This window comes from Cyanobium sp. NIES-981, from assembly GCF_900088535.1.
Taxonomy (GTDB): Bacteria; Cyanobacteriota; Cyanobacteriia; order PCC-6307; family Cyanobiaceae; genus NIES-981.
The window spans coordinates 1,643,043-1,751,047 of record NZ_LT578417.1 but is presented as its reverse complement, the minus strand read 5'-3'; the positions used below and the strand labels follow the sequence as shown (position 1 = coordinate 1,751,047).

Genomic DNA, 108,005 nt, shown 5'->3' with positions numbered 1-108,005 from the left:
GGTCAGGGCGAGCGCCGTCTGCGGTTGCTCATGCCCCAGACCTACATGAACGACAGCGGCCGCTCGATTCGCGCCGCCCTGGACTGGTTCTCCCTCCATCCGGCTGAGCTGCTCGTGGTGGTGGACGACATGGATCTGCCACTGGGCAAGCTGCGCCTGCGGGCCAGCGGCAGCGCGGGCGGACACAACGGGCTGCGCAGCACCATCAGCCACCTGGGCACCCAGGACTTTCCGCGCCTGCGGATCGGCATCGGTGCGCCGGCCCAGAACCCGGCGGAGCGGCGGGCCCGTACCGTGGGGCATGTGCTGGGGCGTTTCAGTCCGGCGGAACAGCCCTGCCTGGAGGCGGTGCTCCACGAGGTGGAGTCCGGCATCGGTCTGATTCAGCGCCTCGGCGTGGAGCGTGCCGGTAATCGTTTGAACAGTTTTCAGCCCGAGACACCGTCAGCCTGACCCCATGGCCCCTCTGCCAGCCACCACAGCCCAGCTGCGCGTGCTGCACCAGAGCTTCAGCCACCGCCGGCTGGAGGGGGAGGTGAGCGCCGGTGGGTTCCACTGGACCTTCAGCTGGGCCTTCGACCGGGGTGAACTCTGCGTGGAGCCCTCCCTGGGCCGGGCCCTGATCCAGGACGCGCTGCTGCGCTTTCTGCTCAAGGCGGACTACCAGCTCGAACCGGGCGGGGACTATGCCTTCACGGTGCGAGCCCGCTTCTAGGTGTCCGCCTCAGGCCTCCGGCGGGACGGGCCAGGTCCGCAGCACCCCATCGGCGGACCTGCGGAAGCGGCGGCCGAGCCAGCGCTCCACCAGCAGCTGGGCCACCACATCGTCGATGTCGCGTGGAGGGAGGCGCAGCCCGCGGGGCAGCAGCTGGCGCCAGCTGGGCCTGCGGCGCAGCTCCCAGTAGCGGGTGCGCGCCGCCAGGGTAGTGCCGCGCTCCTCCACGCTCAGGGGCTCCAGGGTCAGCCGGCGCAGCCACTGCGGCCAGGGCCGGCTGCCGGTGCCGTCACCCAGCACCACCTGGCGCAACCCCCGCTGCTCGTGCCACGCGGCCAGCAGGGCCAGCGCCTGGGGGGGAGGCAGGATCGCGGCCTGCAGCACCTGGCCAGCCTCGCGGTCAACCAGCACCAGGCCGCACTTGCTGCGGCCTGGATCCAGGCCCGCCAACAGCGGCGGCTGCTCTGGGTCCCCCGCCGGACTGCCGCGATGGCCGGTCATGGTCGTGGCGGCCGCGCGGGAGGGTTCTGCCAACCGCCAAGGATCCGCAGCTCCACGGTGATCGGGTCCGGGGTGTCGGCATCGCGCAGGGCCACCGCCTCGAGCTGCACCACCGTGGCGGCGGGCCGTTCCGCCAGGGTCCGGGCCAGCTGGTTGAAACTCGCGGCATCGAATTGCAGGCCATCCACGAGGGTGCCCTGCCGCTGGGCCTGGGCGTAGGCCGCCGCCAGCAGCAGGTTGAGCCGCCGCACCAGCTGCTCCGGGCTGCGCAGGTCGGCCTCGATCGTGGTGCGGGCCATCACCTCGCCCTTCTCCACAACCTGGCGGTTGGGGCGGAGGTCCGGGAAGGCCAGCACCTGCCGCTCACCGCGCAGCACGTTGGCCGCCGAGAGGATGCTCACCACCCAGCTGCCCGGGCGGGCCAGCAGGCTTTCCAGCCGGGCGATGTCGTTGCTGGGCACCAGCAGGATCTGACGATCCACCGGCTGGCCGGGCAGCACCCGCCTGAATGCATTGATGTTGGCCTGCTGGAGCAGCGTGGTGATCACCTCCTTCGCCTGGTCGGGACGCTCCAGCTTCACCTTGGCGCTGGCCAGGGGCTGCCCGGTGGAGATCACCACATCGCCGCGGCGCAGGGCGATCAGGTTGGTCTCGAGTTCCTCCAGTTCCTTCGCTCCGGCGGCGATCTTCTCGCGCACGCTCTTCAGCTCGGCTTCGGTGCGCTTGATCTCGGCGTCACGGCCGCTCACCACCCGGGCCAGCCGGTCGCGTTCCTGCTCGAGCCGGGCGCGCTGGGCCTGGAGGGGAGCCAGTTCGCGGCGCAGGGCGGTGGCCTGGCGCTCGGCCTGGGCGAGCTCCTTCTGCACCCGGCGCTGGCCCTGCTGCGCACGGGCCACCTCCGCCTGGCTGGAGGTGAGTCTCTGGCGGCTCGCCTCCAGCTGCGTCCTGGTGGTGCTCAAGCGCTCCTCGAGCCGCTCGAGTTCGAACAGGCCGGTGCGCAGCCGCTCACTCACCAGCAGCATCAGCCCGAGCGACACCGCACTGATCAGGCTGCCGGTGAGCACGGTGATCAGCACCGCTGTGCGCCGCGGCCGCAGGTTGAACAGGCTCAGGCGCGCCTTGCCGACACGGCTGCCCAGGCGATCCCCCAGGGTGGCGAGAACGCCACCCAGCACCAGCAGCGCCAGGATCAGCAGCCAGCCCGACACAGGCTCTCCCCAACGGGGTCAGTATCCCGCCTTGGCGGCGATGGCCGGCCCGGCCCGGTCACTGGCTCAGCTGAACCGCTTGGCCAGGGCGATCGGGTCGAACACCGTGATCTTCTTGCGATCGATCTGCACAAGCCCCTCGTTGCGCAGGTCCCCCAGCAGCCGGGTGATCGTCACCCGGGTCGAGCCGATCGCCTCGGCGATGGCCTGGTGGGAGAGCCGCAGATCGATGGTGATGCCTTCGGTGCCGGGAACCCCGAAGTCACGGCAGAGCACCAGCAGAAAGCTCACCAGCCGGGAACTCATGTCCCGGTGGGTGAGGGTTTCGATCATGGTCTCGGTCTGCAGGATCCTGGAGGAGAGGCCCTGGAGCAACAGCAGTCCCACGCTGGCGTCCTGCTCGATCGCCTTGCGCACCGAGCTCGCCGGCGCGCTGAGGAGCTCCACCCGGGTAAAGGCGATGGCGTGGTAGAAGCGATCCGAGCGCTGGCCGGTGAGCAGGGAGAGCACACCGAAGAGGCTGTTCTCCCGCAGCAGGGCCACCGTGATCTCCTCCCCCGACTCGTACACGCGGGAGAGCCTCACGGCGCCGCGACGCAGCAGGTAGACCCGCTCGGCGGGATCGCCCGGAAAAAAGATGGTCTTGCTGCGCTCGATCGTCTCGATGCTGCTGCCGGCCAGGCTTCGGATCACCTCCAGCAGCGTCTGGGTGTTCTGGCCCGCCGATCCGATGCCGCTCACCACCCCGGGGGCCCCACTGCTGGGGGTGTTGGCGGTCCTGCTGAAGCCGCGCGAGGCGCCAACCATGGGGTGGGGAAGGCAGATGGCCGGACCCTAAAGATCAGGCCGGGGCCTTCGTGTAGCAATCGTCACGCTTTGTTGGTCGGCGGACCTGGCGGCACCGCCGCTGTTGTCGTGGCCAACCGCGACCGGGCAGCGGCCTGTGCCGGTGATACACCTGTTCCCACCAGGGGTGGTGTCTGTGCGCTGCGCTACGGCGGGATGCCGCTACATTCAGTCCTGCGTCGCTGCAGGGCCATGGCCGCCAGTCTCACGACCAGCCCGGGCTCCGGCAGCGCCGAACCGGCCGGGCCTGCCAGGGTGGCGGCCCTCCCCTCCCGCCGTTCCCCGCGGCTCGAGGTGCTCGCTTCCGCCGCCACCGACACCACGCCCCTGCCCTCCCACCGGCCCCTGCCGCCCGCCGCCCTGCCCGTGCGTCTGGCCGCGCAGCCCGAAGGCATGCTCCAGGTGCACACCGCCCCCTTCCGGGGCAGCGCCAATTCCGTGCTCAGCCAGGCCCTGCGCAGCGCGGGGCTGGGCAGCCGCGTGCTGGTGAGCCAGCTGCTCAAGGGCGGCGTGGATCAGGGCCTGGCCGCCAGCCCCTGGCTGTGCGGCCGGCTCCAGTGGCTCCGCCCCGCCGTGGTCGCCTGCCTGGCCGAGCCGGCCCGGGATCATGATCCCTCCGTGCTGGAGGCTGTGCAGGCGGTGTGGGCCTACAGCCGTCAGCAGCTGCTCCAGGGTGCCGTGGATCTGATGGTGCTCGATGAGCTCGGCCTGGCCGTGGAGCTCGGCTATGTGCCCATGGAGGAGGTGCTCACCACCCTCGAGCAGCGCCCCCCGCACCTGGATGTCATCCTGACCGGGCCTTGCATGGGTCCTGAGCTGATGGCGCTGGCCGATCAGGTGACCCAGCTCCGCCGCGGCTTCTAGCTCCACTCCCCATGCTCAAGAACGACCGTTGGATCAAGCAGCAGGCGGCCAGCGGAATGCTGGAGCCGTTTCAGGCCAGCCTGGTGCGCCATCTGGAGCCTGAGCAGGCGGCCCGCCCTGTGCTCAGCTACGGCTGTTCCTCCTATGGCTACGACCTGCGTCTCTCGCCCCAGGAGTTTCTGATCTTCCGGCACGTGCCCGGCACGGTGATGAACCCCAAGCGGTTCAATCCGGCCAACCTGGAGCCCGCTCCCCTGCATGACGACGAGGACGGCTCCTATTTCATCCTCCCGGCCCATTCCTACGGCCTCGGAGTGGCGCTGGAGCGCATGCGCGTGCCCGCCAACATCACGGTGATCTGCCTGGGCAAGAGCACCTACGCGCGCCTCGGCATCATCGTGAACACCACCCCGGCCGAGGCCAGCTGGGAGGGGCATCTCACCCTGGAGTTCAGCAATTCCTCCGGGGCCGACTGCAGGATCTACGCCAACGAGGGCATCTGTCAGTTGCTCTTCTTCGAGGGCGATCCCTGTGACACCACTTACCACGATCGTGCGGGCAAATACCAGCATCAGCCGGAGCGCGTGACCCTGGCGCGGGTGTAGCCCAGACACGCTTCCCCCGGCGCGATCAGGGGGCCAGACGGGCCCGGTGCAGCCGGCTCTTCTCGTACCAGGCGGCGATCTCCGGCGTCCAGCTCTGCAGGTGGGGCCAGATCAGATCGCAGAGCTCCCGGATCTCCTGCTGGGCGTCGAGCTTGGCCCGCAGGTCCAGGAAATGCAGCAGGGCCCGCAGGGTGAAACTCACCACGAAGTGCTGGCGGTAGTCGAACGGCAGCAGGCCGCGGGCGTGCTCCTCGGCGAAACCGGCGGCCAGCAGGTCGCGATAGCGCTCGGCGGCCCGGCGGCAGAGGTCGAGGTCAAGCGAGCGCTGCTCTTCCGCGTAGACGTACTTCTTGCCCTGGCGGTCGGCATAGCTGCCGACCGGCCGCAGATAGAACACCTCCTCCAGGTCCAGCTCGCCGTTGGCGGCCCGGCAGATGCGCTCGCCTGTGTAGCGCATCGACTGCACATCGAAACTCACACCCACCCGGTGGGTGCGTGCCTGCTGCATCACCGAGTGGGGAAACCAGCCCACGTTGAGCACGATCTGGGCGTGCTCGAGCGGGCCGTAATGGCCCCGTTCCCCGGCCAGCAGCCGTTTGACGCAGATCTCACCGGCCTGGCGCTCGTCGGGCCAACCGGCCCGGTCCAATGCCACGAAGTCTTCGCTGTAGTCCTGGTGCATCCCGGCGTAGACGCACTGCTGGGGGTTGGGCGTGGCGGCGATCAGCGCCACGCGGAAGCGGGAATCCATGGCGAGGGGTGGTGAGGATCTCAGCCGTGGCTGCGTGGTCCTGCCATGGTGCCAGCCGCCTCGACCCCGGACTCGATTCCGGCCAGGGGACTCACCGCACCCACCCCGGGCAGTGGCGGCAGGGGCTGATCGCTCACCAGGGCCTCCGCCAGGGCGAGCAGCTCGGGCTGGCTGCGGGCGCCGATCGAGCGGCCGACGGAGTCACCGCGGCGGTCGAACAGCTCGAGCTGGGGGATGCCGTTCACCGCGAACCGCTCCAGCTCGGGCTGCCAGCGCGGGTTGTCCACGTTGAGCAGCACCACATCCAGGCGGCCGCGGTAGCCGGATTCCACGTTCTCCATCGCCGGCGCCATGGTGCGGCAGGCCTCGCACCAGTCGGCGTAGAACTCCACCAGGGTGGGGCGCCCGTCGGCCAGGGCGACCGGGAGCTCGGGGGAGCGCCGGGCCAGGGCCTCCAAGGGCGCCTGGGGCTGGAGTCCACCCCGCAGCCAGAGCACCACCGCGGCCAGCAGGGCGGCGATCACCACCAGGGCCAGACGCTCACGCCGGCCGGGACGTGGGGCATCAGGGGAGTTGCTCATCGTGGATAGCTTTGGAGAGGACTGCTGCGCTTGCGCTGCACTCTGCCAGCCCTGTCAGGCCCGTTGACCCGTGAAGCGGCGACTCACTCTCCATTTCCCCCGCGAGGCGGTGCATCAGCCGATCACCTACCGCCTGGCGGTGGACTTCGACATCGCCGCCAAGATCCTGCGGGCCCAGATCGCCCCGAACCAGAGCGGCACCATGGTGGTGGAGCTCTCCGGCGATATCGACGAACTGGAGGCCGCCGAGGTCTGGCTGGAAAGCCAGGGACTGGGCCTGAACCGGGCCCCGGGGCAGATCGCCGTGGACCGCCAGCGCTGTGTCGACTGCGGCATCTGCTCGAGCGTCTGCCCGAGTGGCGCCTTGCGCTTCGCCGCCCCGGACTGGCAGCTGCAGTTCGACGCCCAGCGCTGTCTGGTCTGTGAGCAGTGCATCCCCAGCTGCCCGCTGGAGGCCATCGCCCTGGTGCTGGACCCGTCGTGATCAGCGCGCTGACCGAAGCCGTGATGTCGGCGCTGCTGTCGTTGCTGCGGATTCTGGTTCTCCCCTTCCGCGCTCCGATGCTGCTTCTGCTGGCCGTGATCGCGGTCTACGAGGGACTGCACTGGGGGCTTTCCGGCTCCGCCTTCGCCATCGGGGGCGGGCAGGCCGCGTCTTCCGGTGCGGGAGCGATGGATGCTGAGATCCTCTACCACGTGTTCTGGTCGATCGACTGTCTGCACGCCCTGATGGTGGTGGTGGTGTGCACCATGCCCGAACTGATGATGCGCAGGCTGTCGGAGCTGATGGCCGCCAGCCGGGTGGTGACGCTGGTGCTCACCCTGCTGCTGGTGACCGTGGGCGGGCTCTATCTGCTGCACCTCAAGGTGCTGGGCAACATGCTGATCCTGGCTTCGGCTGTGCTGCTGGCCCGGCTGGATCTGGCCCGCCTGCGCATCGTGCCGCCGGCCCAGAACCTGGCCCTGGCCTTCGCCACCGTGGTGCTGCTGGGGGCGGCGGTGGGGCGCTGGCTGGCTGGGGCGGTCTAGGCGGACAGGGGGACCAGCGCCGGGCAGGGGCTCAGCTGCAGAGGGGCAGATCGGTGTTCTGGTAGGTCCAGAGGTTGCCCAGCACCTTCTTCACGTACAGGCGTGTCTCGGGGTAGGGGATGGCTTCCACCCACCACTCCGGCAGCGTCTTCAGCCGGGGGTTGCTCCAGCCGGCCGCCGCTTGGGGCCCTGCGTTGTAGCTGGCGGCCACCAGGAAGGGGTTGCCCTGCCAGCGGTCCATCAGCTGCCGCAGGTAGCGGCCCCCCAGGGTGGCGTTCAGCTCCGGGTTCTCCAGGCTGTCGGGCGTGGTCGGGCCGCCGGCCAGCTCGGCGGCGGTCTCCGGCATCAGCTGCAGCAGGCCCACCGCGCCCACGGGGGAACGGACGGCTGGGCTGAAGCGTGACTCCTGCTTGGCCACCGCCGCCAGCAGCGCGGCCGGCACCCGCTCCTGCTGCCCGGCCTGGTTCAGCACATCCACGAAGGCGGGCTCGGCCTGGCTGAGGGCCAGCTCCATCTGCAGCGCACAGTCGCTGCTCGGTGCCCTCAGGCTGGCCTGCTCCAGCTGGCCCAGACCGGTCCACTGGTCGCCCACGCCGCGCCGCAGCCGGCCTTCCAGCACCAGGTGCTGCGGGCTGGTGATGGCGTCCTCTCCCCGCAGGTGCCGCCACTGTTCCCAGGCCTCCAGGTTCTGGCCGAGCCGCCAGAGACCGTCCAGGTCGTCGAGCCCGCTCATCAGCGGCCGCCAGGTCCCGTCCCTCAGCGGCGGTGCCGTGGCCGGGTCGAGCACGAGGTCGCCCCGGCCGAGGCGCTGCGCTGCCCTCCAGCCGTAGTAGCCCCCGGGATAGCGGGCCAGCAGATCGGCCCAGCCCGCCTTCGCCTGTGGGCGTTCGCCCAGTTCCCACTGACTGAGCGCCAGCCAGAAGCGGCGGCGGGCATCCAGCGGGGCCGCCATGGCATCGGGGTCGAGGGCGCTGGTGCCCAGCAGCACGGCAGCACCGCGCCAGTCCTCCCGGAGCAGGCGTTCGCGGGCCTGCTGCCATTGCAGATCCCAGCTGGCGGGGTCCTTGGGCCAGCGTTGCAGAACGGCCAGGGTGGAGGAGGTCTGCCCCAGCACCAGGGCGCGACGGGCCTGCACCGGCGCGGTCTCCTGCAGGGCCGGCGGCAGCGAGCTCAGCCGCTCCAGGCTGGAGGGGGACGTACCGTCGGCCAGCAGCCTCACCGCTTCGAGAGCCTCAGGGCTGTCTGGTTGCCTGCGGGCCAGCTCCAGCAGCTGGGCCTCCGCCTGCTCGCGGCTGTCGCTCTGCCGGATCAGGGTGCGGGCCAGTTCGAGCTGGGTGGCGGGGCTGCCGGCGGTGTCCCCCAGGCAGGTGCGGGCCCCGGCCGGATCCCCCAGCCGTGCCAGGGCCTGGGCCAGCTCATCGCGCCGGACCGGGTCGGATGGGGGCGCCCCGCAGGCCTTGGTGATCACCTCCCTGGCGCCGGGCCAGCGGGCCCCCCAGCGGGCCAGGTGGCCGGCGCCCGCGGGGCCGGCTTCCACCGCCGCCGCCAGGGCCGCCGGGTGCGCGGGGAACTGCGTCAGCAGGCGCTGCCGCAGGCCGGGTTGCTTGCGCCCGAGTGCATAGAGGGCATCGGCAGTGGCCGGGCTCTTCGGGAAACGGCGCAGCAACTGGCTCCAGAGCCGCTCGCTGCCCACCCCATCCCCCTGCCGCGAAGCCGCCTGGGCGGAGCGCTTCAGCACCACGGCGGCAAGGGGATCCTGTCCCCAGGCCTGGTTGCGCAGCAGCCGGCTGATCCAGGCCTGATCGGGGCTCCGCTGCCGGGCCGCGTCTTCGTTCGCCACCAGCAACAGGGCGGCGTCCCGGCGGCGCACCGGATCAGGCGAGAAGCGCCGTTCCCGCTCCAGGGCGGCGACTGGGGTGGCGGGGGTCAGCCCGGGCCGCTGCAGCAGCAGGTGCCGCCCGAGCAGCAGCACACCACCGCTGCCCAGGCAGGTGAGAGCGAGCAGCGGGCCAAGGGAACGCAAGAGCGGGGCGGCGGATGCACCGGCATTCTGGTGAGGTTCGCTCGCGGCGGTCTGGTGCGGTTGCCTCCCCTGCCACCCTGGCTCTCCAGCCTGCCGGGTGCGGGCCAGCGGTTGCGGACCCTGCGGCTCTGGGCGTTGGCGGGGGCGGTGCTGCTGCTGCGCCCCTTCTGGCCCCTGAGCCTGCTCCCCGGCTGGGTGGTGGGGGCCCTGCTGATCTGGGCCGTGCTGGAGCTCCTGGCCTGGATCTGGTGGCCGCGCCGCTGGCGCTGAGGCGGGTCCGCGTAGCCTGCGCCGATCAGCTGCGCTGCGATGGCCCCGACCCTGTCCCATCCGTTGGGTCATCCCCTCGGGGAAGGCGAGGCCGAGTTCGGCACCGATGGGATCCGCGGCCATGTCGGCACCCAGGTGACGCCGGCCCTGGCCCTGCAGCTGGGCTACTGGGCCGGTGAGGTGCTGCCGGCGGAGGGGCCGGTGGTGATCGGGATGGACAGCCGGCTGAGCGGCCCGATGCTCGCCGCCGCCCTCACCGCCGGGCTCACGGCGGCGGGCCGCGATGTCTGGCAGCTCGGGCTCTGTCCGACCCCCGCCGTTCCCGGGGTGATCCGCCGGGCCTCAGCCGCGGGCGGCCTGATGGTGTCGGCCAGCCATAACCCGCCGCACGACAACGGCATCAAGCTCTTCGGCCCATCCGGCGCGAAGCTCAGCCCGGCGCAGCAGCGGGCGATCGAGGCCGGTCTCGCCGGCCATGCGGGCGCCTGCCCCTTCAGCGGCACCGGCACCGCCCGCGACCGCGGCGACCTGATGGGCGACTACCGCCAGAGCCTGGTGGCGAGCGTGGAAGGGCGCCGGCTCGACGGCTGCCGGATCGTGCTCGACCTCTGCCACGGCTCCGCCACCGCCTGTGGCGAGGCCGTGTTCCGGGCGTTGGGCGCCGAGGTGATCGTGCTCCACGGCCAGCCCGATGGAGCCAGGATCAACGTGGGCTGCGGCAGCACCCACCTGGAGCCCCTGCGCCGGGCCGTGCTCGCCCACGGGGCGGCGATGGGGTTCGCCTTCGACGGCGACGCCGACCGCATGCTCGCGGTGGACGGACTGGGCCGGATGGTGGACGGTGATCAGATCCTCTACCTCTGGGGCTCAGCCCTGCTGGGCCGTGACCTGCTGCCCGATCAGCGCATCGTGGCCACCGTGATGTCCAACCTCGGCTTCGAGCGGGCCTGGCAGGCCAAGGGGGGCGTGCTGGAGCGAACACCCGTCGGCGACCAGCACGTGCATCGCGCCATGGAGGAGCTGGGAGCCGGTCTCGGGGGGGAACAGTCCGGCCACATCCTCTCGGCCCGGCACGGCATGAGCGGCGATGGTCTGCTCACGGCCCTGCAGGTGGCCACGCTGCTGCATGGGCAGGGCCTGAGCCTGGCGGACTGGCTCGAGGCGAGCTTCCGCCCCTATCCCCAGGTGCTGGTGAACGTCACCGTGCCGGATCGCCTGCGCCGGCAGCAGTGGCAGCGCTGCGAACCCTTGCGCCAGGCCGTTGAGCAGGCCGAGGGAGCCATGGCCGGGGAGGGGAGGGTGCTGGTGCGTGCCAGCGGCACCGAACCCCTGCTGCGGGTGATGGTGGAAGCGGCCGAGCAGGCCGCCGTGGACCACTGGGCGGGCCATCTGGCCTACCTCGCCAACCAGCACCTCAACGCCGCGTGAGCAACAGCGGCCCTAGGAACCCTGCCGGCGTGCCGGGGCGGCGGCGCCAACGCTTGTGGAGCTCATCGGCCAGCAGCGGAGCCGGGGCGCAGGCCAGCAGCCACCCCCACCAGGCTAGCGGCAACGGTGCCAGACCGAAGACGGCCGCCAGGGCAGGGGAGCCCTGCAGGGCCGCGAAGGCGGCCAGCTCCACCGCGATCCCCAGCCAGAGCAGCAGGTTGTTCCAGAGCGGCAGCTGCCGCAGCGATCGCCACTCCGAGCGGCAGGCCAGCACGGTGCCCACCTGGCCGAACACGATCGATCCAAGGGCCACGCTGGAGGCCTGCCGCTGCAGGACGATCACCTCCGGCGGAGCGGTGTGGTGCAGCAGATCCGTGGCCAGGGTCTGCAGCAGAGTCAGCCCCACCCCGTGGCTGCTCCAGAACAGCCCATAGCCCAGCATCGCCAGCACGGCTTCCGTCATCCCCAGCACCAGGTAGGCCCGCTGCAGCACGCTCCGGTCCAGCAGGGGCTGGTGCCGGCGCCGTGGCGGCTCTCCCAGAACCTCGGGCTGCGGGGGCTCGGCCCCCAGCCCCAGGGCGGGCAGCAGGTCGGTGCCCAGATCCACCGCCAGGATCTGGAGCACGGTGAGCGCCGCCGGGATGCGCAGCACCAGCATCGCCAGGAACGGGGCCACCTCCGCCACGTTCGAGGCCAGCACGTAGGTGATGAAGTGGCGGATGTTCTGGAACACGGCACGGCCCTGCCGCACCGCCAACACGATGCTGGCGAAGTTGTCGTCGACCAGAACGATGTCGGCGGCCTCCCTGGCCACATCGGTGCCCTTGCGACCCATGGCGATGCCCACATCGGCGGCCCGCAGGGCGGGCGCGTCGTTGACGCCGTCCCCTGTCACGGCGACCACTTCGCCCAGGGCCCGGTAGGCCTGTACCAGGCGCAGTTTCTGGTCGGGCGCCATGCGGGCGAACACCAGGCGGGAGCGGAACTTGATCACCTGGCGCAGCTGCACGTCGCTGAGACGGCTGAGGTCGGCGCCGCTGATCACCCGCACCGGATCGGGCCCCGGATGCACCGGCGCATCCAGCAGCCCGATCTGGCGGGCGATGGCCTCGGCGGTGAGGCCGTAGTCGCCGGTCACCATCGTGACCTTGATGCCGGCGCGATGGCAGGCGGTGATCGCCTCGCCCACGCCGGCCCGGGGGGGGTCGTAGAGCCCCACCAGCCCCAGCAGCACCAGGTGGCTCTCCTCCAGCACGGCCGTGGCGGCCGGCCGGGCGGCCACAGCCAGCACCCGGAAGCCCTGGCGGGCCATCCGGTCGTTGGCCTCCCGCACCTGCTGAAGGCCAGCCTCCCGAAGCGGCTGGGGGACGCCCCCCTGAAGCCAGTGGCTGCAGCAGCCCAGTAACTCCAGCGGTGCCCCCTTGCTGCACACCATCCACTCGGCCGGCTCCGGCCAGCGGGAATCGTTTCGCCAGTGCAGCAGCACGCTCATCCGGCGCCGCAGCGAATCGAACGGGAGCTCCTGCAGCCGGGGCAGCCGCTTCTGCTCCTGCTCCAGCGCCAGCCCGGCCTGCAGCGCCGCCTGCAGCAGGGCGGTTTCGGTTGGATCCCCAACGGTGTCGGTCCCGGCGCCGTCCTCCCCGGGCTTGGGGAGCGGGGCGTTGCAGCAGAGCGCCGCCGCCAGCAGAAACAGGGGCTGATCGGGGCTCCAGGTCTCCTGCACGGCCATGGCGTTGGCCGTGAGGGTCCCCGTCTTGTCGGTGCAGATCACGCTCACGCTGCCCAGGGTCTCCACGGCCGAGAGGCGCCTGACCAGCACCTTGTCGCCCGCCATGCGGCGCACCGCCAGGGCCAGGGCCAGGGTCACCGTGGGCAGCAGTCCCTCCGGCACGTTGGCCACGATGATGCCGATGGCGAACACCAGGCTTTCGAGCGGCCCCATGCCCACGAAGGCCAGGCTGGCCAGGAACGCCAGCCCGCCCATCGCCAGGGCGATGGCCGTGACTGTGCGGACGATGCGGCCCACCTGCACCTCCAGCGTGCTGACCGAGCGCTCGGTGCCGGCGGTGAGGTGCACCACCTGGCCGAACTCGGTCTCCGAGCCGGTGGCGTACACCAGCGCCCGGGCCCGACCGGCGGCCACGGTGGTGCCGGCCGGCAGCAGATTGGGGGTCTCCGAGGTGTGCAGCCTCTGGTCCTGGGCCTCCTCCGAACGGGCCACCGGCAGGGATTCCCCCGTGAGCACGGCCACATTGAGATACAGCGCCGCCGCCGTCAGCACCCGGCAGTCCGCCGGCACCTGATCCCCCTCTTCCAGGTCCACCAGATCGCCGGGCACCAGCTCCTCCACCGGGAGCGACTGCACCGTGCCGTCCCGGCAGACCCGCACCTGGCGCGGCAGTACCTCGGTGAGCGCCGCCAGGGTGCGCTCGGCCTGGAACTCCTGCCAGAAGCTGAAGAGTGCATTGATGAGCACCACGCTCCAAATGGCCCAGCCCAGCTCCGGCGTGCGGGCCAGGAAGGCCATGCCCCCGGCGGCCCACAGCAGCAGGGCCATGAAGTGCCGCAGCTGATCGGTGAAGCGCAGGATCAGGGGGCGCCGGCGCTGGGGAGGCAGCCGGTTGGCCCCGAACTGCTCCAGCCGGCGCCTGGCTTCGGTGGCCGCGAGTCCCTCCGGCCGGCTCTGCAGTGCCGCCAGCGCCTCCTCGGGGCTGAGGCTGGCGATCGGGCGGGACGCGGAGAGCAGCATGGAGGGATCTCCCTGGCCTGAAGGCTAGGAAGGGCCCTCAGATCAGGCGCGATCCGCTCGCCCGGCGGCGCTGCTCCGGATCGAACACGGCGGCCACCGTGCGGATCAGCCAGCGCCCCTGCCGGGTCACCTGCACCACGCCGCGGTCCCCCCGGCTCTGCAGCTGCACCAGGCCATCGGCGGCCAGCTCCTGCAGCCTCCCCCACTCCGGAGCGAACCGCCCCAGGTCCAGCTCCACGGCGAAGCTGCACATCACCTGGCGGATCAGCTCCCGCCGCTCCAGCACCGCCGGATCGCGCACCACCAGGCCCCGTTCCACCGGCAGGCGGCCCTGCGCCAGCTCCGCCGCCCAGGCCTTGAGGTCGCGCTGGTTCTGGCAGAACAGGTGGGGAAACTGGCTGATCGCCGTGGGCCCCACCCCCAGCAGCTCCAGCTCGCCGCCCGTGGTGTAGCCCTGGAAGTTGCGGTGCAGCCTGTCCTCCCGGGTCGCGGCAGCCAGGCTGTCGCCGGCCAGGGCGTAGTGGTCCATGCCGATGGCCTCATAGCCCCTGCTGCAGAGCAGGGCCTGGGCGGTTTCGAGCATGGTGATCCGCGCATGCTGGCTGGGCAGATCGCTGGCGGCGATCCGGCGCTGCAGCGGCAGCTGCTGCGGCAGGTAGGCGAAGGAGAACAGCGACACCCGATCCGGACGCAGCTCCTCCACCAGCTCCAGGGTGCGGCGGAAACGCTCCGGGGTCTGCAGGGGCAGCCCGCAGATCAGGTCCACATTCACGCTGGCGAAGTCGGCCTCCCGCAGCCAGCCCATCACCCGCCGCAGCTGCTCCACCGGCACCACCCGGTTCACCGCCTTCTGCACCACCGGATCCGCGTCCTGGATGCCGAAGCTGAGGCGGTTGAAGCCCAGCTGCCGCAGCTGCAGCACCCCATCGCGGCTGAGGAATTCGGGGTTCACCTCGATCGAGGCCTCCAGGTCGGCGGCGAGGTCGAAGTGGCGGGCGATCAGCTCCCAGAGCCGGTTGGTTTCCTCGGCGTTGAGGTAGTTGGGGGTGCCGCCGCCCCAGTGCAGCTGGGCCAGACGCCGCCGTTGCGGCATTGCCGCGGCGATCAGCTCCAGCTCCCGCTCCAGCGAGGCCAGGTAGGGCTCCACCACCTTCGAGCCCAGCTGGGTGGTGATCTTGTTGCAGCCGCAGTACCAGCAGGCATGGCGGCAGAACGGCACGTGCACATAGAGCGAGAGCGGGGCCGTGGTGGGCGCGGCCAGCTGCTCCCCGAGCTCCCTGGCGCCCACGTCCGCGCTGAAGGCCGCCGCCGTGGGGTAGCTCGTGTAGCGCGGCACGGGCTGGTCGTACTTGAGCAGCAGGTCGAGGGGGCTGAGGGGAGAGGCAACAGGGGCCATGGAGCCGGTGGCGTGGAAGGACGGGGGGGGATGGGGGACAGGCCCTGGTGAGAGGGGGGATGGGCAGCCGTCAGGCCGGTGGCGGCTCCGGCAGGAGGTCGGCCAGTTCCGCCAGCAACCGCTGGGTGGTGACGAAGGCCTGTTCGGCCTCGTCCAGCAACTCCTCCTCCTGCGGCTCCGTCAGCACCAGCTGCTCGATGCCGTCATGCAGCGCCTGCTTCAGGGCCGGGATCCCACGGGCGAAGGCCCAGAACGTGGGGGTGCTCAGCTGGTGGCGCGCCAGGATGGCCGCGGCCTGCTGGGCCAGCTGCTGACCGCCGGAGAGGTCGCCGCCGTAGCGCACGTAGACGTGGGCCATCAGCCGGTGCGGGGCCTGGCGGGCCAGCCCCCGCAGCTGCTCGAGCCAGATGGCCGCCGCCGCCGAGGGCGGGGTGGCCGGCAGCACCGCCAGCTGGGCGAGGTCGTGGCGCAGGGCCGGGGTGCGGGCCAGATCCGCCCAGGGCAGGGCCGTGGCGCCGAGCGAGGCCGCCAGGGGCGGGGCCTCCTGCTCCAGCAGGGCGTAGGCCGGTGCCAGGGCGCGCAGCAGAGCGGCCAGTTGCCGGGGGTCGGCCTGGCCCGCCAGCAGGGCCCTCGAGAAGCGCATGCCCTCGGCGTGGTGGTGGGCCCTGCCGATGCGGGCGTGCAGTCTGCGCAGCCGGGGCCCCAGCGTTCGTGCCCCCCGATCCCCGCCGGGAATGGCGTGGTTGGAGATGGGGCGCTCGGGGATGCCGGGCTCGGGGATGCCGGGGTCGGCCATGGCGCTGGGATCGGCGGCGGGACGGGTGAGGGGCATGGCGGCGATGGGCGACGGGGTGGAGGGGATGGCCGGGGGACTGCTCAGGCGGCAGCCGGAGTGGAGGGCACCATCGGTTGCAGGAACTGGCGCAGCAGCAGCAGGGCGAAACGCCCCTGCAGCCCCAGCCGGCGCAGGGGCTGTCCCCGGCTGGCGCGGAGCTGCCGGAACGTGGCCACCAGCTGATCGCGCAGGGCCAGATAGGCGCTGCCCTCCAGCTGGAACACCACGGGGAAGGCGCGGCGGGCCGTGCGGTTGGTCTGCCGCATCACCTCGGCATCGAAGTGATCGGGATCCATGCCCAGCAGCCGGTAGAAGTCACCCCGCTCGCAGACGGTGAGGCTGTGGGTGAGAAAGACGCTCCAGAGAAAGAATCGGCTCAGCAGGCGTCCCCGCACACCGCCGCGCAGCTCCGGCCAGCAGCGGATCAGCAGGTTGAAGATGTCGCCGTGGCGGTTCTCGTCCTGGCACCAGGGCTCGAAGAAATCAAACAGCGGCGCGAAGGCATGGTCTGGATGGGCCTTCAGGTGCCGGTCAATCAGGATGTAGCGCCAGTAGCCGATCTTCTCGGAGAGATATACCGAGTAGAGCACCCAGTTGAGCGGGAACCACGTGATCGGGCGCCTGCCGCTGAGGGCGGGCAGATCGATGTCGATGCCCTCGGCCACCAGGGCCCGGTTCAGAAAGCCGGCATGGCGGGCTTCGTCGCGGGCCATCAGGTTGAACAGACGGCCCAGCTCCGGCCGGTGGGCCCTCTGCAGCTGGCGGGAGAGCTCCTTGAACAGCAGGAAACCGGAAAATTCCGACACGCAGGAGCGCACCAGGTAGCTCTCGTAGGCCTCCTTCTCCTCGGCGCTGAGGGCGGACAGCCGCGCGAGCGGGGCCTTGCGATCGAAGTGATCGCGGTTGTAGTCGGCCTCCATCTCGGTGAGCATCGCCTCGAAGGCGGCCCTCTGGGCGTCGAGATCGGTGCGGGCGGCTCTGGCGATGTCTGTGGTGTAAAAGCGCGGCGTCAGCAGGTTTTCCTGCAGATGGGGAGCCGGGCCTGCTGCAGTGGTGCTGGCGACGGTCATGGCCGTGGTGGAAGCGGGCGGCGAGGCCAGGGCCGGGCGGGAGGAGCGGGCCCTCGGCCTTGCCATGGCGACGTCACTGTATAACGACAGCGTGATGACGCGATGCCATGAACATGTGAAGTTGTCGTACATTGAGCCAGCGCGTCGCTCGGGCCGGGGAGGGCCAGGCCGTGGACCATCTGGCCGACTACTTCAAGGTGTTCTCCGAGCCCAACCGCCTGGCGGTGCTGGAGGCCCTGCGGCCCGGCCCCCTCAACGTGACGGCCGTGGTCGAGAAGACCGGGCTCAGCCAGGCGCTGGTCTCGAAGCATCTCAAGCTCCTCACCATCGCGGGCGTGGTGCAGCGCCGTCCGGAAGGAGCCCTCGTGTTCTATGCAGTGATTGATCCGGCCGTGTTCGCGTTGATCGCCCAGGCCCAGAAGCTCCTGCTGGCGGCGCGCCGCCAGCAGCTCGATGCCCTCGCGGCCATCCTCTGAGATGGCAGAGGAGATGGCGGAGCACCCGCGGGCCGGAGGGCCGCCGGCCACCCTGGCCCAGCTGCGGGCCGCCCTGGCGGCCGGGGAGCGCCAGTTCCGGGGTCTGCGTCTGGGGGAACTCGACGCCCAGGACCTCGACCTCTCCCACTGCAACCTGGGGGGCAGCTGCTTCAAGGAGGCCCGCTTCGGCCGTGCCCGGCTCCGGGGGGCCCAGGTGGAAGGCTGCTGCTTCCAGCGGGCCCTGCTCTGGGGAGCCGACCTGTCCGCCCTGCAGGCGGCCCACTCCTTCTGGCAGGACGCGGACCTCTCCGGCGCCCGCCTGCAGGGAGCCTGCCTCAGCGGGGCCTTCCTGCACCGCTGCTGCCTGCGGGGGGTGGTGGCGGCCGGCAGCGACTGGCGCCAGGCCCGCCTGGTGGAAGCGGATTTCCGCTCCGGTCTCGACCAGCTCACCGACCTGGGCGCCGCCGATTTCCGGGGGGCTGATCTCACCTTTGCCCTGCTCCGGGGCGCCAATCTGCATGGCGCCAACCTGCAGGGTTGCTGCCTCTACGGTGCCGATCTCACCGGCGCCGATCTGCGCCAGGCGGATCTGCAGGGCTGTGATCTGCGCGATACCCAGTTGCAGGACGCCCCACTGGAGGGGGCTCTGCTGGGCGGGGCTCTGCTGCCGAAGACCTGAGCGTGGTGTCGTGCGGGACGCTTCAGGGGAGGCGCTCGGCGGCGAGGGCCAGAGCCCCGGCGCAGGCATCCCCTGCCGCTGCCCGCAGGGCCGCCGTGGGCAGGGTGGCGCGCAGAGCCAGCGCCAGGTGCTGCCGCACCACGGCCAGGTGCTCCAGCACGCCGCCCATCGGCCAGATGGTCGCCGGCTCCAGCTGCAGCTCCCGGGCGATGGTGGCGGCCATCGCCGCCAGGGCTCCCGCCTGGCGCTGCACGATGGCCAGCGCGGCGGCGTCACCGGCCGCCGCCGCCGCCGCCACGACCGGGGCCAGCGCCGCAAAGCCGGCGGGGCCGAAGTCCGGTTGCACCACCAGGGCCTTGATGGCCTGCGGGCTCCCGGCCGCCGCCGGGTCGAGGCCCAGGGCGCTCCAGAGCTGATGCCGCAGGGCGGTCTCCGGCTCCCGGCCGTCTGCCATGGCCAGGGAAGCGGTGAGCCCATCGCGGCCGATGTCCATCGCCGAGCCCGCGCCATCCAGCAGCCATCCCCAGCCAGCGCAGCGATGCTCCCGCCCGTGGCGGTTGCGCCCCACGGCGATGGTGCCGGTGCCGCTGATCAGCACCAGCCCCTCGGCGGCCTCCCCCATCGCCCCGCGCAGGGCGGTGCGCTCGTCCCCGGTCACCTCCACCCGTTCCAGCGGCAGAGCGAGGATCTCGGCGGCCAGCCGGCGGCCCTGCTCCTGCACGGCACTGCCCACTTCGATGCCGCTGGCGCCGATGGCGGCCGCGCTGAGTCCCGTCGCCGCCACGGCAGCGGGGCAGGCCGCGAGCGCCACGGCCAGGCTGGCGCTCAGGGCCTCGTGAAACGCTGCCGGCCCGCCTGGGGCCTGCAGATGGCGGACACCGGGACCTTCCCCTTCCGCCAGCTGGATGCAGCCGCCGCCGGGCGGGCAGAGGGCCAGCCGGCAGGTGGTGTGGGTCTGGCCGGCGTCGAAGCCCGCGATCACCGGGATGGGCGCGGCCATCGGTTCAGGGCTGTGGCGGCATCGTCTGGTCTGCGGAGCTCTGGCGCCCGGCGGCAGCGAGGCTGGCCAGGCTGAACCAGGCACTCAGCTGCACTTCCGGCCGGAAGAAGATGGTGTCGGTGAGGCCCTGCACCCCCAGGCCCGCGATCACGGCCAGGGCGGCCAGGGCCGGCAGGGCCCAGGAGCCGCCTTCCCACCACGCGCTGAGCGCCTGGCGGATGGCGGCGATCACCAGACCCACCCCCACCAGCAGACCGGGGATGCCGGCCTCCACCGCCAGCTCCAGGGGGATCGAGTAGGCGCTGAGGGCATTGAACTTGGGCTGCTGGAACAGGGGATAGATGCGGTTGAAGGCATCGTTCCCAGGCCCGATCCCCAGCCAGGGCCGGCTCTGGATCATGTCCAGCGCCGCCAGCCACACGTTGATCCGGAAGTTGTTGGAGCTGTCCTGACGGCCGGCCACCAGGCTCATCACCCGCACCCGCAGCGGTTCCACCTGGGTCACCAGCACCGCCAGCAGGGCGCTGGCCAGGAGCAGCAGCAGCAGGGGCACCAGCCGCCGCCACAACCGTGGCCAGGAGCGGGTGAGGCGCATCGCCAGCAGCAGCAGCACCACCGCCACCTGGGCCACCAGGCCCATCCAGGCGCCGCGGCTGTAGGTGAGCACCAGGGCCGCTGTGCCGAGGATGAGAGCACTGAGGGCGTACAGCCGTGGCGGCCAGCCCGGCCAGCGCAGCAGGGCCACCAGGGCCAGCGGCAGGATCGGCAACAGGTAGCCCCCCAGCAGGTTGGGATTGCCCAGCGTGCCGTAGATCCGCACCGTGCCGTCACTCACGGAGTTGGGGTCGGCCCAGCGGGCCAGTTCGCCGGTGTCGCCGTAGAGCTGCCGGATCCCGATCACGCTGGTGAGCAGCTGGCCGCCCAGCAGGGCCGCCACGATCCGATCCCACCAGAGCGGAGCCTGATGGAGCAGCTCCTGCATCAGGGCGTAGACCCCCAGGTAGCTCACCAGTTTGAGCAGGCCCTTGGCGGCGGCCACCGGCACCGGAGAGAAGCCTGTGGCGAGCAGCGACACCGCCAGGATGGCCAGGATCCAGGCGTGGATGGGGCCGACTCCGGCGGCGGGGCGCCGCAGCACCAGCAGCAGCCACAGCATTCCGCTGGCCAGGATCAGCAGGGAGAGGCCAGTGCGGCTCAGCACCGGCAGACCCGCCATCAGGACGCAGAGGGTGAGTCCTGCGATGGGCAGCAAGCGCTCCGCCAGCGGCCCTCCCCCCTCGGCCAGCCACCCCTGCCATCGCAGCAGCAGGGGGGCGGGCACTGGGCTGGAGGATTCACCCACGGTGGCGATGGCTCGGCTCTGGCGGGATTATGGGCGCCTCCCCGGCAGGGACGCCCGCGCCGGCCTCCAGCACCTGCTCCAGCTCCAGCAGCGGCGGCATCTCCTGCGCGTTGCGGAGATAGAGCACGCGATAGACCGGCAGTCCCTGGGCCTGCACATGCCGTTCCCGCTCCGTCGGCACCGGCAGAGGATTGCTTCGGCGCCAGGGCCGGCTGTCCTCCGGCGGCCTTGTGAAGCAGCCGCTGGCCTCGATCAGCTCCACCATCGGCGTGATCACCGCCAGCACATCGCTCTGGATGAACAGCTGGCGTCCGGGGGCGAGCCCGCCGGCGATCCCCCGCAGCAGGGCGGGCTGCAGCACCCGTCGCTTGTGGTGGCGGCTCTTGAACCAGGGGTCGGGGAACTGGATGCTCACGCGCTCCAGCAGACCCGGCGGCAAGCCCTCCAGCCACGGCTCGAGGCTCACGTTGGCATTGCAGAACAGGAAGTGGAGATGGTCGAGTCCCAGCGCCCGGCGCTCCGCCTCCGCGGCCTCCACCAGGGGCCTGCGGATCTCCAGCCCCAGGTAGTTGCGCTGGGGTTCCAAGGGCGCGAGGGCCAGCAGGAAACGGCCCCGGGCGCAGCCGATGTCCAGGTGGATCGGCAACTCCGGCCGGGGGAACAGATCAGCCGGAGGCGGCAGCGGCCGGGGCTGCTGGTAGAAGCGGCTGAGGGGATTGACGTGCTGCCGCACCATCAGGCGCTGGTCGCTCCCTGTCGGGGCACCACGAACCCCCAGCTGGCGGTGTAGCCGTGCAGCTGGGTGCTGCCGGCGATCGGCCCGATCTCGCCGTTGCAGAAGGCTCCACCCACCGGCAGGTCGCCGAAACACTCCCGGCAGAGGCTCACGTCGCCGTCAGGCTCCCCGTACAGCCCCTGGCCGCGCCCGAGACAGGCGAACAGCAGTGCCGCCAGCGGTTCGGGTTCCCGGCTGTGCTGGCGCCGCAGCAGCTGGCGCAGTTCCTGGCGGGAGGCGGTGGCATCGCGCAGCTGGAACTGCACCTGCTGGCCGATCCGCATCCGTTCGGCCACCGCAACCGCGCCGTTGCGGGGATCGACGCCGATCAGGTTGCGCACCAGGAATGCCGGAGGCTCCCCGCTGTTGCGCCCCTCCAGGCTGAAGCTGTTGCGCCCCACGCCGAGAAACAGGGAATGCTTCACCAGGTCGCGCTCCTCGGCGCTGAGGCCGGTGAGGATCTCCTGCAGCGCCGCCACCGGGCTGTTGCGCCGGTTGTTCTGGCTCACCTCCAGCACCACGTTGCGCTGGGCCTGCTCCACCTCGAACACCGGCCCGATCGGCCTGCAACCCTGGGCCACCACCGGATCCAGCCCCCAGGCGCCGCCGATCAGGCAGCCCACGGCGCCGCTGCACACGCGGTCGTCGAAGAGCAGGGATCCGTGGCGGGCGCTGTGCTGCCCCGCGATTCCCCCCACCTTCACGGCGGTGGGGCAGGCGTAGTCCAGGCCGCTGATCAGGTCGTTGATGGCCGGGAAGCCGGGATCGATCAGCAGCAGCATCGAGGCGTCGGTGGCCGGATCCGGCTCGCCCAGCAGTGACAACCAGGGTTCGGCAGGGCCATCGAGGTCCGGCAGGGGCCCGTTCTCGATCGCGAACGGCGTGAGGATGGCCCCGGGCAGGTGGAGCAGGGTGAGGCTCACCCCGGGCTCCTGTTCCAGCTCGCGGCTCTCCCGGCCTGCTGGCGTGCCCACCACGCCGCCACCCAGGCAGCCGATCCAGTGGCGGGCCCGGAAGCGTTCGCGCAGCAGCGGCAGCAGCCGGGGCAGGTCGCTGGCGTAGGTGGCCGACACGAACACCAGGGCCAGATCAGCCGTGCCGACGCCCCGCAACTGGCGGCTCAGCGCCTGCAACGATCCTTCCAGGGAGGGCTCGGTGGCCAGCGCCGTGCGGCACCAGGCCGGATCCGATGGCCCCCCCAGACGTTGGGCCAACCAGCGGGGCAGGGGAAAGGCAGCCATAGGGGAGGACCCTATCGCCGCCAGGGGGTGCGGATAATGGCGCCTTACCGAACCATGCCTGTGCCGGATTCGCTGTACCGCTCCCTGGTGTGGCTTGATCACCGCCTGGCCGTGCTGTTCAGCGTCGGTCTGCCGCTGGTGCTGCTCCTCTGGGCCGCGCTGCGGCGGGAGCGGGCCCTGGTGCGGTTGCTGGGGATCTACTGGAAGGTGGCCAGCCTGTTGCTGATCACCGTGCTGCTGCTCACCGACCGCCGGCCGGCCGGGCTGGTGGTGGCGGTGATCGCCCAGTTGCTGCTGGTGGTGAGTCTGTGGTTCTGGGTGGATCTCAACGAGGAGCTGGCCGATCTGCCGCCGTGGCGCCCCCTGCCCCTCACGGTGCGCATCTGGCGCTGGGCCATCACCTTCTGGGCTCCGCTCGGCGCGCTCTTCAGCGCCACGGCGCTGGGCTGCATGGATGCGGCCCGGCTGGCCTCGCCCCGCTGCGCGGTCTGGATCCAGGCGCCGGCGGAGCTGCACCGCCATGTCGCCGCCGTCTTCGGCTTCGTGTTCGGCGGCCAGTGGACCCCCGCCGTGGCCGCCTTCGTGGGCTACCTGGCCCTGGTGGCCTACGCCGTGGGTCTGCTGCAGTGGCTGCTGGTGCGCCTGCCGCGGCAGGGGAGGGTGGCCGGTGAGTTCTGAGCCGCCCTCGAATTTTCTGAGCCAGCTGGAGGAGCTGAGCCGCCAGCGCCCCGATCGGGTGCTCCGCCTGCGGGGACGGATCGACGGCGAGCCGCTGGAGCTGCTGATCTTCCGCGGCTTCTCCTGCAGCACGACCCATCCCACCGCGTTCGATCCGGACCAGTCCGTCCTGCCGCCGGGGGCCGGGCTCGAGGCAGCCGAGCTGCTGGCGGGCCCCCTGGATCCGGCGGCGGAAACCCTGCTGGCCGGTCCCCAGCCCCCGGAGACCTTCCTGGAGCCCCAGACCTGGCTGTAGCGGCCGCAGGCCTGCCTAGCGTGGTCGCCAAAAGCCGCGATGCAGCTTCGCCACGTCATCAACCTCCACAAGGGCTCCACCCCGCTCATGGTGGCCGGTCTGATGGTGGCCTACGGCAATGCCACGCTGGGCCCGTGGGTGTACCTGGCCCTGCACGGCACCTACGGCCTGATCTGGCTTCTCAAGGACGCCATCTTCCCTGACCGCCAGTGGCAGCAACCGATCGCCTGGCCGATGGCGGTGGTGGGCTTCCTGACGCTGGGGCTGTACTGGCTGGCGCCGTTCCTGCTGATCCGCAGCGGGATGGTGCCTCCCCTGCCCCTGGTGGCCGCGGCGATCGCCTGCAACATCCTCGGGGTGTTTCTGCACTTCGGCAGTGATGCCCAGAAGCACTTCACGCTGCAGGTCCGGCAGGGCCTGATCACCGAGGGTTTCTTCGCCCGCAGCCGCAACACCAACTACCTGGGCGAGCTGCTGATCTATCTCTCCTTCGCCCTGCTGGCGATGCACTGGCTCCCCTACCTCGTGCTGGCCGGCTTTGGTCTGGGGGTCTTCCTGCCCAACATGCTCAGGAAGGATGCCTCCCTGTCCAGGTATCCGGAGTTCGAGGCCTACCGGGCGCGTTCGGGCCTGCTGCTGCCGCGCCTCCGGGCCAGTGGAGACGCCTGAGCTGAATCCGGTTCAGCCGAGGACCGTCGCGCAACGTCCGCAGAGGCTGGGGTGGATGCTGGAGGTTCCGATGTCGCTGGTGTAGTGCCAGCAGCGCTCGCACTTGGTGCCCGCAGCCCTGGCGACCCGCACCGTGATGCCGTTCTGCTCGGTTTCGGCCAGCACCCCATCGGGCGGTTGCCCCCCGACCCTGAGCTCGGAGACCAGCAGCCAGTCGGCGAGGTCATCGACGCCCGGCCGGCCAGCGGCGGCCAACCAGTCCAGGGCTTCGCGCAGGGGGGCCGTTCGGGCGTCCCCGGCGATCTCCAGCTGCACCTGGGCTTCCAGGGAGGCGCCGATGGCCTCCCCGCCGCCGCCCCGGTCGGCCCCCTTGCCGGCCTGCTTCCGGCAGGCCTCCAGCTGGCGGTTCACCAGAGTCCGGAGCTCCAGGATCTGGGCCATCGGGCCCTCCACCGCCGGCTGGTGCCAGCTGGGCGGTGCCGTGGGCCAGCCGCGCTGGAACACCGACACCTCAGCCACCGGATAGGGCAGGTTCTGCCAGATGTCCTCGGCCATGTGGCACAGCACCGGTGCGATCAGGCCGGCCAGCCGTTCCACCACCAGGGCCAGCACCGTCTGGCAGCTGCGGCGGCGAAAGTCGCCGGCCCCGCTCACGTAGAGCCGGTCCTTGGCGATGTCGAGGTACACGTTCGAGAGGTCCACCACGCAGAAGTTCTGCAGAGCCTGGAAGAAGCGGTAGAACTCGTAGCGCTCGAAGTCGCCCGTCACGGCGTCGATCAGCGCGGCGGTGCGCTGCAGCATCCACCGATCCAGCAACGGCAGCGCGTCCACGGGGATGGCGTGGCCCCCTTCCTCGACAGGCCGCGGGTCGAAATCGTGCAGGTTGCCGAGCAGGTAGCGCGCCGTGTTGCGCACCTTGCGGTACACATCCGCCAGCTGCTTCACGATGCCCGGACCCAGGGGCACATCGGCGGAATAATCCACCGAGCTCACCCACAGCCGCAGCACATCGGCGCCGTAGGCCGGCTCCTGCTTCTCGTTGCGGCCCCCCTCCACCAGCACCGCCGGATCCACCACGTTGCCGAGGGATTTGCTCATCTTGCGGCCCTTCTCATCGAGGGTGAAGCCGTGGGTGAGCACCCGCCGGTAGGGCGCGGTGCCATTCACCGCCACCGAGGTGAGCAGGCTGCTCTGGAACCAGCCGCGGTGCTGGTCGCTCCCCTCCAGGTAGAGGTCGGCGGGATAGTCAAGGCCCCGCTCCTGCAGCACGCCGGCCCAGGAGGAGCCCGAGTCGAACCACACGTCCATCGTGTCGGTGCCCTTGCGCCACTGGTCGGCCTGGTGGGCCAGCTCGGGCGGCAGCAGGCCGGCCTCCTCCCGCTCCCACCACACGTCGGCGCCGTGCTCGGCGATCAGGGCCTGGATGTGGCCCAGGGTGGCCTGATTGAGCAGCACCTCACCGGTGTCGCGGTGGTAGAACACGGGGATCGGCACGCCCCAGGTGCGCTGGCGGCTGATGCACCAGTCGCCCCGCTCGCTCACCATCGCCTCGATGCGGTTGCGGCCGCTGGCCGGCAGCCACTCCACCCGGGCGATGGCGTCGAGGGCGGCCTGGCGGAACCCCTCCACCGAGGCGAACCACTGCTCGGTGGCGCGGAAGATCGTGGGCTTCTTGGTGCGCCAGTCGTAGGGGTAACGGTGTTCGTAGTGCTGCTCGCTCAGCAGCACACCGGCCTCCCGCAGGGCCGCCACGATCGCCGGGTTGGCGTCCTTGAGCACGTTCGTGCCGGCGAAGGGGCCGGCCTCCTCGGTGAGGGTGCCGGCCTCATCCACCGGGCAGAGCACCGGCAGGTTGTACTTCCGGCCGGTGTTGAAGTCGTCCACGCCGTGGCCGGGAGCGGTGTGCACCAGCCCCGTGCCGGCTTCGGTGGTGATGTAGTCACCGCCGATCACCACCTGGCCGCGGCGCTCCAGCAGGGGGTGGCGGTACACGATTCCCTCCAGCTGCTCTCCCTTCAGGGTGAGCAGGGGCCTGAGGGTCAGCCCCAGGGTTGTCTCCAGGCCCGCCACCAGCTCGGTGGCCACCACGAGGTGATTGGAGAGGCTGTCGCCGCGGTCCACCTCACAGATGCTGTAGTCGAGCCGGCCGTTCACCGCGATGGCCAGGTTGGCGGGGAGGGTCCAGGGGGTGGTGGTCCAGATGGCCACGGAGAGCGTGATCGGCCGGCCCTGGGCCCCCATCGCGCCGGAGTCCTCCACCTCGATGCCCTCGGCCCGCAGGCGGCCGGCCAGGGCCGTGGGCACGGCCTCCACCGGGAAGGCCACGTAGACGCTGGGGGAGGTGTGGCCGTCGGGGTACTCGAGCTCGGCTTCCGCCAGGGCGGTGCGGGAGCTGGGGCTCCAGTGCACGGGCTTGAGGCCCCGGTAGATGTGGCCCGCCAGCACCATGGCGCCGAACACGCCGATCTGGGCCGCCTCGTAGCTCTTCTGAAGCGTGAGGTAAGGGGAATCCCAGTCGGCCCAGATGCCCCAGCGCCGGAAGCCGGCTTTCTGCCCTTCCACCTGCTCCAGGGCGTAGGCGTGGGCCTTCCGGCGCAGGCTCAGCGGCGTGAGCCCGGCGCGCTCGCTGCTCTTGAGCCCCTGCAGCACCTTCAGCTCGATCGGCAGGCCGTGGCAGTCCCAGCCGGGCACGAAGCGTGCCCGGCGGCCCTGCAGCAGCGCCGTCTTGTTGATGATGTCCTTGAGGATCTTGTTGAGGGCGTGGCCCACATGCAGGGCCCCGTTGGCGTAGGGAGGGCCGTCATGCAGGGTGAACACCGGGCCGCTGTTCTCCCGGCTGAGCCGTTCGTAGATCCGCTGCTCCGCCCAGAAGGCCTGGATCTCCGGCTCCCGCACCTTGGCATTGGCCCGCATCGAAAACGGGGTCTGCAGCAGGTTGAGGGTGTCCTTGTAGGAGGCAGGCGCAGAGCTGGCGGTCACGGCGCCTCGGGCAGGAAAGGGGGATTATCCCGTTTCGCCGCCGTCATCCGCCGTGGATGACGGCGCCTCGCAGCTGCTGGCGCCGCTCTCCGGCGTCTGGGCGGTCTCGAGCAGAACCTCGACGTCATCCAGCGACGCCACCACCACCGGCGGGGCGGGAGCCTCTGCCCCATCCCCGGTCGCAGGCTCCTGACGCACCCAGCGCTTGGTGGTGGGGCGGGGTTGGCGCCGCTGCCGCAGCCAGCCCAGCACCCCTGCCACCGACCCTGCGGCCAGCTCCAGCAGCCGGCCCAGGCTGGCCCCCAGCTCGCCCAGGCTGGCCTGCCAGCGTTCCCGGGACCACAGCCGCTGCTGCTCCTCCGGGGTGAGGGCCCGCCAGCGGCTCTGGCCCACCTCGAGACCCAGCCGGCCGATCAGCAGGCCTCCGCACAGCACCCCGAGCATCGGCGCGCCGGTGAGGCGCTCGGAACTGGTGACGAGCACCAGGCCCAGCAACAGCACAACGGCGCCCCAGGCCGAGTCGCGCGGCCGGCTCAGCTCCGCGGCCACGACGGGAAGCAGCAGCACGGCAAGCCCCACCACCAGGGCCAGGTCTCCCCCCAGGGTCGCGAGCATGGGTGCAGAGCAGCGGACTCCATTCTGGGTCCAGCCCGGGGACTGGCCTCCGCAGCGGGTTTGCCTAGAGTCCGGCCCTGCCCACCTGGCGGAATTGGTAGACGCGCTGGGTTTAGGTTCCAGTGGCTGCGGTCGTGGGGGTTCAAGTCCCCCGGTGGGCATCGACCTTTTCTTAAGTTGCAGGCAACTTGTCGCTCAACAGCGCGTCGTCGTCCATGACCCAGGCCCCGGCTGTTGAGCGCCCCCTGGCCGTTCCCGCCCCGCGCCACTCGCCGTCGAGCGCGGTGCCCAGGCACTTTCTGGATGCTCCCTCCGCCTGGAACCCCACCGTGGGCCTGTTCCTGGGCGGCTTCGCCCTGGCCGGTCTCACCATCTGGGGCTGGTTCGTGGGGGGCTGGCCGCTGCCGGTGCTGCTGATCACGGGCTTTCTGGCCCTGCATCTGGAGGGCACGGTGATCCATGACGCCTGCCACAACGCCGCCCACCCGAACCGCTTCTGGAATGCGGTGATGGGTCACGGGGCGGCGCTGCTGCTCGGCTTCAGCTTCCCGGTGTTCACCCGGGTGCATCTTCAGCACCACGCCCATGTGAACGATCCGAAGCACGACCCCGACCACATCGTGAGCACGTTCGGGCCGCTGTGGTTGATCGCTCCGCGGTTTTTCTACCACGAAGTCTTCTTCTTCCGCCGCCGTCTCTGGCGGCGCTACGAGCTGCTGGAGTGGGGCCTGGCGCGCGGCATCTTCGTGGCCATTGTGGTGGCTGCGGCCAAATACGGATTTCTCCCCTTCATCTTCAATTGCTGGTTCGCCCCGGCCCTGATGGTGGGCGTCACCCTGGGTCTCTTCTTCGACTATCTGCCCCACCGGCCGTTTCAGTCACGCAACCGCTGGCACAACGCCCGGGTCTACCCCAGCAGGCTGATGAACTGGCTGATCATGGGTCAGAACTATCACCTGATCCACCATCTCTGGCCGTCGATCCCGTGGTTCGAGTACCGCCCCGCCTATCACGCCACCAAGCACATTCTGGACAGCAAGGGTTCCCCCCAGCGCCTGGGCCTGTTCGAAAGCCGCGCCGATGGGCTCAACTTCCTCTACGACATCCTGCTCGGTGTGCGCAGCCACAGCAAGCGGCGCAGCAAGCTCCGCCCCCTGGCAGCGCTGATGCCCACCCGCCATGCCCGCCGTCGGGTGCTCGAGGTGCTGCACCGCACGGCGGTCTCGCCCGTGCGCTGAGCTCAGCGCTCGGCCTCGATGCGCTTCGGTCTCAGCCCGCCAGGATCTGCGGCACCCGGAAGAAATCCCCCTCGCGCTGAGGGGCCAGATCCAGCAGTTCCTCCCGCACCCCGGTGGTCACCACCTCATCCTCCCGGGTCACGTTCGTCACCTCGACGGCGCGGGTCGTCGGAGGCACCCCCTCGGTGTCCACGGCCTCGAGATGGGCCACATACTCGAGGATGCGCTCCAGCTGGCCGGTATAGGTGGCGATCTTCTCCTCAGGCAGCGCCAGCCTGGCCAGATGGGCCACCTTGCGCACGTCCTCGGCCGAGATCTTGCTCATGGGGCACGGTTGGGCTCTGGGCCATGAAGCTAGCTCTCGGCGTTGAGGAAGCGCTCCAGATCGGTGCACAGCGCCGAGGCGGCGAGGTCGAGGAAGGTGGCGCCGTGCTCGGCCCGGGCCAGGAAGGGGTCCGAGCCCATGCGGCCGTCGGGGTGGCGGCGGCGGAAGTCGGCCGGGCCGTGGATCGGGCCAGCCGGCGCCGGCTCCGGCAGGGGCCTCTGCTTGCCGGCCAGGCTGGGTTCCAGATGCAGGGTGAGGGCGATCTCGCTGGGGGTGGCATGGTGCCCTTCCCGGTTGCCGTAGAGCTCGCGCGCCTTCTGCAGCACCGCTGGCGCCATGAACCAGTTGGCGAGGCGGCAGCGCAGCTCGGCGGCCCGGGGCAGGCCGCGGCTGGCCGCCGTGGCGTAGGCCTGGGCAAAGGCGGCCTTGCTGGTGGCGATGTTGCCGCCGTGGCCATTGATCACGAAGATGCGCTCGAAGCCATGGCCGGCCAGGGAGAGCACCACGTCGTGCAGCACCGCCATCAGGGTGCTGGGCTGCAGGCTCACCGTGCCGGCGAAGCCCAGATGGTGTTCCGCCATGCCGAAGGCCTGCGCCGGTGTCACCAGCACCCCGCTGCGGCGCCCCACCTCCAGGGCCACGGCTTCGGCGGTGAGCGCATCGGTGCCGATGGCGCCGGTGGGGCCGTGCTGCTCCGTGGAGCCCAGGGGCACGATCACGCCCCGACAGCGCTCCAGGTAGGCCTCCACCTCAGGCCAGCTGCGCAGCTGCAGGCGGATGTCCTCCGTGCGGCGTTCCGCGCTGGAGGGGGCGGTCGCCGATGGTGACGGGGTCTGGCTGGTCACAGGGGATGGGGGCGGGTTGGGTCGTGGTGAACAGCGGCAAGTCCGCCAGGTCTGCCTAGGATCAGGCCGCGCGCTGCGCCGTTGGGCCCATGCTGCACCGCAAGCTCTATCAGTTCTGTGCCGAGAAGCGGCCCGTGTGGGTGTTTCTGCGGGATCAGCAGCGCTGGATCGAAGAGGCGCTGATCACGGAAATCGAGGGCGACCTCGTGACGCTCCACTACGACGCCGAAGAGGACGACGAAACCCACAGCTGGGAGGAGAGTGTGCGGCTCGATTCGATCGGTGCCGTGAGCACCCGGCTTGCCTATGTGAACCGCAGCGACATGGCCGAGCTGCCCACGGCGGAGGACTGCCCCGAGGCTGAACGGCTCAGCAGCTGAACTTCGCGGCTGAATCCCTCGAGGCCTTTCTCCCAGGGCAAGGCATCAGCCTGCACTGCATCAGTCTCCACTGCATCAGTGGGCTGTGCCGTTGCCGTCGTAGGCCTCCGTGTCGTAGTACCCGCCCTTGGTGCCGAAGAACAGCGTGGCCAGGCAGAACAGGCCGCTGCCGGCCAGCAGCACGCTGGCGAGGGTGAAACCGGAGGATTCCATGCTGGGGAGAGGGATGGGGGATCAGTGGGCTGCGGGCCTTCAACCCCACGATGGTGGCGCGCCCGTGCCCAGTCTGCCGGCTGCGGCGTTCTTTGCACGGCCCGCGGAACAGGTGGCCCCCGATCTGCTGGGCTGCTGGCTGATCCGCCGCTGGGACGATGGCCGCCAGCTGGAGGGGATGATCGTGGAAACCGAGGCCTACTCCCAGGACGAGCCCGCCTGCCACGGCCATCGCCGCCGTTCCCCCAGCAACGCCACCCTGTTCGGGGAGCCGGGGCACTTCTATGTGTACCTCACCTATGGCATCCACCATTGCGTGAACGTGGTGACGGGGCGCTGCGACTGGGCCAACGGGGTGCTGCTCAGGGCCCTGCAGCTCCCCGCTGAGCCGGCGCGCACGGCGGCGGGCCCGGCCCTGCTGGCCCGGCGCTTCGGCCTGGACCGGCGTCATGACGGTCTGCCGGTCGCCCCCGCTTCCGGGCTGTGGATCGCCCCGCGCCGCTGGCCGCCGGGGGAGGATCCCCCCCATACCCAGACCACCCGGATCGGCATCAGCCAGGGCCAGGATCTCCCCTGGCGCTGGTACCTCCGGCAAAGCCCCAGCGTGAGCCGTCGGGCGCGGGGGGACCGGCGGCCGCGCCTGTCGCCTGCGGCGGGGCATGCCGGGCCCGGCCTCTAGGTTGAGGAGGATTGCGCTTCCCGGGTCTTGAGCAGCTGGGGTCATCGCCATGTGATCGATCTGGCGACGTTCTCGTGCGACGACCTCGCCAAGGTGCTGGAGCTGGCCCAGCGCTTCCGGGCCATGCCCTTCAGCGGGGTCCGCAAGCTGCCCGCCCTGCAGGGCAGGTTTATGACCAGCCTGTTCTTCGAGCCGAGCACCCGCACCCGCAGCAGCTTCGAGCTGGCGGCCCGTCGCCTCTCCGCCGACGTGCAGAGTTTTTCACCCTCATCCAGTTCCCTCAGCAAGGGCGAGAGCCTGCTGGATACGGCGCGCACCTATGTGGCCATGGGGGCGGATGTGCTGGTGGTGCGGCACCGCTGTGCCGGTGTTCCCCAGCTGCTGGCGGAGGAGCTGGATCGCAGTGGCGAACGGGTCGCGGTGCTCAACGCCGGCGATGGCCTGCACAGCCATCCCAGCCAGGGCCTGCTCGATCTGTTCACCCTGGCCCGCCATTTCTCGGCCGAGGCGCCGACCCCCGAGGTGCTGCGGGGCAGGCGCATCGTGATCGTGGGGGATGTGCTCCATTCCCGGGTCGCCCGCTCCAACCTGTGGGCGCTCACCGCCTGCGGCGCCGAGGTGGTGCTGTGCGGTCCGCCCACGCTGCTGCCGGAGGCCTTCGCCTCCTTCGTGGAGGCCCCACCCCCTGGCCAGGCCGGCGATCCGGTGCCGCAGCGCGGCAGGGTCACCCTGGAGAGGGATCTGGACACGGCGCTGGAGGGGGCCGATGCGGTGATGACCCTGCGACTCCAGAAGGAACGGATGCGTGAGCACCTGCTCACCAGTCTCGAGGCCTACCACCGGGCCTATGGCCTCAGCCACCAGCGTCTGAAGCGTTGCGGCAAGCCTGTGCCCGTGCTCCATCCCGGGCCCGTGAACCGGGGCGTGGAAATGGCTTCCGCCCTGCTCGACGACCCTTCCGTCTGCCTTGTCGAGGAGCAGGTGCGCAACGGCATTCCGGTGCGGATGGCCTTGCTCTACCTGCTGGCCGCCGAGGCGGCGGCGGCTCCCGGGCTCACAGCAGCTTGAAGCCGTCCAGCAGCAGGCCGTAGAGCAGGCCGATCCTGGCCATGTCCAGCAGGTTCAGGCCGAGGGTGTGGCTGGTGCTCCGCAGCAGGGGCCCGCGGGCGCGGATGGCCAGCTCGATCACCAGCACGCACACCAGCGCACCCACGGGATCGATCTGGGAGAGCTGGCCTGCGATGGAGGCCACCACCCCGCCGATCGAGAAGCTCAGCAGCAGCACGATCAACTGCAGCGACAGACGCCGCCAGGGGTTCCTGGCCCAGCGCTGCAGGCGCAGGGGGGCCTGGGCCACGCTCTGCTGAAAGCGTGTCTGCTGGAGTGACCGCGGTTGCGGGTTGGTCACCGGGAGGCGCCGTTAGAGGGCTGCTGGACCATGGCCTGGGCTTCGCGGTGCCAGCTTCCCGAACCACCGAAGCCGGCTGCCGGGCTCGACCGACGCGGGACACTGACAGGAAGGAAGAAGTGGCAGGACCTCGGAACTGGCGATCCCCATCACCCGGCCCAGTCCTGCCAGCCATGGTCTACACCATCTCTGGAGCCTTGACATCCCTTCGGCGCTACTGATAGGGGATTCCAATGAAAAAGCCCGGGGCCTGGGGCCCGGGCCGGGTGATGGGGACGCTGTTAAGAAAGCGACGGATTGCCGGGTCATCAAGGGGTGTGGGTCGTTTGCCAGAGCGTCCATCCCACCCCTTGACCCCCCGGGGCAGCGGTTCAAGGCTGGACTCAGCTGTCGCTGTCCTTCTTGCGGGATGACTTGCCCTCCAGCAGTTCGAGCAGCGCCTCCATCTGGGCCATCACGCCGCGCACCTCTCCGGCTTCCGGCAGCAGGCCGTCCTCCATGACGCCCTGATGCATCTCACGGAGTTCCTGACGGATGTAGCGGAGGTGACTCACCACCTGTTCGCGCTTCGACTGCGACATGGATGGGGGACGGATGTGCCGTACCTTTTACTGCATCGCCGGTTCCCGGGCGCTCATTTCTGGCCGAACCGCTCACGGGCCATGGCGTAGAAGGCCTCGTCGATCGGCTGCACGCCAGCCTCGGCGGCCATCGCTTCGATACGGCGCCGCACGGCCGGCCGCACGAAGAATGGCACTTCCTTGAGCCGGTTCTCGGCCTCGCTGGTCCACTCCATCAGGTCGACTCCATCAGGTCCACTCCATCAGGATCAGGCGCACTCCGTCACGTCTGGGTCATCAGCGGGGGCATCAGGTCCGGAGCATCAGATCCGGAGCATCGGGTCAGGGCGGCAGGGTGGGCCGCCGGTGCGGGAAGTGGAGAATAGGGGACTCGAACCCCTGACCTCTGCGGTGCGATCGCAGCGCTCTACCAGCTGAGCTAATTCCCCTACAGCGGGCCATTATCGCCATGGAGCCTGCGCCTGTCAGCCCGCTGTCAGCACGGCCCTGATCCCGACCCCCTGCGTTCCCCTGCCGCCATGGCCTCACCGTCAGAGTCCATCACCCCGGAACGGCTCGCGGCCTTCGACGAGGCCATGGCCGCCTCCCTGGCCCAGCGGCTGGAAGAGGATGACTACCCCACGCCCTTCGACGGCCTGAGTGACTGGCATCTGATGCGGGCCCTGGCCATCCACCGGCCCGAGCTGGCTCGGCCGTACGTGCACCTGGTGGATCAGGAGCCCTTCGATGAGGACTGATGGCGTTCCGGGCTGATGGGGCGGCGGCGGCGCCGGCTGCGCCGCTCGCAGGCCGCCGCATCCTGGTGGGCATCAGCGGCAGCATCGCCGCGGTGAAACTGCCGCTGCTGGTGAGTGCCCTGGTGCAACAGGGCGCGGAGGTGCGCTGTGTGCTCACCCCAAGTGCCGCGCGGCTGGTCAGCCCTGAGGCCCTGGCCTGCCTGAGCCGCAACCCCTGCCATCTGGACGCCGACCAGTGGAGCCATCGGGAACCCCGCCCCCTGCACATCGCCCTGGCCGAGTGGGCCGAGCTGGTGCTGCTGGCTCCCCTCACGGCCACCACCCTGGCGCGCTGGGTGCATGGCCTCGGCGACACGCTGCTCGCCAGCACATTGCTGGCCTGTGAGGCGCCCGTGCTGGCGGCGGCCGCCATGAACACCAGCATGTGGGACTCACTCCCGGTGCAGCGCAACTGGAAGGTGTTCAGCCGCCTGCCCTCCGTGCTCGCCCTGGCGCCGACGGCTGGCCTGCTGGCCTGCGATCGCCAGGGGGCGGGGCGGATGGCCGACCCCGACCTGGTGCTGCTGGCGTTGGAGTCGCTCGCGCTGGTGGGAAACCAGCGCGACTGGCAGGGGCTGCGGCTGCTGGTGAGTGCCGGCCCCACCCGTGAGCCCCTCGATCCGGCCCGCTGCCTCACCAACCCCAGCACAGGTCGGATGGGCGTGCTGCTGGCCCAGGCCGCCCGGTTGCGGGGTGCCCGGGTGGATCTGGTCCACGGTCCGCTCAGCGTGCCGCCGGGATGGCTCGAGGGGCTCGCCTGCAGCCCCGTGCAGACCGCCGCGGAGATGCAGGCGGCGCTGCTGGAGCGTCAGCCGCGGGCAGATGCGGTGGCCATGGCGGCCGCCGTGGCCGATCACCGCAGGGCCCGGCCAACGGCCACCAAGTTGCAGAAGCTTGACCTCGAAAGGGCGCTTTCCCAGGGCTGGGAGGCGGTTCCCGATCTGCTCGCCCAGCTGGTGGAACGGCGCCCTGCCGGCCAGCGCATCCTCGGCTTCGCCGCCCAGTCCGGTGATGTGCTGCCCCTGGCCCGGGCAAAGCTGGCCCGCAAGGGCTGCGACCTGCTGTTCGCCAACCCGATCGACCGTCCGGGCTGCGGCTTCGGCGGCCTCTCGAATGGGGGCTGGCTGCTCGGACCCGGCGATCAGGTGAGCGCGCTGGCCCAGGCCCACAAGCTGGCGATCGCCCACCAGCTGCTCACGGCCCTGCACCCCACCAGGGGCGGGCCGGGGCGGAGCCCCGGCGATCCGGCTCAGGCTGCCAGCGGCTGATCCGGGCCGTCGTCGGCATGGTCGGGCTCCTGGCACGGCACAGCCGGCTCGCAGCCCGTGTCCCGCTGCAGCAGGTCCATGAAGGTGCGCAGCTGCAGCCGGGGGATGTAAGGCCAGCCTCCGCTCTGCTCCATCCGCCTCAGCAGGCTGAACAGGTGGTTGCGGTCGGCGGGGAGACTGCTGCGGAAAGGGCCGTCCTGGATGGTGCGGTGCAGCTGCTCCACCTGGCGCAGCAGGTCGAGCAGCTGTTCGGGCTGGCCGCTGAGTTCGCCGGCCAGGTCGGCGGCCTGGTTCAGCACGGCGTCGAGCCGCTGTTGCTGGTCGTCGGAGAGGGGCATATCCAGGTCGTGATTGCAGCGCCCCCTGCAGGGCGATCGCTCTCGCATACAGGTTGTTGAGAGCCGCGACATCGTACGGGGAATCCAGGAATGCCACCGGTAGGATCCGCCCCAGCCCAGTACTAGCCCCCTCCCTGCGGCGTTCTCCCCATGCGTTTTCGTCCTCTGCTGGCCCTTGCGCTGGCGCTGTGTCTGACCCTGGTGACCGCCTGCAGCGGTGGGGCCAAGGCCGTGGATCGCGCCAACCTCACCTACGAAGACATCCACAACACGGGTCTGGCCAACGACTGCCCCACCCTGCCGGATTCCGCCCGCGGCTCGATCGCCCTCGAGGGCTCCGGCGCATACAGCCTTCGCGAGATCTGCATGCATCCCAGCGAGGTGTTCGTGAAGGGTGAGCCCGCCAACAAGCGCCAGGAGGCCCAGTTCGTGGCCGGCAAGATTCTCACCCGCTTCACCACCAGCCTGGATCAGGTCTACGGCGATCTGCGCGTGGAAGGCGATGACCTCAGCTTCAAGGAGCAGGGCGGGCTCGATTTCCAGCTGATCACCGTGCTGCTGCCGGGAGGCGAGGAAGTGCCGTTCGTCTTCTCCAGCAAGGAGCTCGAAGCGAAGGCGGACGGTGCCGCCATCAGCACCAGCACCGATTTCAAGGGCACCTACCGGGTGCCCAGCTACCGCACCTCCAACTTCCTCGATCCCAAGGCCCGGGGCCTCACCACCGGCTACAGCTCGGCCGTTGGGCTGGTGCCCGCCGGTGACGACTTCGCCGGCGAAACCGTGAAGCGCTACGTGGACGGCAAGGGCGCCATGGAGCTCTCCATCACCAAGGTGGATGCCAGCACCGGTGAATTCGCCGGGGTGTTCACGGCCGTTCAGCCCTCCGATACCGACATGGGCACCAAGCAGGCCCTCGACGTCAAGATCACGGGCCAGCTCTACGGACGGCTGGAGAAAGCCTGAGCCTCAGCGGCGCTCCCTGCCCCGTGTTCTCCCCGAGGGGGCCGTGCCCGGCCCCCTCTTTTTCATGGCTTCGCTCGCTGTGTGGTGCGATCTGGGAGAATCCCAGCCTGATCAACGCAGGGAGTTTCCATGTCCACCACCACCATGGCCGGTCTGATCGCCCCCCACGGCGGCACGCTGGTGGATCTGATGGTGGCGGATTCAGAGCGCGAGGCCGTGCGTGCCACTGCCGGCCGTGCCGTGGAGTGCAGCGATCGCAACGCCTGTGACGTGGAGCTCCTGGTGGTGGGCGGCTTCTCCCCTCTGCGTGGCTTCATGCATCAGGAGGACTACGACGCCGTGGTGGCCGGGCACCGCACCACCAGCGGCCTCCTGTTCGGCCTGCCGATCGTCTTCGACACCGAGGACGACACCATTGCCATCGGCGATCGTCTGCTGCTCACCTACAGGGGGCAGGATCTGGCCGTGCTCACGGTGGAGAGCAGGTGGGAGCCCGACAAGGCCCGCGAGGCCCAGGGCTGTTACGGCACCACTTCGATCGAGCATCCCGCCGTGCGCATGATCTGCGGCGAGCGAGGACGCATCTACCTCGGCGGCCAGGTGCAGGGCCTGTCCCTGCCCCAGCGGGTGTTCCCCTGCAAGACCCCCGCAGAGGTGCGCGCCACCCTGCCGGAGGGGCAGAGCGTGGTGGCGTTCCAGTGCCGCAACCCCATCCACCGGGCCCACTACGAGCTCTTCACCCGGGCTCTTGAGGCGTCCAACGTGAGCGAGGGGGCCGTGGTGCTGGTCCACCCCACCTGCGGTCCCACCCAGGACGATGACATCGCCGGCGCCGTGCGCTTCCAGACCTACGAGCGGCTGGCGGCCGAGGTGAACAACCCCCGCATCCGCTGGGCCTACCTGCCCTATTCGATGCACATGGCCGGCCCGAGGGAGGCCCTGCAGCACATGATCATCCGCAAGAACTACGGCTGCACCCACTTCATCATCGGCCGCGACATGGCCGGCTGCAAGTCGAGCCTCACCGGCAGCGACTTCTACGGCCCCTACCAGGCCCAGGACTTTGCCCGGGACAACGCCGCCGAGCTGGGCATGGAGACGGTGCCCTCCCTCAACCTCGTCTACACCGAGGAGGAGGGCTACGTCACGGCCGAGCATGCCGAGGCCCGCGGTCTGCACGTGAGGAAGCTGAGCGGCACCCAGTTCCGCCAGATGCTGCGGGGCGGCGAGGAGATCCCCGAGTGGTTCGCTTTCCGTAGTGTGGTGGAGGTGCTGCGGGCCGCGGCCTGAAGCACCCGGCGCTCCCCTGGGGGACCGCGCCGGTTAACATTCCGTTACTTCTTTCTCAGCTGAGGCGAGGCCGTGAAAAAACGCTGGCGCAACGCGGGGCTGTATGTGCTCCTGGTGGTTGTGGTGATCGCCGTGGGCACGGCCTTCCTCGACCGCCCCAATCCGGCCAACGCCCCCCGCACCCTGCGCTACAGCGACTTCGTCGAAGCCGTGCAGGACAACGAGGTGTCGCGGGTGCTGATCTCCCCGGACCGCGGCACGGCCCAGGTGGTGGAGAGCGACGGGCGCCGCGCCATGGTGAACCTGGCTCCCGACAAGGACCTGCTCAAGCTGCTCACCGACCACGACGTGGACATCGCCGTGCAGCCGAGCCGTGAACCGGCGGCCTGGCAGCAGGCGGCCGGCAGCCTGATCTTCCCCCTGCTCCTGCTGGGCGGCCTGTTCTTCCTGCTGCGCCGCGCCCAGGGGGGCGGCGGCAACCCGGCCATGAGCTTCGGCAAGAGCAAGGCCCGCGTTCAGATGGAGCCCCAGACCCAGGTCACCTTCGGGGATGTGGCGGGCATCGAGGGCGCCAAGCTGGAGCTCACCGAGGTGGTGGATTTCCTCAAGAACCCCGACCGCTTCACGGCGGTGGGCGCCAAGATCCCCAAGGGTGTGCTCCTGGTGGGCCCTCCCGGTACCGGCAAGACCCTGCTCGCCAAGGCCGTGGCCGGGGAAGCCGGTGTGCCCTTCTTCTCGATCTCCGGATCGGAGTTCGTCGAGATGTTCGTCGGTGTCGGCGCCAGCCGGGTGCGCGACCTGTTCGAGCAGGCCAAGAAGAACGCTCCCTGCATCGTGTTCATCGATGAGATCGATGCGGTGGGCCGCCAGCGTGGTGCCGGCCTGGGCGGCGGCAATGACGAGCGGGAGCAGACCCTGAACCAGCTGCTCACCGAAATGGACGGCTTCGAGGGCAACACGGGCATCATCATCGTGGCGGCCACCAACCGGCCGGATGTGCTGGATGCCGCGCTGATGCGTCCGGGCCGCTTCGACCGCCAGGTGGTGGTGGACCGGCCCGACTACAGCGGCCGGCTGCAGATCCTCGAGGTGCACGCCCGCGGCAAGACCCTGGCCAAGGACGTCGACCTCGACAAGGTGGCCCGCCGGACGCCGGGCTTCACCGGTGCCGATCTGGCCAACCTGCTCAACGAGGCGGCCATTCTGGCGGCACGGCGCCAGCTCACCGAGGTGTCGATGGATGAGGTGAACGACGCCATCGAGCGGGTGATGGCGGGTCCGGAGAAGAAGGACCGGGTGATGAGTGAGCGTCGCAAGCGCCTGGTGGCTTACCACGAGGCGGGCCATGCCCTGGTGGGCGCCCTGATGCCCGACTACGACCCGGTGCAGAAGATCTCGATCATTCCACGCGGCCAGGCCGGCGGCCTCACCTTCTTCACTCCCAGTGAGGAGCGGATGGAGTCGGGCCTCTATTCCCGCGCCTATCTGCAGAACCAGATGGCCGTGGCCCTCGGGGGCCGGGTGGCTGAGGAAATCGTCTACGGCGATGACGAGGTCACCACCGGTGCCTCCAACGACCTTCAGCAGGTGGCCCGGGTGGCCCGTCAGATGGTGACCCGCTTCGGCATGAGTGAAAAGCTCGGGCCCGTGGCCCTGGGCCGCAGCCAGGGCGGCATGTTCCTCGGCCGCGACATCGCCGCCGAGCGCGATTTCTCCGAAGACACCGCAGCCACCATCGACGAGGAGGTGAGTCAGCTGGTGGAGGAGGCCTACCGCCGGGCCACCGAGGTGCTCACCAACAACCGGTCCGTGCTCGATCAGCTCGCCGATCTCCTGGTGGAGAAGGAGACCGTGGATGCCGAAGAGCTTCAGGAGCTGCTGATCGGCAGCGATGTGCGGGTGGCCGAGTACGTCTGAGCGACAGCGGCCTGAGCGACCCCTTCCCACCTCTGATCCAGGCCCTGCACCACCAGCCCCTGCTGGTGGTGCTGCGCGCTGAGCAGCCTCTGGAGCTGGTGCCTCGCCTCACAGCCCTGGCGGCGCTGGGTCTCAGGCACGTGGAGATCGCCTGGCAGAACCATCCCCGCTGGGTTGCCCAGTGCCTGGAGCTGCGGCACGTTTTCCCACAACTCCGCTTGGGGGCTGCCTCGGTCTGCAGCCTCCCTGCCCTGCAGATGGTGCAGGAGGCGGGTCTCAGCTTTGCCATGTCGCCCGTGCTCAGCCCAGAGCTCTGGTGTGAGGCCCGCCGCTCCGGTCTGGCCCTGGTTCCCGGGGTCTACACCCCTTCCGAGGTGCAGCAGGCCAGGGCCCTGGGATGTCCAGCCGTGAAGCTGTTTCCGGCGTCCGCGCTCGGACCGCACTACTGGCGCCAGCTGCGTGCCCCCCTGGGCGACCTTCCCTTCTGCATCGCCGCCGGCGGCCTGCGACCGGCGGACGTGCTCCCCTGGCTGGACGCCGGCGTGGAAGCGGTGGCGCTCGGTGGCGGTCTCGACGGTCCGGGTGGGGTGGAGTGCCTCCGCTCGCTCCTCGGCCGGCTGCCTCCCTCCCCGCCGGCGTCAGCGCCGCCGGGCTCTCCTCTTCACCAGAGGCTGCACTGACCCTGCTGGCGCAGCAGGTGATCGGCCAGCACCAGCGCCACCATGGCCTCCACCATCGGCACCGCCCGCGGCAGCACGCAGGGATCGTGGCGGCCCTTGGCCGCCAGGGTGGTGGCGGCACCGCTGGCGTCGATGGTCTGCTGCTCCTTGCGGATGGTGGCCGTGGGTTTGAACGCCACCCGGATCACGATCGCCTCTCCATTGCTGATGCCCCCCTGGATGCCGCCGGAGTTGTTGGTGGCGGTGCGCAGCCGGCCTTCGCGGCTGGGCAGGAAGGCGTCATTGTGCTCGCTCCCCTTCAGCAGGGTGCCGCCGAAGCCGGAGCCGATCTCGAATCCTTTCGTGGCCGGCAGTGACATCACCGCCTTGGCCAGATCGGCCTCCAGCTTGTCGAACACGGGCATGCCCAGCCCCACGGGCGGGTTGCGCACCACGCATTCGATCACGCCGCCGCAGGAATCCCCTTCCCGGCCGATGGCCTCGATGCGGCTGATCATGGCTTCGGCCGCCGCCGGATCCGGACAACGCACGATGGTGCCCTCCACATCCTCCAGGCTCACGCCCGCCGGATCGATGTCCGCTTCGATCGTGTGGATGCGCTTCACCCAGGCCAGAACCTCCGTGCCGTTCGCTCTGGCCAGCAGTTGCTTGGCGATGGCACCGGCCGCCACGCGCCCGATCGTCTCGCGGGCCGAGGCCCGTCCGCCGCCGCTGCGGGCCTGGATGCCGTACTTGGCCTGGTAGGTGGCATCGGCATGGGAGGGGCGGAATGCCACGGCCATCTCCCTGTAGTCGCCGGGCCGCTGGTCCTTGTTGCGCACCAGCATCGCGATCGGCGTACCCAGGGTCTGGCCATCCAGCAGGCCGCTGAGGATCTCGACGCGGTCCTCCTCCTGGCGTGGTGTGGTGATCCGGCTCTGGCCGGGTCTGCGCCGGTCCAGATCCCGCTGGATCAGCTCCGGATCCACCGCCAGGCGCGGGGGGCAGCCGTCCACGATCACCCCTACCCCGCCGCCATGGGATTCCCCGAAGGTGCTGATGCGAAAGAGCTGGCCGAAGCTGCTGCCCATGGCTGTTCCACGTTGCAGCGAGCGTAGGGGTTGGGCTCTGCCGCCGAGGCGCCCAGAGGTGCTGGCTGCGCTCAGGCGGTCAGGGTGTCGCCCCCCGTCTTCAGCACCTCCAGCCGGTTGAGGGACTGCAGGAAGGGGATCGAGAGCAGCACGGTCACCAGCACGTAGGTGAGCACGGCCACCGACACGCCGGGCAGATCCCGGGCGTAGGTGGTGGCGAACATCAGAGCCATGCCGGGATTGCGCATGGAGGTCACCAGGGCCACGGTGATGCGCTCGAGCCGGTTGGGCCCGGCGAGGGCGTAACCAAGGCCAAGGCAGAGCCCCACCATCAGCACCATCAGCACCAGGCCCATGGCATTGGCGGCCATGAACGGCAGCAGCTTCGGTCCCGCCTTGAACAGCACAGCGGCGATCAGCAGCAGGAGCAGGCCGTTGGCCACCCGGTTGAGGGGAGATTCGATCCGATCGGCCAGCCCGGGCTTCCAGCCCTGAATGCCCATCCCCAGCACGAGCGGCAACACCTGGGTGCGTCCCACCTGCAGCGCCACCTCCACAGGTCCGATGTCCCAGGAGGTGGTGCTGTAGGCGGCACGGTACACATCCGCCATCAGCGGCACGGACACGATGGCGGAGATCGCCGCGCCCACCTGGAGCACCGCCGCCAGTTCCCGGTCGCCGCCCTTCTTGCCGGCCTTGCGCAGGGTAAGGGGGGCGCTGGGACACACCGCCATCAGGGCCAGGCCGATCCGGGCCGAGGGTGCCAGCCCCTGGCCCACAGGCAGATGCAGCACTGCCAGAGCCAGGAGGGGCACCAGGAGGCAGGAGGCGGGCAGCACCCTCAGGAACAGGCCAGGGCGCTGGCGGATCCGGCCAAGGGCCTCCAGTTTCAGGCCCATCCCCAGAGCCAGCATGATCGTGAACAGGGTGATCGAGGCGAACATGCGGCCTTGGGCGCAGAGCAGTGCTGGTTCCCGGAACCCTAGGGAGGAAGGCTGTCCCTGTCCGGGATCCCCACCTGACTGTGTGACCGGGCCGCCCATGGACGCCATCCGCCGGGCCATGACCGGGCCATGACATGAAAAAGCCCCCCTCGAGGAGGGGGGCCGGCGGGATTCCGTTGGGGTGATCGCCTCCAGCAGAGGCGATCGCTTCAGCCTCAGCCGATCGCCGGAGCGGTCAGCGCCACAGGGGTGGCTTCGGCAGCCGCCAGGTCGAGCGGGAAGTTGTGAGCGTTGCGCTCGTGCATCACTTCCATACCCAGGTTGGCGCGGTTCAGCACATCGGCCCAGGTGTTCACCACACGGCCCTGGCCGTCGAGGATCGACTGGTTGAAGTTGAAACCGTTCAGGTTGAAGGCCATCGTGCTCACGCCCAGGGCGGTGAACCAGATGCCGACCACAGGCCAGGCAGCCAGGAAGAAGTGCAGGCTGCGGCTGTTGTTGAAGCTGGCGTACTGGAAGATCAGGCGACCGAAGTAACCGTGGGCAGCCACGATGTTGTAGGTCTCTTCCTCTTGGCCGAACTTGTAGCCGTAGTTCTGGCTCTCGCTCTCGGTGGTCTCACGCACCAGGGAGGAGGTCACCAGCGAACCGTGCATGGCGGAGAAAAGGGAGCCACCGAACACACCGGCCACACCCAGCATGTGGAAGGGGTGCATCAGGATGTTGTGCTCAGCCTGGAACACCAGCATGAAGTTGAAGGTGCCGCTGATGCCGAGGGGCATGCCGTCGGAGAAGGAGCCCTGACCGAAGGGGTACACCAGGAACACGGCGCTGGCAGCAGCCACGGGGGCGCTGTAGGCGACGCAGATCCAGGGGCGCATGCCCAGGCGGTAGGAGAGTTCCCACTCACGACCCATGTAGCAGAAGATGCCGATGAGGAAGTGGAACACCACCAGCTGGTAAGGACCGCCGTTGTACAGCCACTCGTCGAGGCTGGCGGCTTCCCAGATGGGGTAGAAGTGCAGGCCGATGGCGTTGCTGGAGGGCACAACAGCACCGGAGATGATGTTGTTGCCGTAGATCAGCGAACCGGCCACGGGCTCACGGATGCCGTCGATGTCGACGGGGGGCGCAGCGATGAACGCCACGATGTAGCAGATGGTGGCAGCCAGCAGGGTGGGGATCATCAGCACACCGAACCAGCCCACGTAGAGGCGGTTGTTGGTGGAGGTGACCCACTCGCAGAACTGCTGCCAGCTGTTGGCGCCGGAGCGCTGCTGGAGAGTGGTGGTCATGAGAACAGGAGAATGGTGCTCCGAAGAGCGGGTAAGTAGGGCGGCACTGCCGGTGAAGCACAGATCCCGCGAGGGCTCTGGGGCTAGGTCGGCGGCCGCGGACGGAATCCCGTCACCAATGAATGTAACACAACATTGCGGGGTTTGTGAAGAGGGGTTGCAGGTGGTGAAGGGTTTCCGGGGGAAGGCCCTGGCCCGGCGGGCGGCCTGGCCTGCAGAGCGGCGATGCCCATGAAGTCCCGAGGCCGTGTCATCACCTGGAGTCCGAGCGTCACGCTGGTGCCCACCCGCGCCTGCTTCAACCGCTGCGCCTATTGCAGCTTCCGGGAACCCTTGCCCGTTGCCACCGGCCCCACTCCCAGCCCGATGCCCCTGCTCGACGATGCCGCGGCATCCGAGCAGCTGGCCCGCCGGCCGCAGGCGGCGGAGGTGCTGCTCCTCAGCGGTGAGGTGGCCCCGCATTCCCCACAGCGCCCGTCGTGGTTCGCCGGCCTGATGCGCCTCAGCCGTCTGGCCCTGCGGGGCGGGCGGCTGCCGCACACGAATGCCGGCCCCCTGGGCCTCCGGGAGATGGCGCAGCTGGGCCGGCTGAATCCCTCCATGGGTCTCATGCTGGAGGGGCTGGGGCCGGCCTATGCGGCCCTGCACCGCCAGGCCCCCAGCAAGGTGTTGGAGGTGCGCCTGCAGCAGCTGGAGCAGGCCGGCCGGCTGGGGATCCCCTTCACCACCGGGCTGCTGCTGGGGGTGGGGGAAACCCGCGCCGACCGGCACGAAGCCCTCGAGCTGCTGGCGCTGTTGCACGCCACCTGGGGCCATCTCCAGGAGGTGATCCTGCAGCCGTTCCGTCCGGATGGTGAGGCAGCGGCGCCCCTGGGGGCTGCTGAAGCCGCCCCCCTGCTCGAACTGATCGCCGAAGCCAGGCAGATCCTCCCGGCCGAGGTGCACCTGCAGCTGCCGCCGAACCTCTGGCCCCGGGACCTGCTGCTCGACGCCATCGCCGCAGGAATCGACGATCTCGGCGGTCTGGACACGGAGGACGTGATCAATCCCGCCTACCCCCAGCCCGGCCCCGCCGCCCTGGCGGAGTTGCTGGGTTCCGCCGGCTGGGAGCTGCGCCCGCGGCTCTGCGTGCATCCGCGCTGGATCCCCTGGCTGCCGGCGACCCTGCGGACCGCGGTGGAGGCCGCAGCCCAGCGGCTCCCGCTGGATGGTTAGGGTCCCGTCACAGGCATCACGAACCACACGGCCGTGGCATCCCCCACCGACCCCAGGGTGCTGCTCGTCCGGCTTCCCTGCAATCCCATCTTTCCCATCGGCCCCATCTACCTGGCCGATCACCTGCACAAGCAGTTCCCCGGGATGCCCCAGCGCATCCTCGATCTGGCGGCTGTGCCCCTTCTCGATGTGGAGCTCTGCCTGGCCCGGGAGGTGGAGGCGTTCCAGCCCACCCTGCTGGTGTTCTCCTGGCGCGACATCCAGATCTATGCCCCGGTGGACGGGCGCAGCGGCAACCCCCTGCAGCATTCCTTCGAGGTGTTCTATGCCCGCAATCCGCTCAAGCGGCTGAGGGGAGCCCTGGGAGGCCTGGGCCTGATGCGCTCCTTCTACGGGGAGCTCTGGCGCAATCTGCGGCTGGTGCGCCAGGGGGTGCGCCGGGCCCGGCGCCACCATCCCGAGGCCCGGGCCGTGATCGGTGGCGGCGCCGTGAGCGTGTTCTACGAGCAGCTCGGCCGCAGGCTGCCCCGCGGCACGGTGGTGTCGGTGGGGGAGGGCGAACCGCTGCTCGAGAAGCTGATCCGCGGCGAATCGATCGCGGCCGAACGCTGTTTCCTGGCCGGTGAGGCGCCCCGCCCGGGGCTGATCCACGAACAGCCCGGCGGCATGGAGAAAACCGCCTGCAACTACGACTACATCGCCTCGATCTGGCCCCAGCTCGCCTGGTACCTCGACGGCGGCGATTTCTACGTGGGCGTGCAGACCAAACGCGGCTGCCCCCACAACTGCTGCTACTGCGTCTACACCGTGGTGGAGGGCAAGGCCGTGCGGGTGAATCCCGTGGAGGAGGTGATCGCCGAGATGCGGCAGCTCTACGCCCGGGGCGTGCGGGGCTTCTGGTTCACCGATGCCCAGTTCATCCCGGCCCGCCGCTACATCGAGGATGCCAAGGCGCTGCTGCGGGCGATCCAGGCCGAGGGCTGGACCGACATCCGCTGGGCGGCCTACATCCGGGCCGACAACCTCGACGCCGAGCTGGCGGAACTGATGGTGGCCACCGGCATGAGCTACTTCGAGATCGGCATCACCTCCGGCAGCCAGGAGCTCGTGCGCAAGATGCGCATGGGGTACAACCTGCGCACGGTGCTGGAGAACTGCCGCCTGCTGGCCCGGGCCGGCTTCCAGGACCAGGTGTCGGTGAACTACTCCTTCAACGTGATCGACGAGCGGCCCGAAACCATCCGCCAGACCGTGGCCTACCACCGCGCTCTCGAGGCGATCTTCGGTGCCGACAAGGTGGAACCGGCCATCTTCTTCATCGGCCTGCAACCCCACACCCATCTGGAGCAGTACGGCTTCGAGCAGGGCATGATCAAGCCGGGCTACAACCCGATGAGCATGATGCCCTGGGCGGCGCGCAAGACGCTCTGGAACCCCGAGCCGATGGGAAGCACCTTCGGCAGGATCTGCCTGGAGGCCTTTGACCGCAATCCCGCTGACTTCGGCCGCACGGTGATGGATCTGCTGGAACGCGACTACGGTCTGGCCCCCCTGGAGGAGGCGCTGCGGGCGCCGGTGGAGGGCCGCCGCGCCCTGGCCACGGCCAGGTCCTGAGGCCAGGACCCGAGGCTCCCGCTTCGCTCAGCCGCCATCAGATCGGCTGGGTGAACCGATGGGGCACCCCAGGCGCCTGCAGGCGACGCGCAGACGCCCGGGAGAGCACCTGAGCGTGCTGTTCTGGGCTTTTCCTCTTCAGGCTGAGAATCCAAGCTCTCAACCCAAGCTGAGAATCTGAGCGGAGCAATGCAACCCAGTCTGTGGGCCCTGGGTGCGCGCCGCGAGGGGCTTGATTCCGAGAGCGAACGCGCTCCACCCACCCAGGCTTCGCTGAGCTCAGCCATCGCGAGGTGGTAGCGCAGCCAGAGGGTCAGGAGCGCTCATGGGTCTTTGCGCCGGCGGCTCATCAACAGGATGGCCAGACCGATCCAGCCGAGCAGTCCTCCCAGCGGATTGATCGCCGCTCCGCCCGGGCCCGCCCACCAGCCCGCCGCGCTGGGCGACACCTCCAGCAGGCCGCTCTGCAGCAGAAACCAGCCCCCCACCAGGCCCCCGTGCAGCCCGGCGCATCCCCACAGGGAGCCGCCTCCCTCCCCCCTTTCCCGGGCCAGGCCGATCCCCAGCAGCATGAGGCCGCCCAGGAGGCTGAGGGCCAGCAGTCCCGGCTCCCGTGACCAGGGGTGCACCAGGGCGAACACACCGGCCTGCCCGATCAGGGCCCGCCGCCGGCTGACCAGCAGCTCCAGCTCCCCCCACAGCCAGCCGCGGAACAGGATCTCCTCGGCCAGGCCCACCCCGCCGCCGAGCAGCAGGGCGTTGGCCCAGCGTCCGGGGTCCGGCAGCTGGCCGGGCCAGTGGGCCTGCCGGCTGAGCAGCAGCCCGGCGCTCACGAACGCCAGCAGGCCGAAGGCACGCACCAGACCCACCAGAGCGGTGCGGACGGCGCGGGCCGGCGGCACCGCCAGGCCCAGACGCCGCCAGGGACGGTCCACCCCCCACACCCTGCGCAGGCGGACCGGCAGGGTGGCCAGGAGAAGGGCGAAGGCGATCACCGCCCCCGCCAGGTCCACCTGGTCAGGCCGCCATGCCGGCATCAGCCATCCCAGCGGGCGGGAGAGCAGAACCCCCGCCAGGTAGAGGAGAGGGACATACAGGAGCGTGCTCCACCAGCGCGGTGTGCCGGCGCTGTCTGCCGGCGCGAGCTGCCCCATCAGGTCTCGGGTTCGAGGCTGCTGGTGAGGCCCTTGGCCTTGAGGGTTTCGCAGTAGAACTCCGCCGGCTCCAGATCGCACACGATCACCAGGCCCACGCCGGTGTTGTGGGCTTCCAGCATCACCGCGATCGCATCCTGTTCACTCAGGGACGGCACCACCTGGCGCAGGGTGGTGACCACGTACTCCATCGAGTTCACGGGGTCGTTGTGGAGCAGCACCTTGTAGCGGGGCGAGGGTTTGCGCACCCGTTCGGGTGCCTTCTCCATCACCGCCGCACCGCTCTCACGGCTGGGGGTCTGGGTGGCCTGGGGCACTGTGGTCATGGCGGCAGCTGTCATGACGACTTCCTTATTTAAGGCGTGATTCAAGAAGCGTGCGATGGGTGGGGGACGGGTGGGCGCGGCTGCGCTGGAGCGGAGGGAGCGGGGCCCCTCAGAGCGCCCGGATGCGCCGCATCGCCTCCTCGACGTTCCCGCGGCTGTTGAAGGCCGAAAGGCGGAAGTAGCCCTCCCCGGCGGCGCCGAAGCCGCTGCCGGGGGTGCCCACCACATGGGCCTGGCCCAGCAGCAGATCGAAGAACCCCCAGGAATCCACCCCCTCGGGGGTCTTCACCCACACGTAGGGGGCCTGCTCGCCGCCGTACACCTGGAGACCGGCGGCGCCCAGCTCGCGGCGGATGATCGCGGCATTCTCCATGTAGAAGCGGATCAGCCCCTGCACCTGGGCCTGGCCTTCCGGGGAATACACCGCTTCGGCGCCCCGCTGCACGATGTAGCTCACGCCGTTGAACTTGGTGCTCTGCCGGCGGTTCCACAGGGTCCACAACTCCACCTGCTGGCCGTCCGCCGCCGTGCCCATCAGGCCGCGGGGCACCACGGTGAGGGCGCAGCGGGTGCCGGTGAAACCGGCGTTCTTGGAGAAGGAGCGGAACTCGATCGCGCACTCCCGGGCCCCCTCGATCTCGTAGATCGAGTGGGGCAGGCTCGGATCCTGGATGAAGGCCTCGTAGGCGGCATCGAACAGGATCAGGGCATCGTTGGCGCGGGCGTAGTCCACCCAGGCCTGCAGCTGCTCCCTGGTGGCCACCGCGCCGGTGGGGTTGTTGGGGAAGCAGAGATAGATCAGATCCACCTTGTTGGTGGGGATCTGGGCGGTGAAGCCGTTCCCGGCCGTGATCGGCAGGTAGGTGAGGCCGCCGTAGCGGCCGGCCCCATCGGCGTCGCCGGTGCGGCCCGCCATCACGTTGCTGTCCACATACACCGGGTACACCGGATCGGTCACGGCGATGCGGTTGCCCTCCCCCAGGATGTCGAGGATGTTGGCGCTGTCGCACTTCGATCCATCCGACACGAAGATCTCCTCGGCGGTGATCTGGCAGCCGCGGGCCTGGAAGTCGTGCTTCGCGATCGCCTCGCGCAGCCACAGATAGCCCTGCTCGGGGCCATAGCCGTGGAAGCCCTCGCGGGTGCCCATCGCATCGATGGCCGCCTTCATGGCGGTGCGGCACGCCTCCGGCAGGGGCTCGGTCACATCGCCGATGCCCAGCCGGATGATCTGGGCTTCGGGGTTGGCCTCGCTGAAGGCCTTCACCCGCCGGGCGATCTCGGGGAACAGATAGCCCGCCTTGAGCTTGAGGTAGTTGCCGTTGACCTGCACCACAGGGTTGCTGATCGAATCTCTGGCGGCATCCTGCTACGGCAGGGGCTGCATACCATCAACGCAGGCCTGCCGCCCCGCCGTGACCCTCGCTGCTTCCCCCGCGGTCAGCGCCGCTGCCCCCACCCCCGCTGCCCCCATCGACTTCGGGGCCCTGATCGACCTCACGATCAGCAAGCCCGCCCGCTACCTCGGCAATGAGCTGGGCGTGGAGCCGCGCGACTGGCAGGCCGCCGCCGTGCGCTGGGCCCTCACCTACCCCGAGGTCTACGAGGTGGGGGCCAGCAATCTCGGCCACGTCCTCCTCTATTCGATCCTCAACGCCCTGCCCGGCCAGCTCTGCGACCGCGCCTACCTGCCGGCCCCCGATCTGGCCGCCCGGCTGCGGGAGCGCGCGCTGCCTCTGTTCGCCGTGGAGAGCCGGCGTCCGCTGGCGGCCTTCGACATCCTCGGCTTCAGCCTCAGCTACGAGCTCGGCGGCACCAACATCCTGGAGATGCTGGATCTGGCCCGGTTGTCCCTGCGGGCCGACCGGCGCGGTGATCTGCCGCTGGCCCACCCCGAGGCGCCGCCGCTGATCTTCGCCGGCGGCCCCACCGCCACCAGCAACCCCGAGCCCTTCGCGGCCTTCTTCGACTTCATCGCCCTGGGCGATGGCGAGGAGCTGCTGCCCGAAATCGGCCTGGTGGTGGCCGAGGCCAAGGCCGCCGGCCTCAGCCGCCGCGACACCCTGCGGGATCTGGCCCAGGTGCCGGGGGTCTACGTGCCCGCCCTCTATGGCCCGGGTGCCGATGGGGTCACGATCGAGCCGCTGGAGCCAGGCCTGCCGCGCCGCATCCAGCGCCGCACCGCCACGCCCATGCCCCACTACGCCATGGGGCTGGTGCCCCATATCGAGACGGTGCACGACCGGCTCACGGTGGAGATCCGGCGGGGCTGCACCCGCGGCTGCCGCTTCTGCCAGCCCGGCATGCTCACCCGTCCGGCCCGGGACGTGGAGCCGGAGGCGGTGATCGAGGCGGTGGAGGAGGGGATGCGCCGCACCGGCTATGCCGATTTCTCCCTCCTCTCCCTGAGCTGCTCCGACTACCTGGCCCTGCCGGCGGTGGGCGTGGAGCTGCGCAACCGCCTCGCCGACCGGAACGTGAGCCTCACCCTGCCGAGCCAGCGGGTGGACCGCTTCGATGCGGACATCGCCCACATCCTCGGCGGCACCCGCAGGGCCGGGCTCACCTTCGCGCCGGAGGCCGGCACCCAGCGGCTGCGCGACATCGTGAACAAGGGCCTCACCGATGCCGACCTGCTGCGCGGCATCCGCACGGCGATGGAGAGCGGCTACCGCAAGGTGAAGCTCTACTTCATGGTGGGCCTGCCCGGAGAAACCGATGCCGATGTGCTGGGCATCGCCGACACCTGCCGCCGGCTGCAGGAGCAGTGCCGCGATCTGGGGCGGCTGGAGCTGAATCTCACCATCAGCAACTTCACCCCCAAGCCCCACACGCCGTTCCAGTGGCACAGCGTGTCCACCGAGGAGTTGCGACGGCGCCAGGGGCTGCTGCGGCAGGCCCTGCGCCAGCTGCGCGGCATCAAGACGAACTTCACCGACGTGCGCCTCTCCGCCGTGGAGGACTTCGTGGGCCGGGGCGACCGCCGCCTGGCGCCGGTGATCGAGGCCGCCTGGCGCGCCGGTGCGGGCCTCGATGCCTGGTTCGAGTCGGCCGACCGCACCTACACCGCCTGGACCGGGGCGATCGAGGCGGCCGGGCTGGGGGGCCGGTACCGGGCCCTGGAGATGGGCGCCTGGAGTGCGGCTGAAGCCCTCAGCGCCGACGATCTCGCCGGTTTCTGCCGCCAGAGCCTGCCCTGGGATCACGTTGATTCCGGGGTCGACAAGCTCTGGCTGGCCGAGGATCTGCAGCGGGCCCTGGTGGCGACGGTGGTGCCCGACTGCTCCTTCGACGGATGCAGCAGCTGTGGCGTCTGCGGCCCCGAGCTGGGCCACAACGTGGTGATCCCCGCCCCTGTGGTGCCGGCCCAGCTGCCCCAGAGGCCCCCCGGCAGTGAGCGGGTGCAGCGGCTGCGCCTCGGCTTCGCCAAAACCGGCTCCCTGGCCTTGATCAGCCACTTGGACACCCTGCGCCTGCTGGAGCGGGCGCTGCGCCGCTCGGGGCTGCCGGTGAGCTTCACCGGCGGTTTCCACCCCCTGCCACGGCTGCAGCTGGCGCTGCCCCTGCCCCTGGGGGTGGAGGGTCTCGGGGAATGGATGGATCTGGAGTTCACCGAGGTGCTGGATCCCGCCGAGGCTCGGCACCGGCTGCAGGAGCAGGTGCCGGCTGAATTTCAGCTGCTTTCGGTGGCGGCCGTTCCCAGCTTCGGCCCCAGCCTCTCCCAGGAACTGGAGGCGGCCCACTGGCGCCTGGAGCTGCGCCCGGCGCCGGGAGCACTCGTGCCCTGCGTCGAGAGCTGGCCCCAGGCGATCGCCTCGCTGCTGGCGGCCGACTCCCTCCCCTGGCATGACCGCGACAAGAAGGGCCGTCCCCGCAGCCGCGAGTGCCGCCCGGCCCTTCGCCGCCTGCGTCAGCGGCCGGCGTGCCCTGGCGACCGTCCGCAGGACGGCCCGGTGGAGCTGGAGCTGGAGGCGGCCATCGATGCGAGCGGCCGCAGCATCAGGCCCGAGCAGCTGGCCCACTGGCTGGGCGAGGTGCTGGACGTTCCCCTCGTGTGCGGCGCGAGGCAGCGGCTGGCCCTCACCCTGCGCGAGCCTGACCGGGGCACGGACGACGCATGCTAATTTTCAGCCAAGGCGATCAGGCCGTTTGCCTGCAAGCTTCCGCGGCGTTTTCGCAGCGCACAGAGCTTTTCCAGCGCAGACCGCAGCCGGCAGCCACCTCCGTTGGCCCCTCTGCTCCAGAGTTCCCCGCTCTGGAAATCGCCCACAGCGCTTTCCAGTTCCCTGCGTCCTGAAAGCACTCCGCGGCTCGATGCGCGGTCAGATTCCAGCAGCATTGCGAGCAGCACTCCCGGAAACGGCCTGGCCTGTTCCGATCACGACATTCTTTCCATCGCCTTCCGGCAGGCCAGCTTTCGGCCTCCCGGTCTGCTTCATCCTCTGGCAGGGTCCCACGCGGGGCCACCTCTTACCCCATGCCCCAGCAGATCGTCATAGCCGAGCAACTGCGGATCGCTGCAGTGCTCAACGACGAACGTGTTGATGAGTTGATCGTGGCCCAGGGCCGCTACCAGATCGGTGATGTCTACCTCGGCACCGTCGAGAACGTGCTGCCGGGCATCGATGCGGCCTTCGTCAATATCGGCGAGAGCGAGAAGAACGGGTTCATCCACATCACAGATCTCGGCCCCTTAAGGCTGCGCAAGGGAGCAGCCGGCATCACCGAACTGCTCGAACCGAGGCAGAAGGTGCTGGTGCAGGTGATGAAGGAGCCCACCGGCACCAAGGGTCCGCGTCTCACCGGCAACCTGGCCCTGCCGGGGCGGTATCTGGTGCTGCAGCCCCATGGCCAGGGTGTCACGATCTCCCGCCGGGTGAATGGCGACAATGAGCGCAACCGCCTGCGGGCCCTGGGTGTGCTGATCAAGCCTCCCGGGGCGGGGCTGCTGGTGCGCACCGAGGCCGAGGGGGTGGGTGAGGACCTGCTGATCGAGGATCTCGAGTCGCTGCTGCGCCAATGGGAGGCCATCCAGGCCGCGGCCGAGACGGCTTCCCCGCCGGTGCTGCTCAACCGGGACGAGGACTTCATCCACCGCATCCTCCGCGATCTCTACAGCCAGGATCTGGTGCGGGTCGTGGTCGACAGTCCGGAAGGGGTGTCGCGGGCGAAGGCCTTCCTCGGCGCCGACCACGGCAACGTGCTGGTGGAGGCCCATGACGCCCCCACCGACATCCTCGAGGCCTACAAGGTCAGCGCCGCGATTCACGATGCCCTCAAGCCCCGGGTGGATCTGCCCTCGGGCGGCTACGTGATCATCGAGCCCACGGAGGCGCTCACCGTGATCGACGTCAACTCGGGGTCGTTCACCCGCTCGGCGAACGCCCGCGAGACGGTGCTGTGGACCAACTGCGAGGCCGCCGTCGAGATCGCCCGCCAACTCAAGCTCCGCAACATCGGCGGTGTGGTGGTGATCGATTTCATCGACATGGAATCGCGCCGGGATCAGCTCCAGGTGCTGGAGCATTTCACCCAGGCCGTGCGCGACGACGCGGCCCGTCCCCAGATCGCCCAGCTCACGGAACTGGGCCTGGTGGAGCTGACCCGCAAGCGGCAGGGGCAGAACATCTACGAACTCTTCGGCCGCGCCTGTCCCAGTTGCGGGGGGCTTGGCCACGTGGCGGTGCTCCCCGGGCGGGACAGCCTTCAGCCCCTGGCCAGTGCGGGTGGCCTGGTGCGTTCAGCGGCCGCGGCCCGTGCCGAGGTCGCCGCACCCTCCGCCGCGGCCGAGTCCGGCGGCTCCAGGCGCCGGCGCGGGGGACGGGGCGGCAGATCCTCGGTGGAATCCGGGGACTCCGCCGTGTTCGTTCCCGTGGCGCCGCTGCTGGACCAGGATCAGGAGGACGGGGCCCGGCCCAGCCAGGACGCTCCCCGCCGCCCTGAGCCTGAGGTGCTCACGGTGCCGATGGATGCGGACCAGGAAGCGGTCTATGGCTGGCTGGGTCTGAGTCCGGTCCTCCTGCTGGAGGCTCCTCCTGCCTCCGACACCGCCGTGGTGCGGGTCGTGCGGCCCGGGGTGGACCCCGAGGCTGTGCGCGAGGAAGCACGGCAGGAGCTGGCCAGCAGCGGCTCGCGCCGGCGCCGGGGCCGAGGTGGTCGCGGCGGCAGTCAAGGGCAGGCGGTGGCCGAAGGCAGCGGCGAGGCGCCCCAGGCCGCGGCGGAATCCCCGCTCACCGCGGCCGCGAGCCTGGCGAATGGTGTCAGCCGCGGCGAGGCTGCCGGCACCCCGACGCGCACGGCACGCCGGGGCAGATCAGCCTCCCCTGCCCCCGCGCCGGTGGACATCACCCCGCTGCCGGCTCAGCTCAGCACCGAGACGGTGGTCACGGTCTCGGTGCCGACCCGGCGGGATGAGCCCGTGGCAGCACCGGTTCCCGCGGCGAGCGCCGCCACTGCCGTCAGCAGCCAAGCCCTGCCGGAGGACGGGGAACCCCGCCGCCGTCGGCGCCGTTCGTCTGCGGCCGTCTGAACTCCTTGGCCGATGACCCCTGGCTGGGCCGGGATCCGGCCTCCTGTGCCGGCGTGGACGAGGTCGGCCGGGGCTGCCTGTTCGGCCCGGTGTTCGCGGCAGCCGTGGTGCTCGGGGCAGATGCGGCCGCCGCGCTGTCCGCCCAGGGGTTGACCGACAGCAAGAAGCTCAGCCCCAGCCGCCGGGCGGCCCTCGTGCCGCGGATCCACCAGGCCGCTCAGGCCTGGGCTCTGGGCCAGGCCTCCGCTGCCGAGATCGACCGCCTCGGCATACGCCTGGCCACCGAGCGGGCCATGCTCCGGGCCCTGGCCAAGCTGCCCCGGCCCCCTGCCCTGCTCCTGGTTGACGGTGTGCTGCCCCTGCGGGGTTGGCCGGGTGACCAGGCCACGCTGGTGCGGGGTGACAGCCGCAACGCCGCCATCGCAGCCGCCAGCGTGTTGGCCAAGCAGGCCCGGGACCAGCTGATCCAGGCCCTGGCCGCCCGTTTCCCGGGCTATGGCCTCGAGCGTCATGCCGGCTACGGCACCGCCCAGCACCGCGCCGCCCTGCATGCGCTTGGCCCGACGGCGCTGCACCGCCGCAGCTTCCTCCGCAGGCTGCTCAGTGCTCCTGGCACCAGCACTCGAAGTCGGCCACCAGCTGCTGGCCCACCCGCCCCTTGATGCTCCGCAGGATCCCCGCCAGCACCGAGCGTCCGGTGGCCTCGAGCACCCGGGGGGGGATCAGGCGCAGCAGGGGTGGCTGGCTCACGCTCACGGCGAGGTTCGCCTCCCCTTCCAGCCCCTCATCGCCGGCCACCAGCCAGGAGCCCAGCTGCAGCTGAAAATCGTCCACCAGGCCTAGCCCTTCCAGCTGGCAATCACTGGCCTCGAGCTCCAGCCTGCCCGGCTCGAGGCGGGTGTGCAGCTCGACCACCGGCTGGATCTTCAGCTGAAACACCTCAAGATGGCTCACGGCGTAGCGGTAGCGGCCCGGCGCCAGCCGCTCGAGCTGGGAGGGATCCAGCAGGGCCTTGACCACGCGCTCCTCTTCGGCCAGATACCTGACCAACCTGTCCTTCTGGTGGCAAACGCCAAGTTGCAGTTGCTGACTGGCACGGAAGGCCAGGGGCATCGCCTGAGGGCCGGCGCGGCATGATCCTATCGGTCGCCCCTGGGGCTCCAGTTCTGTAGAAGGTTCTGATGCGCGTTGCCTTTCTCGGTCCGGCCGGTACCTACGGGGAGCAGGCTGCCCAGCAGCTGATCGCGCTGGAGGGCCTGGCCGATGCGGAGCTGGTGCCGCAGCTGGGGATCCGTGCCGTGGTGCAGGCCCTGGCCCAGGGGGATTGCGATGCGGCCGTGGTGCCGGTGGAAAACTCCGTGGAGGGGGGCGTCACCACCTGCCTCGATGCCCTCTGGGAGCACCCCGACCTCGCGGTGGCCCGGGCCCTGGTGCTGCCGGTGCGCCATGCGTTGGTGGGATCCGGCCCGATCGCGGGCATCAGCGAGGTGCTGTCCCATCCCCAGGCTCTCGCCCAGTGCAGCCAGTGGCTGGCCGACAACCTGCCGAAGGCCCTGCAGCTGCCCACCAGCTCCACGGCGGATGCGGCCCGCATGGTGGCGGGCAGCCGTTTCCGTGCCGCCATCGCCTCACGCCAGGCCGCCGAGGAGCATGGCCTCACGGTGCTGGCCTATCCGGTGAACGATGTAGCGGGCAACTGCACCCGCTTTCTGCTGCTGCGCCGCGGCATTCGCGCCCACACCGGCACCCTGGCCAGCCTGGCCTTCTCGCTGCATTCGAACCAGCCGGGCGCCCTGCTTGAGGCGCTGGGCTGCTTCGCCCGGCGTGGTCTGAACATGAGCCGGATCGAATCGCGCCCATCCAAGCGGGAAATGGGCGAGTACATCTTCTTCGTGGATCTGGAGCTTCCGGATGCGCCCGAGGTGCTGGAGGGAGCCCTGGGGGATCTGGCTCCCCTGTGCGAACACCTCGCCCTGTTCGGGGCCTACCCGATCAGCCACCAGGGCGCCGGCTGATCCCTCTCCGGCTCTGTGGAGTCAGGCCGGCTTGCGGCCCCGGAACACTCCGAACTGCATCAGGCCGGTGGCGAAGGCCCAGTGCATCAGCAGGATGGTGGGGGTCTCCCTCAGCCCCTGCAGCACGGCCGCGGGGCCAAGGCCGAGGATCGCTCCGGGCCTGCGCACCCCTTCCAGGATCGAATCCAGCCAGGAGGGCAGGGTGGCCCGCGTCCAGTCCGCCGTCTCCACGGCCAGGCCGCCGGCCCAGCGACTGTCGTTGAAGTTGGCCTCCAGCGAGCGGATGCTGGCGAACTCGGGGTGGGCCCACTGCTCCAGGAGCTGGCGCATCACCCAGCGCTCCCTGGCGGACATGGCGCCGTCCCGTGGATCGCGCCGGTTCCAGTCGGCCACGGCCAGCAGCCCGCCCGGCCGCAGGCATCGCAACAGTTCATCGGCATACCCCTGCTTGTCGGGCATGTGGGGACAGGCCTCCACGCTCCAGACGGCATCGAAACTGCCGTCCCCCACCTCCAGGGCCATGGCGTCCATGACGGCGAAGCGGCAGTGGCTGGCCAGATCGGCTGGTGTGAGTTCCCGGGCCCGGGCGATCTGGACGGGGCTGATGCTGATGCCGAGCACATCGAAGCCGTAGTCACGCGCCAGAATCCGTGCACTGCCGCCGATGCCGCAGCCCACATCGAGCACCTTGCTGCCGCGTGGCAGCCGCTCGAGCCCGCTCCAGCGCACGAGCTCGTGCACAAAGTCCTCCTTGGCCCGGCGGAAGTCGCGGCGGCCTGCCCTGGCGGGTGGATCGCCATAGTGGCCGAGGTGGATGTGCTCACCCCAGAGCCTCTCCAACAGGGCATCCTGGGTCCAGCGGTCGTAGGCGGCGGCCACGCTGGCCGAGTCCCGGTAGCGGCGATTGCGTCGCAACCACAGGGCTGCCGCTGATCCGCCGGCTACAGCCAGGGCTGCAGCCAGAGGCCAGCTGAATGGGGGCATGGGCGTGTCTGGACGGGAGGAGGCGTTACTGGGGTTGGAAGGTGTCCTTCAGGACGGTGCGGGCGGCCAGCTGACGTCGGGTCTGGTCGAGCAGGTCGAATTCCTGTTGCAGCCGAGCGGCGGTGTCGGTGAGTTCCAGCAGAGCCTGCTGGTGATCGGCGACGGGTCCACCCAGGTGGGAGGCGATCCAGAAGGAGAGCTCCCGCGGCAGGTCGGGCAGGTCGTTCGGCAGGGTGGCGGGCTTGCCGACCAGCTTGGCGGTCAGCTCCACAACATCGTGGAGGGCCTGGTTCACCGAGACGGCCAGGGTTTCCAGGTCCTCGGGGGACTCGGGCACGGCGTCCTCGATCCAGCTCACCAGGCCCACCCGGTAAGGGGCCTCCCGCACGATGTCGAGCACCCGGAAACGCTGCTGCCCCATCGTGACGATGTTGCTGCGATCGTCGTCCTGGGTCTGGCAGTGGATGATCTCCGCACAGCAGCCGATGCTGGCCATGGTCTGGGCCTTGGGATCCCAGCGCACCACGCCGAAGCGCCGGTCCTCGGCCATCACCGTCTGCAGCAGCATCCGGTAGCGGGGCTCGAAGATGTGCAGCGGCAGCACTTCCTGGGGGAAGAGCACCACATCAGGCAGAGGGAAGAGAGGCAGCTCCCTGACGGCCAGTTCACCCATGGCTTGCTGAGGAGTTGCTCGACCATCCTAGGAACTGGGCCAGCAGGCCGCGCCCACGGGCACCCCGATGGATCAGAACGATCAGCGCCCGGGGGGGGTCAGAGCTTGACTTCGATGTCGACGCCGCTGGGCAGGTCCAGCTTCATCAGGGCATCGATCGTCTTGCCGGAAGGGCTGTAGATGTCGATGATGCGGCGATGGGTGCGGGTTTCGAAGTGCTCCCGCGAGTCCTTGTCCACGTGAGGCGAGCGCAGCACGCAGTAGATCTTGCGCTTGGTGGGCAGCGGAATCGGTCCGATGGCCGTGGCGGCGGTGTGGTCGGCGGTCTCGATGATTTTTTCGCAGGAGAGATCCAGCATGCGGCGATCGAACGCCTTCAGGCGGATGCGGATCTTCTGCTGGGCGATGGCAGTGGACATGGGGAGGGCGTGGACGCCGGCTTGGCGTGGAAACGACGAGTGGGGGGCCTGTGCAGCTCCCAAGAGCGGCAACCCGGGTTGTCTAGGTTCTGGAACCATCGGGTGGGCAGCCCCGCCACCCGATCCAGGTGGCAGGGCTGCCCAAGGAGGGGGTGGAGGAAGACCTCCCGCACCCGACCTTAGGAGACGATCAGGCGATGATCTTAGAGACCACGCCGGCGCCGATGGTGCGGCCGCCCTCGCGGATGGCGAAGCGCATGCCCTGCTCGATGGCCACCGGGCAGATCAGCTCGCCGGTCATCTTGATGCGGTCGCCGGGCATCACCATCTCCACGTTGGAGCCGTCGTCGGCGGTGAAGGCGGTGATCTGGCCAGTCACGTCCGTGGTGCGGATGTAGAACTGGGGCCGGTAGCCGGCGAAGAAGGGGGTGTGGCGGCCGCCCTCTTCCTTCTTCAGCACGTACACCTCGCCTTCGAACTTGGTGTGCGGGGTGATGGAGCCGGGCTTCACCAGCACCATGCCGCGCTCGATGTCCTCCTTCTGGATGCCACGCAGGAGCAGACCCACGTTGTCGCCGGCCATGCCCTCGTCCAGCAGCTTGCGGAACATCTCCACACCGGTGACGGTGCTCTTGCGGGTGTCCTTGATGCCGACGATCTCGATCTCCTCGCCCACCTTCACCTTGCCGCGCTCGATACGGCCGGTGGCCACGGTGCCGCGGCCCGTGATCGAGAACACGTCTTCGACGGCCATCAGGAAGGGCTTATCCACTTCCCGCTCGGGCTCGGGGATGGAGGCGTCCACGGCATCCATCAGCTCACCGATCTTGGCTTCCCACTCGGCGTCACCCTCGAGGGCCTTGAGGCCGGACACCTTCACCACGGGGATGTCGTCGCCGGGGAAGTCGTAGCTGCTGAGCAGCTCACGCACTTCGAGTTCCACCAGCTCGAGGATTTCCTCGTCATCCACCATGTCGCACTTGTTGAGGGCGACCACCAGCGCGGGCACACCCACCTGCTTGGCCAGCAGGATGTGCTCCTTGGTCTGGGCCATCGGGCCGTCGGTGGCGGCCACCACGAGGATGGCGCCGTCCATCTGGGCGGCACCGGTGATCATGTTCTTCACGTAGTCCGCGTGGCCGGGGCAGTCCACGTGGGCGTAGTGGCGGTTGTCGGTCTCGTACTCGACGTGGGCCGTGTTGATGGTGATGCCGCGCTCACGCTCCTCAGGAGCACCGTCGATCTGGTCGTAGGCCTGGGCCTTGGCGAAACCCTTCTTGGCCAGCACGTTGGTGATGGCGGCGGTGAGGGTGGTCTTGCCGTGGTCAACGTGGCCGATCGTGCCGATGTTGACGTGGGGCTTGTTCCTTTGGAACTTCTCGCGAGCCATGGGAGGAAAGAATCGGGGGGATTAGGTGGGTATGGTTGAGGATCAGGACTTGCCCTGATTCTTGGAGATGATGGCCTCGGCCACGTTGCGAGGTACTTCCTCGTAGTGGCTGAATTCCATCGAGAAGATACCCCGACCCTGGGTCATGGATCGGAGCTGGGTGGCATAGCCGAACATCTCGGCCAGGGGCACCTTGGCCTGGACCTTGGACTGCCCATCATCGATGGATTGTCCTTCGACCTGGCCGCGGCGGGACGAGAGGTCGCCGATCACCGAACCGAGGAAATCCTCGGGGATCTCGACCTCCACCTTCATCATCGGTTCAAGGAGCACAGGATTGCACTTCTTGACCCCGTCCTTGAAGGCCATGGAGCCGGCGATCTTGAACGCCATCTCCGAGGAGTCGACGTCGTGGTACGAGCCGTCGACCATGGTGACACGGACATCGATCATGGGATAACCCGCGATCACGCCCGATTCGCAGGTTTCCTTCATGCCGGCTTCTGCCGGACCGATGTATTCCTTGGGCACGACACCGCCAACAATCTTGTTGACGAATTCGAACCCTGAACCCGGTTCGCCGGGTTCCATTTCGATCACCACATGGCCGTACTGGCCCTTACCGCCGGTCTGGCGGGCAAATTTACCTTCGCCCTTCGCGCTGGCGCGGATGGTTTCGCGGTAGGACACCTGGGGAGCACCGATGTTGGCCTCCACCTTGAATTCGCGCAGCATGCGGTCCACCAGGATCTCGAGGTGGAGCTCGCCCATGCCGGCGATCACCGTCTGGTTGGTTTCCGGATCGGTGGAGACGCGGAAGGTGGGATCTTCCTCGGACAGGGACTGCAGGGCTTTGGAGAGTTTGTCCATGTCGCCCTTGGTCTTGGGCTCCACAGCCACCGAGATCACTGGCTCAGGGATGTACAGCGACTCCAGGATGATCGGGTCACTCTCCACGCAGAGGGTGTCACCGGTGGTGGTGTCCTTCAGGCCCAGGACAGCGCCAAGGTCGCCAGCGCGCAGTTCGTCGACCTCTTCCCGGTCGTCGGCCTTGAGCACGATCAGCCGCGAGATGCGCTCCTTCTTGTCCTTGGTGGAGTTGAGCACGTAGCTGCCCTTCTGCAGCACACCGGAGTAGATCCGCACGAAGGTGAGCTTGCCGAACGGATCGGCCATCACCTTGAAGGCCAGGGCGCTGAAGGGGGCACTGTCGTCCGCCGGGCGCAGGGCTTCGCTGCCGTCGGACAGGAGACCCTGGATCGGGGGCACGTCCACCGGGGCGGGCAGATAGTCCACCACGGCGTCGAGGAGCAGCTGCACCCCTTTGTTCTTGAAGGCCGAGCCGCACAGCATGGGCACCAGGCCATGCTTGAGCACCCCTTCGCGAATGCCGTTGCGCAGCTGCTCTTCGCTGAGTTCGCCGGTTTCGAGGAACACTTCCACAAGATCCTCGTCGGTTTCAGCCACCGACTCCATCAGCTTGTTGCGCCATTCGGCCACCTCATCGGCCATCGAAGCCGGAACATCGGTTTCCTCGATGTCCTTGCCGAGTTCATCCTTGTAGATGAAGGCCCGGTTCTTCACCAGATCGATGATGCCGCTCAGCTCGCCCTCGGCGCCGATCGGCAGCTGAATCGGTGCGGCGTTGGCCTTGAGACGGTCCTTGATCTGCCCGTAGACCTTGAGGAAGTCGGCCCCGGTACGGTCCATCTTGTTGACGAACACCATCCGCGGCACCTTGTACCGGTCAGCCTGCCGCCAGACCGTCTCCGACTGGGGCTGGACACCGCCCACAGCGCAGAAGACGGCGATCACGCCATCGAGCACCCGCATGGAGCGCTCCACTTCGATGGTGAAGTCGACGTGTCCAGGGGTATCAATGATGTTGATGCGGTGATCCTTCCAGCTCGTGGAGATGGCCGCCGCCGTGATCGTGATACCCCGCTCGCGTTCCTGGGCCATCCAGTCGGTCACGGCAGCACCGTCGTGCACCTCGCCGATCTTGTGCACCACCCCGGAATAGAAGAGGATCCGCTCGGTGGTGGTGGTTTTGCCAGCGTCGATGTGGGCTGCGATGCCGATATTTCTGACGCGTTCCAGTGGAAAGGCGCGAGCCACGGGGGATGTCTCCGAAAGGTCTACAAAAAACAGTCGATACTGTACTGATCAGCGATGGGCTGATCGCGCCACGGGGGCGCGCCAGGGATCAGTAGCGGTAGTGCGCGAAGGCCTTGTTCGCCTCCGCCATCTTGTGGGTCTCTTCCCGCTTGCGCACGGCACTGCCGGCTTCGTTGGCGGCATCCATCAGCTCACCCGCCAGTTTCTGGGCCATGCTCCGGCCGTTGCGGGCCCTGGAGAAGTTCACCAGCCAGCGGAGGGCCATGGCGGTACCGCGTTCCTGGCGCACTTCCATCGGCACCTGATAGGTGGCGCCGCCCACACGCCGTGCCCGCACCTCCACCAGGGGGGTGGCGTTGCGCACGGCCGTCTCGAACAGCTCCAGGGGATCTGAGCCGGTGCGCTCATTGATCAGGCTGAAGGCGTCCGACAGGATCCGCTGGGCGGTGGACTTCTTGCCGTGCTTCATAAGCCTGGCCACGATCATCGAGGCCAGACGGCTGTTGAACTGGGGATCGGGAAGGATCGGGCGCTTTTCGGCAGCGTTGCGGCGGGACATCGGAGTTGCGAGGTGCTTGGGGAGACGGAGTCATCCAGGGAGCGGAATCGGCCCGGGGCCGGATTCAGGCGTCTGCCCTGGAGGTCAGATCAGGATTTCGGGGTCTTGGCGCCGTACTTGGAGCGGGCCTGGCGGCGGTCCTTGACGCCAGCGGTGTCCAGCGTGCCGCGGATGATGTGGTAGCGCACACCCGGCAGGTCCTTGACCCGACCACCCCTGATCAGAACAACCGAGTGCTCCTGGAGGTTGTGCCCGATGCCGGGGATATAGGCGGTCACCTCAAAGCCCGAGGTGAGGCGCACGCGCGCCACCTTGCGCAGGGCTGAGTTCGGCTTCTTGGGAGTGGAGGTGTACACACGGGTGCACACCCCGCGGCGCTCGGGGCAGGAACGCAGGGCCGGCGATTTCGTCTTTCGTGTCAGACGTTGCCGTTCTGTGCGGATCAGTTGCTGGATAGTGGGCATCGAGGGCCGGAGAACACAGGTCGGACGTCCGACCGATTTCGACAATCCGTCACCTTACTGGGTCGCCTGCCGCCCCACCCGGGGCCGCTACTCGCCGCGACGGCTGAAGGCCGAGCCGCAGGCGCAGCTCACGACCCCCTCGCTTGGGAGCACCAGAAAGCCACCTCCGCTGAGATCGCCCCGGTACTCCAGGGTCAGGCCGGTGAGCAGCTCCAGCTGTTCGGCCGGCGCGTAGAGCGTCACGCCATCGGCGCGGGCGACCGGCACTCCCGCCAGATGGCCCGGCCGCACCCGGATGGTCCAGCGCTCGCACCCCCCGTCCACCAGATCGAGGTGGACCAGTCCGGGAGTTCCCGCCACGGCGGCCTGGCGGCCCAGCTCTGCCGCCGCACTGGCGGAGAGGCGCAGACTGTGGCCCTTCGGCATGGGGCTGGGGGAGGGGGATGGGAGCTTCGCGTCCCACTTTCGCACCGCAGAACGGCCTGGTGGCACCGCGCCACGGCCGGCCCAGGGCACAAGGCCGGCTCAGGACACACGTCCGGCTCAGGGCACAAGGCCGACGCCGTTGTGCACGGATCCCGCCACCCCACGTCCCTTGACCTGATGGCTCCCCCCCAGGACCAGGCCGGTGGAGCTGCCGCCGTCGAGGTTGAGGGCATCACGCATGCCCAGTCCCAGCAGCAGCTGGGCGGTCTGGGCCAGGGTGGGCCCGCTGCCGCTGCCGCCCTCGAGGGTGATCAGCCACACCTCACGGCCATCGCTGCCCAGCACCGTGCGCGGCGCCCCCTGCCGCAGGAAGCTGGCGCTGAAATTCTCGGCAGCTCCATTGAGGGCGAACCGCCCACCCTGCAGCAGCAGGGGGCCACCGCCGATCACCTGGCTCTTGCCCCCCAGAGCCTCGCTGGGCCGGCTGCTGAGCTGCAGTCGGTGGCCAGGGGCCCAGGGCAGTCCGACGCCGCCGCGGCCCACCAGCAGGGTCTCGCCCGGGCGCAGCGGCACACCCTGGGCGAGCTCAGGGCTGTCGAGGCTGCGGCTCACCACGCCGTCGGCGCCGAGCAGAAGCCCGGTCTCCGAGCCACTCAGGGCCTGGTAGTACGGCCCCCAGTCCGCGGTGTAGCGGCTCACGCCCCGCTGCACATAACCGCTGTTCACCACCACGATCGGCAGGCGCGCCCGGTCGGGTCCCACCACCCACTCCTCCAGCCGCAGCCGCCCGAAGCTCGGCAGCTCCCTGCCGTTCCATGCCGCCACCCCCCGGTTGAGGATCGGGCCTGACATCCAGCGGCCATCGAGTTTGAGGGCGCCAAGGGGCAGGCGCCGCACCCGGTTGAAATAGCCGCCGTTGATCGCCACCACGGCCCGGGTCTGGCCCGCGAGCTGCACCAGGGAGGTGAGCCCCTCCATCGCGCCGGGCCGCACCAGCGGCCGCAGCTGCAGGGGGGCGGTGCGGGGATCGATCCGCACGGCATTGATTCGCACCCCGTCGCGGACCAGCCGGTCCCAGCGCAGCGTGCGGCCGATCATGGCCTGCACCTCCGGACTGATCGGCGCCGGCGCGACCGGCCCGGTGTCACCCTCGGCGGGGACGTCGATCACCAGGCGGTTGGGCTCCCCGAGGGTGAACACCTTGCTCACCGCTCCACGGCGGGGCCGCACCGCCAGCCCCCGCCCGGCGCTCTGCACCACCAGTCCCAGGGTCTGGAGTTCCTGCACCTGTGCCGGGCTCGCCTGCACATCCAGCTGCAGCAGGCCAGCGGCGCTGCGCACCAGAGCGGGGCGGCCCAGGTCGAGCACGAGCCGCCGCGCCCCGGGCTGGGTGCCGCTGCGCACCTGGAGCACCGGCGCGGTGGCCAGGCTGAGCGAGAGCTGGGCGCCACGGGCCAGCACCTGCACGCCCACGGCGGAGAGCAGGGGCATGGCGTCCACCGCCACCTCGTCCTCGAGGCTGCGCTGCAGGGCCGGGGGCACCAGCAGGGGCTGCCCGAACCATTCCAGATCCAGGCTGCCGTCAGGGCGGCTGCGGCTGCTGATCCCCAGCTGGTTCTCCAGCACCTCCAGAGGGAGCCAGAGCTGCCTGGGCGGCCCTTCCGCCGGTCCGAGCCAAAGCCAGGAGGCCTGCTGCTGCTGGCCGTTGATGCTGATGCTGGTGCCCCGGCGCTCAGTGCCCGCCTGCGGCCCGGCCATGGCACCGCCGTCCTTCGCCGGCGGCGGCGGCGGCAGCGGCAGTCTGGGAGCGGCCGCGCTGGCGGCAGGCAGGAGCACACCGGCCAGCAGGCCCCCGGCCAGCAGGCGGGGCACAAGCCATCCGTCGGCGGTGCGGCCCACGCGGCCGGAGCGCACGACCGCCGCGGCGGGGTGGGGAGGGATGGAAAAGCTCGCTCCGACGGATCCCATTCCAGCGGTGCAATCCTGCTGACGCTAGCCCTGCTACGGGGATGCCCATCCCTAGGATCGGCTTCAGCGCTTCTGAAGGCTCAACGGCTGCATCCCCCTGCCGGGACCCTGCAGCCTTGGGGGGCCCGCCGACACCAACTCCAGAATCCCGGGCTATGCCTCGACCGACCCGCACCGTTTGGCCCCACTGCGACAGCCCCGCTCCTGAGGCCGTGGCGGGTGAACGGGACGCCTGTGGGGTGGGATTCCTCGCCTCCCTGAAGGGCGAGACCAGCCATTGGGTGCTGCAGCAGGCCCTCCGCGGCCTCGACTGCATGGAACACCGCGGCGGCTGTGGAGGAGACGCCGACTCCGGTGACGGCGCCGGAGTGCTCTGCGGCATCCCCTGGAGCTATCTCGAGGCGGTGTGGCCAGCCGCCGCGGACTCCGTGTCGCAGCATCGCGGTCTGGGCATGGTGTTCCTTCCCGCCGATGCCGAACGCCGGGAGCAGGCCCGCCGTTTCTGCGACGTCGAGGCGGCCCAGCTGGGTCTGCGCTCCCTCGGCTGGCGCCCCGTGCCGGTGGATCCCAGCGTGCTCGGGCCCATGGCGCGCTCCACGGCCCCCGCGATCGAGCAGTGGCTGCTGGCGGCCGAGGTGGATGGCGATGCCCTCGAAAGCCTGCTGTTCCGCCTGCGCCGCCGCTGCGGCGACCGTGCCCGCGAGGCCTGGGGGCCGGGCGTCGGCGACCTCTACTTCGCCTCGCTCAGCCACCGCACCGTGGTCTACAAGGGCATGGTGCGCTCGGCGGTGCTGGCGGCGTTCTATGCCGATCTGCGCGACACGCGCTTCGCGGTGAGTTTCGCGGTGTACCACCGCCGCTTCAGCACCAACACCCTGCCCCGCTGGCCCCTCGCCCAGCCGATGCGCCTGCTCGGCCACAACGGCGAGATCAACACCCTGCTGGGCAACATCAACTGGGCCAGGGCCTCGGAAGTGAATCTCGAGGCGGTGTGGGGCGACGCTGCCGCTGACCTTCGCCCGGTGGTGAACCCCGCCTTCAGCGATTCCGCCAACCTCGATGCCACCCTCGAGCTGATGGTGCGCAGCGGCCGCCCCATCACCGAGAGCCTGCTCACCCTGGTGCCCGAGGCCTTCCGGGATCAGCCGGAACTGGCCGACAGGCCCGAGATCCAGGCCTTCTACGAGTACTCCGCCTGCACCCAAGAGCCCTGGGACGGCCCGGCCCTGCTGGTGTTCGCCGACGGCCGCAGCGTGGGGGCCACCCTCGACCGCAACGGCCTCAGGCCGGCGCGCTACTGCATCACCAGCGACGGCTTCGTGGTGATGGGCTCGGAAACCGGGGTGGTGGACCTGGTGGAGAGCAGCATCATCGAGAAGGGCCGGCTCGGCCCCGGGCAGATGCTCGCCGTGGACCTCGAGCACTGCCGCCTGCTGCACAACTGGGACGTGAAGCAGGAGGTGGCGAGCCGCCACCCCTATGGAGCCTGGCTGGCCGAACACCGCCGCACCCTGGCGGCCCAGCCCTGGCAGAGCCAGCGCCTGCTCGACGACCTGGAGCTCCTGAAGCAGCAGACGGCCTTCGGCTTCACTGCCGAAGACCTGGATCTGGTGATCGAGGACATGGCCGGCGCCGCCAAGGAGCCCACCTACTGCATGGGCGATGACATTCCCCTGGCGGTGCTCTCCAGCAAACCCCATCTTCTGTACGACTACTTCAAGCAGCGGTTCGCCCAGGTCACCAACCCGCCGATCGATCCCCTGCGCGAGAAGCTGGTGATGAGCCTGGAGATGCATCTGGGCCGGCGGGGATCACCCCTGCGCCCGGAGCCGGCCTCGGCGGCCGTGCTGCATCTGTCCAGCCCCGTGCTCAATGAGGCCGAGCTGGAGGCGGTGGGGCAGCAAGGGCTCCCCAGCACCACCCTCAGCACCCTGCTGTCGATCGAGGCTGGTCCGGCGGCTCTGGAGGGGGCGATCAACCGGCTCCGCAGCGAGGCGGAGGCGGCCGTGCGCGGCGGCAGCCAGATCCTGGTGCTCTCCGACCGCGGCATCAATCCCACCACCACCTACATTCCGCCCCTGCTGGCGGTGGGTGCGGTGCATCACCACCTGCTGGCCCTGGGCCTGCGCCTGCAGACCTCCCTGGTGGTGGACACCGCCCAGTGCTGGAGCACCCACCACCTGGCCTGCCTGATCGGTTTCGGTGCCAGTGCCGTGTGCCCCTGGCTCACCTGGGAAACCACCCGCCACTGGCTGGCCCATCCCAAGACCCAGAAGCTGATCGAGCGGGGCAAGCTGCCCGAGCTCACCCCAGCCCGGGTGCAGGCCAACGTGCGCAAGGCCCTGGAGGACGGCCTCCGCAAGATCCTCTCCAAGATCGGGATTTCCCTGCTGGCCAGCTACCACGGGGCCCAGATCTTCGAGGCCATCGGCATCGGCGCCGACCTGATCGATCTGGCCTTCCGCGGCACCACCAGCCGGGTGGCGGGGCTGAGCCTGCGGGATCTGGCCAGCGAGACGCTCAGCTTCCATGCCAAGGCCTTCCCGGAACTCAACCGCACCAAGCTCGAGTTCATGGGCTTCGTGCAATACCGCACCGGTGGCGAATTCCACCTGAACAGCCCCGAGATGGCCAAGGCCCTCCATGCCGCCGTCGCGGCGGGGCCGGGGTACGACCACTTCGCCACCTACAAGACCCTGCTGGAGAACAGGCCGGTGACGGCCCTGCGCGATCTCCTGGAGCTGAGGCCCGCGGCCAACCCGCTGCCCCTGGATCAGGTGGAGAGCGTGGAGAGCATCTGCAGCCGCTTCTGCACCGGTGGCATGAGTCTGGGGGCGCTTTCGCGCGAGGCCCATGAGGTGCTGGCGGTGGCGATGAACCGCATCGGTGGCAAGAGCAACAGCGGCGAGGGAGGCGAGGATCCCGCCCGCTTCCACGTGCTGGACGACGTGGACGCCGAGGGCCGCTCCGCCACCCTGCCCACGATCCGCGGCCTGCGCAACGGCGACAGCGCCTGCTCCGCGATCAAGCAGATCGCCTCCGGCCGCTTCGGGGTGACGCCCGAATACCTGCGCAGCGGCCGGCAGCTGGAGATCAAGGTGGCCCAGGGCGCCAAGCCCGGTGAGGGCGGCCAGCTGCCCGGCCCCAAGGTGGATCCCTACATCGCCTGGCTGCGCAACAGCAAGGCCGGGGTGGCCCTGATCTCCCCTCCTCCCCACCACGACATCTATTCGATCGAAGACCTGGCCCAGCTGATCCACGATCTGCACCAGGTGCACCCCGCGGCCAAGGTGAGCGTGAAGCTGGTGGCGGAGATCGGCATCGGCACGATTGCGGCGGGCGTGGCCAAGGCCAATGCCGATGTGATTCAGATCTCCGGCCATGACGGCGGCACCGGTGCCTCGCCGCTCAGCTCGATCAAGCACGCCGGCACCCCCTGGGAGCTGGGGCTCACCGAAGTGCACCGTTCCCTGCTGACCAATGGCCTGCGGGATCGGGTGCTGCTCCGCGCCGATGGTGGCCTCAAGACCGGCTGGGATGTGATCATCGCGGCCCTGCTCGGTGCCGAGGAGTTCGGTTTCGGCTCGGTGGCGATGATCGCGGAGGGCTGCATCATGGCCCGCGTCTGCCACACCAACAACTGCCCGGTGGGGGTCGCCAGCCAGAAGGAGGCCCTGCGCCAGCGTTTCACCGGGCTGCCCGAACATGTGGTGAACTTCTTCCTCTTCGTGGCGGAGGAGGTGCGTCAGCTGTTGAGTGTGCTGGGCGTCGCGCGCCTGGAGGACCTGATCGGTCGCACCGAACTGCTGCAGCCGCGGGATGTGCCCCTCACCAAGACCCGCAGCCTGGATCTCTCCTGCCTGATCGATCCTGTGGCGGATCCCGCCGACCGCTCCTGGCTGCGCCATGACAGCAGGGCCCATGGCAACGGTCCCATTCTGGAAGACACCCTGCTCGCCGATGCCGCTGTGATGGCTGCCATCCACGGTCACGGTGCCGTGGAGCGCCACCTTGCCATCGTGAACACCGATCGCAGTGTGGGAGCCCGCCTGGCCGGCGAGATTGCAGCCCGCCATGGCAACCGGGGCTTTCAGGGCCAGCTCGATCTCACTTTCACGGGTGCGGCGGGTCAGAGCTTCGGGGCCTTCCTGCTGCAGGGCATGAACGTGCGCCTGATCGGCGATGCCAACGACTATGTGGGCAAGGGCATCAACGGTGGACGTCTCACCGTTGTGCCACCCCCCGGCAGCAGGGATCCTGGCAGCCAGGTGATCCTCGGCAACACCTGTCTCTACGGGGCCACGGGTGGTGAGCTGTACGCTCTGGGTCGAGCCGGCGAGCGCTTCGCCGTGCGCAACAGCGGCGCCCGTGCCGTGGTGGAGGGCGCCGGTGACCACTGCTGTGAATACATGACCGGTGGCGTGGTGGTCGTGCTGGGCACTACCGGCCGCAATGTAGCTGCCGGCATGACCGGTGGCGTGGCCTTCCTGCTCGATGAAGCCGGTGGCCTGGCCGATCGCCTCAACCCGGAAACCGTGGCGCTCTGCGACCTCAGCACGCCGGAGCAGGAAGACCTGCTCCGTCCTCTGCTGGAAGCCCATCTGCAGGCCACGGGCAGCGCCAGGGCCGCCGCCATCCTGGCCGACTGGCCGAGCTGGAAGGCCCGCTTCAAGGTGCTGGTGCCGCCGAGCGAGAAGGAGACCGTGGGACTGTTGGACCGGGAAGCGGTGGTGGCCTGAGGGTGACCCCCGGAGGCTGCCGTGGACGGCGGCCTCTCCTCCCGGATCAGCGCTTCCGGATCAACGCTCCTGATCAGCGTGCCGGATCAGCGCGGATGCTGCTGCATCAGCCTCCGCACCTCCCCGGCGTGGTAACTGCTGCGAGTCAGGGGGCTGCTGACAACCTGAAGAAAGCCCAGGTGTCTCTCGCCGTAGTCCTTGTAGGCGTCGAACTGTGCCGGGGTGACAAAGCGATCCACGGGAAGATGCCTGGGGCCCGGTGAGAGATATTGGCCGATGGTCATGATGTCCACATGCTGACGTCGCAGGTCGTCCATCACGGCCTGAACTTCGTGATCCTCTTCCCCAAGTCCCACCATGATCCCGGATTTGGTGTAAGCACGGGGCCATGCTTCGTGAACGCGCATCAGCAGCTCGAGGGACCGCGCGTAGATCCCCTGAGGCCTGGCTTTTCGGTACAGCCGGGGTACGGTTTCGATGTTGTGATTGAGCACATCCGGTGCCGCCTCCATCACGGTGGCCAGGGCGTCCCAGTTGCCGCAGAAATCAGGAATCAGCAGTTCGATCGTGGTGCCCGGGGCGCGCTGCCGCACCGCTTCCATGCAGGCGACGAACTGTCCAGCGCCGCCATCGGGGAGATCGTCTCGGTTGACTGATGTGATCACTACGTGCAGGAGCCCCAGCCTGGCCACGGCCTCTCCCAGCCGATCGGGCTCCGTGGGGTCGAGAGCCCGCACGCTCCTGTCGAAATCGATGTCGCAGTAGGGGCAGGCACGGGTGCAGCCCGGCCCCATGATCAGGAATGTCGCCGTACCCCCTGCGAAACATTCGCCGATGTTGGGGCAGCTCGCCTCCTGGCAGACGGTGTTGAGCCTCAGATCCACCAGCAGGTCGGCGACTGCGCCGATCCTTTCCCGCTGGGGAGCTTTGACACGCAGCCAGTCGGGCTTCAGCACTGGATCGAGGGGGCCTGGCGGCCCGGTCATCATGGCCCGATACCCTACAAAGGGGCCCCTGGGGCGAGGCTGGCTCAGGTTGGGGACCCCCCGGGCTGAGGCCCCCCATCCCGTAAAGTGCCCCCATCGGGATGTAGCGCAGCTTGGTAGCGCACTTCGTTCGGGACGAAGGGGCCGCAGGTTCGAATCCTGTCATCCCGATTCAGCATCAGCTCAGGTCCGCGCCGGGGTATCCCCTCGGTGTGACCATCTTTCCGTCTTTGCAATAGCTGCTGCTGTTGCCGATCAGCACCAGGGTGAGCATGTCCACCTGCTCCACCGGCAGATCCGCCAGCGTGGACAGCTGGACTGTTTCCTCAGCCCGCCCCAGTTGGCGGGCCAGCACCACCGGGGTGGAGCCCGGGCGGCTTCCCAGCAGAATCTCCCGGGCCCGGGCCAGCTGCCAGTCCCGGCCGCGGGAGCGTGGGTTGTACAGGGCCACCACGAAGTCTCCCGTTCCGGCCCCGTGCAGACGCCGTTCGATCACCGGCCATGGGGTGAGCCGATCGCTGAGGCTGATGGTGCAGAAGTCGTGCATCAGGGGAGCTCCGGCGCGGGCTGCCGCCAGTTGCAGCGCAGAGATGCCCGGATGCACCGCAAAGCGGGGCCGGGCATCGGAGGGTTGCTCAAGCCACAGCTCGAGGGCCAGGCCCGCCATGGCGTAGATGCCACTGTCGCCCGATGACACCAAAGCGACGCTCAATCCCTGGTTCGCCAGGTCCAGGGCAAGGCGGCAGCGCTCCCGTTCCTGGGTCAGCTGCCCGTCCCACCGCCACTGATCGGGTCGGCGCAGCGGCTCCAGCAGATCGAGATACAGGCCGTATCCCACCCACACCGTGCTCTCCGCCAGGGCCCGGCGGGCATCGGCAGTGAGGAGATCGAGCTGTCCCGGTCCACTGCCCACCAGATGCAGGCATCCCTGCTGGGGCGCCCACTGCCCAGCGGCGGAGGCGATGGCCAGGGTGGCGGCACCCGATTCCTTCGGGCCGGACAGGCCGGAGCGTTCGATGGTCTTCGGCAGCAGCAGCCTGGCGCCCGGGCCTGCGGCTGCCAGAGCGGCGGCCTCGGCCACGCTGGCTGTTCCCATCTCTGCCTGCACCACCCGGGAGGGGTTGGGCACGGCGATGCCGTCCAGCACCGAGGCTGGCAGCCAGCGCACGAACCATCCCCGCTGGCTCGCCAGGGCGAGCAGGGCCGGCTCATCGGCCTTGCGGTCGATGCTGGCCAGGCCCGCAATGGCTTCGGGTGCCAGGTTCAGGCGCTCCAGTTGCCGGTCCACCAGCCGTTCCAGCAGCGACAGGCTGGTGTGGCGCTCGCAGCCGATGCCCAGCCACAGGCAGGGAGGATGCCAGCGACATCCAGGGCCGCGCTCGGCCGTGATCACCAGATCGGACGGGCTGCCGGGTGGGTCGGCCGCGCCGCCCTCCAGCGCCGGCAGTCCCTGGCTGGCGTCGAGGCGCAGCCAGGTGCGGCAACCGGCGTTCTGCCGCAGCTTCAGTGCGGCGGGCGCCCTGGCGGCTCGCTGCATCAGCCCTGTCCAGTCCCCGGAGCTGCTGCGCCGCCAGCTCCAGCGCTCCCCGAACTGATCGAGGCTGAGCCGGCCCTCGCCGCTGCTGCTGCCGGTGCTCACCACCTCTCCCCCGAGGATGGCGGCAACGCTCTGGGCCAGGGCTTCGCCGCCGGCGGCGTGGGCGCCCAGCAGCGGGATGGCGAAGCGGCCGCGGGGATCGATCACCACCACGGCGGGGTCCTCCCGCTTCCCCCGCAGCAGGGGAGCGATCAGCCGGCTCACCAGCCCGCAGGCGCCCACCACCAGAAAGGCCCGGGCCTCATCCCAGTGCTGCTCGAGGGCGGTGCGGGCATCGGGCCGGGCGGTGCTGCTGACGCAGCAGCTGGCCACGCCCGCCGCATGCAAGCGCAGCAGCAGTGCGTCACCGGCCGCACTGAAGCTCAGCCCCCAGATCCCGCTCCGGCGCCGTTGCGGCTGGGAGGATGGTGCTGGCCGATCTGCTGCCCTCATGGTGAGGTCGGGGCCGAATGGTCCAGCCCGCCCAGGGAGGGGGTGTCGGCCGGGGGTGCCGCTTCCCCCCCCTCTGCCTCGACGAGTTCCTCGCTGACCTCCTCGACGGCCTCTTCTACGACCGGATCTGGCGGAGGGTTCTCCTGGGCGACCCCGGTTGGATCCAGGGGCGGCCGGGCGGGGCCATCCACGGGTCCCTGCTCCGGGCCTTCCACCGCTTCCACCGCGTCGGGCGCAGGCTCAGGCATGGGCGAGCGCGAAGCAGCAGACGACGGAGACGACTCCCTGTCCCCTCCCCCCCGGCTCTCTGGCGTCGCAGCCGGTTGATCGCTCTGGGCGGCCGGCTGCTCCCACGCCGTGCCTGCGCCCCCGCCACCAGGAGGGGCCGCAGCTTCGACGGGCGGCGGCGGCTGCCTGCCCAGCAGCTGGGCGGCCTGATCGGGGGCCAGGGCTGCGGCTTCCCAGGCGGGGCCAGGTTCGAGGGGATCGATCCAGACCTCGCGCACCAGGCTGTTGAAGGGGGGATTGAGGGGGGCCCCCAGCCCATCCACCAGTTCCAGCAGCACGGTGTTGGATCCCCTGCGCCAGCCCTCCAGCCAGAGCGGGGTGTTCTCGTCCACCAGGAAACTGTCGCCGTTCACGGTGATGCGCAGGCGCCAGCCGGCGTCGCCCTGGCGCAGGCCCTGCAGGGGAGCATCCCGCAGCAGCCAGTCGATCAGCACCGGCTGGTGGGGGCTGGGAAACGCAGGACTCACCGGGATCAGCTGGGGTGTGCCGGCCGCCGGCTGGCTCAGCGGGTTGGGAGCCACCCGTGCCAGGCGAATCTGATCGGAGGCCGCGGCGGCCTTCACCGCCTCACCCCAGGGGCGGGCGGCGTAGGCCGTCACGCGGTGACTGCCCGGTTCCAGGGGGGGCAGCTCGATGGACAGCGAGCTGCTTCCCCCGCCAGCGGTGGGGTTTCCAGCAGGGCCGGCCTGGCTGAGGCGCAGGGGGGGCTGCTCGTCGATCTGCACCACCACATGGGGGCCCATACCCAGGCTGCCTGCATCGGCCAGGGGCCAGTCCTGAACGGCCAGTTCCAAGGTCCATGGGACGGCGGGCAGCACGCTGCCGTCCGCAGGGGAGTCGATCCGCACATGGGGGTGATGGGCGGCCAGATCCCCCTGCAGCTGGCGCACTCCCCCGGGTGGAGGCACTTCCTGCAGCGATCCGCCCGGGGCGGTCGAGGCCAGCGGCCCGGCAGCGTCGTGCCCGGGCTGCCCCAGACGCTGACATCCGGCCGTGAGCAGGGCGAGCAGGAGGGCCAGCCCAAGGGCCACGAGCCCTTGCCAGCCCGGGCTCCCAAGCCCTTGGCGTGCCCTGAATCCCGGTCCCCCGGGGATGGTGGCCCTCACCCGTTCCGGCTCCGCTCACAGATGGGGGCATTCTGCTGGCTGGCGTGAAGCCAGCTGGAATGCCGGTGTCACCCGCAAGTGTCTTTCTGCGGGAATGATGTAACAAAGTGCCTTGAAATTGCCGCAATCCCTTGTCGCTTACTCCTTGTCAGACCCCAGTGCTGGCCTGGGAAGCCGACGGATTGAACCTTTGTAACTGGCCGCCCAGAGCGGATCAATTTGGCCCTTATAGTGCCGCCAGCGGTCCCCTATCTGGGGCCCAAAGCCCCAGCCACAGCAGTCGGTTTCGCGGATTCCGCGACATCCGTCTCAGGCTGGAGCCCATGACCCTGCCGGCTTCGGGCGGCCTGTGTCATGGGGCCCACTGACAGCGGGTTCCCGTCTCGACGGCTCCCGTTGTCTCCAGGGGTGGACCACCACCTCGACCCCGTCCCTCGAGGAACGTCTCGATGACCATCAGCCCACCAGAGCGTGGGGAAAAGGCCAAGGCCATGGTCGACCGGAACCCTGTTCCGGCCACGTTCGAGCTTTTCGAAAAGCCCGGACATTTCGATCGCAGCCTGGCCAAGGGTCCCAAAACCACAACCTGGGTTTGGAACCTCCACGCCAACGCTCACGACTTCGACAGCCACACGAGCGACCTCGAAGAGGTTTCTCGCAAGATCTTTTCGGCTCACTTCGGCCATCTGGCCGTCATCTTCATCTGGTTGAGCGGTGCCTTCTTCCATGGCGCCCGCTTCTCCAACTACACCGGCTGGCTGGCCGACCCTCTGCACGTCAAGCCTTCAGCCCAGGTGGTCTGGCCGATCTTCGGCCAGGAAATCCTCAATGGTGATGTGGGTGCCGGGTTCCACGGCATTCAGATCACCTCCGGTCTCTTCCATGTCTGGAGAGCCTGGGGTTTCACCAGCGAGTTCCAGCTCCTCTGCACCGCCATCGGTGCCCTGGTGATGGCTGGTCTGATGCTGAATGCCGGCGTCTTCCACTATCACAAGGCCGCGCCGAAGCTGGAGTGGTTCCAGAACGTTGAGTCCATGCTCAACCACCACCTGGCTGGCCTGCTGGGCCTGGGCTCCCTGTCCTGGACCGGGCACCTCCTGCACGTGTCCCTGCCCACCACGGCCCTGATGGATGCCATTGATGCCGGCCAGCCCCTGGCCCTCAACGGCAAGACCATCGCCTCCTACGCCGACATCCCACTGCCCCACGAATTCCTGAATCAGGACGTTCTGGCGCAGCTGTTCCCTGGGTTCGGCGCGGGCATCTCCGCTTTCTTCACCGGCAACTGGGCGGCCTACAGCGATTTCCTCACCTTCAAGGGTGGCCTGAATCCTGTCACCGGCAGCCTGTGGATGACCGACATCGCGCATCACCACCTGGCGATCGCGGTGCTGTTCATTGTGGCCGGTCACATGTACCGCACCAACTGGGGCATCGGCCACAGCCTCAAGGAGATCCTGGAAGGTCAGAAGGGTGATCCCCTGCTCTTCCCCGCTCCCAACGGCCACGATGGCCTGTTCGAGTTCATGACCACCAGCTGGCACGCCCAGCTCGGCGTGAACCTGGCCCTGCTTGGCTCGCTGACCATCATCGTGGCGCATCACATGTATGCGATGCCGCCCTATCCCTACATCGGGATTGATTACCCCACCCAGTTGTCACTCTTCACCCACCACATGTGGATCGGTGGCTTCCTGATCGTGGGTGCCGGTGCCCACGCCGCCATCGCGATGGTGCGTGACTATGACCCGGCCAAGCACATCGACAACGTGCTCGATCGGGTGCTCAAGGCCCGCGATGCGCTGATCAGCCACCTGAACTGGGTGTGCATCTGGCTGGGCTTCCACAGCTTCGGCCTTTACATCCACAACGACACCATGCGTGCCCTGGGGCGTCCCCAGGACATGTTCAGTGATTCGGCGATCGCGCTGAAGCCGGTGTTCGCCCAGTGGGTGCAGGGTCTCCACGCCGCAGCCGCCGGCAGCACCGCTCCCAACGCCCTCGCTGGCGTCAGTGAAGTGTTCAACGGCGCCGTGGTGGCTGTGGGTGGCAAGGTTGCTGCCGCTCCGATTCCCCTCGGTACGGCGGACTTCATGGTCCACCACATCCATGCCTTCACGATCCACGTCACCGTGCTGATCCTGCTGAAGGGTGTGCTTTACAGCCGCAGTTCCCGTCTCGTCCCCGACAAGGCGAACCTCGGTTTCCGCTTCCCCTGCGACGGCCCCGGTCGTGGCGGCACCTGCCAGGTGTCGGCCTGGGACCATGTGTTCCTGGGTCTGTTCTGGATGTACAACTCCCTGTCCATCGTGATCTTCCACTTCTCCTGGAAGATGCAGAGCGATGTGTGGGGAACCGTCAATGCCGACGGCAGCGTTCAGCACATCACCAACGGCAACTTTGCCCAGAGCGCCATCACCATCAATGGTTGGCTGCGTGATTTCCTGTGGGCCCAGGCCGCACAGGTGATCAACAGCTATGGCTCGAGCTCCAGTGCCTATGGCCTGATGTTCCTGGGTGCCCACTTCATCTGGGCCTTCAGCCTGATGTTCCTCTTCAGTGGCCGTGGCTACTGGCAGGAGCTGATTGAGTCCATCGTCTGGGCTCACAACAAGCTGAAGGTGGCGCCGGCCATCCAGCCCCGTGCGCTTTCCATTACCCAAGGCCGTGCCGTGGGTGTCGCCCATTACCTGCTGGGCGGTATCGCGACCACCTGGTCTTTCTTCCTGGCCCGCATCATTGCGGTCGGCTGACCTTTCCTGACCTTTCCCAATGGCAACGAAATTTCCTTCGTTCAGCCAGGGTCTGGCACAGGACCCGACAACCCGCCGTATCTGGTACGGCATTGCCACGGCTCACGACTTCGAGAGCCACGACGGCATGACCGAGGAGCGGCTTTATCAGAAGCTGTTCTCCACCCACTTCGGTCACCTGGCCATCATCGGCCTCTGGGTTTCGGGCAACCTGTTCCATATCGCCTGGCAGGGCAACTTTGAGCAGTGGGTCACCGATCCTCTGCATGTCCGTCCCATCGCTCACGCGATCTGGGATCCCCACTTCGGCCAAGGAGCCATCACCGCCTTCACCCAGGCCGGTGCGTCCTCCCCGGTGAACATCGCGTATTCCGGCCTGTACCACTGGTGGTACACGATCGGCATGCGCACCAACGCCGAGCTCTATCAAGGGGCCATCTTCATGATGATCCTCTCGGCCTGGGCTCTGTTCGCCGGTTGGCTTCACCTTCAGCCCAAGTTCCGGCCTTCCCTGGCCTGGTTCAAGAATGCTGAGTCCCGCCTGAACCACCACCTCGCGGTTCTCTTCGGCTTCAGCTCCATCGCCTGGACCGGCCACCTGGTCCACGTGGCCATTCCTGAATCCCGTGGTCAGCACGTGGGTTGGGACAACTTCCTCTCGGTGCTGCCGCACCCCGCAGGATTGGCTCCCTTCTTCACCGGCAACTGGGGCGTCTACGCCCAGAATCCCGACACCACTTACCAGGTGTTCGGCACCGCCGAAGGTTCAGGCACCGCGATCCTCACCTTCCTGGGTGGCTTCCACCCCCAGAGTGAGGCCCTCTGGCTCACCGACATCGCCCATCACCACCTGGCGATCGGCTGTCTGTTCGTGATCGCGGGTCACATGTACCGCACCAACTTCGGTATCGGTCACTCGATCCGCGAGATCCTGGACGCCCACAACCCTCCTGCCGGTACTCCCGGTGATCTGGGCGCGGGCCACAAGGGTCTGTACGACACCATCAACAACTCCCTCCACTTCCAACTGGGTCTGGCCCTGGCCAGCCTCGGTGTGGTGACGAGCCTGGTGGCGCAGCACATGTATTCGATGCCGTCCTACGCGTTCATCGCCAAGGACTACACGACGCAGGCTGCTCTCTATACCCACCACCAGTACATCGCCATCTTCCTGATGTGCGGTGCCTTCGCCCACGGTGCGATCTTCTTCATCCGTGACTACGACCCCGAGGCCAACAAGAACAACGTTCTGGCCCGGATGCTCGAGCACAAGGAAGCGGTGATCAGCCACCTCAGCTGGGTGTCCCTGTTCCTCGGTTTCCATACCCTGGGCCTCTACGTCCACAACGACGTGGTGGTGGCCTTCGGGACTCCCGAGAAGCAGATCCTGGTGGAGCCGGTGTTCGCCCAGTTCGTCCAGGCAGCTTCCGGTAAGGCCATCTACGGCATGAACGTGCTGCTGGCCAATCCCGACAGCCTGGTGAGCAATGCCCCTGGCCCCGGCGCCGTCTGGCTGCCCGGTTGGCTGGATGGCATCAACGCCGGTGACAACTCCCTGTTCCTGCAGATCGGACCTGGCGACTTCCTGGTGCACCACGCCATCGCCCTCGGTCTGCACACCACCACCCTGATCCTGGTGAAGGGTGCCCTTGATGCCCGGGGTTCCAAGCTGATGCCCGACAAAAAGGACTTCGGCTATTCCTTCCCCTGCGATGGCCCCGGCCGTGGCGGCACCTGTGACATCAGCGCCTGGGACGCCTTCTATCTGGCGGTCTTCTGGGCCCTGAACACGGTGGGTTGGCTCACCTTCTACTGGCACTGGAAGCACCTCGCCATCTGGCAAGGCAATGTGGCCCAGTTCAACGAATCCAGCACCTATCTGATGGGTTGGTTCCGCGACTATCTCTGGCTCAACAGCTCCCAGCTGATCAACGGTTACAACCCCGCTGGTTCCAACAATCTGGCGGTCTGGGCCTGGATGTTCCTGTTCGGCCACCTTGTGTGGGCGACCGGCTTCATGTTCCTGATCTCCTGGCGTGGTTACTGGCAGGAACTGATCGAGACCATCGTGTGGGCTCACCAGCGCACCCCGCTCGCCAACCTGGTGGGCTGGCGTGACAAGCCCGTGGCCCTCTCGATCGTTCAGGCCCGTGTGGTTGGTCTGGCTCACTTCACTGTGGGTTACTTCCTCACCTATGCGGCCTTCCTGATCGCCTCCACCTCCGGCAAGTTCGGCTGAGCCGACTTTCCCGATCCAGCCTCACTCGAGGGACCTGACACACCCCGGCTCTGCCGGGGTGTTTTTTTCTTATCTGGGCTAGAACAGCTCCGTTTGACCGGGGCAGTCCCCACGCCGCCATGCCCACCATCGTGCCCGTTGCCACCTCCAGCCTGTTGGTGGCTCTTGGAGTTCTCCCAGGGGCCTGGCTGCGCTTTCGTGTGGTGAACCATCTGGAACCCATGCTTCCCCGCAAGCACTGGGGCACCTTCGGGGTGAACATGGCTGCGTGCTTTGCCCTTGGTCTCCTGGTGGCCATGCAGCAGAGCTGCGCTGGTGCCGGCCAGCGCACCATGCTGCTGATGGGAACGGGCTTTCTGGGCGGTTTCAGCACCTTCTCCTCCTTTGTGGCGGAGCTCTATGTGGTGGTGCGCCAGTTCCACTGGGCCGAAGCAGTGCTGCTGGCCTCGGGCTCAGTGCTGGGAGGACTTGTGGCCATGCAGCTGGGCCTGCTGATCGGGGGACTGCCGTGAGCCCCCCCCTGCGCCGGGAACTGGCCGACCTGGCCCTGCTGGCCGCCGGTGCCATCCCGGGAGCGCTGCTGCGCTGGCGACTGGATCTGCTGGCTGCAGCCAACAGCGGCCCCTTTGCGGGGCTCCTGCAGGCGTCGTTGCTCGCCAATCTGGCTGGCTGTCTGCTGATCGGTCTGCTGATCGTGCAGCCACCCGGTCGCTCCCGGCTCTACCTGCTTGCGGGGATCGGCTTCTGTGGCAGCCTCACCACGTTTTCCACCTGGATGCTGGTCCTCGCCCGCCGCCTGTCGGCGGGAGAGCTGTTTTCCGCCGCCGCCGTGCTGCTGGTGAGCTTGTGCGGAGGTCTGGCCCTGGTGGCGCTGGGGGCCTGGCTGGGCAGGCTGCTGCTGAGGGAAACGTCCCCTTGAGCGTCTTCCAGGCAGGGGTGCTTCACCTGCGCTGCAGGTAGTTCTGGCGCACGTACGACCAGTCTTCGCAGCGCAACGCGTTGCCGTCGGTCTGGGCCCGTTCCCCATGCAGGCACGCCACCATGGCCTCGTGCCCCTGGAGCAGAGCACGGCTGCGCTCCTCGTTCAGTCGCGCCTGCAGCTGGGGCGTGTCGTCCCCGGCCGGCGGCAAGGCGGGAGCCACGGGGGGCTGGGGGGCCCCAGCCGGCGGCTGCTTGCCGCAGCTCCCCAGCAGGATCGCCATGCCGATCACCACGAGGGGGACGCTTGAGAGGAGGGGGCGCATGACGTTCGGCTCTCACGGCAGCTGCGTCTCCATCCTGCCCCTGCCCAGGCCCGTCTCGGCTCTGCGGCCTGGTGAAACGCCCGGCTCTCCAGACACGCTGACATGAAAAAAGCCCCGCGGCAGCGGGGCAGATCCGGCGAGGCTGAATGTCTGTGGGACCCTGGCCCAGAGGACCCTGGCTGGAGGGTGGGGGGCAGGCCTCAGCCCACGCTCCAGACGCCACCGGCGATGCTCCCCAGGAACGCAGTCCCTGCCAGGAACCAGGCGAAGGCGGCGCCACCGCAGCCGCCGAGCCAGAAGCCGCTGGCAAATTCGGCCCAGCCCGCCTTGGTGAACAGGTCAGCCGGAGGATTGTCGATCGTGGCATCGGCCGGCTGCACGTTCGGACCGGTGCCGGCCGTTCCGTAGATGGACAGGCACACGGTGAGGATCGACACCAGCCCGACAGCCGCCAGCAGCCCTGCGGTGCTGGCGTATTCCGTCTGGCGCAGCGGACCGGTGACGGCGAAGGGGCCGTAGAGGAGGAAGCCGTGGGCCATGCCCACTTCCAGACCGCGACGGTTGGGGGAGAGGGCCGGCCGGTAGGCCGGCAGGGCATTCAGGAAGGCCTTGGTGAAGTAGCTGCTGTTGACGGGGGTGGCCAGATTGCCGACGCAGGGGTCGGCCACGGGGGTCACGGTCATGGGGGTGGGGGCAGGGTGATGAAAGGGGCGTGGTCACTCCAGGGGGAGTGGTCAGTCGCGGGCCTCGATCACGTTGAACAGCAGGGCCATCGCCACGGCTGGGCCGAGGATCCCCACGAGGGGCACGAACACCGAGGGCATCCAGGCGGCAGCGAATTCTCCAGTCATGGCGCAGGCCAGTAGCAACCGCCGGTACTGTAAGGATCGTTCCCAGGGCAGCCTTCCCGGGCTGCAGCTGGCGACATAAAAGTTCAATCCATGCCCCCCTCCAGCCTGGGTGCCGCGGCGGCGGTGCTGGCCCTGATCGTCTGGTGGCTCGGCCGCCGGCGGCCCGCCGTGATGCTGCGCTCCACCGATGCCTCAGCCGTGGCCGCCCTCAACCGGGCGCAGCTTGAGGCCCCCCTCTCCTCCGGTCCCTTTTCCCAGTCTCCCGCGGAGCGCTCTGCCGCCGACCCCGGCACTGGACACCTCGAGGACGACCTTCCGGTGCCCCCCCCGGGGCGGCCCCCCAGCCCGCTCGAGCGCCGCAGCCTGCTGGGCCGCCTCCACCGGGGCTTGCGGGGCGACAGCCAGGCCCGCCTCGCCGCGATTCGGGCCGCCCGGCGCTGGGGCGATCAGGCTGTGCTCCCCCTGCTCCGGCGTGGGCTGCGCGACCCCGATCCGGCGGTGATGCGGGAGGCGGCGCTGGGCCTGGAGCGCTTCCGGGGCCGCACGCCGGCCACTCAGGTGAGGCTGGCGGCGCCGCCGCTGCCCCGCAACGTCTCGCGCACCCTGTAGATCGGGCGTCCCTGGCTCTCGTGGTACGTGCGCATCTGCACCTCGGCCAGCAGGCCGAAGCAGAACAGCTGCACCCCGGCCAGCACGCTGATCAGTGCCACCAGCAGCAGGGGACGGTCCCCGATCTCCGCCCCCAGCACCAGCTTCTCCACCACCAGGGCGGCGGTGAACAGCAGCCCCAGCAGCATGGCCGCCAGGCCGCCGAAGCCGAACACGTGCATGGGCCGGGTCAGGAACCGCTTCATGAACCACACGGTGAGGAGATCCATCAGAACGCGAAAGGTGCGATCGAGCCCGTACTTGCTCTGGCCGAAGCGTCGGGCGTGGTGGTTCACCTCCACCTCGCTGATCCGGGCTCCCTCGATGAAGGCCAGCGCCGGCAGGAACCGGTGCAGCTCGCCGTAGAGGTTCAGGTCGTCCACCACCTCGCGGCGGTAGGCCTTCAGGGAGCAGCCGTAGTCGTGCAGGCGCACGCCCGTCACCCGGGCGATCAGGCGATTGGCCAGACGGCTGGGCAGCAGCCGCCACAGGGCATGGTCCTGGCGCTGGTGGCGCCAGCCGCTCACCAGGTCGTAGCCCTGCTCCAGCCGCTCCAGCAGCATGGGGATGTCGGCCGGGTCGTTCTGCAGATCACCATCCAGCGTCACGATCACCGCGCCGCTGCTGGCATCGAAGCCGGCGGCCATGGCCGCCGTCTGGCCGTAGTTGCGCCGCAGCAGCACCACCACCAGCTCCGGCACCGCGGCACTGAGGCGGCGCAGCACGGCGGCGGTGCCATCGGTGGAGCCGTCGTCCACCACCACCAGCTCATGGGCAAGCCCGAGGGGGCGCACCGCCCTGAGCACCTGCTCCACCAGCAGCGGCACGCTCTCCTCCTCGTTGTAGAGGGGCACCACCACCGAGAGATCCATTGCCACAGGGCCGGGCCGGGGCCCCGAACCTACGCGGGCAGGGGACTGCCGTCGTGGCAGCGCATCACCCGCCCCGCCCCGCGCAGCTCCCGCCGGTAATGCACCGTCACGGGATCGGGGTTGCGGGGGCTGAGATCGTCGATCCCGATGCCGTTGCGCCCATGGGCCTGGCCGGAGCTGTGCAGGTAGCGGCCCCCGCCCAGGTGCAGGCCCACATGGGTGCAGCGCTGCGGGGTGCCGAAGAAGATCAGATCGGCGGGCTCGAGCAGCTGGATCACCCCGGGACGCACCGCCACCGGCTGGCAGAAGCGCTCCTGCAGGTAGGCATCCCGCGGCAGCCAGATGCCGGCACTGGCGTAGGCGGCCTGCACCAGACCCGAACAGTCGTAGTCCGGCCCCAGGCTGCCGCCCCACAGGTAGGTGTTGGGGCGGTGCAGGGCAGCCATGGCGAAGGCCAGCACCGCCGCCAGGCGCCCGGCGATCGCCGGGCGATCCAGCAGGCGCGGCGTTGGAGGCGCCGCCGCGATCGCGATCCCCAGCAGTGCCTGCGGGGCGATCCAGCCGGGATAGCCATCCTCCAGCAGGCGCACCCGCAGCCGGGATGGTCCGGCGTCCACCGGCAGGGGGTCGGCCAGCACCTGCAGGCAGCGGCCGGGGACGGCCTGGCTGGCGAGCCCGGGCCCCCGGGGACGGCTGAACAGATCGAGGGGACCCAGCAGGCGCCAGGTGGTGCCCGGCTGGAGCAGTTCGGTGGCGGCCGGCGTTCCGGCAGCCGGGGGAGGGACCTGGGACAAACCTAATCTCGCCAGAGCATGAGCGGGCAGCGATGGCGTTCTACAGCCCGGATCCGGCGATGGCGCAGGTTCTGGCCGATCTGGTGGGACTTCTGGAACTCCAGGGGCGCCTCGGGTTGGCCCAGCAGCTGTCGATCACCTGGGTGCGCTTTGACCGCTCCCAGATCGGTGCAGCCCTCGATGGGGGCTCCGAAGCGTTCTGGCAGCGGCGGCCCCCGGGCGCCGGCTGGGGTGGTGATCGGCAGCGCTATCCGGCCAGTGTGGTGAAGCTGGTGTATCTGATCGCGGCAGAAGCCTGGTTGCAGGAGGGTCTGCTCGAGCCCGACCAGGAACTGCAGCGTGCCTTGGAGGACATGATCCGCGATTCCAGCAACGACGCCACGGGGCTGGTGGTGGATCTGCTCAGCGGCACCACCAGCGGCCCGGCCCTGCCGCCCGAGCGCATGCGGGCCTGGACGGCCCAGCGTCAGCTGGTGAACCAGTGGCTGACCGCCATGGCCTGGAGCGAACTTCAGGGCTGCAATGCCTGCCAGAAAACCTGGGGGGAGGGGCCCTACGGCCGCGAGCGGGTGTTCTATGGATCGGAACTGGAGAACCGCAACAGCCTCAGCAGCGATGCGGCCTCGCGGCTGTTGCTGGCCGTGATCGCGTCAGCCCTGGTCTCGCCGCCGGCCTGTGGGCGGATGCGGCAGATTCTGTGGCGCCCCCTGGATCCAGCCAGTCGCACGGCGGACCCCGAGAATCAGGTGGACGGCTTCCTGGGCGCCGGGCTGCCGGAGGGGGCCAGCCTCTGGAGCAAGGCCGGCTGGATGAGCCAGGCCCGCCACGATGTGGCCTATGTGGAGGCCGAAGGGCACAGCCCCTTCCTGCTGGCCGTGTTCAGCGAGGGGGCAGCTCAGGCCGCCGACGCCACACTGCTGCCTGACATCGCCGCCCATCTGGCCCACGCCTGTCGCCTGAGCGGAACCGGCACCGGTTGAGCCGGGGGTCTGCAGGCGGTGGGATCCCAGCGCAGATCTCCCGCCGGAAGGCGGAGACCATGGCAGGAGATGGAGTCAGGCGGGGCTGGGAAACGGAGAGGGAGGGATTCGAACCCTCGACAGAAGTTGCCTCCTGTAACTCCTTAGCAGGGAGCCGCTTTCAACCACTCAGCCACCTCTCCAGCGGCGACAAGAGCTTATCAGTGCATCCTCCGGTAACCCGGCGCCTCCTCCGGCCCCCGGCAGGACGCTCAGCCGGGGGCCTCCGGCCGGCTCCCCTCCTCCGGGTGGGCGGCGAGCCGCGGGAGTCGCAACTTGAAGCCGCAGAGGATTTCCCAGGGAATCGTGCCGCAGCGATCACTCCAGTCCGTGGGGTGGATCTCCTGATCCCCATCCCGGCCAAGCAGGGTCACCACGGCACCCACATCCAGTGCGGGGCAGTCGGTGGCGTCGAGCACCAGCTGATCCATGGTGATGGCGCCCACCTGGGGAAGCCGCTGGCCCCGGTACAACACCTCGAGCTGGTTGGAGAGCTGGCGGGGCACGCCGTCGGCGTAGCCGATGGCCACCACGGCCAGCCGACTGGGGCGGGTTGTGTGGAAGCGGTGGCCGTAGCTCACGCCCACCCCTGCGGGCACCGTCCTGGTGAGCGTGACACGGGCGTGGAGGTGCATGGCCGGCTGCAGCTCGAGCACTCCGGCCAGATGGCGGGCCGGGCTGTGGCCATAGAGCGCAAGGCCCACGCGCACCATGTCGTAGTGGAGGCTGCTGCAGCGCAGGGTGCCTGCCGAGTTGGCCAGGTGGCGGACTCCGGCCTGGAGGTTCTGCTGCCGGAGGTGGGTCAGTACCGCCTCGAAGCGTTGCTGCTGCTCCCGGGTGCAGGGATCCACCTGCCGGGGGCGCCGCGGGTCCGGGGGGGCATCAGCGTTGGCGAGGTGGGAGTAGACCCCCGCCAGCTGCACCGCATCGAGCTCGTGAATGGCCGCCACCAGCCGTGGCCCCTCCTGCCAGGCCGCGCCGAGGCGGGCCATGCCGGTATCGAGCTTGAGCTGCACGGCCATCACGGTGCCGCTGCCGCTGGCCAGGTTCTGGCACAGCAGGGCCTCGCGCATGCCGCTGATAGTGGGCATCAGCTGCCAGCGCAGGCAACTGCGCAGTTCCTCCGGCTGGCTGAGTCCCCCCAGCACCAGGATCGGCGCGTCGATGCCGGCTTGCCGCAGCTGGATCCCCTCCCCCAGCGTGGCCACACCGAAGCAGGTGGCACCGCCGGCCAGGGCGGCGCGGGCCACCGGAACCGCACCGTGGCCGTAGCCATCGGCCTTGACCACGGCCATCAGCTGGGTGGAGGGTCCGATGGCGCGTTTGATGGCCCTGGCGTTGGCCTCGATCGCGCCGGTATCCACATCCACCCAGGCGCGATAGCGCTCCAGACCCGCTTCCACCATCGGCAGGTCCGGCATCCAACCGGGGTTGGTGGCCTGGGTCACGGAAACCTCAGGACAGAGTCCGTAGCATGGCGTCGACTCCCGGCTCTGACATGGGCCCCGTTCTCGTCCTCAACGCCTCCTACGAACCGCTCAACATCACCACCTGGCGCCGCGCTGTGGTGATGCTTCTCAAGGGCAAGGCCGAGGGGCTGGAACATGACGCCACGCATGTGATCCGGGAGGATACTCTGCTTCCCACGGTGATCCGTCTGCGGCACTTTGTGCGGGTGCCCTACCGGCAGCTGCCGCTCACCCGTCGCAATCTGTTCCACCGCGACGGCCATTGCTGCCAGTACTGCGGCTACAGCGGGGACAAGCTCTCGGTCGACCATGTGGTGCCCCGCAGCCGCGGGGGGGCCGACAGCTGGGAGAACGTGACCACGGCCTGTCTCAGTTGCAATGTGCGCAAGGGCAACCGCACCCCCAGAGAGGCCGGCATGGTGCTGCTGCGGGCCCCCCATCGTCCGGCGAGCGGCCTGGGCTATGAAGCCACCTGCCATCTGCGTTCAGGGCGGCATCACGAGTGGGCCAAGTACCTGATCGGCGTGGAGGTCGTGGCTCAGGAACGGGCAGCCTGAGGCCAGCCCTGCAGGCTCTGCCGGGGCGGGCTGGTTTCAGGCACTCACTTCAGCAGCCAGCTCATCCAGGCGCCGGGCCTGGTCGGCGGCGATGCAGGCGCCGATCACATCCTGGAGCTGGCCGTTGAGCACGGGCTCCAGCGCGAAATTACGTCCCAGCCGATGGTCGGTGGTGCGGTTGTCCTTGTAGTTGTAGGTGCGGATCTTCTCGCTGCGATCGCCACTGCCCACCTGGGCCAGACGGGCGGAACGCTCCCGGGCACTGGCCTCCGCCAGCTGGCGCTCGTAGAGCTTGGCCCGCAGGATTTCCATGGCCCGCTCCCGGTTCTGCATCTGGGAGCGCTCCTGGGTGCAGAACACCCGGATGCCGCTGGGCTTGTGCAGCAGGTCCACCGCCGTTTCCACCTTGTTCACGTTCTGCCCGCCGGCACCGCCGGAGCGGGCCGTGCTGATCTCCACGTCGCCTGGCTCGATCTGCACCTCCACCGGATCCGCCTCCGGCATCACCGCCACCGTGGCCGTGGAGGTGTGCACGCGCCCCTGGGATTCGGTGGCAGGAACCCGCTGCACCCGGTGCACACCGGCTTCGAACTTGAGCTGGCTGAACACCCCCGCGCCGCGGATCGCCAGGATCAGTTCCTTGTAACCCCCGAGTTCGGCCTCGGACGCGCTCACCGGCTCCACCTGCCAGCCCACGCCCTGGGCGTAGCGCTCGTACATGCGTGCCAGATCACCGGCCCAGATCGCCGCCTCGTCGCCGCCGGCACCGGCCCTGATTTCCAGCATCACGCTGCGGTCGTCGCGGGGATCCCGAGGCAGCAGCGCGATCGTGAGGGACGCTCTGAGGCTCGCGATCTGCTCGGCGAGCTGCTCCAGCTCCTCGCCCGCCAGCTCCTCCATGGCGCGGTCACCGCGATGGTCACGCAACAGGGTTCTGGCTTCCGCCTCCTCGGCCAGGAGTTTCTGCAGTTTCTGTTGATCCAGCACCAGGGGTTCCAGGCGTGCCCGCTCCCGGGCAATGGCCTGGAGCTGGCCGGGATTGCTGGCCACGGCAGGGTCAGCCAGCTGCCGTTCCAGGGTTTCGAAGGTGCGTCGGGCGGCTTCCAGCCGTTCATGCAGCAGGGAGGTGTCCATCAACCCGAGGCTTCATGGTGGGGAGGGCGGCGCCGTGCGGACGGCAAAAAGGCCGGATGCCCGATGCACCCGGCCATGACGATGGAGGCGCCTGAAGCAGTGCTCAGGCCTTGGAGCTGTCGTCGTTGGATTCGGCAGTGACAGCCGGCTTCGCCGAGGCGTTGCTGTCCGTGCTGGCCATGCCGTACTTGCGCATGAAGCGGTCCACGCGACCTTCCGTATCCAGAATCTTCTGGGTGCCCGTGTAGAAGGGGTGGTTGCCGCTCCACACGTCCACGTGGATCTCAGGCGAAGTGGAGCCGGTGGTCATCACCACCTCTCCGTTGCAGATCACCTTGGCATCGGGATACCAGGTGGGATGGATGTCGGCCTTGGGCATGGCAGGAGGAATCGAAAGAGGGCGGCGATCAGCGCTTGGAGAACTGGGGTGCCTTACGGGCTTTCTTGAGGCCGTACTTGCGGCGCTCCTTGGCGCGGGGGTCGCGGCTCAGGTGCCCTTCGGTCTTCAGGGGCTTGCGGTTGTCGGGGGAAAGACCGCAGAGGGCGCGGGCAGCTCCCTGCTTGATGGCATCGGCCTGGCCGGTGAGGCCGCCGCCCCGCACGTTCACGAGCAGGTCGTAGTCGGCGGCCAGGCCGAGGGTGTTGAGCGGAGCCTTGACGGCCGCCAGGTACACGGGGTTGTAGTTGAGGTAGTTGTCACCCGGCCGGCCGTTGATGGTGACCGTACCGGTGCCGGGAACGACACGCACACGGGCCACGGCGGTCTTGCGCCGACCCGTGCCCCAGTAGACGACATTGGAGGTGCTCATTGGGCAGCGGCGGCGGGATCGAGGGCGAGGGGCTGGGGTTGCTGGGCGGCGTGGGGGTGTTCCGTGCCCTTGTACACCTTGAGCTTGCGGAACAGCTGGCGGCCGAGGGCGTTGTGGGGGAGCATGCCCTTGATCGCCTTCTCCACGATGCGCTCGGGAAGTCGGGCCTGGAGGTGGGCGAAGGTTTCGGTCTTCATCCCACCGGGGCGACCGGAATGGCGCCTGTACACCTTCTGGGTGGCCTTGTTGCCACTCACCCGCACCTTGTCGGCGTTGATGACGATGACGAAGTCACCGGCGTCGAGATGGGGGGTGTAGCAGGGCTTGTTCTTGCCGCGGAGCACAGCGGCAACTTCGCTGGCCAGGCGGCCGAGGGTCTGATTCTCCGCATCCACCAGGTACCACTGGCGTTCGAGAGAACCAATCGAGGGCAGGGGAGTCTTGTTCATATCGCCTGGTCAGGCACCGGCAGGCCGTAGGGGGCTGGGCAGGTGGTCGGGGATGAGCGGGGCTTGGATGCGCCCATTCAAAAGACCATACCGCTTGGCCGCTGGGGGCCCTGCGGAACGGCGGATTGTGCAGCAGGGAGAACCGGTGAATCGGTGGTCTCCAGCTGATACCGCGGTTGGCAATCATACCAGGCAGCCGTGGGGAACACCGGCTCCGCATAGCCCACCCGCAGCAGGCAGAGCCCCTGGGGTGGAGCGGCCTCCTTCACCGCCTCGCGGTCCCGCAGGCGCCAGCGCAGCGTGTACGCCTCCGGGCTCAGACGACCTTCCCCGACCGCCACGAGCTGGCCGATCACCAGCCGCACCATGCCGTAGAGAAAGCCACTGGCCTGCAGCTCCACCCGGAGGAGGTCGCCCTCCCGTTCCAGCAGCACCTCCTGGAGGGTGGTGCGGGCGTGGCGGCGGTGGCTGCCTGCCCGCTGGAACGCCGAGAAGTCGTGCTCCCCGAGCATGCCCTCCAGGGCATGGCGCATGGCGTCTTCACCCAGCCGGCACTGGTAGCGATGCCAGCTCCAGGGGGCCAGAAACAGGTTGGGGGCGCGGCCGTTGAAGAGGGTGTACCTGTAGCGCCGGTACGTGGCGGAAAAGCAGGCGTGCCAGTCGGGCCCCACGCGGCTCACCGCCCTCACCCGGATCGTGGGCGGAAGGCGGCCATTGAGGGCCTTGGCCCAGCGTTCAGCCGGGATGGGCCCATGGCTGTCGAAATGCACCACCTGGGCCGCCGCATGCACACCCGCATCGGTGCGGCCTGCCGCCCAGGTGCGTGTCCCCTTACGACCGGGCGGAGCGGGAGCAGGTTCCAGCGCCTCGATCGCCTCCTCCAGTGCCGCCTGCACGCTTGGCGCGTTGGGCTGGCGCTGCCAGCCGTTGAAGGCAGCGCCGTCGTACTGCAGGCAGAGGGCGATGCGTTGGACGATGCGGTGGGCGATGCGGAGGGCGACAGGGCAGAAGCGCCGTTCGGGTCATCACCCGTTGGCGTCACGGCCGAGCACGGGATCGGAACGGCGGGTGGGGTGGCAGGGTCAGACCAGCTCGATGATGGCCATCTCGGCGTTGTCACCGCGGCGCGGAATGGTGCGGATGATCCGGGTGTAGCCACCCTGGCGGTCGCCGTAGCGCTCCTGGGCCTTGTCGAACAGGGCGTGCACGAGCTGCTTGTCGTAGATGTAGCCCATGGCGCGGCGGCGGGCCGCGAGGGTGCCGTCCTTGGCCAGGGTGATCATCCGCTCGGCCTCATCGCGGAGTGCCTTGGCGCGGGCCTTGGTGGTGGTGACGCGACCCTCGCGGATCAGCTGGGTGGTGAGGCCACGCAGCATGGCCTTGCGTTGGTCGGCGGGGCGTCCCAGCATCGGGACTCGGCATTGGTGACGCATCGTTCGTGGGTTGCTAGGGAGGATTCGGATGCCGCCGATCAGGCGCTGGTGCGGCTCTGGGGCAGGGTGATGCCGATGCGCTCCAGCGCCTCGATCACCTCATCAGCCGACTTGGAGCCGAAGTTCTTGATCTCCAGCAGGTCTTCGTAGCTGAAGCCCATCAGGTCGGACACGGAGTTGACCTGGGCGCGCTTCAGGCAGTTGTAGGCCCGAACCGACAGGTTCAGCTCTTCCAGCGGGATCTGGGCCTCAGCCGAAGGCTCGGGCTCCTGCCCAGCCTCCTCGACGACGCTGAGGGTGGCGAGGGGCTGGAAGAGGGCGATGAGCTGGTTGGCTGCCTGGGCCATGGCGTCATCCGGGGTGATGCTGCCGTTGGTCTCGATCTCCAGCCGCAGGCGCTCCCGGGCCGAGCCGCCCTCACCCACGGCGGTTTCATCCACGGTGTAGTTCACCCGCTTCACGGGCTTGAACACCGCATCGATCTGGAGCAGATCGATGGCACTGGTGTCCTCGCTGTGGCGGTCCACAGGCCGGTAACCGACACCCCGCTCCACATGCACCTCCATCTCGAGGCCGAAGCCCTCGGCCACGGTGGCGATCAGCCGGTCGGGGTCGATCACCTGAACCTGGGAGGAGAACTGCAGGTCGGCTGCGGTCACAGTGGCAGGGCCGTTCACCACCAGCCGGCCGATCTCAAGCTCCCGGCTGCGGCTGTTGACCGCCACCTGCTTGCAGTTCAGCAGGATGTCCAGAACGTCTTCGCGGACACCGGGGACGGTGGCGTACTCATGGTTGACGCCGGAGATGCGCACGGCGGTGATGGCGCTGCCTTCAAGGCCGCCGATCAGCACCCGCCGCAGGGCATTGCCCAGGGTGGTGGCCTGACCCCTGTCGAGGGGGCCGATCAGGAAGACACCGGTCTGGGCGCGGTCTTCCGCCACCTGGTGTTCGATCCGGTCGATTTGGTAGTGCAGCACGGTCTGAAGAGTCGGGAGATTGGGCAGTGGGCCCGTTGGCTGGAACGGGGCGACGGTCTTCAGACGCGGCGGCGCTTGGAGCGCCGGCAGCCGTTGTGGGGCAGCGGCGTGACGTCGCGAATCAAGGTGATTTCGAGGCCTGCGACCTGCAGGGCGCGGATGGCGGTCTCGCGGCCGGAACCGGGACCGCGCACCAGCACCTCGATCTGACGCATGCCCTGCTCGAGGGCGCGCCGGGCGGCAGCTTCCGCGGCGGTCTGGGCCGCGAAGGGGGTGCCCTTGCGCGCTCCCTTGAAGCCGCTGGCGCCCGCAGAACTCCAGGAGATCACCTCACCGGCCGTGTCGGTGATCGACACGATCGTGTTGTTGAAGGTGCTCTGGATGTGGGCAACGCCATTGGGAACGTTGCGCTTGGCCTTCTTCGGACCGGTTTTCTTGGCTGGCTTCGCCATGGTGGGGGGACCTGCTCGGGCAGGAGGTGATCAGGGAACGTGGGGACACCCTGGTGACGCCGGAGCTGCTGACCGTCTGGGCAGGCGGTGGCAAGGAATCCGGCGGCAGGGCGGGGGAGTGGCCGGTGGCCACCCGTGGGGTGAAGCGGCGACTACTTCTTCTTGCCTGCCACGGTTTTGCGAGCGCCCCGGCGGGTGCGCGCATTGGTGCGGGTGCGCTGTCCACGCACGGGAAGACCCATGCGATGACGCCGTCCCCGCAGGCAACCGATGTCCTGCAGGCGCTTGAGGGCCATGCCTTCCTGGCGCCGCAGGTCCCCCTCGAGGGTGAAGGTCTCGGCGGCACCGCGCAGCTTCTGCACGTCGGCGTCGCTGAGATCCTTCACCCGGGTGTCCGGGTCGACGCCGGTTTTGGCCAGGATCTTCTGGGCACGGGTGAGACCGATGCCATACACATAGGTGAGAGCGATCTCAACCCGCTTGTCGCGAGGGATATCAACGCCGGCAATCCGAGCCACGTGGGGATAACGATCAAGGGTCAGGGGTGCCCATGCCTGGGGCAGGGTGGGCCGGCGGAGCCGGGCCCAGGGTGGAGGGGCTGGCCTTGCGGGGCGAGGTCAGCGGCGGGTGCAGCGGCCTTGGGGGACGTCCCGGGCTGGGATCAGCCCTGGCGCTGCTTGTGCTTGGGGTTGGTGCAGATCACCATGACCCGGCCGTGGCGGCGGATCACCCGGCACTTGTCGCACATCTTCTTGACTGAGGCACGCACCTTCATGGGCGTTGTGCTCTCCGGTTTTGCAAACCGCCACCGTATCACAACGGTCAACCGCCCCTGCTCAGCGACCCAGGCGCACCTCAGCCCAGCAGGGCATCGATCCGTTGGCTGACGCTCTCCACCTCGCCGCTGGCATCGACGGGCTGCAGCAGGCCCCTGTCGCCATAGAAGCGGATCAGGGGAGCCGTCTGATCCCGGTAGACCTCCAGGCGATGGCGGATCACCTCCTGGTTGTCGTCCTCCCGGCCCCGGCCCAGCAGCCTCTGCAGCAGCACGGCGTCGTCCAGCTCCATCAGCACCACCAGTTCGATCTGCTGACCGAGCTCCTCAAGCAGGCTTTCGAGGGCCTCGGCCTGCGGCACGTTGCGGGGGAAACCGTCCAGCAACCACCCACCCCCGCCTGAGGCCGCCTGCTGCTCCAGCCGGCTGCGGACGATGGCCAGCACCAGGGCGTCGCTCACCAGTTCTCCCCGGGCCATCACAGCGGCGGCCTCCTGGCCGAGGGCGGAGCCGGCCGCCACCTCCGCCCGCAGCAGATCACCGGTGGAGAGGTGCAGCAGCTGGCGCGAGCCTGCCAGAAGCTGGGCCTGGGTGCCCTTGCCGGCACCGGGGGGACCCAGGAACAGAACGCGTTGCTTCATCGGGCGGGTAGGGGGAGAGGGGGGGAGTGGACGGGCTGGGGCGGAGGCGGAGCTACTGCCGCACCATGCCCTCGTAGCGCTGGGAGATCACGTAGGTCTGCACCTGCTTGGCGGTGTCGATGGCCACACCCACCAGGATCAGCAGAGACGTGGCCCCCAGGCCCTGAAAGGTGCGGACCTGGGTGGCGCCCTCCACGGCCGAAGGGATGATGGCCACGGCTCCCAGGAAGAGGGCACCCAGCAGGGTGAGGCGGTTCTGCACACCGCCCAGGTAGGCGGCCGTGGCTGAGCCGGGCCGCACACCCGGCACCGCGACCCCACCGCGCTTGAGGTTGGTGGCGATGTCCACCGGGTTCACTGTGAGCGAGGCGTAGAAGAAGGAGAAGCCCACGATCAGCCCGAAGAACACCAGGGCGTAGAGCCAGGGGGTGCTGCTGTTGGGATTGAGGTACCCCGCCACCTGGATCAGCCAGGGGCTGCGGGTGAGGTTGGCGATGGTGAGCGGCAGGAACACCACAGCCGAGGCGAAGATGATCGGCATCACCCCACCGGCGTTGAGCTTCAGCGGCAGGTAGCTCTGCCGGGCCGCCAGCAGATTCACGCCGCCCACCTGGCGCTTGGCGCTCACGATCGGGATCCGCCGGTTCCCCTCCTGCACGAAGATGATTCCCACGATCGTGAGCAGGAACACCAGCACCAGCACCACGATCCCACCCACGGTGCTGCGGTCACCGCTCTGGGCCAGCTCGATCGTGGAGCCCAGGGCCCGCGGCAGGGTGGCCACGATGTTCACGAAGATCACCAAGGAAGCCCCCTGGCCGATGCCCCGCTCGGTGATCACCTCGCTGATCCACATCACGATCATGGATCCTGTGACCAGGGCCAGGGCGGTCTGGAGCACGAACACCGGCTCGGAGAGCCCCTCGGTGGCGTACTGGCGCAGGATCAGGGCGAAGACGGTGCTCTGGAGGATTCCCCAGCCGAGGGCGACGTAGCGCGTGATCTGGGCGATCTTGCGACGTCCGGCCTCTCCCTCGTTCTTCTGAAGCTCCTCCAGCTGCGGCAGGGCGGCCGTGAGCAGCTGGATGATGATCGAGGCGTTGATGAAAGGCAGGATGCCAAGGGCGAACACGCCCAGGGTGGAGAGGCCGCCACCGGTGAAGATGTCCAGGAAGCCGATCAGCTGCCCCCCCCTGGCGAGGAAGTCCTGGAAGGCCACCCGGTCGATCCCGGGAACGGGGATGTAGATGCCGAGCCGGACCAGCAGGAGAAGGCCGAGGGTGGTGATCACCCGGTCGCGCAGTCCCTTGGACTGGATCAGCTGGCTGAGGATCTCACCGGCGCTGGGGTTGCGTCCCCGACTGAGAAGCATGGTGGTTGGGCTTGGGGGAAGGGAGAAGCGGCCGCATCCTGCGGTGGAAGGCATCAAAAAGCCGTCCGCCGCATTCCGGCAGACGGCTCAGACCTTAGGGCGACGGCCGGGCGTGGCTGGCGCCGGGGGGAGTCAGATGACTTCGCAGCTGCCGCCTGCGGCTTCGATCTTGGCGCGGGCACTGGCTGTGAAGGCGGAGGCCTGCACGGTGAGTTTCACCGAGAGGTCGCCGTTGCCGAGCACCTTGAGGGGGTGCTTGGGGCTGGTCACGATGCCCTGCTTCACCAGGGAGTCAAGGTTCACGGTGCTGCCGGCGGTGCAGGCTTCGAGCTTCGCCACATTGATCACGGTGAATTCCTTGCGGTTCACCAGCTCAAAGTGCTTGAGCTTGGGCACGCGCCTGTAGAGGGGCATCTGGCCGCCCTCGAAACCGGGACGGGTGGGGCGGCCGGAACGGGACTTCTGGCCCCGCATGCCGAAGCCGCAGCTGGCCCCCTGGCCGGCGGCGATGCCGCGGCCCTTGCGCAGCTTGCGGCGCCGGGCGCCGGGGTTGGCTTGGAGAGATTGAAGAGTGATGCTCATCGGGAGGCCTCAGGAGTAGATCTGCTCAAGGGAGATGCCCCGCTCCTTGGCGGTCTCCTTGTGGGTGCGGAGCCCGGCGAGGGCCTCCATGGCGGCGCGTGCATTGTTGAGCGGGGTCTTGGACCCGAGGCGCTTGGCCAGCACGTTCTTGATTCCGGCCAGCTCGAGCACGGTGCGGATGGAGCCGCCTGCGATCACCCCGGTACCGGGAGCGGCGGGCCGGATCAGCACGCTGGCGGCGCCATCGCGGCCGTTGCTCAGGGTGGGGATGGAGTTGCTGCGGGTGAGAGGCACCTTGACCAGGTGCTTCTTGCCGTCGGCCACACCTTTGCGAACGGCACCGATCACATCGCCGGCCTTGCCGACCCCGACGCCCACCTGGCCCTTCTCGTTGCCCACCACCACGATGGCGCGGAAGCTCATCTTCTTGCCGCCTTTCACGGTCTTGGAGACGCGACGGATCTGGACGACCCGCTCCTGCCATTCGGAGTCGCGTTCCTGGCCGCGGCGGTTGTCGCGGCCCCGGCCACCACGGCGATCACCCCGGCCTTCGCCGCGGCCGCCTCGGCGCTCCTGCTGGCCATCCGCCGCCGCCGGGACGTCGGCTGCGGCTGGAACGGCGTTGGATTGAACTTGATCGTTGGTTTCGGTCATGGTGAAAGTCGGGATCAGAACTGAAGGCCCGCTTCCCGGGCGGCGTCAGCCAGGGCCTTGACCCGGCCGTGGTACAGGTTGCCGCCGCGATCGAAGACCACCTGGGAGATGCCCTTGGCCAGGGCACGCTTGGCCACGAGCTGGCCGACGGCCACGGAGGCGTCGCAGGTGCCACTTGCGGTCACGCTGGGACGCAGCTCCTTGTCCACCGTCGAAGCCGAGCACAGCGTGCTCTGGGCGGCATCGTCGATGACCTGGGCGTAGATGTGGTTGTTGGAGCGGAAGACGGCCAGGCGCGGACGGTCGGCTGTGCCGGTGAGATGGCGACGCAGACGGCGGTGGCGCTTCTGGGTCTGCTCTTTGCGAGAGGGGGATGACATGGCAATACAGGGTAACGACGCTCAGGCAGACCTCATTTCTTGCCGGTCTTGCCGGCCTTGCGCAGGATGCGCTCGCCCGCGTATTTGATGCCCTTGCCCTTGTAGGGCTCGGGCGGGCGGATGGCGCGCACCTTGGCGGCTTCGTTGCCCACCAGCTCCTTGTCGGCGCCGGAGACGAGCACGGTGGTGTTGCCCTCGACGGCGAAGGTGACGCCCTCCGGGGGCACCATCTCCACCGGGTGGCTGTAGCCGGCTGACACCACGAGCTTCTTGCCCTGGACGGCGGCGCGGTAGCCCACCCCGACGATCTCGAGCTTGCGGGTGTAGCCCTGGCTGACGCCCTCGACCATGTTGGCCACCAGCGTGCGGCAGAGGCCGTGGCGCTCACGGGAGCGGCGGCTCTCGCTGGTGGGGCTCACCACGATCGTGCTGCCCTCCTGGGCAACCGCCACCCCCTCGGGGAGGGTGCGGCTCAGTTCCCCCTTGGGGCCTTTGACGGTCACCGCGAGGCCGCTGAGGCTGACGGTGACCTTGTCGGGCAAGGAAATGGGGGCTTTACCAATACGTGACATGAGTCAATCTCCCTGATCAGTAGACGTAGCAGAGCACTTCGCCACCCACGCCCTGCTTGCGGGCGTCGCGGTCGCTCATCACACCTTTGGAGGTGGAGATGATGGCCACACCGAGGCCACCGAGCACCTTGGGCAGCTGGCGGTTGTTCTTGTAGATGCGCAGACCGGGCTTGCTGACGCGCTGCACGGAGCGGATCGTGGGCTGGCGGTGCTTGCCGCTGTACTTGAGTTCCACCACGAGGTGCTTCTGCACACCCTCGCCCTCTTCGCTGATGCCGGCGATGAAGCCTTCCTTCTGCAGCACGTTGGCAATGCTGCGGAGGAGGCGGGAGGAGGGGATACGGGTGGTCTCGTGATGCTTCTCACTCGCATTGCGGATGCGGGTGAGCATGTCGGAAATCGGGTCGTGATTGGCCATGGTCGGGTCCGAAGAGGGCTCAGTTGCTGCGGAACGGCATTCCCATCTCGCGGAGGAGGGCCCGGCCCTCTTCGTCGTTACGGGCGCTGGTCACGATCGTGACGTCCATGCCACGGATCGCGTCGATCTTGTCGAACGAGATCTCAGGGAAGATGATCTGTTCCCGAATCCCCAGGGTGTAGTTGCCACGTCCATCGAAGCTCTTGGGGCTCACTCCGCGGAAGTCGCGGATGCGCGGCAGGGCCAGATGGATCAGGCGTTCCAGGAACGCGTACATGCGCTCACCGCGCAAGGTGACCGCCACGCCGATGGGCATGCCCTGGCGGATCTTGAAGCCGGCAATGGCCTTCTTGGCCCTGGTCACCACCACCTTCTGCCCGGTGATGGTGGCCATCTCGGTGATGGAGGCCTCAAGAGCCTTGGCGTTCTGGGCGGCTTCGCCCAGGCCCCGGTTGACGGTGACTTTCACCACCTTCGGGACTTCGTGGACATTGGAGAGATTCAGATCCTTGAGGAGCTTGGGCTGAATCGTCTCCCGGTAGCGCTGTTTGAGGGACATGGCGGGGAAAGTGGTTGCGCTTCTGGGCGGGGTCAGAAGGCGGACGGGGGTTCGGAGATGAAAAGATCGCTGTAGGAGTTGGGCCTGACTTCACACCGTCCATGGATGGCGGGTGTGGTCAGAGCTGTGGGAATTCAGTCGAGGATTTCCCCGGTTTTCTTGAGACGGCGTTTCTTGGTGCCGTCGCTCTCCACAACGATCTCGACGCGGCTGGCCACGTTCTTGCTGGTGGAATACAGCATCACGTTGGAGGCGTGCAGGGAGGCCTCCTCGGTCACGATGCGACCTGTTTCACCCTCCTGGGTGGGTTTGACGTGCCGGGTGCGCAGGTTGATGCCTTGCACCACCACTCGGTTTTCGTAGGGCAGGGTGCGAAGAACCTCACCGGTCTTGCCCTTGTCCTTGCCGCTGATCACCTGCACGGTGTCGCCTTTGCGGATGCGCATCTTGGTGCGCGTAGCGGGCGTGGCTTTGGGGGTTGCGGTTGCCATCTTCAGATCACCTCCGGGGCGAGGGACACAATCTTGGTGAAGTTGCGCTCCCGCAGTTCGCGGGCCACCGGACCGAACACCCGCGTGCCCTTCGGGTTGTTCTCGTTGCCCAGGATCACCGCGGCGTTGTCATCAAAGCGGATGGCGTTGCCGGTGTCGCGGCGCAGGGTGGCCCTGGTGCGCACCACCACGGCCTTGACCACATCCGATTTCTTGACACCCATGTTGGGCATGGCGTCCTTCACGGCGGCCACGATGACATCGCCGACGTGGGCATAGCGGCGGTTGGTGCCCAGCACACGGATGCACTGGATGCGCTTGGCGCCGCTGTTGTCAGCGACGTTGAGAAACGTTTCCTGTTGAATCATCGGTCGTTCCTCTTCAAGTGGCGGCGGAGGTGTTGATCACCTCGGCCACGGTCCAGCGCTTGGTGCGGCTGAGCGGCCGGGTTTCGGTGATGCGCACGCGGTCGCCCACCTTGCAGTTGTTGTCTTCGTCGTGGGCCTTGTAGCGCTTGGTGCGGCTCACCGTCTTCTGGTAGATGGGGTGAGGGAAGCGGTTTTCCACCGCCACCACCACCGTCTTGTCCATCTTGTCGCTGACGACGGTGCCGACCCTTTCCTTGAGTGCCATGGGATCGAGGGGGGTATCAGGTAGCTGAAACAGCCTGGGCTGCGGAGGCCTGGCGCTCGTTCCGCACCGTGAGCAGGTGAGCCAGCTTGATGCGGGCTTCCTTGAAGCGGTGGGGATGTTCCAGGCGGCGCGTGGCCTGCTGGAAGCGCAGGTCGAACAATTCGCGCCGGGTGGCGTCGATCTGTTCGGTGATGTCACCGTCCGTGAGCTTGCGCACGTCGGCGATAGCAGGAAGGGCCATGGTCAGGACTCCACAGTGTTGGCAGGCTCGGCCGAAACCGAAGCAGCGGCTGCAGGGGTCTCACCACCGGCGACCGGCTGATCGTCGAGGGTGAGGAACTTGGTCTTCACGGGCAGCTTGTACTGCGCCAGGCGCATGGCTTCCCGTGCGATCTCGGGGGTGATGTCAGCCCCCCCCATCTCGAACAGGATGCGACCGGGCTTGATCACCGCCACCCAGAATTCCGGGTTGCCCTTGCCGGAGCCCATGCGGGTTTCCGCGGGGCGCATGGTGACGGGCTTGTCCGGGAAGATCCGGATCCAGATCTTGCCGCCCCGCTTGACGTAGCGGGTCATGGCGCGGCGGCTCGCCTCGATCTGGCGGGAGGTGATCCACCCGCACTCCTGGGCCTGCAGGGCAAATTCCCCGAAGGCAATGGTGTTGCCGCGCGTGGCGACACCGCGCATGCGGCCTCGCTGTTGCTTACGGAACTTGACGCGTCTTGGACTCAGCATGGTTCAGGCCTCCTGATCACTCCTGGTTCGAACGGTCTTCGAACTGTTGCGGCTGCCGGCTGGTCCGGCGGCGGGGAGCGGCGCCCACGGGCAGCTGCTCCTTCTGGCCCGGCAACACCTCGCCCTTGAACACCCACACCTTGATGCCGAGCACCCCGTAGGTGGTGCTGGCCAGCTTGGTGGCGTAATCGATGTCGGCGCGCAGGGTGTGCAGCGGCACCCGGCCCTCGCGCGTCCACTCGGTGCGGGCGATCTCGGCACCGTTCAGGCGACCGCTCACCTGGATCTTCAGCCCGAGTACGCCGGCCCGCTGGGCCCGCTGCACGGCCATGCGGATCACGCGGCGGAAGGCCACCCGCTTCTCGAGCTGCTGGGCGATGTACTCGGCCAGCAGGAAGGCGTCGGCATCGACGCGCTCCACCTCCACCACGTTGATGCGCACCTGGCGGTTCGCATCGCCCACGGTCTTCTGGATGCCGGTGCGGAGGTCTTCGATGCCGCTGCCCTGGCGGCCCACCAGCACACCGGGGCGTGCGGTCTTGAGTTCCACTTCGAGCTGGTCGGCCTTGCGGGCGATCAGCACGTCGGAAATGCCGGCGGCGCCGTATTTCTTGTGGATGAACTTGCGGATCCGATCGTCCTCCTGCAGGAGGGTGGGATAGGTCTTGCTCGGGGCGTACCAGCGGGAGCGGTGGTCCTGGGTGATCCCCAGGCGCAGGCCGGTTGGATGGATTTTGTGTCCCATCGGTTCGGTGTCCTCGGGGTCAGGCGGAAGGGGCCACAGCAATGCTGATGTGGCAGGTCTGTTTCTTGATCGCGTAGGCGCGACCCTGGGCGCGGGGCCGGTAGCGCTTCATGGAAGGGCCCATGTCAGCGCTGGCGGTGGTCACCACCAGGCTGGCCGGATCCATGCCGAGGTTGTGCTCGGCGTTGGCCACGGCGCTGCGCAGCACCTTGGTGATGGGCCCGGTGGAGCGGTAGGGCATGAACTCGAGCATGATCAGCGCCTCGCGGTAGGTGCGGCCGCGGATCTGGTCGAGGACACGACGCACCTTGCTCACGGAGCCGCGGATGTAGCGGCCGTGGGCGAGGGCCTGGTTCGGAGCGGTGTTAGCCATAGATCATCGGCCTCCCTTTTTGTCCTTGATGTGGCCCCGGAAGGTGCGGGTGGGGGCGAATTCCCCGAGCTTGTGGCCCACCATCTGTTCGGTCACGTAGACCGGCACATGGGATTTGCCGTTATGGACGGCAATCGTGTGGCCGATCATCATCGGCAGGATGGTGGAGGCGCGTGACCAGGTCTTGATCACGGTCTTGTCGTTGGCGGCGTTCTGCTTCTCAACCTTGCGAAGCAGGCTGTCGGCGACAAACGGACCTTTTTTGAGTGAACGTCCCATAGCGGTTCAGGAAGCGGGCAAAGCGGTGTGGTTCATCAGGAATCGCGTCCGCCTCGGCTCCGCTTGGAGGTGCGGCGGCGTTTCCGGAGCACAAACCGGTTGCTGGGCTTGTTCCGCTTGCGGGTTTTGAGGCCGAGGGCCGGCTTGCCCCACGGGGTGACGGGGCCGGAGCGGCCGATGGGGGCACGGCCTTCGCCACCACCGTGGGGGTGGTCGCAGGGGTTCATCACCGAACCGCGCACCTCGGGGCGGCGGCCCAGCCAGCGCTTGCGGCCGGCCTTGCCCAGGCTGGTGTTGCGCACCTCGGAGTTGCCCACCTCCCCAAGGGTGGCGTAGCACTCACGGCGCACCAGCCTCACCTCGGTGGAGGGCAGCTTGAGGGCGACGTAGTCCCCTTCCTTGGCCATCACCTGGGCGCTGGCACCGGCGGTGCGCACCATCTGGCCACCGCGGCCGGCGTAGAGCTCCACGTTGTGAACGCTGGAACCCAGGGGGATGGCCGAGAGCGGCAGGGCATTGCCGTTCTCGATCGGGGAGTCGGGCCCGGACACCACCTCCTGGCCGATCTCGATGCCCGCGGGGGCCAGGATGTAGCGCTTCTCGCCGTCGACGTAGAAGAGCAGGGCCAGGCGGGCGTTGCGGTGCGGGTCGTAGTGGATGGCCGCCACCTTGGCTGCCACGCCGTGCTTGTCGCGACGGAAGTCGACGAGGCGATAGAGGCGCTTGTGACCGCCGCCGCGATGGCGGCAGGTGATCACACCGCGGTTGTTGCGGCCCTTGCGGCGGTGCTTGGCCACCACCAGGCCCCGCTCCCGTCCGCGGCCAGTGACTTCGGTGAAGTCACTGGCGACACGGGTGCGGGTGCCGGGGGTGGTGGGGCGGTAGTTACGGATTGCCATGTGGTTGTAGACCCCTCCTCAGGACTCAGGGAACAGCTGGATGGCGTTGCCCTCGGCCAGGCGCACCACGGCTTTCTTGACCTGGGCGCGCTTGCCGGCGAAGCGGCCGACGCGGCGGCTGCGACGCGGCGGGTTCATGGTGCTGACGCCCACCACCTTCACATCGAACAGGCTTTCGATGGCCGCCTTGATGTCGGGCTTGGCGGCCCGGTGGTCCACCTCGAAGGTGTACTGATTCAGTTCGAGGGCACGGGTGGCCTTCTCGGTGATCAGCGGCCGGCGGATCACATCCGCGAGCCGGCCTGCAAAACGTTCAGCCATCGCCGTAGACCTCCTGAATCTTCGCGAGTGCCTCCTCGCTCACCACCAGCTTGCTGGCGTTGAGCAGGTCGAACACATTGAGCTGATCGGCGGCGATCAGCTTCACCTTCTCGAGGTTCCGCACGGACTTGCGTACGGCTTCGGAAGCGTTGTCGAGGATCACCAGCACCTTGGCGCCGGCCTCGATGCCGAAGCGGGCGAGGGCTGCGCTGACCTCCTTGGTTTTCGGCGTCTCCAGACCGGTGCCGAACCCCTTCACCACGGTGATGTCCTCCACGCGGCTCATCAGGGCGGTGCGCAGGGCCAGGCGACGCTCCTTGCGGTTCATCGCCAGGTTGTAACTGCGGGGCTTGGGCCCGAACACCACGCCGCCGCCCGGGCGCAGGGGGGTGCGGATCGAACCCTGGCGGGCCCGGCCGGTGCCCTTCTGCTTGTAGGGCTTGCGGCCACCACCGGCCACCTCGGCCCGGGTGAGGGTGCTGGCCGTGCCCTGGCGGGCGTGGGCCAGCTGCCGCACCACGGCACGGTGCACCAGGTCGGTGGCGGAGCTTGTCTTGGCGACCTTGAGGTCGAGGTCGGCCTTGCCGGCCTCCTTGCCCTGCCAGTCGCGAATCACACAGTGAGCCATGTTGTCGGTCCTCCTCAGTTCCCGGCCTTGGCGCCCACCCGGTTGGCCGGGCGGATGTTGAGCAGCGCGCCGGGCTTGCCGGGCACCGATCCCTTCACCACCAGCAGATTCCGCTCGGTGTCCACTTTCAGGATCACCAGGCCACGGGTGGTGGTCTGCTTGCCGCCGTAACGGCCGGCCATCCGCTTGCCGGGATAGACCCGGCCCGGGGTGGTGCCAGCGCCGGTGGAACCCGGCTCACGATGGTTCTTGGAGCCGTGGGTCATCGGGCCGCGGCTGAAGCCGTGGCGCTTCTGGTAGCCCGCGAAGCCCCGGCCCATCGTGTCGCCGCTCACATCGACCTTCTGGCCGGGCTCGAAGGCGGCGACGGTGACGGCACCGCCCAGCTCGAGACCATCCAGGCTGTCGACCCGGTATTCCTTGAGATGGCGGAGCAGGTCCTCACCGGATTTGGCGAGGTGGCCCTGGGCAGGCTTGTTCACGAGCTTTTCGCGAATGTCGCCAAAACCGAGCTGCACGGCGGTGTAGCCGTCCGTGTCGGTGGATTTGAGTTGGGTGATGCGGCAGGGACCAGCCTCGATCACGGTGACCGGGATGGACTTGCCCGCCTCGTCGAAGAACTGGGACATGCCCAGTTTCTTCCCAAGAATGCCGATGGACATAGGAGGGGAGTCAGCGCCAGCTGGACCACCGGGGGTACCGGTGAAGCCGATGCAGATGCCTGAATGTCGTGCTGTGCCGTGTCGTCCATTCCGGATCCGGGCTCTGCGGTCGGCGTCGGCGACGACCCCGGCAGAGCTCGGAACCCTGAAGAGAAATCCAGGGCGCTAGCAGACAGACCCGAGGATCTGATCAGCGCGGCTGGGACTTGCCTGGACCGGACGGACCGTCTCCTGGGAGAGATCAGCGCGTTCAGGCAGTTTCCCGGCGACGAGACAGAAGCTTTTCCAGGGTCGTCAGGGCCGAAGCGAAGACGTTGGAAAAACCCGTGCTGCCGCGCAGGCCGTGGAGGCCGCCACCACTGGCGACCTGGTGCGAGGTTCTGGAGGCCCGGCTAGCGGTCGGGCACAGATTCCAAGCACAGCTGACAACCATACCCCACAGCCTTCCCCCTCCCGGTGTTGTCCCCAGGGAACGTTCCCCATCCCCGGGAAGCTGGCAGACTCGCCCCACCGCGTCACCATCACCATGCCGCTGCTGTTGTCTGGTCGGGGATTTCGACAAGACCTCGAGCGGGCCGGTGCCCTGGCTCTGTTCGCTCCGTTGGAGGGGGGGGCGGAGACCCGGCTGATGCGGCGCCTGCGGGCCGCCGGCTACCGCGCCCAGATCACGTCCGCCCGCGGCCTGGGCGACCCCGAGGCCTTCCTGCTCCAGCTGCATGGAGTCCGTCCTCCGCACCTGGGCCACCAGAGCGTGGGACGCGGCGCCGCCGTCGGAGAGGTGCACCGCGTGATGCCGCAGCTGGGCAGTCTGCTGGAGGGCGACCAGCCCATCCTGCTGTGGCTGCTGGAGGGGCAGGTGCTCTCCACGGCGGAGCTCAGCTCCTTGGTGAAGCTCACCCAGCGGGAGGCCCGCCTCAAGATCGTGGTGGAGATGGGCGGGGCCCGGGAGCTGCGCTGGCAGCCCCTGGAGGCCGTGTTGGCCGCCGCCTGAGGCGTGCTGCGCCACGCGTCTGCGGGAGGGATCCGCGGCGATGACGCCTGAGACGGCCCTGCGCTGCGGCAGCTGGGTGAAGTGGATCGCCGGTGCCAGCAATCACGATCTGGCCGCCATCGAGGACCTTGCCGGCCTCTACGCGCTCGCCGGAGTGCATTGCCTGGATGTGGCGGCCGACACCGCAGCCGTGGCCGCTGCCCGCCGCGGCATCGCCTGGGCCGAAGGCCATGGGGCCGAACGTCCGTGGCTGATGATCAGCCTCAGCGACGGTGAGGATCCCCACTTCCGCAAGGCCTGGTTCGATCCGGGGCAATGCCCGCCCGCCTGCCCGCGCCCCTGTGAGCGGGTCTGCCCGGCCCTCGCCATCGGCGTTGGAGCCACCGGTGCCGCCGGGGTGCTGGAGGAGCGCTGCTACGGCTGCGGCCGCTGCCTGCCGGCCTGTCCGCTGGGCCTGATCGAGGAGCGTGGCCGCGTGCTCCCGGCAGCGGCGGTGCCTGCGCTGTTGCGGCAGCTGGCTCCCGATGCGGTGGAGCTGCACACCCAGCCAGGACGTCAGCAGCCCTTCGAGCAGCGGCTGGAGCAGCTGCGCCTCAGTGGGGTCCCGTTCCGCCGGGTGGCGGTGAGTGCCGGCCCCGAGGTGGCCGAGCAGGAGCTGTGGCAGCGCTACCGGGCCCTGCGTGCCCATGGACTGGCGCCGCTCTGGCAGCTGGACGGCCGGCCGATGAGCGGGGATGTGGGTGATGGCACCGCCCATGCCGCCGTGACCCTCCTGCAGCGCCGTGGCCGCCGGCTGCCGCCCGGCCCCCTGCAGCTGGCCGGCGGCACCAATGCCTCCACGCTGCCCCTGCTGCAACGCCAGCCTGCGCTGGCGCGGCTCTGCGCCGGCGTCGCCTTCGGCGGCGTGGCCCGGCGCTCCCTTCAGCCGCTGCTGCAGGAGGCCCAGCGGCGGGGTGTGTCCCTGCTGGCGGCCTCGGAGCTGTGGCCCCGGGCCCTGAAGCAGGCGCGGGGTCTGGTGCTGCCCTGGCTAGAACGAGGCCACCCCAGGCCGTTGCGGTGCCGTCCCCCGAGCCCCTGATCCCTCCCCCTCCCATGGCGGCCGAGCTGCCGGCCACGGGGACGCCCCAGGCCATCAGCGACGACCTCGACCGGTTGTTGGCGGTGCTCCCCGCTCCGGTGCGGGCGGCCCTCGCCAGTGCGGAGAGCCGGGCCCACCTGCTGGAGGTGGTGCTGGACCTGGGCCGGCTGCCGGAGGCCCGCTACCCGGGCCGGGCCTCCCTGCTCGGCGATCGGCCGGTGGAGCGCAGCGATCTCGATGCGGTGGTGGACCAGCTGGGCGCCTTCGGCGCGGACAACCGGGCCGGCATCGCCTGCACCCTGCACCGCATCAGCGCGATCCGCAACCGCACCGGGGCCATCGTGGGCCTCACCTGCCGCGTGGGCCGGGCCGTGTTCGGCACGGTGGTGATGGTGCGCGACCTGCTCGATTCCGGCCAGTCGCTGCTGCTGATGGGCCGCCCCGGGGTGGGCAAGACCACGGCCCTGCGGGAGATCGCCCGGGTGCTGGCCGACGATCTCGGCAAGCGGGTGGTGGTGATCGACACGAGCAACGAGATCGCCGGCGATGGCGACATCCCGCATCCCGCCATCGGCCGCGCCCGCCGCATGCAGGTGGCCAGGCCTGACCTGCAGCACGAGGTGATGATCGAGGCGGTGGAGAACCACATGCCCGAGGTGATCGTGATTGATGAAATCGGCACGGAACGGGAAGCCCAGGCGGCGCGAACCATTGCGGAGCGGGGCGTGATGCTGGTGGCCACGGCCCACGGCAACGAGCTCACCAACCTGATCAAGAACCCCACCCTCAGCGATCTGGTGGGGGGGATCCAGTCGGTCACCCTCGGGGATGAGGAGGCGCGGCGGCGGCGCACCCAGAAGACCGTGCTGGAGCGGGCTGCCGAGCCCACCTTTCCCCTGGCGGTGGAGATGCACAGCCGCCATCGCTGGCTGATCCACCGGGATGTGGCCCAGACGGTGGACGGGCTGCTGCGGGGCCAGGCCGCCAGGCCCCAGGTGCGGGAGCTGGGGCCGGATGGACGGTTGCAGCTGCAGGAGGACCTGCCCCCCCGCCCCCGTTCCATCGCCAGGCCCCTGTCGCCCCGAGCCGCCGCAGCGCCCGGCGTTCCGGCCCCTGCCGCCAGCCCCCCTGCCGCCAGTGCTGGGGGCGGGGCGCCCCCACCTGAGCCTTCACCTGCGGCTCCGCCACCTCCTCCAGCCACCGCGCCCCCGCCGTTGCGGGTCTACGGCGCCGGCATCAGCCGCAGCGCCCTCGAGCAGGTGGTGCGGGCCCGGCAGATGCCCGTGGCCGTGGTGGGCAGCGTGGAGCTGGCTGACGTGGTGCTCAGCGCCCGCCAGCAGCTCGGCCGCGACCCCCACGTGCGCCGTCTGGCCCAGGATCTGGGCCTGCCGATCCTGGTGATCAAGAGCAGTGCCATGCCCCAGTTGCAGCGGGCCCTGGAGCGGCTGCTCGCCCGCCACCGCCCCCTGGAGCCCCCCTCGCCGGCCCCCGAGGGCGATGACACCCTGGCGGCCCTGGAGGAGTGCCGCCTGGCGGTGGAGCACGTGGTGCTGGCCCAGGGCCAGCCCGTGGAACTGCTGCCCCGCAGTGAACGGGTGCGCCGCTTGCAGTGTGAGCTGGCCAGCCGCTACCGGGTGCGCACAGCCGTGTTCGGTCCCAGCGGCGATCAGCGGCTGCGCCTGTTC

118 protein-coding genes and 4 tRNA genes (2 of these 122 cut by a window edge) are annotated in these 108,005 nt (G+C 69.1%); 42 read left to right on the top strand and 80 right to left on the bottom strand.

Translation table 11 applies throughout. From position 1 onward, the window contains the following. On the top strand, window positions 1–453 hold the 3' portion of the coding sequence (pth, locus tag CBM981_RS09080) for an aminoacyl-tRNA hydrolase (protein ID WP_087068146.1). Its footprint begins 183 nt before the window's first position; the window shows 453 of its 636 coding nt (coding positions 184–636); the start codon falls outside the window, past its left edge; the stop codon is at window positions 451–453. Window positions 454–457: 4 nt separating this feature from the next. Continuing rightward, window positions 458–715, top strand: coding sequence for a DUF3146 family protein (locus CBM981_RS09075; RefSeq protein WP_087068145.1), 258 nt, complete (start codon window positions 458–460; stop codon window positions 713–715). Between the two features lie 9 nt (window positions 716–724). On the opposite strand, the gene CBM981_RS09070 is transcribed toward CBM981_RS09075, so the two are convergent. From CBM981_RS09070 to ntcA, 3 genes are all read right to left on the bottom strand, one after another. Continuing rightward, window positions 725–1,216, bottom strand: a complete 492-nt coding sequence (locus CBM981_RS09070) for a resolvase (protein WP_087068144.1) — start codon at window positions 1,214–1,216, stop codon at window positions 725–727. After that, window positions 1,213–2,424: a DUF3084 domain-containing protein gene (locus CBM981_RS09065; RefSeq protein WP_087068143.1), complete on the bottom strand. Its 1,212-nt coding sequence runs from the start codon at window positions 2,422–2,424 to the stop codon at window positions 1,213–1,215. Before CBM981_RS09065 ends, CBM981_RS09070 begins: the two co-directional genes overlap by 4 nt. 66 nt (window positions 2,425–2,490) lie before the next feature. Further along, the gene (gene ntcA / locus CBM981_RS09060; RefSeq protein WP_087068142.1) at window positions 2,491–3,231 is read right to left on the bottom strand and encodes a global nitrogen regulator NtcA; all 741 of its coding nucleotides are present in this window, start codon (window positions 3,229–3,231) and stop codon (window positions 2,491–2,493) included. Between the two features lie 231 nt (window positions 3,232–3,462). Between ntcA and CBM981_RS09055 the strand changes: the two genes are divergently transcribed. Together CBM981_RS09055 and dcd are read left to right on the top strand one after the other, a co-directional pair. Beyond that, on the top strand, window positions 3,463–4,134 hold the full coding sequence (locus tag CBM981_RS09055; RefSeq protein ID WP_172820856.1) for a cob(I)yrinic acid a,c-diamide adenosyltransferase: 672 nt from the start codon (window positions 3,463–3,465) through the stop codon (window positions 4,132–4,134). Between the two features lie 11 nt (window positions 4,135–4,145). Beyond that, window positions 4,146–4,739 carry a dCTP deaminase gene (dcd, locus tag CBM981_RS09050; protein ID WP_087068141.1) on the top strand — a complete coding sequence of 198 codons (594 nt, stop codon included), beginning with the start codon at window positions 4,146–4,148 and terminating at the stop codon, window positions 4,737–4,739. Window positions 4,740–4,764: 25 nt separating this feature from the next. Here dcd and thyX read toward each other — a convergent pair whose 3' ends face one another. Both thyX and CBM981_RS09040 read right to left on the bottom strand, forming a co-directional pair. After that, complete coding sequence (gene thyX, locus CBM981_RS09045; protein WP_087068140.1) at window positions 4,765–5,490, bottom strand: FAD-dependent thymidylate synthase; 726 nt, start codon at window positions 5,488–5,490, stop codon at window positions 4,765–4,767. 20 nt (window positions 5,491–5,510) lie between these two features. Then, window positions 5,511–6,071, bottom strand: coding sequence for a thioredoxin domain-containing protein (locus CBM981_RS09040; RefSeq protein WP_087068139.1), 561 nt, complete (start codon window positions 6,069–6,071; stop codon window positions 5,511–5,513). Between the two features lie 70 nt (window positions 6,072–6,141). Here CBM981_RS09040 and CBM981_RS09035 point away from each other — a divergent pair, with 70 nt between their 5' ends. Next, window positions 6,142–6,555 (top strand): NIL domain-containing protein, encoded by a 414-nt coding sequence (locus CBM981_RS09035; RefSeq protein WP_087068138.1) that lies wholly within the window; start codon window positions 6,142–6,144, stop codon window positions 6,553–6,555. Further along, entirely contained in the window at window positions 6,552–7,100 is a 549-nt protein-coding gene (locus CBM981_RS09030; protein ID WP_087068137.1) for a hypothetical protein, read from the top strand. The genes CBM981_RS09035 and CBM981_RS09030 overlap by 4 nt, the downstream gene beginning before the upstream one ends. A 31-nt stretch (window positions 7,101–7,131) precedes the next feature. Here CBM981_RS09030 and CBM981_RS09025 read toward each other — a convergent pair whose 3' ends face one another. Beyond that, window positions 7,132–9,123: a lytic transglycosylase domain-containing protein gene (locus tag CBM981_RS09025; protein ID WP_087068136.1), complete on the bottom strand. Its 1,992-nt coding sequence runs from the start codon at window positions 9,121–9,123 to the stop codon at window positions 7,132–7,134. A 30-nt stretch (window positions 9,124–9,153) separates the two neighbouring features. On the opposite strand from CBM981_RS09025, the gene CBM981_RS09020 reads away from it, so the two are divergent. Both CBM981_RS09020 and glmM read left to right on the top strand, forming a co-directional pair. Beyond that, a complete protein-coding gene (locus tag CBM981_RS09020) occupies window positions 9,154–9,393 on the top strand; it encodes a DUF4175 domain-containing protein (RefSeq protein ID WP_225867321.1) in 240 nt (79 codons plus the stop codon). Window positions 9,394–9,432: 39 nt separating this feature from the next. Beyond that, window positions 9,433–10,821: a phosphoglucosamine mutase gene (gene glmM / locus CBM981_RS09015; RefSeq protein WP_087068135.1), complete on the top strand. Its 1,389-nt coding sequence runs from the start codon at window positions 9,433–9,435 to the stop codon at window positions 10,819–10,821. On the opposite strand, the gene CBM981_RS09010 is transcribed toward glmM, so the two are convergent. The 4 genes from CBM981_RS09010 to acsF all read right to left on the bottom strand — a co-directional run bounded on the left by CBM981_RS09010 (window position 10,808) and on the right by acsF (window position 16,871). Further along, window positions 10,808–13,570 carry a cation-transporting P-type ATPase gene (locus CBM981_RS09010; RefSeq protein ID WP_087068134.1) on the bottom strand — a complete coding sequence of 921 codons (2,763 nt, stop codon included), beginning with the start codon at window positions 13,568–13,570 and terminating at the stop codon, window positions 10,808–10,810. The genes glmM and CBM981_RS09010 overlap by 14 nt on opposite strands. 37 nt (window positions 13,571–13,607) lie before the next feature. Continuing rightward, a complete protein-coding gene (gene hemN, locus CBM981_RS09005) occupies window positions 13,608–14,966 on the bottom strand; it encodes an oxygen-independent coproporphyrinogen III oxidase (RefSeq protein ID WP_087068133.1) in 1,359 nt (452 codons plus the stop codon). Window positions 14,967–15,036: 70 nt separating this feature from the next. Next, window positions 15,037–15,798, bottom strand: coding sequence for a biliverdin-producing heme oxygenase (locus CBM981_RS09000; protein ID WP_087068132.1), 762 nt, complete (start codon window positions 15,796–15,798; stop codon window positions 15,037–15,039). Between the two features lie 44 nt (window positions 15,799–15,842). After that, on the bottom strand, window positions 15,843–16,871 hold the full coding sequence (gene acsF, locus CBM981_RS08995; RefSeq protein ID WP_087068131.1) for a magnesium-protoporphyrin IX monomethyl ester (oxidative) cyclase: 1,029 nt from the start codon (window positions 16,869–16,871) through the stop codon (window positions 15,843–15,845). A 170-nt stretch (window positions 16,872–17,041) separates the two neighbouring features. Between acsF and CBM981_RS08990 the strand changes: the two genes are divergently transcribed. Together CBM981_RS08990 and CBM981_RS08985 are read left to right on the top strand one after the other, a co-directional pair. Next, complete coding sequence (locus CBM981_RS08990; protein WP_087069306.1) at window positions 17,042–17,347, top strand: helix-turn-helix transcriptional regulator; 306 nt, start codon at window positions 17,042–17,044, stop codon at window positions 17,345–17,347. Window positions 17,348–17,360: 13 nt separating this feature from the next. Further along, window positions 17,361–18,026, top strand: coding sequence for a pentapeptide repeat-containing protein (locus tag CBM981_RS08985; RefSeq protein WP_087069307.1), 666 nt, complete (start codon window positions 17,361–17,363; stop codon window positions 18,024–18,026). A 22-nt stretch (window positions 18,027–18,048) separates the two neighbouring features. Here CBM981_RS08985 and CBM981_RS08980 read toward each other — a convergent pair whose 3' ends face one another. Genes CBM981_RS08980 through CBM981_RS08965 form a run of 4 tightly spaced genes read right to left on the bottom strand, consistent with a single transcriptional unit; the run spans window position 18,049 to window position 22,384 of the window. After that, window positions 18,049–19,026 carry a BadF/BadG/BcrA/BcrD ATPase family protein gene (locus CBM981_RS08980; protein ID WP_087068130.1) on the bottom strand — a complete coding sequence of 326 codons (978 nt, stop codon included), beginning with the start codon at window positions 19,024–19,026 and terminating at the stop codon, window positions 18,049–18,051. A 4-nt stretch (window positions 19,027–19,030) separates the two neighbouring features. Next, a complete protein-coding gene (locus tag CBM981_RS08975) occupies window positions 19,031–20,368 on the bottom strand; it encodes an IctB family putative bicarbonate transporter (protein ID WP_087068129.1) in 1,338 nt (445 codons plus the stop codon). After that, window positions 20,361–21,101, bottom strand: coding sequence for a tRNA (guanosine(46)-N7)-methyltransferase TrmB (gene trmB, locus CBM981_RS08970; RefSeq protein ID WP_087069305.1), 741 nt, complete (start codon window positions 21,099–21,101; stop codon window positions 20,361–20,363). The genes CBM981_RS08975 and trmB overlap by 8 nt, the downstream gene beginning before the upstream one ends. Window positions 21,102–21,103: 2 nt before the next feature. Then, window positions 21,104–22,384: an FIST N-terminal domain-containing protein gene (locus tag CBM981_RS08965; protein ID WP_087068128.1), complete on the bottom strand. Its 1,281-nt coding sequence runs from the start codon at window positions 22,382–22,384 to the stop codon at window positions 21,104–21,106. Between the two features lie 60 nt (window positions 22,385–22,444). Between CBM981_RS08965 and CBM981_RS08960 the strand changes: the two genes are divergently transcribed. Genes CBM981_RS08960 through CBM981_RS08950 form a run of 3 tightly spaced genes read left to right on the top strand, consistent with a single transcriptional unit; the run spans window position 22,445 to window position 24,026 of the window. Then, window positions 22,445–23,062 carry a DUF3177 family protein gene (locus tag CBM981_RS08960; RefSeq protein ID WP_087069304.1) on the top strand — a complete coding sequence of 206 codons (618 nt, stop codon included), beginning with the start codon at window positions 22,445–22,447 and terminating at the stop codon, window positions 23,060–23,062. Next, complete coding sequence (locus tag CBM981_RS08955) at window positions 23,052–23,357, top strand: hypothetical protein (RefSeq protein ID WP_087068127.1); 306 nt, start codon at window positions 23,052–23,054, stop codon at window positions 23,355–23,357. The genes CBM981_RS08960 and CBM981_RS08955 overlap by 11 nt, the downstream gene beginning before the upstream one ends. A gap of 39 nt (window positions 23,358–23,396) precedes the next feature. Beyond that, complete coding sequence (locus CBM981_RS08950) at window positions 23,397–24,026, top strand: isoprenylcysteine carboxylmethyltransferase family protein (protein ID WP_087068126.1); 630 nt, start codon at window positions 23,397–23,399, stop codon at window positions 24,024–24,026. Window positions 24,027–24,038: 12 nt separating this feature from the next. On the opposite strand, the gene ileS is transcribed toward CBM981_RS08950, so the two are convergent. Together ileS and CBM981_RS08940 are read right to left on the bottom strand one after the other, a co-directional pair. Further along, entirely contained in the window at window positions 24,039–27,005 is a 2,967-nt protein-coding gene (gene ileS, locus CBM981_RS08945) for an isoleucine--tRNA ligase (RefSeq protein WP_087068125.1), read from the bottom strand. Window positions 27,006–27,029: 24 nt separating this feature from the next. Continuing rightward, window positions 27,030–27,620, bottom strand: a complete 591-nt coding sequence (locus tag CBM981_RS08940; RefSeq protein WP_087068124.1) for a Ycf66 family protein — start codon at window positions 27,618–27,620, stop codon at window positions 27,030–27,032. Between the two features lie 79 nt (window positions 27,621–27,699). On the opposite strand from CBM981_RS08940, the gene CBM981_RS08935 reads away from it, so the two are divergent. Both CBM981_RS08935 and crtR read left to right on the top strand, forming a co-directional pair. Continuing rightward, window positions 27,700–27,781 (top strand) — tRNA-Leu (locus CBM981_RS08935). Between the two features lie 54 nt (window positions 27,782–27,835). Then, a complete protein-coding gene (gene crtR, locus CBM981_RS08930) occupies window positions 27,836–28,858 on the top strand; it encodes a beta-carotene hydroxylase (protein WP_087068123.1) in 1,023 nt (340 codons plus the stop codon). Between the two features lie 31 nt (window positions 28,859–28,889). Here crtR and gatC read toward each other — a convergent pair whose 3' ends face one another. Both gatC and CBM981_RS08920 read right to left on the bottom strand, forming a co-directional pair. Next, a complete protein-coding gene (gatC, locus tag CBM981_RS08925; protein WP_087068122.1) occupies window positions 28,890–29,183 on the bottom strand; it encodes an Asp-tRNA(Asn)/Glu-tRNA(Gln) amidotransferase subunit GatC in 294 nt (97 codons plus the stop codon). 29 nt (window positions 29,184–29,212) lie between these two features. Next, window positions 29,213–30,028 carry a creatininase family protein gene (locus CBM981_RS08920; protein ID WP_087068121.1) on the bottom strand — a complete coding sequence of 272 codons (816 nt, stop codon included), beginning with the start codon at window positions 30,026–30,028 and terminating at the stop codon, window positions 29,213–29,215. Window positions 30,029–30,117: 89 nt separating this feature from the next. On the opposite strand from CBM981_RS08920, the gene CBM981_RS08915 reads away from it, so the two are divergent. Further along, a complete protein-coding gene (locus CBM981_RS08915; protein ID WP_087068120.1) occupies window positions 30,118–30,408 on the top strand; it encodes a DUF6679 family protein in 291 nt (96 codons plus the stop codon). Between the two features lie 75 nt (window positions 30,409–30,483). On the opposite strand, the gene CBM981_RS15620 is transcribed toward CBM981_RS08915, so the two are convergent. Continuing rightward, window positions 30,484–30,621 carry a hypothetical protein gene (locus CBM981_RS15620; protein WP_172820855.1) on the bottom strand — a complete coding sequence of 46 codons (138 nt, stop codon included), beginning with the start codon at window positions 30,619–30,621 and terminating at the stop codon, window positions 30,484–30,486. A gap of 13 nt (window positions 30,622–30,634) precedes the next feature. On the opposite strand from CBM981_RS15620, the gene CBM981_RS08910 reads away from it, so the two are divergent. Both CBM981_RS08910 and CBM981_RS08905 read left to right on the top strand, forming a co-directional pair. Further along, the gene (locus CBM981_RS08910) at window positions 30,635–31,300 is read left to right on the top strand and encodes a DNA-3-methyladenine glycosylase (protein WP_087068119.1); all 666 of its coding nucleotides are present in this window, start codon (window positions 30,635–30,637) and stop codon (window positions 31,298–31,300) included. 27 nt (window positions 31,301–31,327) lie between these two features. Then, window positions 31,328–32,368: an aspartate carbamoyltransferase catalytic subunit gene (locus CBM981_RS08905; RefSeq protein ID WP_087068118.1), complete on the top strand. Its 1,041-nt coding sequence runs from the start codon at window positions 31,328–31,330 to the stop codon at window positions 32,366–32,368. Here CBM981_RS08905 and CBM981_RS08900 read toward each other — a convergent pair. From CBM981_RS08900 to CBM981_RS08885, 4 genes are all read right to left on the bottom strand, one after another. Continuing rightward, window positions 32,355–32,708 (bottom strand): DUF565 domain-containing protein, encoded by a 354-nt coding sequence (locus CBM981_RS08900; RefSeq protein ID WP_087068117.1) that lies wholly within the window; start codon window positions 32,706–32,708, stop codon window positions 32,355–32,357. The two genes, CBM981_RS08905 and CBM981_RS08900, sit on opposite strands and share 14 nt — an antisense overlap. 383 nt (window positions 32,709–33,091) lie before the next feature. Continuing rightward, a complete protein-coding gene (locus tag CBM981_RS08895) occupies window positions 33,092–33,289 on the bottom strand; it encodes a hypothetical protein (protein WP_006910971.1) in 198 nt (65 codons plus the stop codon). Between the two features lie 53 nt (window positions 33,290–33,342). After that, complete coding sequence (locus tag CBM981_RS08890) at window positions 33,343–33,504, bottom strand: PCP reductase family protein (protein ID WP_087068116.1); 162 nt, start codon at window positions 33,502–33,504, stop codon at window positions 33,343–33,345. A 140-nt stretch (window positions 33,505–33,644) separates the two neighbouring features. After that, window positions 33,645–33,717 (bottom strand) — tRNA-Ala (locus CBM981_RS08885). A gap of 90 nt (window positions 33,718–33,807) precedes the next feature. Here CBM981_RS08885 and CBM981_RS08880 point away from each other — a divergent pair. After that, a complete protein-coding gene (locus tag CBM981_RS08880; protein ID WP_087068115.1) occupies window positions 33,808–34,026 on the top strand; it encodes a DUF2555 domain-containing protein in 219 nt (72 codons plus the stop codon). After that, complete coding sequence (gene coaBC / locus CBM981_RS08875; RefSeq protein ID WP_087068114.1) at window positions 34,026–35,333, top strand: bifunctional phosphopantothenoylcysteine decarboxylase/phosphopantothenate--cysteine ligase CoaBC; 1,308 nt, start codon at window positions 34,026–34,028, stop codon at window positions 35,331–35,333. The genes CBM981_RS08880 and coaBC overlap by 1 nt, the downstream gene beginning before the upstream one ends. On the opposite strand, the gene CBM981_RS08870 is transcribed toward coaBC, so the two are convergent. Continuing rightward, window positions 35,315–35,671, bottom strand: coding sequence for a hypothetical protein (locus CBM981_RS08870; protein WP_087068113.1), 357 nt, complete (start codon window positions 35,669–35,671; stop codon window positions 35,315–35,317). The genes coaBC and CBM981_RS08870 overlap by 19 nt on opposite strands. 150 nt (window positions 35,672–35,821) lie before the next feature. Here CBM981_RS08870 and psbO point away from each other — a divergent pair, with 150 nt between their 5' ends. The 4 genes from psbO (at window position 35,822) to CBM981_RS08850 (ending at window position 40,521) form a co-directional block, all read left to right on the top strand. Further along, window positions 35,822–36,634 (top strand): photosystem II manganese-stabilizing polypeptide, encoded by an 813-nt coding sequence (gene psbO, locus CBM981_RS08865; protein WP_087068112.1) that lies wholly within the window; start codon window positions 35,822–35,824, stop codon window positions 36,632–36,634. 129 nt (window positions 36,635–36,763) lie between these two features. After that, window positions 36,764–37,924, top strand: coding sequence for a sulfate adenylyltransferase (gene sat, locus CBM981_RS08860; protein WP_087068111.1), 1,161 nt, complete (start codon window positions 36,764–36,766; stop codon window positions 37,922–37,924). A gap of 72 nt (window positions 37,925–37,996) precedes the next feature. After that, a complete protein-coding gene (gene ftsH3, locus CBM981_RS08855; RefSeq protein ID WP_087068110.1) occupies window positions 37,997–39,841 on the top strand; it encodes an ATP-dependent zinc metalloprotease FtsH3 in 1,845 nt (614 codons plus the stop codon). After that, the gene (locus CBM981_RS08850; RefSeq protein WP_369801694.1) at window positions 39,838–40,521 is read left to right on the top strand and encodes a bifunctional 4-hydroxy-2-oxoglutarate aldolase/2-dehydro-3-deoxy-phosphogluconate aldolase; all 684 of its coding nucleotides are present in this window, start codon (window positions 39,838–39,840) and stop codon (window positions 40,519–40,521) included. Before ftsH3 ends, CBM981_RS08850 begins: the two co-directional genes overlap by 4 nt. Here CBM981_RS08850 and aroC read toward each other — a convergent pair. The 3 genes from aroC to psbA all read right to left on the bottom strand — a co-directional run bounded on the left by aroC (window position 40,503) and on the right by psbA (window position 43,830). Further along, complete coding sequence (aroC, locus tag CBM981_RS08845) at window positions 40,503–41,591, bottom strand: chorismate synthase (protein ID WP_087068108.1); 1,089 nt, start codon at window positions 41,589–41,591, stop codon at window positions 40,503–40,505. The genes CBM981_RS08850 and aroC overlap by 19 nt on opposite strands. 71 nt (window positions 41,592–41,662) lie before the next feature. Next, entirely contained in the window at window positions 41,663–42,535 is an 873-nt protein-coding gene (locus tag CBM981_RS08840; protein ID WP_087068107.1) for a bile acid:sodium symporter family protein, read from the bottom strand. A 215-nt stretch (window positions 42,536–42,750) separates the two neighbouring features. After that, a complete protein-coding gene (gene psbA, locus CBM981_RS08835; protein WP_087068106.1) occupies window positions 42,751–43,830 on the bottom strand; it encodes a photosystem II q(b) protein in 1,080 nt (359 codons plus the stop codon). A gap of 225 nt (window positions 43,831–44,055) precedes the next feature. Here psbA and cofG point away from each other — a divergent pair, with 225 nt between their 5' ends. Both cofG and CBM981_RS08825 read left to right on the top strand, forming a co-directional pair. Further along, window positions 44,056–45,045, top strand: a complete 990-nt coding sequence (gene cofG, locus CBM981_RS08830) for a 7,8-didemethyl-8-hydroxy-5-deazariboflavin synthase subunit CofG (protein ID WP_087068105.1) — start codon at window positions 44,056–44,058, stop codon at window positions 45,043–45,045. Between the two features lie 33 nt (window positions 45,046–45,078). Beyond that, window positions 45,079–46,659: a photosystem II high light acclimation radical SAM protein gene (locus tag CBM981_RS08825; protein ID WP_087068104.1), complete on the top strand. Its 1,581-nt coding sequence runs from the start codon at window positions 45,079–45,081 to the stop codon at window positions 46,657–46,659. A gap of 323 nt (window positions 46,660–46,982) precedes the next feature. On the opposite strand, the gene CBM981_RS08820 is transcribed toward CBM981_RS08825, so the two are convergent. The 3 genes from CBM981_RS08820 to CBM981_RS08810 all read right to left on the bottom strand — a co-directional run bounded on the left by CBM981_RS08820 (window position 46,983) and on the right by CBM981_RS08810 (window position 49,475). After that, on the bottom strand, window positions 46,983–47,813 hold the full coding sequence (locus CBM981_RS08820; RefSeq protein ID WP_087068103.1) for a CPBP family intramembrane glutamic endopeptidase: 831 nt from the start codon (window positions 47,811–47,813) through the stop codon (window positions 46,983–46,985). After that, window positions 47,813–48,139 (bottom strand): ATP-dependent Clp protease adapter ClpS, encoded by a 327-nt coding sequence (clpS, locus tag CBM981_RS08815; RefSeq protein WP_225867319.1) that lies wholly within the window; start codon window positions 48,137–48,139, stop codon window positions 47,813–47,815. The genes CBM981_RS08820 and clpS overlap by 1 nt, the downstream gene beginning before the upstream one ends. A gap of 109 nt (window positions 48,140–48,248) precedes the next feature. Then, the gene (locus tag CBM981_RS08810; protein WP_087068102.1) at window positions 48,249–49,475 is read right to left on the bottom strand and encodes an LL-diaminopimelate aminotransferase; all 1,227 of its coding nucleotides are present in this window, start codon (window positions 49,473–49,475) and stop codon (window positions 48,249–48,251) included. A 79-nt stretch (window positions 49,476–49,554) separates the two neighbouring features. Between CBM981_RS08810 and CBM981_RS08805 the strand changes: the two genes are divergently transcribed. The 3 genes from CBM981_RS08805 to CBM981_RS08795 all read left to right on the top strand — a co-directional run bounded on the left by CBM981_RS08805 (window position 49,555) and on the right by CBM981_RS08795 (window position 55,330). Next, a complete protein-coding gene (locus CBM981_RS08805) occupies window positions 49,555–52,263 on the top strand; it encodes a TIGR03960 family B12-binding radical SAM protein (protein WP_087068101.1) in 2,709 nt (902 codons plus the stop codon). Window positions 52,264–52,616: 353 nt separating this feature from the next. After that, window positions 52,617–54,668, top strand: a complete 2,052-nt coding sequence (locus CBM981_RS08800) for an Rne/Rng family ribonuclease (protein WP_087068100.1) — start codon at window positions 52,617–52,619, stop codon at window positions 54,666–54,668. 5 nt (window positions 54,669–54,673) lie between these two features. Then, the gene (locus CBM981_RS08795) at window positions 54,674–55,330 is read left to right on the top strand and encodes a ribonuclease HII (RefSeq protein ID WP_087068099.1); all 657 of its coding nucleotides are present in this window, start codon (window positions 54,674–54,676) and stop codon (window positions 55,328–55,330) included. On the opposite strand, the gene CBM981_RS08790 is transcribed toward CBM981_RS08795, so the two are convergent. After that, window positions 55,269–55,781 carry a DUF1997 domain-containing protein gene (locus tag CBM981_RS08790; protein WP_087068098.1) on the bottom strand — a complete coding sequence of 171 codons (513 nt, stop codon included), beginning with the start codon at window positions 55,779–55,781 and terminating at the stop codon, window positions 55,269–55,271. The genes CBM981_RS08795 and CBM981_RS08790 overlap by 62 nt on opposite strands. 68 nt (window positions 55,782–55,849) lie before the next feature. On the opposite strand from CBM981_RS08790, the gene pheA reads away from it, so the two are divergent. Continuing rightward, window positions 55,850–56,683, top strand: coding sequence for a prephenate dehydratase (gene pheA, locus CBM981_RS08785; protein ID WP_087068097.1), 834 nt, complete (start codon window positions 55,850–55,852; stop codon window positions 56,681–56,683). A 21-nt stretch (window positions 56,684–56,704) separates the two neighbouring features. Here pheA and CBM981_RS08780 read toward each other — a convergent pair whose 3' ends face one another. The 9 genes from CBM981_RS08780 to CBM981_RS08740 form a co-directional block, all read right to left on the bottom strand. Further along, entirely contained in the window at window positions 56,705–57,667 is a 963-nt protein-coding gene (locus CBM981_RS08780; protein WP_087068096.1) for a methyltransferase domain-containing protein, read from the bottom strand. A 25-nt stretch (window positions 57,668–57,692) separates the two neighbouring features. Further along, on the bottom strand, window positions 57,693–58,340 hold the full coding sequence (locus CBM981_RS08775; protein WP_087068095.1) for an LON peptidase substrate-binding domain-containing protein: 648 nt from the start codon (window positions 58,338–58,340) through the stop codon (window positions 57,693–57,695). Between the two features lie 98 nt (window positions 58,341–58,438). After that, the gene (gene rpsJ, locus CBM981_RS08770) at window positions 58,439–58,759 is read right to left on the bottom strand and encodes a 30S ribosomal protein S10 (protein ID WP_087068094.1); all 321 of its coding nucleotides are present in this window, start codon (window positions 58,757–58,759) and stop codon (window positions 58,439–58,441) included. A gap of 190 nt (window positions 58,760–58,949) precedes the next feature. Continuing rightward, window positions 58,950–60,149 carry an elongation factor Tu gene (gene tuf / locus CBM981_RS08765; RefSeq protein WP_087068093.1) on the bottom strand — a complete coding sequence of 400 codons (1,200 nt, stop codon included), beginning with the start codon at window positions 60,147–60,149 and terminating at the stop codon, window positions 58,950–58,952. A 42-nt stretch (window positions 60,150–60,191) separates the two neighbouring features. Further along, window positions 60,192–62,267, bottom strand: coding sequence for an elongation factor G (gene fusA, locus CBM981_RS08760; protein WP_087068092.1), 2,076 nt, complete (start codon window positions 62,265–62,267; stop codon window positions 60,192–60,194). 88 nt (window positions 62,268–62,355) lie between these two features. Next, complete coding sequence (rpsG, locus tag CBM981_RS08755; RefSeq protein WP_087068091.1) at window positions 62,356–62,826, bottom strand: 30S ribosomal protein S7; 471 nt, start codon at window positions 62,824–62,826, stop codon at window positions 62,356–62,358. A gap of 89 nt (window positions 62,827–62,915) precedes the next feature. Then, on the bottom strand, window positions 62,916–63,290 hold the full coding sequence (rpsL, locus tag CBM981_RS08750; RefSeq protein WP_043368803.1) for a 30S ribosomal protein S12: 375 nt from the start codon (window positions 63,288–63,290) through the stop codon (window positions 62,916–62,918). An 87-nt stretch (window positions 63,291–63,377) separates the two neighbouring features. Next, window positions 63,378–63,716, bottom strand: coding sequence for an AIR synthase (locus CBM981_RS08745; RefSeq protein ID WP_087068090.1), 339 nt, complete (start codon window positions 63,714–63,716; stop codon window positions 63,378–63,380). A 117-nt stretch (window positions 63,717–63,833) separates the two neighbouring features. Beyond that, window positions 63,834–65,684, bottom strand: coding sequence for a phosphodiester glycosidase family protein (locus tag CBM981_RS08740; protein ID WP_225867318.1), 1,851 nt, complete (start codon window positions 65,682–65,684; stop codon window positions 63,834–63,836). Between the two features lie 155 nt (window positions 65,685–65,839). Here CBM981_RS08740 and gltB point away from each other — a divergent pair, with 155 nt between their 5' ends. Then, on the top strand, window positions 65,840–70,423 hold the full coding sequence (gene gltB, locus CBM981_RS08735) for a glutamate synthase large subunit (protein ID WP_087068089.1): 4,584 nt from the start codon (window positions 65,840–65,842) through the stop codon (window positions 70,421–70,423). An 86-nt stretch (window positions 70,424–70,509) separates the two neighbouring features. Here the strand turns inward: gltB and lipA are convergent, their stop codons facing one another. After that, entirely contained in the window at window positions 70,510–71,409 is a 900-nt protein-coding gene (gene lipA, locus CBM981_RS08730; protein ID WP_304441602.1) for a lipoyl synthase, read from the bottom strand. Between the two features lie 97 nt (window positions 71,410–71,506). On the opposite strand from lipA, the gene CBM981_RS08725 reads away from it, so the two are divergent. Further along, a tRNA-Pro gene (locus CBM981_RS08725) sits at window positions 71,507–71,580 on the top strand. 7 nt (window positions 71,581–71,587) lie between these two features. Here the strand turns inward: CBM981_RS08725 and cobJ are convergent. Together cobJ and CBM981_RS08715 are read right to left on the bottom strand one after the other, a co-directional pair. Continuing rightward, a complete protein-coding gene (gene cobJ, locus CBM981_RS08720) occupies window positions 71,588–73,438 on the bottom strand; it encodes a precorrin-3B C(17)-methyltransferase (RefSeq protein WP_087068088.1) in 1,851 nt (616 codons plus the stop codon). Next, entirely contained in the window at window positions 73,435–74,757 is a 1,323-nt protein-coding gene (locus tag CBM981_RS08715; RefSeq protein ID WP_087068087.1) for a hypothetical protein, read from the bottom strand. Before CBM981_RS08715 ends, cobJ begins: the two co-directional genes overlap by 4 nt. 524 nt (window positions 74,758–75,281) lie before the next feature. Between CBM981_RS08715 and psaA the strand changes: the two genes are divergently transcribed. The 4 genes from psaA (at window position 75,282) to CBM981_RS08695 (ending at window position 80,743) form a co-directional block, all read left to right on the top strand. Further along, complete coding sequence (gene psaA, locus CBM981_RS08710; protein ID WP_087068086.1) at window positions 75,282–77,585, top strand: photosystem I core protein PsaA; 2,304 nt, start codon at window positions 75,282–75,284, stop codon at window positions 77,583–77,585. Window positions 77,586–77,604: 19 nt separating this feature from the next. Next, window positions 77,605–79,824, top strand: coding sequence for a photosystem I core protein PsaB (psaB, locus tag CBM981_RS08705; protein WP_087068085.1), 2,220 nt, complete (start codon window positions 77,605–77,607; stop codon window positions 79,822–79,824). A 119-nt stretch (window positions 79,825–79,943) separates the two neighbouring features. Next, complete coding sequence (locus tag CBM981_RS08700) at window positions 79,944–80,336, top strand: CrcB family protein (RefSeq protein ID WP_087068084.1); 393 nt, start codon at window positions 79,944–79,946, stop codon at window positions 80,334–80,336. Beyond that, a complete protein-coding gene (locus tag CBM981_RS08695) occupies window positions 80,333–80,743 on the top strand; it encodes a CrcB family protein (RefSeq protein WP_087068083.1) in 411 nt (136 codons plus the stop codon). The genes CBM981_RS08700 and CBM981_RS08695 overlap by 4 nt, the downstream gene beginning before the upstream one ends. A 22-nt stretch (window positions 80,744–80,765) precedes the next feature. Here CBM981_RS08695 and CBM981_RS08690 read toward each other — a convergent pair whose 3' ends face one another. From CBM981_RS08690 to CBM981_RS08680, 3 genes are all read right to left on the bottom strand, one after another. Further along, the gene (locus tag CBM981_RS08690; RefSeq protein WP_157665385.1) at window positions 80,766–81,068 is read right to left on the bottom strand and encodes a hypothetical protein; all 303 of its coding nucleotides are present in this window, start codon (window positions 81,066–81,068) and stop codon (window positions 80,766–80,768) included. A gap of 200 nt (window positions 81,069–81,268) precedes the next feature. After that, window positions 81,269–81,751 carry a photosystem I reaction center subunit XI gene (locus tag CBM981_RS08685; protein ID WP_087068081.1) on the bottom strand — a complete coding sequence of 161 codons (483 nt, stop codon included), beginning with the start codon at window positions 81,749–81,751 and terminating at the stop codon, window positions 81,269–81,271. A 51-nt stretch (window positions 81,752–81,802) separates the two neighbouring features. Further along, window positions 81,803–81,919, bottom strand: a complete 117-nt coding sequence (locus CBM981_RS08680) for a photosystem I reaction center subunit VIII (RefSeq protein ID WP_006910603.1) — start codon at window positions 81,917–81,919, stop codon at window positions 81,803–81,805. A 90-nt stretch (window positions 81,920–82,009) separates the two neighbouring features. Here CBM981_RS08680 and CBM981_RS08675 point away from each other — a divergent pair, with 90 nt between their 5' ends. Then, complete coding sequence (locus CBM981_RS08675) at window positions 82,010–82,528, top strand: HEAT repeat domain-containing protein (protein ID WP_087068080.1); 519 nt, start codon at window positions 82,010–82,012, stop codon at window positions 82,526–82,528. On the opposite strand, the gene CBM981_RS08670 is transcribed toward CBM981_RS08675, so the two are convergent. Both CBM981_RS08670 and CBM981_RS08665 read right to left on the bottom strand, forming a co-directional pair. Then, window positions 82,474–83,439 carry a glycosyltransferase family 2 protein gene (locus CBM981_RS08670; RefSeq protein WP_087068079.1) on the bottom strand — a complete coding sequence of 322 codons (966 nt, stop codon included), beginning with the start codon at window positions 83,437–83,439 and terminating at the stop codon, window positions 82,474–82,476. The genes CBM981_RS08675 and CBM981_RS08670 overlap by 55 nt on opposite strands. A 29-nt stretch (window positions 83,440–83,468) precedes the next feature. Beyond that, window positions 83,469–84,233 carry a C40 family peptidase gene (locus CBM981_RS08665; RefSeq protein WP_087068078.1) on the bottom strand — a complete coding sequence of 255 codons (765 nt, stop codon included), beginning with the start codon at window positions 84,231–84,233 and terminating at the stop codon, window positions 83,469–83,471. A gap of 32 nt (window positions 84,234–84,265) precedes the next feature. Between CBM981_RS08665 and CBM981_RS08660 the strand changes: the two genes are divergently transcribed. Then, on the top strand, window positions 84,266–85,213 hold the full coding sequence (locus CBM981_RS08660) for a serine hydrolase (RefSeq protein ID WP_087068077.1): 948 nt from the start codon (window positions 84,266–84,268) through the stop codon (window positions 85,211–85,213). A 93-nt stretch (window positions 85,214–85,306) separates the two neighbouring features. Here CBM981_RS08660 and CBM981_RS08655 read toward each other — a convergent pair. Both CBM981_RS08655 and alr read right to left on the bottom strand, forming a co-directional pair. Next, window positions 85,307–85,395 (bottom strand) — tRNA-Ser (locus CBM981_RS08655). A 69-nt stretch (window positions 85,396–85,464) separates the two neighbouring features. After that, entirely contained in the window at window positions 85,465–86,673 is a 1,209-nt protein-coding gene (gene alr / locus CBM981_RS08650; protein WP_087069300.1) for an alanine racemase, read from the bottom strand. Window positions 86,674–86,750: 77 nt separating this feature from the next. Between alr and CBM981_RS08645 the strand changes: the two genes are divergently transcribed. Further along, complete coding sequence (locus CBM981_RS08645) at window positions 86,751–87,278, top strand: HNH endonuclease (protein WP_087068076.1); 528 nt, start codon at window positions 86,751–86,753, stop codon at window positions 87,276–87,278. Window positions 87,279–87,314: 36 nt separating this feature from the next. Here CBM981_RS08645 and prfA read toward each other — a convergent pair whose 3' ends face one another. From prfA to rplC, 30 genes are all read right to left on the bottom strand, one after another. After that, window positions 87,315–88,412 (bottom strand): peptide chain release factor 1, encoded by a 1,098-nt coding sequence (gene prfA / locus CBM981_RS08640; protein WP_087068075.1) that lies wholly within the window; start codon window positions 88,410–88,412, stop codon window positions 87,315–87,317. 103 nt (window positions 88,413–88,515) lie between these two features. Then, window positions 88,516–88,791 (bottom strand): 50S ribosomal protein L31, encoded by a 276-nt coding sequence (gene rpmE, locus CBM981_RS08635; protein WP_087068074.1) that lies wholly within the window; start codon window positions 88,789–88,791, stop codon window positions 88,516–88,518. Window positions 88,792–88,819: 28 nt separating this feature from the next. Continuing rightward, entirely contained in the window at window positions 88,820–89,221 is a 402-nt protein-coding gene (gene rpsI, locus CBM981_RS08630) for a 30S ribosomal protein S9 (RefSeq protein ID WP_087068073.1), read from the bottom strand. Further along, the gene (gene rplM, locus CBM981_RS08625; RefSeq protein ID WP_087068072.1) at window positions 89,218–89,670 is read right to left on the bottom strand and encodes a 50S ribosomal protein L13; all 453 of its coding nucleotides are present in this window, start codon (window positions 89,668–89,670) and stop codon (window positions 89,218–89,220) included. Before rplM ends, rpsI begins: the two co-directional genes overlap by 4 nt. A 77-nt stretch (window positions 89,671–89,747) precedes the next feature. Then, the gene (gene truA / locus CBM981_RS08620) at window positions 89,748–90,659 is read right to left on the bottom strand and encodes a tRNA pseudouridine(38-40) synthase TruA (RefSeq protein ID WP_225867642.1); all 912 of its coding nucleotides are present in this window, start codon (window positions 90,657–90,659) and stop codon (window positions 89,748–89,750) included. A 93-nt stretch (window positions 90,660–90,752) separates the two neighbouring features. Beyond that, window positions 90,753–91,103, bottom strand: coding sequence for a 50S ribosomal protein L17 (rplQ, locus tag CBM981_RS08615; protein WP_087068070.1), 351 nt, complete (start codon window positions 91,101–91,103; stop codon window positions 90,753–90,755). A gap of 38 nt (window positions 91,104–91,141) precedes the next feature. Then, entirely contained in the window at window positions 91,142–92,080 is a 939-nt protein-coding gene (locus CBM981_RS08610) for a DNA-directed RNA polymerase subunit alpha (RefSeq protein ID WP_087068069.1), read from the bottom strand. Between the two features lie 59 nt (window positions 92,081–92,139). Then, window positions 92,140–92,532 (bottom strand): 30S ribosomal protein S11, encoded by a 393-nt coding sequence (rpsK, locus tag CBM981_RS08605; RefSeq protein ID WP_006910768.1) that lies wholly within the window; start codon window positions 92,530–92,532, stop codon window positions 92,140–92,142. A gap of 152 nt (window positions 92,533–92,684) precedes the next feature. Then, a complete protein-coding gene (rpsM, locus tag CBM981_RS08600; RefSeq protein ID WP_006909855.1) occupies window positions 92,685–93,050 on the bottom strand; it encodes a 30S ribosomal protein S13 in 366 nt (121 codons plus the stop codon). A 143-nt stretch (window positions 93,051–93,193) separates the two neighbouring features. Continuing rightward, the gene (gene rpmJ, locus CBM981_RS08595) at window positions 93,194–93,307 is read right to left on the bottom strand and encodes a 50S ribosomal protein L36 (protein ID WP_006173336.1); all 114 of its coding nucleotides are present in this window, start codon (window positions 93,305–93,307) and stop codon (window positions 93,194–93,196) included. Window positions 93,308–93,387: 80 nt separating this feature from the next. Next, complete coding sequence (locus CBM981_RS08590) at window positions 93,388–93,948, bottom strand: adenylate kinase (protein ID WP_087068068.1); 561 nt, start codon at window positions 93,946–93,948, stop codon at window positions 93,388–93,390. Between the two features lie 52 nt (window positions 93,949–94,000). After that, window positions 94,001–95,320 carry a preprotein translocase subunit SecY gene (secY, locus tag CBM981_RS08585; RefSeq protein WP_087068067.1) on the bottom strand — a complete coding sequence of 440 codons (1,320 nt, stop codon included), beginning with the start codon at window positions 95,318–95,320 and terminating at the stop codon, window positions 94,001–94,003. 132 nt (window positions 95,321–95,452) lie between these two features. Further along, entirely contained in the window at window positions 95,453–95,902 is a 450-nt protein-coding gene (gene rplO / locus CBM981_RS08580; RefSeq protein ID WP_087068066.1) for a 50S ribosomal protein L15, read from the bottom strand. 9 nt (window positions 95,903–95,911) lie between these two features. Then, the gene (rpsE, locus tag CBM981_RS08575; protein WP_087068065.1) at window positions 95,912–96,556 is read right to left on the bottom strand and encodes a 30S ribosomal protein S5; all 645 of its coding nucleotides are present in this window, start codon (window positions 96,554–96,556) and stop codon (window positions 95,912–95,914) included. Window positions 96,557–96,570: 14 nt separating this feature from the next. Next, window positions 96,571–96,936 (bottom strand): 50S ribosomal protein L18, encoded by a 366-nt coding sequence (gene rplR, locus CBM981_RS08570; RefSeq protein ID WP_087068064.1) that lies wholly within the window; start codon window positions 96,934–96,936, stop codon window positions 96,571–96,573. 32 nt (window positions 96,937–96,968) lie between these two features. After that, window positions 96,969–97,508 carry a 50S ribosomal protein L6 gene (gene rplF, locus CBM981_RS08565; protein ID WP_087068063.1) on the bottom strand — a complete coding sequence of 180 codons (540 nt, stop codon included), beginning with the start codon at window positions 97,506–97,508 and terminating at the stop codon, window positions 96,969–96,971. Between the two features lie 16 nt (window positions 97,509–97,524). Further along, a complete protein-coding gene (gene rpsH / locus CBM981_RS08560) occupies window positions 97,525–97,926 on the bottom strand; it encodes a 30S ribosomal protein S8 (RefSeq protein WP_087068062.1) in 402 nt (133 codons plus the stop codon). 19 nt (window positions 97,927–97,945) lie between these two features. Beyond that, entirely contained in the window at window positions 97,946–98,485 is a 540-nt protein-coding gene (gene rplE, locus CBM981_RS08555) for a 50S ribosomal protein L5 (protein WP_087068061.1), read from the bottom strand. Between the two features lie 134 nt (window positions 98,486–98,619). Further along, window positions 98,620–98,976 carry a 50S ribosomal protein L24 gene (gene rplX / locus CBM981_RS08550; RefSeq protein WP_087068060.1) on the bottom strand — a complete coding sequence of 119 codons (357 nt, stop codon included), beginning with the start codon at window positions 98,974–98,976 and terminating at the stop codon, window positions 98,620–98,622. 2 nt (window positions 98,977–98,978) lie between these two features. Continuing rightward, window positions 98,979–99,344: a 50S ribosomal protein L14 gene (gene rplN, locus CBM981_RS08545; protein ID WP_087068059.1), complete on the bottom strand. Its 366-nt coding sequence runs from the start codon at window positions 99,342–99,344 to the stop codon at window positions 98,979–98,981. Window positions 99,345–99,357: 13 nt separating this feature from the next. Beyond that, window positions 99,358–99,609 carry a 30S ribosomal protein S17 gene (rpsQ, locus tag CBM981_RS08540; protein ID WP_087068058.1) on the bottom strand — a complete coding sequence of 84 codons (252 nt, stop codon included), beginning with the start codon at window positions 99,607–99,609 and terminating at the stop codon, window positions 99,358–99,360. A 16-nt stretch (window positions 99,610–99,625) separates the two neighbouring features. After that, entirely contained in the window at window positions 99,626–99,850 is a 225-nt protein-coding gene (gene rpmC, locus CBM981_RS08535; protein WP_087068057.1) for a 50S ribosomal protein L29, read from the bottom strand. A 2-nt stretch (window positions 99,851–99,852) separates the two neighbouring features. After that, on the bottom strand, window positions 99,853–100,344 hold the full coding sequence (rplP, locus tag CBM981_RS08530) for a 50S ribosomal protein L16 (protein WP_087068056.1): 492 nt from the start codon (window positions 100,342–100,344) through the stop codon (window positions 99,853–99,855). A gap of 16 nt (window positions 100,345–100,360) precedes the next feature. Next, the gene (gene rpsC, locus CBM981_RS08525) at window positions 100,361–101,089 is read right to left on the bottom strand and encodes a 30S ribosomal protein S3 (RefSeq protein WP_087069299.1); all 729 of its coding nucleotides are present in this window, start codon (window positions 101,087–101,089) and stop codon (window positions 100,361–100,363) included. Window positions 101,090–101,108: 19 nt separating this feature from the next. Beyond that, window positions 101,109–101,462 (bottom strand): 50S ribosomal protein L22, encoded by a 354-nt coding sequence (gene rplV, locus CBM981_RS08520; RefSeq protein ID WP_006911273.1) that lies wholly within the window; start codon window positions 101,460–101,462, stop codon window positions 101,109–101,111. Window positions 101,463–101,465: 3 nt separating this feature from the next. Beyond that, window positions 101,466–101,741: a 30S ribosomal protein S19 gene (gene rpsS, locus CBM981_RS08515; protein WP_006911786.1), complete on the bottom strand. Its 276-nt coding sequence runs from the start codon at window positions 101,739–101,741 to the stop codon at window positions 101,466–101,468. A gap of 35 nt (window positions 101,742–101,776) precedes the next feature. Continuing rightward, window positions 101,777–102,640: a 50S ribosomal protein L2 gene (gene rplB / locus CBM981_RS08510; protein ID WP_087068055.1), complete on the bottom strand. Its 864-nt coding sequence runs from the start codon at window positions 102,638–102,640 to the stop codon at window positions 101,777–101,779. A gap of 18 nt (window positions 102,641–102,658) precedes the next feature. Further along, the gene (locus CBM981_RS08505) at window positions 102,659–102,961 is read right to left on the bottom strand and encodes a 50S ribosomal protein L23 (protein ID WP_087068054.1); all 303 of its coding nucleotides are present in this window, start codon (window positions 102,959–102,961) and stop codon (window positions 102,659–102,661) included. Next, window positions 102,954–103,589 carry a 50S ribosomal protein L4 gene (gene rplD / locus CBM981_RS08500; protein ID WP_087068053.1) on the bottom strand — a complete coding sequence of 212 codons (636 nt, stop codon included), beginning with the start codon at window positions 103,587–103,589 and terminating at the stop codon, window positions 102,954–102,956. The genes CBM981_RS08505 and rplD overlap by 8 nt, the downstream gene beginning before the upstream one ends. A 14-nt stretch (window positions 103,590–103,603) precedes the next feature. Beyond that, the gene (rplC, locus tag CBM981_RS08495; RefSeq protein ID WP_087068052.1) at window positions 103,604–104,251 is read right to left on the bottom strand and encodes a 50S ribosomal protein L3; all 648 of its coding nucleotides are present in this window, start codon (window positions 104,249–104,251) and stop codon (window positions 103,604–103,606) included. 526 nt (window positions 104,252–104,777) lie between these two features. On the opposite strand from rplC, the gene CBM981_RS08490 reads away from it, so the two are divergent. The 3 genes in view from CBM981_RS08490 to CBM981_RS08480 are tightly spaced (at most 40 nt apart) and all read left to right on the top strand, a layout consistent with a single transcriptional unit that may run on beyond the window. Then, complete coding sequence (locus tag CBM981_RS08490) at window positions 104,778–105,242, top strand: NAD(P)H-quinone oxidoreductase subunit N (RefSeq protein WP_087068051.1); 465 nt, start codon at window positions 104,778–104,780, stop codon at window positions 105,240–105,242. Window positions 105,243–105,282: 40 nt separating this feature from the next. Next, entirely contained in the window at window positions 105,283–106,320 is a 1,038-nt protein-coding gene (locus CBM981_RS08485) for an LdpA C-terminal domain-containing domain (RefSeq protein WP_087068050.1), read from the top strand. A 14-nt stretch (window positions 106,321–106,334) separates the two neighbouring features. Then, window positions 106,335–108,005: the 5' portion of an AAA family ATPase gene (locus CBM981_RS08480; protein WP_087068049.1), read on the top strand. Its footprint extends 9 nt past the window's final position; 1,671 of the gene's 1,680 nt are visible here — the first part of the coding sequence; it begins with the start codon at window positions 106,335–106,337; the stop codon falls past the right edge of the window.

What these genes read in the sequence shown, in the direction of transcription:
- prfA (WP_087068075.1), bottom strand. Translation starts at nt 88,412, where the DNA reads ATGGACACCTCCCTGCTGCATGAACGGCTGGAAGCCGCCCGACGCACC.
- psaB (WP_087068085.1), top strand. Translation starts at nt 77,605, where the DNA reads ATGGCAACGAAATTTCCTTCGTTCAGCCAGGGTCTGGCACAGGACCCG.
- CBM981_RS08985 (WP_087069307.1), top strand. Translation starts at nt 17,361, where the DNA reads ATGGCGGAGCACCCGCGGGCCGGAGGGCCGCCGGCCACCCTGGCCCAG.
- rpmE (WP_087068074.1), bottom strand. Translation starts at nt 88,791, where the DNA reads ATGCCCAAGGCCGACATCCATCCCACCTGGTATCCCGATGCCAAGGTG.
- CBM981_RS09040 (WP_087068139.1), bottom strand. Translation starts at nt 6,071, where the DNA reads ATGAGCAACTCCCCTGATGCCCCACGTCCCGGCCGGCGTGAGCGTCTG.
- CBM981_RS08820 (WP_087068103.1), bottom strand. Translation starts at nt 47,813, where the DNA reads ATGGGGCAGCTCGCGCCGGCAGACAGCGCCGGCACACCGCGCTGGTGG.
- CBM981_RS08890 (WP_087068116.1), bottom strand. Translation starts at nt 33,504, where the DNA reads ATGGAGTGGACCAGCGAGGCCGAGAACCGGCTCAAGGAAGTGCCATTC.
- CBM981_RS08915 (WP_087068120.1), top strand. Translation starts at nt 30,118, where the DNA reads ATGCTGCACCGCAAGCTCTATCAGTTCTGTGCCGAGAAGCGGCCCGTG.
- lipA (WP_304441602.1), bottom strand. Translation starts at nt 71,409, where the DNA reads ATGACCGGGCCGCCAGGCCCCCTCGATCCAGTGCTGAAGCCCGACTGG.
- CBM981_RS08895 (WP_006910971.1), bottom strand. Translation starts at nt 33,289, where the DNA reads ATGTCGCAGTCGAAGCGCGAACAGGTGGTGAGTCACCTCCGCTACATC.
- hemN (WP_087068133.1), bottom strand. Translation starts at nt 14,966, where the DNA reads ATGGCCCCTGTTGCCTCTCCCCTCAGCCCCCTCGACCTGCTGCTCAAG.
- CBM981_RS09075 (WP_087068145.1), top strand. Translation starts at nt 458, where the DNA reads ATGGCCCCTCTGCCAGCCACCACAGCCCAGCTGCGCGTGCTGCACCAG.
- CBM981_RS08660 (WP_087068077.1), top strand. Translation starts at nt 84,266, where the DNA reads ATGGCGTTCTACAGCCCGGATCCGGCGATGGCGCAGGTTCTGGCCGAT.
- rplP (WP_087068056.1), bottom strand. Translation starts at nt 100,344, where the DNA reads ATGCTGAGTCCAAGACGCGTCAAGTTCCGTAAGCAACAGCGAGGCCGC.
- sat (WP_087068111.1), top strand. Translation starts at nt 36,764, where the DNA reads ATGTCCACCACCACCATGGCCGGTCTGATCGCCCCCCACGGCGGCACG.
- glmM (WP_087068135.1), top strand. Translation starts at nt 9,433, where the DNA reads ATGGCCCCGACCCTGTCCCATCCGTTGGGTCATCCCCTCGGGGAAGGC.
- cobJ (WP_087068088.1), bottom strand. Translation starts at nt 73,438, where the DNA reads ATGAGGGCAGCAGATCGGCCAGCACCATCCTCCCAGCCGCAACGGCGC.
- CBM981_RS08590 (WP_087068068.1), bottom strand. Translation starts at nt 93,948, where the DNA reads ATGAAGCAACGCGTTCTGTTCCTGGGTCCCCCCGGTGCCGGCAAGGGC.
- rplV (WP_006911273.1), bottom strand. Translation starts at nt 101,462, where the DNA reads ATGGCTAACACCGCTCCGAACCAGGCCCTCGCCCACGGCCGCTACATC.
- CBM981_RS09070 (WP_087068144.1), bottom strand. Translation starts at nt 1,216, where the DNA reads ATGACCGGCCATCGCGGCAGTCCGGCGGGGGACCCAGAGCAGCCGCCG.
- rplX (WP_087068060.1), bottom strand. Translation starts at nt 98,976, where the DNA reads ATGGCAACCGCAACCCCCAAAGCCACGCCCGCTACGCGCACCAAGATG.
- psaA (WP_087068086.1), top strand. Translation starts at nt 75,282, where the DNA reads ATGACCATCAGCCCACCAGAGCGTGGGGAAAAGGCCAAGGCCATGGTC.
- rplN (WP_087068059.1), bottom strand. Translation starts at nt 99,344, where the DNA reads ATGATTCAACAGGAAACGTTTCTCAACGTCGCTGACAACAGCGGCGCC.
- CBM981_RS08965 (WP_087068128.1), bottom strand. Translation starts at nt 22,384, where the DNA reads ATGGCTGCCTTTCCCCTGCCCCGCTGGTTGGCCCAACGTCTGGGGGGG.
- CBM981_RS08685 (WP_087068081.1), bottom strand. Translation starts at nt 81,751, where the DNA reads ATGACCGTGACCCCCGTGGCCGACCCCTGCGTCGGCAATCTGGCCACC.
- secY (WP_087068067.1), bottom strand. Translation starts at nt 95,320, where the DNA reads ATGCTTCTCAGTCGGGGACGCAACCCCAGCGCCGGTGAGATCCTCAGC.
- cofG (WP_087068105.1), top strand. Translation starts at nt 44,056, where the DNA reads ATGCCCATGAAGTCCCGAGGCCGTGTCATCACCTGGAGTCCGAGCGTC.
- rpsJ (WP_087068094.1), bottom strand. Translation starts at nt 58,759, where the DNA reads ATGTCCACTGCCATCGCCCAGCAGAAGATCCGCATCCGCCTGAAGGCG.
- CBM981_RS08775 (WP_087068095.1), bottom strand. Translation starts at nt 58,340, where the DNA reads ATGGGTGAACTGGCCGTCAGGGAGCTGCCTCTCTTCCCTCTGCCTGAT.
- acsF (WP_087068131.1), bottom strand. Translation starts at nt 16,871, where the DNA reads ATGACCGTCGCCAGCACCACTGCAGCAGGCCCGGCTCCCCATCTGCAG.
- pheA (WP_087068097.1), top strand. Translation starts at nt 55,850, where the DNA reads ATGCGCGTTGCCTTTCTCGGTCCGGCCGGTACCTACGGGGAGCAGGCT.
- rpmJ (WP_006173336.1), bottom strand. Translation starts at nt 93,307, where the DNA reads ATGAAGGTGCGTGCCTCAGTCAAGAAGATGTGCGACAAGTGCCGGGTG.
- CBM981_RS15620 (WP_172820855.1), bottom strand. Translation starts at nt 30,621, where the DNA reads ATGGAATCCTCCGGTTTCACCCTCGCCAGCGTGCTGCTGGCCGGCAGC.
- CBM981_RS08870 (WP_087068113.1), bottom strand. Translation starts at nt 35,671, where the DNA reads ATGCCCCTCTCCGACGACCAGCAACAGCGGCTCGACGCCGTGCTGAAC.
- rplE (WP_087068061.1), bottom strand. Translation starts at nt 98,485, where the DNA reads ATGTCCCTCAAACAGCGCTACCGGGAGACGATTCAGCCCAAGCTCCTC.
- CBM981_RS08745 (WP_087068090.1), bottom strand. Translation starts at nt 63,716, where the DNA reads ATGCCGAAGGGCCACAGTCTGCGCCTCTCCGCCAGTGCGGCGGCAGAG.
- rplF (WP_087068063.1), bottom strand. Translation starts at nt 97,508, where the DNA reads ATGTCACGTATTGGTAAAGCCCCCATTTCCTTGCCCGACAAGGTCACC.
- CBM981_RS08940 (WP_087068124.1), bottom strand. Translation starts at nt 27,620, where the DNA reads ATGCTCGCGACCCTGGGGGGAGACCTGGCCCTGGTGGTGGGGCTTGCC.
- alr (WP_087069300.1), bottom strand. Translation starts at nt 86,673, where the DNA reads ATGCCGGACCTGCCGATGGTGGAAGCGGGTCTGGAGCGCTATCGCGCC.
- clpS (WP_225867319.1), bottom strand. Translation starts at nt 48,139, where the DNA reads ATGACCACAGTGCCCCAGGCCACCCAGACCCCCAGCCGTGAGAGCGGT.
- rpsL (WP_043368803.1), bottom strand. Translation starts at nt 63,290, where the DNA reads ATGCCCACTATCCAGCAACTGATCCGCACAGAACGGCAACGTCTGACA.
- CBM981_RS08980 (WP_087068130.1), bottom strand. Translation starts at nt 19,026, where the DNA reads ATGGCCGCGCCCATCCCGGTGATCGCGGGCTTCGACGCCGGCCAGACC.
- rpsQ (WP_087068058.1), bottom strand. Translation starts at nt 99,609, where the DNA reads ATGGCACTCAAGGAAAGGGTCGGCACCGTCGTCAGCGACAAGATGGAC.
- rpsH (WP_087068062.1), bottom strand. Translation starts at nt 97,926, where the DNA reads ATGGCCAATCACGACCCGATTTCCGACATGCTCACCCGCATCCGCAAT.
- CBM981_RS08485 (WP_087068050.1), top strand. Translation starts at nt 105,283, where the DNA reads ATGACGCCTGAGACGGCCCTGCGCTGCGGCAGCTGGGTGAAGTGGATC.
- rpsE (WP_087068065.1), bottom strand. Translation starts at nt 96,556, where the DNA reads ATGACCGAAACCAACGATCAAGTTCAATCCAACGCCGTTCCAGCCGCA.
- rpsS (WP_006911786.1), bottom strand. Translation starts at nt 101,741, where the DNA reads ATGGGACGTTCACTCAAAAAAGGTCCGTTTGTCGCCGACAGCCTGCTT.
- rplQ (WP_087068070.1), bottom strand. Translation starts at nt 91,103, where the DNA reads ATGCGTCACCAATGCCGAGTCCCGATGCTGGGACGCCCCGCCGACCAA.
- CBM981_RS09055 (WP_172820856.1), top strand. Translation starts at nt 3,463, where the DNA reads ATGGCCGCCAGTCTCACGACCAGCCCGGGCTCCGGCAGCGCCGAACCG.
- rpsC (WP_087069299.1), bottom strand. Translation starts at nt 101,089, where the DNA reads ATGGGACACAAAATCCATCCAACCGGCCTGCGCCTGGGGATCACCCAG.
- rplC (WP_087068052.1), bottom strand. Translation starts at nt 104,251, where the DNA reads ATGTCCATCGGCATTCTTGGGAAGAAACTGGGCATGTCCCAGTTCTTC.
- rpsK (WP_006910768.1), bottom strand. Translation starts at nt 92,532, where the DNA reads ATGGCGAAGCCAGCCAAGAAAACCGGTCCGAAGAAGGCCAAGCGCAAC.
- CBM981_RS08790 (WP_087068098.1), bottom strand. Translation starts at nt 55,781, where the DNA reads ATGCCCCTGGCCTTCCGTGCCAGTCAGCAACTGCAACTTGGCGTTTGC.
- CBM981_RS09010 (WP_087068134.1), bottom strand. Translation starts at nt 13,570, where the DNA reads ATGCTGCTCTCCGCGTCCCGCCCGATCGCCAGCCTCAGCCCCGAGGAG.
- CBM981_RS08690 (WP_157665385.1), bottom strand. Translation starts at nt 81,068, where the DNA reads ATGCGCCCCCTCCTCTCAAGCGTCCCCCTCGTGGTGATCGGCATGGCG.
- CBM981_RS08840 (WP_087068107.1), bottom strand. Translation starts at nt 42,535, where the DNA reads ATGTTCGCCTCGATCACCCTGTTCACGATCATGCTGGCTCTGGGGATG.
- CBM981_RS08645 (WP_087068076.1), top strand. Translation starts at nt 86,751, where the DNA reads ATGGGCCCCGTTCTCGTCCTCAACGCCTCCTACGAACCGCTCAACATC.
- CBM981_RS08950 (WP_087068126.1), top strand. Translation starts at nt 23,397, where the DNA reads ATGCAGCTTCGCCACGTCATCAACCTCCACAAGGGCTCCACCCCGCTC.
- rpsG (WP_087068091.1), bottom strand. Translation starts at nt 62,826, where the DNA reads ATGTCCCGCCGCAACGCTGCCGAAAAGCGCCCGATCCTTCCCGATCCC.
- rpmC (WP_087068057.1), bottom strand. Translation starts at nt 99,850, where the DNA reads ATGGCCCTTCCTGCTATCGCCGACGTGCGCAAGCTCACGGACGGTGAC.
- ntcA (WP_087068142.1), bottom strand. Translation starts at nt 3,231, where the DNA reads ATGGTTGGCGCCTCGCGCGGCTTCAGCAGGACCGCCAACACCCCCAGC.
- CBM981_RS08910 (WP_087068119.1), top strand. Translation starts at nt 30,635, where the DNA reads ATGGGGGATCAGTGGGCTGCGGGCCTTCAACCCCACGATGGTGGCGCG.
- dcd (WP_087068141.1), top strand. Translation starts at nt 4,146, where the DNA reads ATGCTCAAGAACGACCGTTGGATCAAGCAGCAGGCGGCCAGCGGAATG.
- rplD (WP_087068053.1), bottom strand. Translation starts at nt 103,589, where the DNA reads ATGGCTCACTGTGTGATTCGCGACTGGCAGGGCAAGGAGGCCGGCAAG.
- CBM981_RS08880 (WP_087068115.1), top strand. Translation starts at nt 33,808, where the DNA reads ATGGCCTCACCGTCAGAGTCCATCACCCCGGAACGGCTCGCGGCCTTC.
- CBM981_RS08700 (WP_087068084.1), top strand. Translation starts at nt 79,944, where the DNA reads ATGCCCACCATCGTGCCCGTTGCCACCTCCAGCCTGTTGGTGGCTCTT.
- gatC (WP_087068122.1), bottom strand. Translation starts at nt 29,183, where the DNA reads ATGAGCAAGATCTCGGCCGAGGACGTGCGCAAGGTGGCCCATCTGGCC.
- CBM981_RS08800 (WP_087068100.1), top strand. Translation starts at nt 52,617, where the DNA reads ATGCCCCAGCAGATCGTCATAGCCGAGCAACTGCGGATCGCTGCAGTG.
- CBM981_RS08505 (WP_087068054.1), bottom strand. Translation starts at nt 102,961, where the DNA reads ATGGCTGAACGTTTTGCAGGCCGGCTCGCGGATGTGATCCGCCGGCCG.
- CBM981_RS08490 (WP_087068051.1), top strand. Translation starts at nt 104,778, where the DNA reads ATGCCGCTGCTGTTGTCTGGTCGGGGATTTCGACAAGACCTCGAGCGG.
- psbA (WP_087068106.1), bottom strand. Translation starts at nt 43,830, where the DNA reads ATGACCACCACTCTCCAGCAGCGCTCCGGCGCCAACAGCTGGCAGCAG.
- CBM981_RS08670 (WP_087068079.1), bottom strand. Translation starts at nt 83,439, where the DNA reads ATGGATCTCTCGGTGGTGGTGCCCCTCTACAACGAGGAGGAGAGCGTG.
- psbO (WP_087068112.1), top strand. Translation starts at nt 35,822, where the DNA reads ATGCGTTTTCGTCCTCTGCTGGCCCTTGCGCTGGCGCTGTGTCTGACC.
- CBM981_RS08675 (WP_087068080.1), top strand. Translation starts at nt 82,010, where the DNA reads ATGCCCCCCTCCAGCCTGGGTGCCGCGGCGGCGGTGCTGGCCCTGATC.
- coaBC (WP_087068114.1), top strand. Translation starts at nt 34,026, where the DNA reads ATGGCGTTCCGGGCTGATGGGGCGGCGGCGGCGCCGGCTGCGCCGCTC.
- rplR (WP_087068064.1), bottom strand. Translation starts at nt 96,936, where the DNA reads ATGTCATCCCCCTCTCGCAAAGAGCAGACCCAGAAGCGCCACCGCCGT.
- crtR (WP_087068123.1), top strand. Translation starts at nt 27,836, where the DNA reads ATGACCCAGGCCCCGGCTGTTGAGCGCCCCCTGGCCGTTCCCGCCCCG.
- aroC (WP_087068108.1), bottom strand. Translation starts at nt 41,591, where the DNA reads ATGGGCAGCAGCTTCGGCCAGCTCTTTCGCATCAGCACCTTCGGGGAA.
- CBM981_RS08780 (WP_087068096.1), bottom strand. Translation starts at nt 57,667, where the DNA reads ATGCCCCCATTCAGCTGGCCTCTGGCTGCAGCCCTGGCTGTAGCCGGC.
- CBM981_RS09000 (WP_087068132.1), bottom strand. Translation starts at nt 15,798, where the DNA reads ATGCCCCTCACCCGTCCCGCCGCCGATCCCAGCGCCATGGCCGACCCC.
- gltB (WP_087068089.1), top strand. Translation starts at nt 65,840, where the DNA reads ATGCCTCGACCGACCCGCACCGTTTGGCCCCACTGCGACAGCCCCGCT.
- rplB (WP_087068055.1), bottom strand. Translation starts at nt 102,640, where the DNA reads ATGGCAATCCGTAACTACCGCCCCACCACCCCCGGCACCCGCACCCGT.
- tuf (WP_087068093.1), bottom strand. Translation starts at nt 60,149, where the DNA reads ATGGCTCGCGAGAAGTTCCAAAGGAACAAGCCCCACGTCAACATCGGC.
- thyX (WP_087068140.1), bottom strand. Translation starts at nt 5,490, where the DNA reads ATGGATTCCCGCTTCCGCGTGGCGCTGATCGCCGCCACGCCCAACCCC.
- rpsI (WP_087068073.1), bottom strand. Translation starts at nt 89,221, where the DNA reads ATGAGCACCTCCAATGTCGTCTACTGGGGCACGGGTCGGCGCAAGACC.
- rplM (WP_087068072.1), bottom strand. Translation starts at nt 89,670, where the DNA reads ATGAACAAGACTCCCCTGCCCTCGATTGGTTCTCTCGAACGCCAGTGG.
- CBM981_RS08740 (WP_225867318.1), bottom strand. Translation starts at nt 65,684, where the DNA reads ATGGGATCCGTCGGAGCGAGCTTTTCCATCCCTCCCCACCCCGCCGCG.
- rplO (WP_087068066.1), bottom strand. Translation starts at nt 95,902, where the DNA reads ATGAGCATCACTCTTCAATCTCTCCAAGCCAACCCCGGCGCCCGGCGC.
- CBM981_RS08680 (WP_006910603.1), bottom strand. Translation starts at nt 81,919, where the DNA reads ATGACTGGAGAATTCGCTGCCGCCTGGATGCCCTCGGTGTTCGTGCCC.